This window comes from Psychromonas sp. MB-3u-54, assembly GCF_002836415.1.
GTDB lineage: Bacteria > Pseudomonadota > Gammaproteobacteria > Enterobacterales > Psychromonadaceae > Psychromonas.
The window spans coordinates 1-81,504 of the sequence record NZ_PJBP01000181.1; the positions used below are offsets into that span (position 1 = coordinate 1).

The 81,504-nt window shown below is 42.7% G+C and carries 54 protein-coding genes, 1 other RNA gene and 2 pseudogenes; 25 read left to right on the plus strand and 32 right to left on the minus strand.

Annotated features, from left to right (window positions below; genetic code table 11):
• The coding region (locus CXF72_RS17320; RefSeq protein WP_101040995.1) for an antibiotic biosynthesis monooxygenase family protein at nt 1–315 on the minus strand (315 nt) is incomplete at its 3' end.
• Nucleotides 316–1,008: 693 nt separating this feature from the next.
• Here CXF72_RS17320 and CXF72_RS17325 point away from each other — a divergent pair.
• Together CXF72_RS17325 and CXF72_RS17330 are read left to right on the plus strand one after the other, a co-directional pair.
• Nucleotides 1,009–1,656, plus strand: coding sequence for a flavin reductase family protein (locus tag CXF72_RS17325; protein WP_101040997.1), 648 nt, complete (start codon nt 1,009–1,011; stop codon nt 1,654–1,656).
• A 1-nt stretch (nt 1,657) separates the two neighbouring features.
• The gene (locus CXF72_RS17330) at nt 1,658–2,089 is read left to right on the plus strand and encodes a DUF3429 domain-containing protein (RefSeq protein WP_157823285.1); all 432 of its coding nucleotides are present in this window, start codon (nt 1,658–1,660) and stop codon (nt 2,087–2,089) included.
• Nucleotides 2,090–2,516: 427 nt separating this feature from the next.
• Here CXF72_RS17330 and CXF72_RS20340 read toward each other — a convergent pair.
• From CXF72_RS20340 to CXF72_RS17345, 4 genes and pseudogenes are all read right to left on the minus strand, one after another.
• A pseudogene (locus CXF72_RS20340) lies at nt 2,517–2,812 on the minus strand (hypothetical protein).
• The gene (locus CXF72_RS20345) at nt 2,787–2,984 is read right to left on the minus strand and encodes a hypothetical protein (protein WP_157823288.1); all 198 of its coding nucleotides are present in this window, start codon (nt 2,982–2,984) and stop codon (nt 2,787–2,789) included. Before CXF72_RS20345 ends, CXF72_RS20340 begins: the two are co-directional and overlap by 26 nt.
• A gap of 214 nt (nt 2,985–3,198) precedes the next feature.
• Complete coding sequence (locus CXF72_RS17340) at nt 3,199–12,153, minus strand: neuraminidase-like domain-containing protein (RefSeq protein WP_198552654.1); 8,955 nt, start codon at nt 12,151–12,153, stop codon at nt 3,199–3,201.
• A gap of 78 nt (nt 12,154–12,231) precedes the next feature.
• Complete coding sequence (locus tag CXF72_RS17345) at nt 12,232–19,761, minus strand: SpvB/TcaC N-terminal domain-containing protein (protein WP_101041006.1); 7,530 nt, start codon at nt 19,759–19,761, stop codon at nt 12,232–12,234.
• Nucleotides 19,762–20,745: 984 nt separating this feature from the next.
• Between CXF72_RS17345 and yddG the strand changes: the two genes are divergently transcribed.
• From yddG to merA, 5 genes are all read left to right on the plus strand, one after another.
• On the plus strand, nt 20,746–21,672 hold the full coding sequence (gene yddG / locus CXF72_RS17350; RefSeq protein ID WP_101041008.1) for an aromatic amino acid DMT transporter YddG: 927 nt from the start codon (nt 20,746–20,748) through the stop codon (nt 21,670–21,672).
• 244 nt (nt 21,673–21,916) lie between these two features.
• Complete coding sequence (locus tag CXF72_RS17355) at nt 21,917–22,324, plus strand: MerR family transcriptional regulator (RefSeq protein ID WP_101041010.1); 408 nt, start codon at nt 21,917–21,919, stop codon at nt 22,322–22,324.
• An 82-nt stretch (nt 22,325–22,406) separates the two neighbouring features.
• Nucleotides 22,407–22,772 carry a mercuric transporter MerT family protein gene (locus tag CXF72_RS17360; RefSeq protein WP_101041012.1) on the plus strand — a complete coding sequence of 122 codons (366 nt, stop codon included), beginning with the start codon at nt 22,407–22,409 and terminating at the stop codon, nt 22,770–22,772.
• Nucleotides 22,773–22,799: 27 nt separating this feature from the next.
• Nucleotides 22,800–23,075: a mercury resistance system periplasmic binding protein MerP gene (gene merP / locus CXF72_RS17365; protein WP_101041014.1), complete on the plus strand. Its 276-nt coding sequence runs from the start codon at nt 22,800–22,802 to the stop codon at nt 23,073–23,075.
• A gap of 15 nt (nt 23,076–23,090) precedes the next feature.
• Nucleotides 23,091–24,527 (plus strand): mercury(II) reductase, encoded by a 1,437-nt coding sequence (merA, locus tag CXF72_RS17370; protein WP_101041016.1) that lies wholly within the window; start codon nt 23,091–23,093, stop codon nt 24,525–24,527.
• A 169-nt stretch (nt 24,528–24,696) separates the two neighbouring features.
• Here merA and CXF72_RS17375 read toward each other — a convergent pair whose 3' ends face one another.
• The 3 genes from CXF72_RS17375 to CXF72_RS17385 all read right to left on the minus strand — a co-directional run bounded on the left by CXF72_RS17375 (nt 24,697) and on the right by CXF72_RS17385 (nt 28,701).
• Entirely contained in the window at nt 24,697–25,998 is a 1,302-nt protein-coding gene (locus CXF72_RS17375; RefSeq protein WP_101041018.1) for an alpha-amylase family glycosyl hydrolase, read from the minus strand.
• Nucleotides 25,999–26,495: 497 nt separating this feature from the next.
• Complete coding sequence (locus CXF72_RS17380; protein WP_101041020.1) at nt 26,496–26,705, minus strand: cold-shock protein; 210 nt, start codon at nt 26,703–26,705, stop codon at nt 26,496–26,498.
• Between the two features lie 925 nt (nt 26,706–27,630).
• Entirely contained in the window at nt 27,631–28,701 is a 1,071-nt protein-coding gene (locus CXF72_RS17385; RefSeq protein WP_101041022.1) for an alcohol dehydrogenase family protein, read from the minus strand.
• Between the two features lie 1,102 nt (nt 28,702–29,803).
• On the opposite strand from CXF72_RS17385, the gene CXF72_RS17390 reads away from it, so the two are divergent.
• The 4 genes from CXF72_RS17390 (at nt 29,804) to CXF72_RS17405 (ending at nt 33,997) form a co-directional block, all read left to right on the plus strand.
• On the plus strand, nt 29,804–31,057 hold the full coding sequence (locus CXF72_RS17390) for an ABC transporter substrate-binding protein (protein WP_101041025.1): 1,254 nt from the start codon (nt 29,804–29,806) through the stop codon (nt 31,055–31,057).
• A 90-nt stretch (nt 31,058–31,147) separates the two neighbouring features.
• Nucleotides 31,148–32,047, plus strand: a complete 900-nt coding sequence (locus tag CXF72_RS17395) for a carbohydrate ABC transporter permease (protein WP_101041027.1) — start codon at nt 31,148–31,150, stop codon at nt 32,045–32,047.
• Nucleotides 32,037–32,882: a carbohydrate ABC transporter permease gene (locus tag CXF72_RS17400; RefSeq protein WP_101041029.1), complete on the plus strand. Its 846-nt coding sequence runs from the start codon at nt 32,037–32,039 to the stop codon at nt 32,880–32,882. The genes CXF72_RS17395 and CXF72_RS17400 overlap by 11 nt, the downstream gene beginning before the upstream one ends.
• Before the next feature lie 11 nt (nt 32,883–32,893).
• Complete coding sequence (locus tag CXF72_RS17405) at nt 32,894–33,997, plus strand: ABC transporter ATP-binding protein (protein ID WP_101041032.1); 1,104 nt, start codon at nt 32,894–32,896, stop codon at nt 33,995–33,997.
• A 150-nt stretch (nt 33,998–34,147) separates the two neighbouring features.
• On the opposite strand, the gene CXF72_RS17410 is transcribed toward CXF72_RS17405, so the two are convergent.
• The 9 genes from CXF72_RS17410 to sohB all read right to left on the minus strand — a co-directional run bounded on the left by CXF72_RS17410 (nt 34,148) and on the right by sohB (nt 45,100).
• Entirely contained in the window at nt 34,148–34,840 is a 693-nt protein-coding gene (locus tag CXF72_RS17410; protein WP_101041034.1) for a hypothetical protein, read from the minus strand.
• A 353-nt stretch (nt 34,841–35,193) separates the two neighbouring features.
• Entirely contained in the window at nt 35,194–36,708 is a 1,515-nt protein-coding gene (purF, locus tag CXF72_RS17415) for an amidophosphoribosyltransferase (protein WP_101041036.1), read from the minus strand.
• A gap of 182 nt (nt 36,709–36,890) precedes the next feature.
• Nucleotides 36,891–37,385, minus strand: coding sequence for a CvpA family protein (locus CXF72_RS17420; RefSeq protein WP_101041038.1), 495 nt, complete (start codon nt 37,383–37,385; stop codon nt 36,891–36,893).
• A gap of 71 nt (nt 37,386–37,456) precedes the next feature.
• Entirely contained in the window at nt 37,457–38,065 is a 609-nt protein-coding gene (locus tag CXF72_RS17425) for an SPOR domain-containing protein (protein ID WP_101041040.1), read from the minus strand.
• 3 nt (nt 38,066–38,068) lie between these two features.
• On the minus strand, nt 38,069–39,355 hold the full coding sequence (gene folC, locus CXF72_RS17430; protein ID WP_101041042.1) for a bifunctional tetrahydrofolate synthase/dihydrofolate synthase: 1,287 nt from the start codon (nt 39,353–39,355) through the stop codon (nt 38,069–38,071).
• Between the two features lie 13 nt (nt 39,356–39,368).
• Entirely contained in the window at nt 39,369–40,154 is a 786-nt protein-coding gene (gene truA, locus CXF72_RS17435; protein WP_101041044.1) for a tRNA pseudouridine(38-40) synthase TruA, read from the minus strand.
• Between the two features lie 147 nt (nt 40,155–40,301).
• Nucleotides 40,302–40,796: a hypothetical protein gene (locus CXF72_RS17440; protein WP_101041046.1), complete on the minus strand. Its 495-nt coding sequence runs from the start codon at nt 40,794–40,796 to the stop codon at nt 40,302–40,304.
• Nucleotides 40,797–41,208: 412 nt separating this feature from the next.
• On the minus strand, nt 41,209–43,860 hold the full coding sequence (topA, locus tag CXF72_RS17445) for a type I DNA topoisomerase (protein ID WP_101041048.1): 2,652 nt from the start codon (nt 43,858–43,860) through the stop codon (nt 41,209–41,211).
• Nucleotides 43,861–44,050: 190 nt separating this feature from the next.
• Nucleotides 44,051–45,100 carry a protease SohB gene (gene sohB, locus CXF72_RS17450; RefSeq protein WP_101041050.1) on the minus strand — a complete coding sequence of 350 codons (1,050 nt, stop codon included), beginning with the start codon at nt 45,098–45,100 and terminating at the stop codon, nt 44,051–44,053.
• 128 nt (nt 45,101–45,228) lie between these two features.
• Between sohB and CXF72_RS17455 the strand changes: the two genes are divergently transcribed.
• Complete coding sequence (locus CXF72_RS17455; protein WP_101041052.1) at nt 45,229–45,966, plus strand: YciK family oxidoreductase; 738 nt, start codon at nt 45,229–45,231, stop codon at nt 45,964–45,966.
• Between the two features lie 77 nt (nt 45,967–46,043).
• Here the strand turns inward: CXF72_RS17455 and lpxM are convergent, their stop codons facing one another.
• From lpxM to CXF72_RS17480, 5 genes are all read right to left on the minus strand, one after another.
• Entirely contained in the window at nt 46,044–47,009 is a 966-nt protein-coding gene (lpxM, locus tag CXF72_RS17460; RefSeq protein WP_101041054.1) for a lauroyl-Kdo(2)-lipid IV(A) myristoyltransferase, read from the minus strand.
• 51 nt (nt 47,010–47,060) lie between these two features.
• Nucleotides 47,061–47,158, minus strand: an RNA gene (ffs, locus tag CXF72_RS17465) — signal recognition particle sRNA small type.
• A gap of 596 nt (nt 47,159–47,754) precedes the next feature.
• A complete protein-coding gene (gene pssA, locus CXF72_RS17470) occupies nt 47,755–49,107 on the minus strand; it encodes a CDP-diacylglycerol--serine O-phosphatidyltransferase (protein WP_101041056.1) in 1,353 nt (450 codons plus the stop codon).
• An 81-nt stretch (nt 49,108–49,188) separates the two neighbouring features.
• Nucleotides 49,189–50,379 carry an amino acid aminotransferase gene (locus CXF72_RS17475; RefSeq protein WP_101041058.1) on the minus strand — a complete coding sequence of 397 codons (1,191 nt, stop codon included), beginning with the start codon at nt 50,377–50,379 and terminating at the stop codon, nt 49,189–49,191.
• Nucleotides 50,380–50,463: 84 nt separating this feature from the next.
• Nucleotides 50,464–52,002 (minus strand): fumarate hydratase, encoded by a 1,539-nt coding sequence (locus tag CXF72_RS17480; RefSeq protein WP_101041060.1) that lies wholly within the window; start codon nt 52,000–52,002, stop codon nt 50,464–50,466.
• A gap of 123 nt (nt 52,003–52,125) precedes the next feature.
• Between CXF72_RS17480 and pabB the strand changes: the two genes are divergently transcribed.
• On the plus strand, nt 52,126–53,538 hold the full coding sequence (pabB, locus tag CXF72_RS17485; protein WP_101041062.1) for an aminodeoxychorismate synthase component I: 1,413 nt from the start codon (nt 52,126–52,128) through the stop codon (nt 53,536–53,538).
• Between the two features lie 357 nt (nt 53,539–53,895).
• Here the strand turns inward: pabB and cysB are convergent, their stop codons facing one another.
• Entirely contained in the window at nt 53,896–54,867 is a 972-nt protein-coding gene (gene cysB, locus CXF72_RS17495) for an HTH-type transcriptional regulator CysB (protein ID WP_101041064.1), read from the minus strand.
• Between the two features lie 276 nt (nt 54,868–55,143).
• Between cysB and CXF72_RS17500 the strand changes: the two genes are divergently transcribed.
• The 5 genes from CXF72_RS17500 to CXF72_RS17520 all read left to right on the plus strand — a co-directional run bounded on the left by CXF72_RS17500 (nt 55,144) and on the right by CXF72_RS17520 (nt 60,607).
• Nucleotides 55,144–55,533, plus strand: a complete 390-nt coding sequence (locus tag CXF72_RS17500; RefSeq protein WP_101041066.1) for a TraR/DksA C4-type zinc finger protein — start codon at nt 55,144–55,146, stop codon at nt 55,531–55,533.
• 131 nt (nt 55,534–55,664) lie between these two features.
• On the plus strand, nt 55,665–57,353 hold the full coding sequence (locus tag CXF72_RS17505; RefSeq protein WP_101041067.1) for an AAA family ATPase: 1,689 nt from the start codon (nt 55,665–55,667) through the stop codon (nt 57,351–57,353).
• A gap of 156 nt (nt 57,354–57,509) precedes the next feature.
• Nucleotides 57,510–58,049: a bifunctional 3-hydroxydecanoyl-ACP dehydratase/trans-2-decenoyl-ACP isomerase gene (gene fabA, locus CXF72_RS17510; RefSeq protein WP_101041069.1), complete on the plus strand. Its 540-nt coding sequence runs from the start codon at nt 57,510–57,512 to the stop codon at nt 58,047–58,049.
• 117 nt (nt 58,050–58,166) lie between these two features.
• Nucleotides 58,167–60,020, plus strand: a complete 1,854-nt coding sequence (gene sppA, locus CXF72_RS17515; protein ID WP_101041071.1) for a signal peptide peptidase SppA — start codon at nt 58,167–58,169, stop codon at nt 60,018–60,020.
• A 119-nt stretch (nt 60,021–60,139) separates the two neighbouring features.
• Nucleotides 60,140–60,607, plus strand: coding sequence for a DUF2919 domain-containing protein (locus CXF72_RS17520; protein ID WP_101041072.1), 468 nt, complete (start codon nt 60,140–60,142; stop codon nt 60,605–60,607).
• 84 nt (nt 60,608–60,691) lie between these two features.
• On the opposite strand, the gene CXF72_RS17525 is transcribed toward CXF72_RS17520, so the two are convergent.
• The 7 genes from CXF72_RS17525 to fabB all read right to left on the minus strand — a co-directional run bounded on the left by CXF72_RS17525 (nt 60,692) and on the right by fabB (nt 68,971).
• Nucleotides 60,692–61,978, minus strand: a complete 1,287-nt coding sequence (locus tag CXF72_RS17525) for an NAD(P)/FAD-dependent oxidoreductase (RefSeq protein WP_101041073.1) — start codon at nt 61,976–61,978, stop codon at nt 60,692–60,694.
• 315 nt (nt 61,979–62,293) lie between these two features.
• Complete coding sequence (gene ycfP / locus CXF72_RS17530; protein WP_101041075.1) at nt 62,294–62,833, minus strand: alpha/beta hydrolase YcfP; 540 nt, start codon at nt 62,831–62,833, stop codon at nt 62,294–62,296.
• 82 nt (nt 62,834–62,915) lie between these two features.
• On the minus strand, nt 62,916–63,929 hold the full coding sequence (nagZ, locus tag CXF72_RS17535) for a beta-N-acetylhexosaminidase (protein ID WP_101041077.1): 1,014 nt from the start codon (nt 63,927–63,929) through the stop codon (nt 62,916–62,918).
• A 314-nt stretch (nt 63,930–64,243) separates the two neighbouring features.
• Nucleotides 64,244–65,305 carry a FimV/HubP family polar landmark protein gene (locus CXF72_RS17540; RefSeq protein WP_101041079.1) on the minus strand — a complete coding sequence of 354 codons (1,062 nt, stop codon included), beginning with the start codon at nt 65,303–65,305 and terminating at the stop codon, nt 64,244–64,246.
• Nucleotides 65,306–65,441: 136 nt separating this feature from the next.
• Nucleotides 65,442–66,530 carry an aspartate-semialdehyde dehydrogenase gene (locus tag CXF72_RS17545; RefSeq protein WP_101041081.1) on the minus strand — a complete coding sequence of 363 codons (1,089 nt, stop codon included), beginning with the start codon at nt 66,528–66,530 and terminating at the stop codon, nt 65,442–65,444.
• Nucleotides 66,520–67,671, minus strand: a complete 1,152-nt coding sequence (locus CXF72_RS17550) for a 4-phosphoerythronate dehydrogenase (protein ID WP_101041083.1) — start codon at nt 67,669–67,671, stop codon at nt 66,520–66,522. The genes CXF72_RS17545 and CXF72_RS17550 overlap by 11 nt, the downstream gene beginning before the upstream one ends.
• Nucleotides 67,672–67,753: 82 nt before the next feature.
• Entirely contained in the window at nt 67,754–68,971 is a 1,218-nt protein-coding gene (gene fabB, locus CXF72_RS17555) for a beta-ketoacyl-ACP synthase I (RefSeq protein WP_101041084.1), read from the minus strand.
• Between the two features lie 114 nt (nt 68,972–69,085).
• Between fabB and mnmC the strand changes: the two genes are divergently transcribed.
• The 6 genes from mnmC (at nt 69,086) to CXF72_RS17590 (ending at nt 78,795) form a co-directional block, all read left to right on the plus strand.
• Nucleotides 69,086–71,149: a bifunctional tRNA (5-methylaminomethyl-2-thiouridine)(34)-methyltransferase MnmD/FAD-dependent 5-carboxymethylaminomethyl-2-thiouridine(34) oxidoreductase MnmC gene (mnmC, locus tag CXF72_RS17560; RefSeq protein ID WP_101041085.1), complete on the plus strand. Its 2,064-nt coding sequence runs from the start codon at nt 69,086–69,088 to the stop codon at nt 71,147–71,149.
• Between the two features lie 186 nt (nt 71,150–71,335).
• Nucleotides 71,336–72,385, plus strand: coding sequence for a 3-oxoacyl-ACP synthase III (locus CXF72_RS17565; protein WP_101041086.1), 1,050 nt, complete (start codon nt 71,336–71,338; stop codon nt 72,383–72,385).
• A gap of 1 nt (nt 72,386) precedes the next feature.
• Nucleotides 72,387–73,268 (plus strand): alpha/beta fold hydrolase, encoded by an 882-nt coding sequence (locus tag CXF72_RS17570; protein WP_101041087.1) that lies wholly within the window; start codon nt 72,387–72,389, stop codon nt 73,266–73,268.
• Between the two features lie 3 nt (nt 73,269–73,271).
• Entirely contained in the window at nt 73,272–74,924 is a 1,653-nt protein-coding gene (gene oleC, locus CXF72_RS17575) for an olefin beta-lactone synthetase (RefSeq protein ID WP_101041088.1), read from the plus strand.
• Between the two features lie 11 nt (nt 74,925–74,935).
• Nucleotides 74,936–76,009, plus strand: coding sequence for a 2-alkyl-3-oxoalkanoate reductase (oleD, locus tag CXF72_RS17580; RefSeq protein ID WP_101041089.1), 1,074 nt, complete (start codon nt 74,936–74,938; stop codon nt 76,007–76,009).
• 992 nt (nt 76,010–77,001) lie between these two features.
• A complete protein-coding gene (locus tag CXF72_RS17590; protein WP_157823287.1) occupies nt 77,002–78,795 on the plus strand; it encodes a GmrSD restriction endonuclease domain-containing protein in 1,794 nt (597 codons plus the stop codon).
• A gap of 960 nt (nt 78,796–79,755) precedes the next feature.
• Here the strand turns inward: CXF72_RS17590 and CXF72_RS17595 are convergent.
• Both CXF72_RS17595 and CXF72_RS17600 read right to left on the minus strand, forming a co-directional pair.
• Nucleotides 79,756–79,911 (minus strand): annotated as a pseudogene (locus CXF72_RS17595) (transposase); the annotation flags it as partial.
• Nucleotides 79,912–80,123: 212 nt separating this feature from the next.
• Nucleotides 80,124–80,615 carry a hypothetical protein gene (locus CXF72_RS17600; protein ID WP_101041092.1) on the minus strand — a complete coding sequence of 164 codons (492 nt, stop codon included), beginning with the start codon at nt 80,613–80,615 and terminating at the stop codon, nt 80,124–80,126.
• Nucleotides 80,616–81,035: 420 nt separating this feature from the next.
• Here CXF72_RS17600 and CXF72_RS17605 point away from each other — a divergent pair.
• Nucleotides 81,036–81,504, plus strand: a 469-nt coding sequence (locus tag CXF72_RS17605) for a hypothetical protein (protein ID WP_101041093.1), incomplete at its 3' end; no start/stop codon positions are given.

The following is an 81,504-nucleotide window of genomic DNA, read 5'->3' on the forward strand; positions in this document are numbered from 1 at the left end:
TAGGCCGTAATCTCGTTCTACTTTTGATATACGAACTTTAAATGAATCGTACCAAGACTTACGACCAGTTTTTTGAGCTTCTAAGTGCTCAGAGTTAGCTTTCCAATTTCTAATTGAATCTAGATCTGCCCAGTAAGAAACAGTGATGCCAACATTTTCTCTTGCTGATTCTACGCCTAAAAATCCAGGTTGTTGCTCTGCAAGCTCAACCATCCTATTTGCCATTTCACCGTAACCATTATCACCTTCAGTTCGCGTAGAAGTGAAAATTACAGCAAAATATGGAGGTTTAGGTGTATTAGCGATAACTGACATTGGTACTCCTAGGACTATAACAGTGTATTAGTCTGCATTCTCACTAATACACATTTAAAACTTTATTTTTTTATAAGAATTATATGATAACAGAGTTATAAAACAGTTAGATAGATCCAAAGCATGATTGTAAATTGATATTTTAAATTGGGAAAATGACGCATTTGCATTTATAGAGACCTCTATAAATGCAAACCATGAAAAATTAACTGATGATTTTCAACAAGTTAATTTTTTAATAAGGCAAAACTTGTGCATCAAGTGTGCAATAAAAGTGGCAAAATTCTTCATATGAATTACAACTGTATATAAAAATAGTTGTCGTAAATATATCACATTTCCTTTTTATTGAATCAATACGTAGCGAATTATGAACGGGACAAAAGGCAGGACAACCAACGTTTTGAATAAACTCCAGCAATGAAAGTTACCATAAAACCCACCAGCGAAGGTTTACAAAGAACAGATACGGCATCGCTTGATTTACCAATTCACTGAGATTCTCGATTAAAATATCTCGAGAATGACGATGAGAAAATACAGCATGGTAAAAATTCAATAAACAAATAAGGTCAAATTGTTATTGATTGAGATCCTTTAAGCTAACACTTTCGTATTAAGAGCATCTAGTTTTAAATATTGAGGAAGTACAGCATCAATTACAAACATTATGATAGTGAACAGTTATCTCAAATGGATAACCGTTATCGGGCTAAATTTATAAACAGCTTATCCGGTTTTAAGAGCGTCAACCTTATTGGCACGCAGGATTCGAACGGACAAACTAATCTTGCGATATTTAGCTCAGTTGTACACTTAGGCGCTTCTCCTGCATTGGTCGCTTTTGTTATGCGGCCGGATAACGGATCAAGGCATACCCTTGATAACATTATCAGCACAGGGCATTACACTATAAATCAAGTATCAGCTCAATTTTATCAGGCAGCTCATCAAAGCTCTGCTCGCTACCCAAAAGAGGAAAGTGAATTTACTCATTTAGCTTTATCAGAGACTTATATTCGCAATATTAAGGCACCCTTTGTTAAACAAAGCCGCTTGAAGTATGCGGTTAAATTGAAAGAAATTCTGCCCATATCAAGTAATAACACGCAGTTTATTATTGGGGAAATCACCCATGTTATTTGCGATGAGAGTGTGCTGAAAGACGATGGCTATATCGATATAGAAGCCTTAGAAACCGTCACTGTATCCGGGTTAGACAGTTATCATAAAAGCATGCGACTGGCTCGTTTGAGTTATGCAAAACCTGATAATTTCTCAACTGAGATTTCATTAAATGGCTCAGTAAATGTTACCACTGACACTAAAGGTAAAAGCTAAAATGAAAACATGGCAATGGCTGGGCTATCTAGGACTCATTCCCTTTGTGGCTTGCCTGTTGTTATTCGAAATTTTTACTGACAGCGCGGCGAATAATTACCCCTTTAATCCGCAACAAGCTTTTCTTTTTTACAGTGCGATTATACTGAGTTTTCTGGCGGGTACTTTGTGGCGAAAAGACACACTTACCCCACATATAGCGACTCAAATCATCAGTAATATTTTGTGTTTATATGCTTTTATTTGTCTGTTTATACCGATATTTTACGCATTGGTTTTATTACCTCTTGGCTATTTTAGTTTATTTTTCGTTGAATATTTTCTGTGCCATAACAAAGAAGATGCATATACAACATCTTATTATTCCATGAGATTAAGACTTACTGTGTTAGTCATTTTTTTGCATGCAGCGGCGCTTATGTCATGGTTTTAACAACTAACAAAAGCTAATATAAAAAATTTCACCTTCAAACGGCAGTGTCTATTGAGTCTGTTTGAGGTGTGTTTTTCGCAAAAACATGACAGCAGTGAAGTGTCCCGTTGACACATTGTTAACTTTATTTACCAATGCCTAATTCATATTCGTTTCCCTGGTAATAAAGTTTTTAAGTGGAAGAACCCCAATCCAGCTCCCCAGTAAAAGGCACAAGGAGGAGAATGTCGTCTATTGAATCGTCTGTCTCTTTCGGCACCTCAATCGACCATTCCTGTCGATGCGTTGTATCCACTGTGGTCGCTTGAGGTTTGCCCGCGGGTTTCAGTTGCTTGGCTCCTTTTGGACAGATACTCATTGTTATCTCTTTAAGCTCAAGTGATCGGACTTAATATTCCTCGGGAACAGGGCTTCCCAATCTTGATTTTCACGACTTCAGCTGCATCAGGTCATAAACCTTTGAGCGGAAATCTTCTCCACCGTCTTTGGCTGTATAGCGCAGATGAATGATGACGTCAGAGATACACGCAAGCGCCCCAGTGTCCGTGGAGCGCATGTCAAGCGTCCAGTCCGATACAGCACTCGTCCCTTCAAAAGGCAGTCGCGAAAATTCAACTCGAACAAGCCGCTGTCGTTGATACCCTTTGAAATCGCGATCTGTTGTAGCGGGCGCAAACCGGAATAAACAGAATCGCTTTTAGGCGCCTTGGGGTCGCGCAACATCTGACACCATCCATGTCTTTTGTAGGCAGCAGGCGACTACGGTCTTGCCGAAGGATGCCTGCACGTTCTGATAGGAACCGACGACCGCAGGCAGGCTAACCGAAATGGACTTGATTTTACGGCAGTAATGCCTGGGAAAGTCCCTGTCAAAGTGTTTTTCTAGCAGACTGATCGTGCATTAGTTTGTATTTTTAGCCTTCAAATTTGCCAGTTCCAAGGGAGCGAGCCTCAAAAGAGAGAAGCGTCAAAACCAAATTATAAAATTCATCAGCCGCCCCTTTTTTCACAAGCGTGCAGGTATAGTTTGATCACAATGCCGCGCTGCATTCAGATCATCTCTCCTGTATGAGTGTGGGCTTGGGTAGTTACAGACCGTCTGTCATGGGTCAATCACTATCCCAGTTCAACATCCCTTCATAGGGCACGATCACGCAGATATCGACCAGATTATCCAGATTGCCGACGGCTTTAGTCGCAATATAATATTCGCCCAGCGTCGGGTCAGATTTCTTCGCCATCCCACCCTTCATGTCCTCCTCCTTGTTCTTCTGGACATTAACGTTTGCATCCTTAGACAATACCGCACCTGATCCGTCTTCCCCATTCACCAGCACACGTGCGGACAAATCTCTCAGGTTGATAGTTTTGGCATCCAAGTTGAGCGGAAACATGTGTGCGTTGATAGCAAATGACAGCTGCTTATCTTTGCCCGAAATGAAACCCTTCCACTCTTCCGAGAACTGCTGGCGTAAGCTGATCAGTCGAAAGCCCCCGTCTTGCTTGATCGCGGGCAGCGCTACAACCTGCTGGCGTAAGCTTGCCCCACCGTCCAGCGCCGTATAGCGCAGATGAATGATCACATCGGAAATACTGTTAAAGTCGATGCTATTGGCGGCCTTGGGCATCCGTAACTCCCACCCTGAAACCGCGCCCGTACCTTCGAACGGCAGATAGCGTTGATCATGGAAATTCAGCTCGAACATGCCACTGTCGTTGATACCCTTTGACAGAGCGATCTGCTGTTTGACACGCGGGTCGCTACGCAACTGATCATCGGAAGGTGTAATCTTAGATGTTGAATCATCCGGCAGCAGATATTTAATTGTATCGATATTGTCAGTCAAAACGACATAGCTGTTCTGCTGGGTCAGCGTTGCCTGCACATTTTGATAAGGCCCGACAATCGCCGGAATCGAGATAGCGATGGACGCAATCTTACGACAATAGTGGCCGGGGAAATCCCGATCAAAGAGTGCTTCGGTCAGATCGAAGATGCATTTTCCGCCACTCCTCAAATTAAGCCACGCTTGCGGATCCATCTGTTTTAGCGAGATGGTCTTTTCGATCTCCAGCGTGCGCTCGTTATCCTCCATGTAGGCTTTTTCGAGCTGGTTGAGTCCCAGCATCAGCCCTTCCCCGGCGAGCAGGCCCTTCTTCAGGCTGTCCCAGTATCCGAACGTGATCATCGCCTCGCGCGTGTTGCGCTCATACTGATAAGCCTTCTCGGCGGCCTGCGCCAGCTCAAAGGCGATCTTGTAGGTCTGAAAATAGACGGAAGAGATGCGACCGACCATCCACTGATAGAGATCTCGGTTGGTGAACTTCGTCCGCAGCAAGTCTTCCATCTCGCCAGATTGCACGATGCTCTTCTGGTGCATATCCAGATCCAACTGCGCGATCTCCTGCCTGACAGTCGCTCCAGCGATCTGCGCCTGAATCTGCTCGACATCATTGCCGGCAAGCGTCGCTTGCAGACCCCATTCTTCCTTGCGTCGAAAATTTTGCGCCTTGGTCGCTGCCAACTGAGATCCTTGATTTAAAATAACTGCGGTGCTCTCGCTGACTCGGGGTGCCACCTGGGCTGCTCTACCCCAGTTGCTACCACCATCCGCTAGTCCGAAGACATTGGGTGCTAGCCACGCTGGTATAGTCAAGGCTTCTAGAACTGGCAAAGCTGTTTGAAACGAAAGCGCGGCTATCATCAGGTTCAGACTAGATGTTTCCTCCGTGATAAGTCCTTTATCAGTATAGTATTTCTTCCGATCATTAGCCCCTTCCAAACTGGCGTTGAGAGAGTCAATATTTTTACCGGCATCATCGATCTGCTTTTCCTTCACGCGAGTCGTCAGACTCAGAATCGCCTTCTCATGCGAGGATCGCAGCAGACTCAGTTGCTCGACGTCTTTTTTCTCCAGTGCGCTCAGCAGTGCCGAACCGAGTTGGATCAGCGTACTGGTGACGCTCTTTGCCTGCTGGATCATGGTGGTGAATCGATAGTGCGGAACCAACGCCGACATTTGTCCGGCAACACTGGTGAGATTCTGACCTGCGGCCATGGCGCGAATGAGCTGTCGCGGATCGATCGGCGGCTGAAACAAAGACAGCTGGCGCACGACGCCCTTGATGTTCATGCAGTGGCGGATCTTGAACAGCCGATCTTCAGCCCGATCCCAATAGCCCGCAAAATTTGTGTTCGGCGAAACCGGGAAATACTCGGTGTCTTTAACATGGAAGGGGTCAGTAAAATCGATGGCAGTATCGAATTGATCATAGCGTTTGCTCGGCTTCGGCGAATGTGACGGCCGCGTCTGCTTTTGTTTCTTGCCCAGCAAGTCCTGGGCCAGTACGTAGAGCAACATCGCCTGGACGATGGATTCCCAACTGTCCTGTGCGAAAAGCTGGTCTCCCCAGTCCAGCAGATTGTCGATGTACTTCATCACAATCGCCTTCTCATAAGCACCCAGCCGCAGCCCTGCGATCGCATGCGGGTCAAAGGGATCGTCCGTATATATCTTGAATTCCCCTGGGTTGTTCTTCTCGATATCCTGCAGTTTTTCAAGCGTATGGTGCTTAAAAGGCAGGTATCGCCAAAAAGGCGTGGGATCATCCTTACCGTCCGGCTTTTTATTGAGGCCCTTCTGGGGCATCGGATTAAAAATGTAGTGATACCATTTCTGCGCATCTTCGAAGTGTTGATTGCGGTTCAACGTGTCCGCAATAAGAAACGGGATATGGAAGAATAGTTCTCGGTAGTATATGGAGCAGGGACCATCGAAATTCAATTTCTTTTGTGAGTCAAGCTCGAATAAGTTTGTTACTCCTCCCTGTACTAGCGACTGTCGAATTATAGAGACAGAGGCAGCAGTTCTATCTTCACTAAGTTCTTTCAACACCTTTTCCCTATGAGTATCCATGGTGCCTTCAGCCGACAACTTACATGGTTTGATAATTTCTCCTTCAAATTCAACCCGAAGGCTTACTAAATCATCTTCATTGGAAACTAAAATCTCCAATAGGTTGCTCTGTTTTTGGAAGCAGGTTCCCGCTTCCTTCAAGGCCTTCTGATCGATGACTTTAAGTTTTGCGAGCACCAATTCATTTACCGCTATCTGGTCTGTTGGGCCTCCTCTCGTGGGCAAGAAAATGCTTTTGATGCTCTTGCCATTCCATCGAATATCATCAACGCCCCCATTTACTGCTAACCTCATTGAAATACTCAAATCGGAAACGTCATGACCCACGGCTATTGTACTAACGTCGAACTTTCGCTGAAAAGTATATCGACCATCGTCCTCGTGTCTATACGGCTTCAGCCATTTAGATTCAGAACTTGATTTTTGAGACAACCAATTAGTGGGTATTTCTTTCGCGTCGAGTGCCCATGCGGCCTCCCAATTCAGATCACTTTTTGAGCGACCGGAATCCTGACCGACACTTTCCCAATCGCGGTCCTGCCAGTATTGCTCAAGATATCTATTCTTACCCCATCCTGTGGATGCTCCTGTATTAAAACTACTTAAATCTAATTTAGTTTTTTTCTGATATATTTTAACCGTACCCCCTCCAGGAATTGAGTACCGGTGAGGAATATCCTCCAGTTTGACTTTTGCTGACAACACCTGCGGAGGAAGCCATTTACCGCTCACGTTGTGGTAAGCAAATTTGACAGTCGCTGTCGTGGTCGTCATTTTTTTATCGGTTATAAATTCTCGATCACTGATCGTCTTTGTTTCCACCCAAAAGAGGTAGAGACTATGATTCGCATACAAACAAGTCACGGTGTCGACGGAAATGGAGAGCGCGATCTTTTGCCATGGCCGCCACATGCCAATTTCACCCTTTCCATCATATACCGCGCTTCTGTAGTAGTAGACCGGAGGATTGTTTTTGGTTTTACCAATGACAAAAATCGTCTCTTCAGCGTTGGTCGCAACCGGATGGGTTACTCTGCCGGCGCAGGTATCCACAATCTTTAGGTTGGCCAACTCATCGAGCTTGTCGAAGTAGTTAATATAGGCCTGCGTCACTGCCTCATCTGTGATCTCGCCTTGCAGCAGTTCATCTTCCAGTTCCTTGAAAAGCGGTGTCTTGATCTTGCGCAGACCAGGGTCAAGATAGTTTTCTGGATAGAGAAAGACCTTGCGGTTCGCTTCCCACAAGCGGTAGTGGGAGCGCCACGCCCATTCCTTATCTCCAACCGGGCAGGTGACCTGCCCATCCGCTTCCAGCCCCATGTGACTACGCTGGATATAGCGCTGCAGAGTGTTGAGCCCCTGCTTGACCTTAGATACTTTGGCCACGCCACTCATCTCGACATCGATGAGCAGGTAGTCAGAAAGGTCCTTGAGGGAATCCATCCCGTAAAAATACTTCGCGACGGTTTCATTCTGGCTCAACTGGTGCATCAGTAACCCGACTAAGGCATCGCGTTCTCGCTCGTTCAGGTGGTCACGGATGGGCCCAAAGGTTTTTCCCCAGTCATCATCTGAATACTTGGACTTCACCACACCCAAAAGACTGTGTGCCACCGTACTGATTTGCGAGAAATTCGTTTGGGCAGCATGCAACGTGCAGAGCTGGATCAGCATCTGCACGTCGACACCGAGCTTCGCTGCCAGGTCGAAACTTTGCTTCATCGTCGATAATAGGCCAATCACACTGTCCTTCGCTGATATTACGCTGAGATGCCCATGCAGCGCACTGATTTGGCTAGCTGGCCAAGCGCTGAGCGTCTCCAACTTCTTTTTATCAGCATCGGGCAACTCATCGAAGGACCAACACTGGGCGAGTTCGGTCAGAAGCGGAGCGGTTTTCTTCCCCTTGGAGCCCTGCTGCTGGAAAGTATCAACTAGCCCGGCGAAGGCATGCACCGAACGAATCTTGTCGAGATTTATGCGAATATTTGAATGAGAAGAATCGAGGTAGGACTTTTCTGTATTTCTCTCATCTAATCCCAAAGGGGACGGGAATTTCAGTACTGCATCTAAACAGCCAGATGTAAGTTTGAGAGCCTTCGCCAGATAAAGAAGCAATGCGGCATCCTGTAACCCTTCAATAGTTAAAAACCTTGCTGCACTGCGTTCCTTGTGATTCAGGTAGTCGACCGCAGTTGCTACCAGGTGCCAGTCCTGATTGAAGGTCGCAGCCAACTGCTGGATCGTCGACTGCACCTGAAAATCCAGTTCACGATTCAGTGTCTCGATAATTACGTTGACAGCATCCTCGTCGCTGCGGAGCGAATCGATGAGTGCCTCGAGATTGGCTATCCCGGTACCAAAGCATCGGAATAATTCGCCGTTGCTATCAGTGAAGATGACGCTCTCACCATCGGTGTCCGCAACCATTGCTGTCACGTTGGTCGATTCAGCGCCCTGAGATAATAGACTGGACCACTGGGTATCTGTGAACACACCCTTTGCCTTGCTTGCAAAGCGAACCTCACCCCGGTAATTGATGATTAGTGAGTCGATGGTTTCGTCCTTGTGAACTGCAATATCCATTGCGTTCCATGTCTTGCCCCCATCGGCAGACCGAAAAATATCGCTGCTTACGACAGGATTAACAGCTCCCTCGTGTATTACTTGAATCGCTGCAAAGAGCGACTGGTCATCTGGGCTGACGGCAATGGCGGTGACCTTTTCATCGGTCAATGGCTGCAATTGTTGGACTATTACCTTAATCCACTTATTACCGCCATCGGTACTGCAATAGAGCCCTTGAATGTCCGTCCCGACACAAAGCGTATTACCGTCGGCCGTCACTGCTAATGATGTGAGATAAGCGCCATCGAAGCCTTCGACTTTGAGGTCTTCCCAGCGCATCTCAAGGCTTAAATACCGGTAGAGTCGCTTCTGCGTTGCAGCTAGCAGGGTCTTACAATCGGGCGTCACGGCGAGTGCGCGGATATCAGCAGGGGTATCTTCAAGTACCGTCCCTACCCAATTGTCAGATCCGCCAGGGATGCTCGTTACGGTACGGGCAGTGGCCGCGAAAATGACCTGCTGATCGCCGGCGATCGCTAAGGCAGTCACGCTTCCTTGCGCTGCTTCACCACTGGTCACCTTCCTCAAACTTTTGCGGACTATAAATGATTCCAGCGCGTCGCGGACTTGTGCCTGGTTGATCTGTGTGATTTTTCCGGGTTCTTCCCCTGCTTCGACAACCGGGCATTGAACCCATCCGGCTCCTACGATGAGGCCAGCTTCGCGCAACGCGATAGCAGCAGCCGCCGATTTTTCGGAACTGATCGTGCCCAGCACGAAAGTCTGTTTATCAACACGGCGAGGTTTCAGCGTGGCGTGAAGTCCGCTGGTCAATTGTTTGAGACTGCCCTCGCTCCAACCCGGATCGACGCTGCGCCGGGCTTCGTGGGTCATCTCACCAGTCATCAGATATTCGAGTTGAGAGGGGCTGAGTTGCGCGTCCTTCAGCCAGTCGGCCCAGTGTTCAACGGTACGCAGATTGTCGACGCTCGAAACCTCCGGCGTAGCGAGCCGCAATCGGCCTTCCCCGGTGATGCACTTGAGCAGTAGTAGGTACTCCTGAACCCTCATTCCCAAGGCCTTAGCCATCTTACTGAAGCGGTACAACCGCGTCAGTGTATGAAGATCAAGGGCGATTGGCGCGGCGTCTATGCCACCCGTATTGGCCTGCTCTGTGAATAAATTTTTGCTGTATATGTGTTCGACGATGGACTGAAGATCATCGTTACCCACATTCAATGCCGCGAGGAGACTACTACGGATCCCCTGATTTTTTGGGTCCTGTACCTTGGGATTCCAGACCAGACCTTCCGTATTGGATTTGAGATAGCCGGCGCCTTTCGAGTGATACGTGCCTCCCTCTGCCCCTTCGACTTGGTAGAAAGGTGGTGTATTGAAGACCCGATCGAAGAGTGATTTTGGTTCGGGGTGGTTCAGTGCAGCGAATCCAGGGTTAGTGTTCATGTCGTGCACAAAGCTACAAACCACATCAACGGACAGCTTATATTTGTCGCTGAATTTTTTGAGCTGAGCTAGCTTACAAAGCGACTTTATGTTGATTAGGTTTGGGGGTGATGTATCTTCTGCATCTTCCTTCCCCCCCAGACCCGCGGCGATTGACTGAAGAGCGGTATCCAGGTCTTCGCAAGACCAACCCAAATAGTTGGCCAGACGAATAAAACGATTCAGATAATCAAGTACCGGAAGAGTCAGTTCCCCCCCGAGAGTCACCTGCCAGCAAAGCCAGGAATCATCAAACTGAGTTTTGTCGATTTTCTGCCATGCTGTACCGTTATCATCACTGACGAAGAATCCTGAATCGGTGTGCGCAATGAGCCTGTTAGCACAGGAGATTAAAACTTTGATTTTGCTTGTTTGCTGCCAGATTTTCTGCCATGTTGCGGCACCGTCTTCGCTGACGTAGAGCGCATATTTTGTGTACGCAAAAAAACGGCTGCCATGGGCTATTACACTCTTAACAAAATGTTGATTGAAAGTCTCTTTACCGGTTTGCCTCCAACTGCTTCCGAAGTCTTCACTGACATAAAGGCCTATCCCATAGTTACAGGCGAAGAGAAGATTCGCGCTAACGAGAATATTTGCAGGTATTCTGCCGCCGTTTTCATCCCCGCCCTTCTGTTGCCAGGTCGTGCCATAATCATCACTAATAAAGCGACCTGCAGTATTGCCACTAGAATAATCGCCAAGGCCTGCGGTATTGGCAATAAGACGATCGCCGACGATGAGGAGTTGAACAATCCGGTTATCTAGCATGAGCTTTGGCAGCCACGTTGTGCCTATATCATGGCTGATGAAGATGCCCTTTCCGGTTCGGGCAATCAGATGACCATAAAATGCCACAACTTCATCAATCGCAATCAACCTATCAAACTCTTCCTGGCCAGTTCTCAGCCATGATATACCCTGATCATCACTGACAAATAGCTGACTTGCAGACCACACAACGAACCTAGACTTGCTGACGACAATTCTGGGTTCCATATTTTTTTCGATGAAAATTTTCCTCCAGCAGATGCCGAAGTCATCGCTAATGAAGAGGGCATCGTCAGTACGGGCAAACAGGTAACCACCGCTGGAAACCAGTTCCTTTATCTCCACCTGATCTAAACCGGTTTGCTGCCAGCTCGCGCCGTTGTCGTCACTGACAAAAACCCCGTTATAGTCGCACACGAACAGTCTGTTGGCATGAGCCAGAATTTGAGAGACCACTTCAAATTGACCTTCCCCGATTTGCTGCCATGTCGTGCCATTGTCGTCGCTGATAGCGAGGACATGACCCAGAGCAAAGAGCCGACCACTCACGTAGATTTGCAGATAAGCCAGTTGCTCTGTAGTGAGCTCTGCCTGAGCCAGAAAGCGGTCTGCGCGGGTCAGACGCCAAGAGTTGCCCGGAGCTAGCCCGTAGGCTTTGCTCAACGCTTCGTCAGTTGTAAGCGGCGTTGTGATGAACGAGTATTCTTTAACCGACAAGCCTAACTGCTCACAATCCACATGGATGGCGTCCGCCCCGAATAACTCATATATCGTTGCCAAATCGGTCTTGAAGTGTTTCAAGTATAGACGGATCTGCTCCAGCGGCGCGTTGTAGGGAAGGTTTAATGGGTATATCGAAGTGGCGAGTTGCTGCAAAGCAGCTTGACCGGAATCCGCCTCTAGCCTCTTCCTCATCACTTCATTGACGATTTCCAGATAGGGCACCTCGGTGGTGGTGTTCTTAGCGTCAAGCTCAATTTCCAACAGGTCTGGTCGGCGCTTGTTGAGTTTTAGGTCATCCAGTTTTCCCCAGTCATCCTGATCATTCAGCGTCCCATTTGTTATCCTTTTTTCAATCAGCCGCATGAGATCAACGAAATAGGCGGCCGGACTGAGGATGGAGCTGTCATGATCGACCGCCCCTGCCGCCTCGGCTTGTACAAACAGTTCTCTGTACGTGGGGTTTTTCATCAATTCATCACGGAGGCCATCCTGATTGCTGGCCCGATATGGCTGCGAAGCGATGTTGTCGATATTGATCCTCTGGTGGATCGTCAGGGGTGTTTTATTGCTTTTATCTGTCATGAGACTAAACCTCCGCATGTGCTTTTGGTGTTTGGTAAGTCAAGTGAGGCTAATTAAGCTTCCCTATCTACTGGATAACTATCTGCTCGACCGCTGGCCACTACCTGTTGATTGATGATGCAGGGTAGGTACTGGCTCAGCGCTGCTGCTACTGATGCCATGGGACCCCAAGAGTAAAGTGTTGCCCTTGCTCTCCTCTCCCTTTTTAAATTCCTCTGCTGCATTTAGATATCCTTTCCATGCCTCATCCCATTTGGCCCAGATCCGATTCACTCTTCTGGTCTTTTGTAACTTAAGCCGCCCTCTCCGTATGTGGATTTCCGCATCCGGGCCGTATTTATTTTTTGCTCTTTCCAGATTTTCCAGGATATCCTCAACCTCGCTGTGAGTCTGTTCGATCTCAGAAAATGCCATTTCGTTTATTTCCTTTTTACTCTTGCTTGCCAACGCCACGCCCTGAAGAAGGGCGCGGCCAAATTCATAGCCGGGCGCAAGCTTTACCGGGTTCTTCGCCGCTTCCTGAAGCGGGTGTTTAGTCATTGACTTGAAGTTGGCGTTCTTTTCCTGATCCTGAAGTGAGGGTTTAGCATCGGCAGCAAGACCTATGACAGCGCCACTATATGGTATAAATTTTCCCGCCACCCCTGCTGTCAGGGCAACTGCCGCATTGCGAAATTCCCTCTTAACCCTTCCTGATTTTCCCAAAGCCAATTCCTTCGTCATGTTCCTGATGTGGCGTGTCGCTAGTGCAACTTTCTCAGGAAACCGTTTGCGACCTCCCCTTACCAATTGTTCTGTGGAACGATCGCCTTCCAGCTCGATCAATCTATGGAAGTCCTCTTTACCCAATCCTGTGTGATCATTGAATCGAATCGGATTCCCACTCACAAATGCATACAGATTCAAGCCGTCCACTGTCCCCGCCGGATCGGGGCTCATCCATCGGCCCAGCCACGGGGCGTAGTATCTGGCACCGTAATAGTAGAGCCCAGTCGAGTCATCCAGCTCCTTGCCGGAGTAGCGATATCGCTTCGCCGTGTCGGTCTGACTGCGCACTGCCTGATAGGAGGTGCTGCCGAAGGGTGTGTACTCCTCGTAGGAAATGATCTGTGCACTCTCGTCCAGCTCCAGGCTGGCCGAGCCCAGATGATTGCCGAACTGATAGCGGATGAGCGGTTTTTCCGCCTTGTCCCGGCCTTCTGTCCGCGTTTCCACCAGCGCGATACGCTGCTCGTCGTCCATTATGTGCAGGCTCTCGCGTTCCAGCTCTGCCGTTTCGCCAGCGTTCTTGTAGGTACGATATATCTCGAATCCGCCGAGATATAGCCGCTCTTTCCTGTTGACAGGCGTCTTTCCAGCGCCCGCGTAGGATTCGGTCACTTGCCGAACGCGCTGGCCACTTGCATCGTAGACGTAATAGACCGTGCGGCCACCGCCAAGATCGGACTGCCGCAGTTGATCCCGATAATCCCAGTGCATGTTGGGGCCAGGATTCGCGCCGCCCAAGTGCGGCATGCGGGTGATGTTGCCGTGGGCATCGTAGGCAAAGCGTTCCTCACACCGGATGTTGCTGCCGACTGTGGTGCTACTCAAGCGGTTGCTGGTCTTGCGCGAGGTGCCGCTGCTGCCATCCTCGATCAGGCTTGTTTCATCGCAGTCGTAGGTGCGTGTCCAGCCAGGGTGGGCCGAGTCGCTGCCGCGATGCTGCATCTTCAGAAAGTTGCCCTCTGCGTCATACTCATAGTGCTCGGCATAGACACCCATGGCGTTGCCATCGCCCGGTTGCGGCAAGCCTGCACGCGGTGAATCGTTGCTGGAATGGGGGATCGGCGATCCCCCGATTTGACCTATATGCTCGCGACCGGTGGCTTCGATAAGCCGGTAGAGGGCGTCATAAGTGTAGTTGCCGTTCGGCTCGACGCGCTTGTTTTTGAAGTAAACCGTCTGCTGCGCATCGTCCCTAATATGAGTGATGTTTCCTGCCGGATCGTAGCTGTAGTGCAGATTCTGCAGGGCACAGGACTTGGCCTGGGACGGTCTGTCCAGCGCTTCGATGGCTGGTTTGTTGTCGCTGTCGCTGTCGGTGAAAACTGCGCCTCTCCACGTGTAGAGGTTAATCAGTCGAAAGGTAAGCGGGTCATAGACGTAAGCAGTGCTGGCGCCGTTAGCATAGTCAATCCGCTTGCGCTGCCCCTTGGCGTCGTAATCGATATTTTTGATAAAAGATGTCCAAACAAGTTTATCTTTGTTCTTACTGCTGTGCAGATTCGCCTCCACCCGTTCCAGCAGGTTGGCTGCGTTGTAATGGTGACGGATGACGCTGTTGTCCGGTGCAGTCAATTTCGTTGGACGATTAAGTGCATCGTAGCTTGTATGGCTAGTGTAGGTGTCATCTTCCAACAGACGTGTCACAGCACCTTCCCTTACGAAGAGATCCAGTGGAATGCTCGCATTAAATTGAATAACTTTCTCGATCGCGCTCCAGTCCAGGGTCTGCTTGTAGTCTTTGGCTATCCGTCGCGAGACACACAGCAGATTGCCCTTGAAATCGTGCCCCTCGCTGGTGACGACCCCCGCCTGATCCAGATGGCGATAAAGCTGGCCACGCAAATTGAATCGCACGGCTTCAGGGTGCTGCTCACCATAGATCAGACGCTCAGTCAGCAACTTACGCTTCGGATTGGCAGGATCGGCGCCGGTAACAAATGATCGCAGCGGTCGGCGCAACGGATCATATTCGGTGCGGAAAATATGGCCGCGGCTGTCCCATGCATACAGGGGCTTACCGGCGACATCGTTGAGCATCCACCGCTCGCCCGCATCCATGCTGGCCTCGTGAATGCAGTTGCCGAGCATGTCGTAGTCGTAGCGCATAGCGATGCGACCATTGGCGTCAATCAGTTCAAGCTCATTGCCTTCGATGTCGTGTACCACGCGCGTGGCGTATTTCTGCTCCTCCCCTTTGCCATCCTTGCCGTTATCGGCAATCGTCAAGATCGGCCGACCCAGCGTATCTGAATATGTCACGGTAGGCGTTGCAGCATGGACGGCCGCTTTGTTGGCAGCAGCCTGTTCGTCCGTGCCTTGTTGACCGTTACTGCGCTGGTCATACCAACCGGGTAGATAATCAGCCGTGGCAAGTAATTGAAAGTATTGACCTACATCGGGATCGGTTCCGGGGTCGGACAGCATGACCGTATCATTCACATCCCAGCTTTCCTGCCGCCAGGGATCGAACACAACTTTTTCAAAACTGTGATTGGGATGCAGGGTGGCGACGACGCGTTCCAAAGGGTCATAAAAAACAATGGATGTGACGCCAGCATCGATCATCTTCGATTCCTGTTCGTACAGGTGTGTGCTGCTGAAGAAAGGCTCGTACTGTTTAACCGGTTTACCCTTGTTGTTGAATACGGTACGACCCGTGCCCACCCAACGCTGCGATGTGTGCACAGGCTTGTCTAGCGTCTGGCGAACCAGATCGCCGGGGTGGATATCGTCAGTCGGCAGAAGCACGTCCGCCATCCGTTGCGGCGCATCACCCGCTTCAGCCCGCACTTTCTTCTGGATCTCACGACCGAAGCCATCGGAATAGGAGAAGGTGGTTTGGATCCTGCAATCGATACCCATTTTGATGCCAGCCGGGTCGTTGATGTGCGTTTCGCGCGCCAGCGTGGCAGCAAATGGCGGCTGACCGGTGCGTTGGAAACGCGTCAGATCGTAGACGATGCGCGTGCTTGCGTTACCCAACAATGAAAGCACACTAGTCTGCGGATCTTTGATAAAGGCTTGCAGATCAGAGAGCGCAGGATCGGCATCAAAGCCTTCCAGTAAGTCGCCGACGTTTTGGTCCGCTTTGCCCATCACTGCCGTGGCGACCACCATGCCCAACGCGTCAATGGCAACGGCGGTCCGGTTGCCATTGGGATCGGTGATCAGCCGCGGCTGCAACACGCGGTAGTCGTTGTCGGATTTCACGACGTTGTCCAGCGCATCGCGGGTCTCGGTGATCAATAGATCGTAGTCATCGTAAGTGACGTTTGATGTCGCAGCAAATGGATCGACGAACTTGCGCGGCAGAAAGAAATGTCGGCGAGCGCTGTCCAGTTCGTCAACAGCACTATTGGCAGGCTCATCGATATCAGCATCAACATCAAAGAATATCCTTCCTGAAGGGACCCACCCCTTGCCGTCCTTACTGATGTAACCGCCCTGCGCCGCGCCCTTGCCCAGCAGCAATGAAGCATCACCTGAATGATCGGTCTGCTTGCGTTTAAAAACATGTTCCAGCAGCTCATCAGTATAAGCAAGCTGATAGCTCTCCCCCGGTAAAGCCAGTGACTCAAGCATGCCGAGCGGCAGCAAAGCGGTCAGGTCATTTTTGCGGTACAAAATGCGAGCATGCTCGATTAGACGACGGAAATACTTCTGCCCCTCGCCGGTATCCTTTGCCGTTATCCGCTTTGCCTTATCAAAATGGAGATCCTCATAATCGACATCGTATTTACCATCAGCTGCTTGGGTAAAGAAGCTCAAAATATCATTAACACTGTAGAGAACGGTTGCTTTATTGGTGCTCGTTTCCTGTTGTGCTTTACGCAACTCATAGGTGCATGACTCAGCGGGCAACGGCGCGAGATAGACATCGGCTTGATCAACGATTGCATGGGTGAACATATTTTCAGTGCAGGTCATATGAATAAGCCGCTGTTTGTTATGATCCACAGGTAAAAGCAGCGCCTCGTATGTATCCTTGCGACGGCCATAACTAATGGCGCTTTCTTTCAGCACATTGCCATATTCATCAACTTGCAGCGTCAGCGCATGATTGACCCGCGGATCTGCGGGGTTGCGTTCGTAGTGATAGGAAATTGTCTCGCGTGGATGAACCAGGCAAACCGCGTCATTTTGATCCGCCTTAGCCTGGAGCAATTTGACGTAAAAATTTGATTCCGTGATGGTGTAGGGATGTTGATCTAGCTCGGGGTTCTTGAGGCTGGGGTTCTGCTGGTGATCCAGACCATAGACTTCTTCACGAAGGACGTGGCCATGCAGGGCGCGGTAGGCTTCAATTCTCCTTTCTGAATATTCATTAAATTGGGGGTCAAGGGTAGAATCCGACAAAGGAGACGCTAGATCGTCACCCTTGTAATATTCGCCTGCGTATTGCTGCGAAATTATTTTAGCTTCAGCATAGGCACCGGTGTGGTACCAGGTCTTGGTCAAGATCGGTGGCAGATCATGACTGCGGTCTTTGGGCTCGGCTAAAGCAGCCTCGCCCGGTTCAAGCTGCGAGGCAAGGTCAAAGCTCTCGGCATCTTGTCGCTCCACCCTGCCAAAACCGCGAAACTCTCGTTCGACGGGATCAAAAAATCCATGGTGGTAGCTGTAGCTGGCAACCAGTCTGGTGCAGCCGATATGGTCGAGGGTTTCGATCTTTTCGACAACCTGCACCGGAAACGGCAGCCGGGTGATCCAGGGCGTGCCGGCCTGTTCATCAGCTAGATAAAATTTGGTTGAGGGGCTGTAGTGGATCAGGGTTGTCGCGCCCATATTGTTGTCAACTTCAGTCAACAGATGTGGCTTCGTCCCTGCGGTAAAGTCGTAATACTGATGGTTGAGACTGAGGTCGATATTCACACTGGTGAACACCAGGCATGCTGTGCCGTTGCCAAGCACATCAGCAAAACTGATTTGACTGATCTTATCCCAGGGCTGGGGTAACGTAACGGATATCGGTTTGCTGAAGCGGTTGCCACTTTCGTTGCGGTAAATGTCAACGCGATCAGGGTACACATAGACCAAATCAGTGGTACCAGAACCGTCGATATCGGTCAGAAAAAGACGGGAGGCATCCATCTCAGCGGCAAACAGAGGCGCATTGGCGATCGCGACCATCGGTCCAAAACGTCCATAGCCGAGGTTGGGCCAACATTCCACACTGCCATTACGAATACGCATGAGGTGACTGCCACCATCACCAAAGGGATCAGCAAAATGAATCGCTTCGTGTTTTGATGAATGGCTGGTGACCGGCAGCCTCGAGTCTGTTGACTGCCAATACAGGCCGTCATAACCAAGCTTGCCCTTGGATGGGTAGACTTTAACAGCCTCCCCCTCAAAAAGCAGCAGGTCTGGCAGTCCATCCCCGGTGACATCAACCATCTGCCGTTGAGGATGATGGAGTTCTGTCGGAGTAGAGGCAAAGCTGTGATACGGCTTCCAGTTACCACCACGAATGGACTCGTAGTAACCCGAGCGGGACACCGTGGTAACAACCAAATCCAGCTTGCCATCACCTTCCAAATCCATAAGAGCGAGCCCGCCTTCTTGCAGATTACGTTCGATGGGAAACGCATGCGGAGCGTTGCTCGCAGCATAGCGGCCATCACCAAGGGGCCGTGAGTAGAGGACGCTATCGGCATCCGTATACAAAATACCTGGCAGCCCTTCACCATAGAGATCGACGATCTGCTGTGCGCCCTTTTCGAGGAAACCGACGATGCTCGTTCCTGCCTCTGATTTCAATGACTTAAACCCAAGAGCATTAACAATGACAGCGCTGGGATCCGCGCACATACCGGATTTTGACCAGTCAAACTGCAAGGGTGGCATTGCTTGGGCTTTGGCTGTGCCATCACAATAGCCCACCTGCTTGACAGCGTTAAGGAAGGTCAACGCGGACGTGTTCTCTCTGGCAAGATAGTCGAATTCGGTAGCGCTTACTTCAAAGGAATTTCCGCCGTTCTCGCAGTCAAAACGATGATGCATTGAAATTCGAGTGCAGCGAACGGTGGTGCGAATATTGAAGCCGGATTTGTATGAGGAGAACGGATCCGGACGTGGGCGATCTGATTCGCTTTCATTATCCTCGTGCAGGCTGCCTAACGTTGCTGGCTTGGAATAAAAAAAGCGAACTTTAAAATGCCATTCATCTTCGGATTGGGGCTTTGTATCGGGCGAATAATTGCCATATTTAATGCTGCTAATGTGTTTATTGGCGCCGTCTTCCTGATAGGTATAAACAATCTGATTGCCCTTGGCATCGAAGCTGCGTTCAAGCAACCATTGGTAAATACGTGTTTTTGTTTTGTTATCTGGATCGACGTCGGTGACACGCGCACAGCCGGTCTCCCCGTAAATGCTGGTGACGTTATCCTTAGTGGTAACACGCCAATGGGTATCGTCATTCTCGTTCTTCACCCAACGTTCGACCCTGGCAAAGAGCCCTTCCGTCCGAGGACGGTAGGTGAAGACGGAGTACCCTACTGCGTTGTCCTTGGGTATTTTCGGACTGTCCGAAACCAGCAGCAGATCATCCGCATTGGAGATGAGAAAGGTGTCTGTATCGTCGTATCTAGGTATCGCTTTTGCTGTCTTGCGGGAAATATTGGGAATGGCAAGGTTGAAACCAATGCCAAAAATGCCGTTGCCGGAACCTGAACTGTAGTCAATGCTCAGATGCGGTTCAAAGCCTCGGCAGGAAGATGTGGGTATCGGGATAGAGAGACTGGCTGTGCCGGTGAACGCATCTGGCTGAAAAGTCTCGCCAATACCGCTGATAGCCCCTCCTCCTTTGGGAAGCGATGGCTGGGCAACTTTTATCATGTATTACCCCCCATATTCGACAAGATTTTTGGGGGTTCGTCTTGGTTCAAAACATGCGGACCGCGTTGATTACGCACACGGTTCAGCATTACAAATAATGAATCAGGCATAGCGACCCCATTTAAGCGATACACAACAACAAGAATAACAAGATTAGTCATCGCCATTACAACAACGACTGCGAAGTCATACGACCCAAACCTCAAGCCGGAATTCAACGCCTAAAACGTTCAACTCCGTTTTTTGAAGACACTTAAGCGCAACGGATACTTTGCTGAGCAGTCTCCCCATAATGAGAACAACATGAGAATAATTGAACGATATCGATAGATCACAAGAGAACCAATCCAGCCTTAACTGCATTTCTATATTTTATGGATAAGGATTGATATTTCACACATTCTACATAACTTTAATGGTCAAATATCCAGCACACCTAACTAATTTGACAAATATTTCAACGGAAACACGTGGTTTTTACCGTTATTTATCCTGAAATATGCCCCTGACTTTTGAGTTTAAAAAGTAAGATTAAAAAATTGCAGTGGCATGAAGTTCAATATTAATACTATTTGATATATATTTTAAAGACGAAAAGCTTGACCGAGAACGATGATCATTACGAGATAAAGTCTATTTTAGTTAGTCAGTGCTATTTAACGAAGAATAGTACATAAAAACAGCAGAGTTAAATTTTTCTGTTGTGGAGCAGACTATTCTCGGTCAGGCTCTTAATTGTAAAAATACCCGTTTTTATTTTTAAACTGACCTTTCGCAAATAATGTGCATTATCAATTAACGTTGTATTTATTCGATGCTTTGCACTCATGGTTAAATGTTTAGCCCTGTGGGGATACTAGGGATATTTGCCTCCTCTCATTATGATTTATAATACTTTCACTTTTTTTTGCTTCATATCACAAGCCGTATTTGTTAGCCTGCATTATCAAGCAACTGTAATAAACGGACATAAAAGGAATTATCTTGACTAATACACATAAATACACGATTGCAGGGTGCTTAGCCATTCTGATATGGAGTACAACCGTCGGGCTGGTGCGCAATGTGGCAGAGCAATTAGGTCCTATTGGCGGTGCTGCAATGATCTATTCCGTGAGTGCTTTGTTTCTGTTGATAGTCCTTGGTGCGCCCCGCTTTAAAGTCTTCTCGTTAAAATACCTGCTGATCGGGGGGGCGCTGTTTGTCAGCTATGAAATTTGCTTATCGCTGGCGTTAGGAATGGCTAATAACCGCATTCAAGCGGTCGAAATGGGCGTCATTAATTATTTGTGGCCATCTTTAGTGGTATTGCTTGCGGTGTTTACCAGTAATAAGCCGGTTGATAAAAGAATTTATCCGGCAATAGCACTGTCGTTTTTCGGGGTGGCTTGGACGGTGAGTGGTGATGGTGGGATTTCTATTAGTCAATTAGCAGGCAATATAGCGACCAACCCTTTAAGTTATTCTATGGCGCTCGGTGGTGCTTTTATTTGGGCGTTTTACTGCAATATTACCAAGCGACTGGCGAATGGCAAGAATGCAATTACCTGGTTCTTTATCGCCACTGCGGTGGCTTTGTGGATCACCTATTTTATGAGTGATGAACCTGCCATCGCTTTTACAACCGGCGCGGCGATTGACTTATTAATAACGGGCGTTGCGATGGGCAGCGGCTATGCATTATGGAATATAGGTATTATTGGCGGAAATATGATGCTGCTGGCAACCTTGTCGTATTTCACGCCTTTATTATCCACTTTCTTCTCGGCATTGATTTTGGATATTGAACTGACGGCAACATTTTGGCAAGGCGTGGTAATGGTCACTATTGCCTCTTTACTTTGCTGGTGGTTTACGCGAGAAAAACCGGCTCCCACAATAGATGTTGCCCAGCCTATCAAGGTTGAATAAATCAGCCTTATCTTAGGCATTGATAGGTCCTAAGAGTAATCCACATGCGGCACGCTTAGAAAAAAGTGGGCCGCATTTAAAATTAATTTGCTCTGCCATAAAAATCCCCACGCCCCCTCTATTGAAAAACACCGCAACAGAGAGCAAAATCAACGTTTCTTACCCGCACAAATGAATAGAAAATCAATGGATTTGGTATAACATACCCTAGCGATAATATATTCAATAAATTTAGTGAGGAAGTATGTCCTTTACCATTGGGAGGTTAGCGCAGCTAGCGAATATAAATATTGAAACCATTCGCTTTTATGAACGCAAAGGTTTATTGATACAACCGATAAAACCATTAACGGGTTATCGGCAATACGATGACCAAGCGCTCTGCCGTATTCGATTTGTTAAACGTGCCCAGGAGGTTGGCTTTACCTTAAGTGAAATACAAAGCTTGCTTGATATTGAATCTAATAACTGCGATAAAGTACAACATTTAGCGATGGAAAAGCTGACTCTAACGCGACAAAAAATAAATGACCTGCAACATCTTGAAAAATCACTTCAGCATTTAGTCACACAATGTAAAATAACTCAGAATAAAACTCACTGCCCGATTGTAGACTCTTTCAATAACGCTTCTTCGTTAAATAAAAAATAACCTTCATTTAGCAAACCCCATTGACTCCGTACTTGGGTACGGCATGTATAGTTAATATATTATACAAGTGGAGAGTTAAAAAATGAACAAAGTATCAGCACAACAAAAAACCAACGCTTCCATGCCATTATTGTCTGGATTTTTAGCCGCAATTGGCTCTGGTCTGTGTTGTGCAGGCCCCTTTGTCTTATTATCCCTTGGCCTCGGTGGCGCTTGGGTAAGTAACTTAACACTGCTTGAGCCTTATCGCCCTCTCTTTATCGTTGCCGTTATTATCGGTTTTTCTCTCGCTGGCTACCGTATTTACCGCCCTATTAGTCATTGTAAAAAAGGGACTGCTTGTGCTGTTCCTGCAAATCGATTTCGCCAACAGATTATATTTTGGTTCGCTGCACTGATAGCGGCTATTTTTGTTACCAGTATTTACTGGCTCCCGCTTGTTTTATAGTTAAAAATTTATAGTTAGGATTTAAAAATGAAAAAAATATTTATAATATTAAGCCTGTTAATGATGGCAAATATCAGCTTAGCAGCAGAGCAGACAGTATCCCTTAATGTGCCGACAATGACTTGCCCTGTTTGCCCGTTTACCGTTGAAAAAGCGCTAAAAGGCGTCGATGGGGTAATTTCGGCCGATGTTTCTTTCGTTGGAAAGATGGCAAAAGTCACCTTTGATGATCAAAAAATAACAGCAGCAGCATTAACAGCGGCAACTAAAAATGCAGGCTACCCGTCTACGCTGAAAAATTAAGGAAGGCTTCTGATTATGGCAGAAAAAAAATGCTGCAATTCCCTTGAAACGGCTTCTGAAAAACAACAGATTGCGATCATCGGCAGTGGTGCAGCGGCTTTTGCTTGTGCAATTAAAGCGGCAGAAGCCGGCGCTGAAGTCACTATTATTGAAGCAGGAGTCGTCGGCGGGTGTTGTGTCAATGTCGGCTGCATACCTTCTAAGATTATGATAAAAGCAGCGCAACTCGCTCAGCAGCAGCGTAAAAATGCTTATCCCGCTATCAAAGATAATCCTCCTGTTATTGACCGTGCTTTATTAAGTTTACAGTTACAAAATCGCGTTGATGAGTTACGCGATGCGAAATACGAGAATATTGTAAGAAGTAATGACAATATAAGACTTATTAAAGGCTTTGCCCGTTTTAGCAGTATCAATAGCCTGAAAATTAAAAAACAAGATGGCTCGTTCGATTCGCTTTACGCTGATAGATTTTTAATCGCAACAGGTTCATCCCCTTATATTCCACCGATTTCTGGCCTGGCAGACCTGCCTTATTGGACCTCCACCGAAGCTTTATTTGCAACAAGGCTGCCTGAACGTTTATTGGTCATTGGCTCTTCAGTCGTGGCATTAGAACTAGCACAAGCCTACCAACGGTTAGGTACACAAGTGACCTTAATTGCAAGGCATACCTTACTATATCGTGAAGATCCTGAGTTAGGGGCCGGATTACGCATTGCATTGACGGATGAGGGGATGAGCGTATTCGAGAATCAAAAAATTCATTCCGCAGAATATAAAGACAACCTTTTTACGGTGAGTATCAATAATCAATCTTTACAAGCAGAAAAGCTATTGATTGCGACGGGGAGGCATGCCAATACCCAATCTCTTCATTTATCTCAGGTTGGCATTGAAACAAACAACAGCGGTGAGATTATGGTTAACGGTAAAATGGAAACCTCACAAACACATATATATGCAGCAGGTGACTGCGCTTCTATGCCGCAGTTTGTTTATGTGGCGGCGGCGGCGGGCACACGTGCTGCAACAAATATGACAGGTGGAGATGTTTCTCTCGACTTAAATACCATGCCCGCTGTTATCTTCACCGATCCTCAAGTGGCAACCGTTGGTCTTTCTGAAAATCGAGCAAAGGATCTGGGTATAAAAACCGAAAGCCGCACCCTTGCGCTGGAAAATGTGCCCAGGGCATTGGTGAACTTTGAAACCACTGGCTTTATTAAGTTAGTGATAAAGGCCAATACAAGGGTTTTAATTGGAGCACAAATACTTGCTCATGATGGAGGAGAAATAGTACAAACAGCGGTGCTCGCTATCCATAATCGAATGACTATTGAAGCATTAGCGGCGCAATTATTTCCCTATCTAACCCTGGTTGAAGGCTTAAAACTATGTGCGCAAACATTTAATAAAGATGTAGCACAATTGTCCTGTTGCGCAGGCTGAAACTTAAAAATTGCTGAGCAGAGTGTTATCAATAAAAAACGCAGTAGAGCAAATAAAAAAGCTTTCTTTGTTACTGAGGGTCACTCTATAGAATCGACAATAAAAGTGAATAATTGTTTGTAAAACAAACAACTATCCACTGTAAATTACTTACCTTCAACGGGTCTGCCTATCGTTTTACATATAGCAGCTTTACTTCTCCTGGAAGAAGGTTGTATTCCAGAAATGCCGGAACATCTTTCATTCGGCGGCTGCGGGAAATATCTTGAACCTTATCCGATCCCATGATGCCGTAGACGTTCGACTCACGAACCATGTAAGCATTATGACCGTCGGGATTCGCCAGCATCATAATTTTTTCCTGCCCGTTGCGGCTTTCTTTGGTAAAACCTAAGATGCGCCCGTCGTTCAACTGAAGCATTTCGATCCCGTTATCTTCCTGAAGAACGTCGTAACTCGCCTTGATGTCATTGATTTTTGCAATATCATCGGAAATGTCGTAGCAAATAGGTTCCCACCAGGAAGGATTAATCTGGACAACGTCAATTTGCCGCTGAAATCCGTATTCAAAGCCGATCGTAGTGGAAATGCTGGAACAGATGTAAGCCCCTAATTCGTAGCGCAGGAGCGCCTGATGTTGATTGCCACTGAATTCATCGGCGCTGCGGATTGTGTCATGATTTTCGGGAAAGGAGATCGACGAGGCATAACGACTGTATTCTTGAGTTTGATCCAAAAACCACTGCTCTTTTAAATCCCACCATTTAAAGCTGTTGGTAATAAAATCGAAACCGGCCTCAGCAATATCAACAGCCTGCTGTGATGAACAACCCAGCGTTTCCCCCAAAAATATCGCATCGGGATATTTTTCTTTGATGCGGGGAATAAGGAAGTGCCACAGTTCGTTCGGGACATGATAGGCCGCATCGCAACGGAATCCGCGAATACCCAGATCCAAATAAAACAGCATCATCGTTAGCCAGTAGTGCCAGAGATTATCGCGGTCGCTGGAATGGGCGTTGTTAATCTGAGCCAGATCTTTCCACTCGACCCAACTATCACCGTCCTGAGCGCCGGGATGTTTCAGTTGACCGTCGGGATCACGTTCGTACCACTCTGGATGATCTTCAATAAGATGTGAATCAAAAGCGCTGTGGTTGATCACCAAATCCATCATGATCTTCATTCCGCGTTGATCGGCTTCTTTACATACATTTTTCAGAAGCTTGTTGCCCTTTTCGACGTGCGCTTCCGGGTTTTCAAAATCCATCTCTCCAGTGACGTAAAGTGGATGGTAATGGTAATAATTTTTTATCGAGTAATCTGATCCGGAAAACCCCGGATAATTGATCGGATTAATATAAATCCAGTCAAAATTCATGGCTTGGATACGCTCAAAATGTTTGATCCACATATTCATCGATCCAACAAGTTTTGGATATAAATTATAAGCACGTATGCCTTTTTTCATGATTTTTCCTCGGTTCTATTGTTTTGTAGCTCTGCAAGTCAATCTTGCTAATACTTTTGTTTATATGCATATTTCAGGGAGAATCACTTTGTCATGCTTAGTGATAGAATTTTTAGCTATTGGGTGTGTGCAGCACAAAAAAGCATCTTCTCTTTTGTTAGCTAATATGCGAAATAGCAAGCCACATACTACCTTTTAATTTAACCAACCACTATTAATCATAATTAACCTTTTATAATATGGTCATACAAAAGGGAAGCTTTAGGGCTTTAGGGCTTTAGGGCTTTAGGGCTTTAGGGCTTTAGGGCTTTAGGGCTTTAGGGCTTTAGGGCTTTAAGGCTTTAAGGCTTTAAGGCTTTAAGGCTTTAAGGCTTTAAGGCTTTATTCCGCTGACCAGAGCACTTTAAAATAAGCAAAAAAAATGGCAAACCCGCAAAGGTTTACCATTTTTTTTATATTAAATCAGCACCCTATGGGAGCTAAAATATCACCGCGAATTAAAGCGCTACGATATTTTCTGCTTGCGGGCCTTTTTGACCTTGCGTTACAGTGAATTCTACTTTTTGGCCTTCAGCTAAAGTTTTGAAACCTTCGCTTGCAATAGCACTAAAGTGAGCGAATACATCTGGTCCAGTTGCTTGCTCGATAAATCCAAAACCTTTCGCTTCGTTGAACCATTTAACGGTTCCTTGTACTTTATTAGACATAATAATATCCTGTAATTTTAATATAGAGTTGCCTTCAATAGGCTTGAATAGCGTAAAAACAGACTGGAACTTAAAAACTACAGAGCGAGGTATTATTAATAAAACGACGGAATGGAGAATGTAAAAAAAAGGCTTTCTTCTTGCTGAGGCACACTTTATAGAATCCAAAATGAAAGTCAATGATTGTTTAAAAAATAAACAAAAATAATTTATTAATGACTTAACCACAACACGCCCTATTATTCGGTTATATTATGGTGGCTGCTTCCAAGAATCCAGGACTGCTTTCATTGGGCTTCTGCGGGGAATATTTACCCGCGTAATTTTAGCGCATGCTATTGTTCCACCAAAGCATAAAATGCTATCAACATAGCGCCATATCAATACCAATAAATACAAATGATCGGCCCCTGATGCTTGATACCTCTAGTGTCTTCGGACTTAAGTTTGCATTATATATTCATGACCTAATTTCATCATCCCCTTCAATAGAAAGGGTTGGATAATTATATTGTGTACGCGGACTTATACAGGCATCTTTACTCTGTGTAGCGTCCAGCGCCTCTGCGGTAGTTCGTAGGGTGCGCTTCAGCACCAATTGTGCCACTGCTCACGGTGCATAGAATGCACCCTACCAATAACTATTTTAGCCTTTACTCTGTGCAGCGCCTCTGTGACCACTGTGGTAGTTAATGGGGTTCGCTTCAGCACCAATTGTGCCACTGCTCACGGTGCATAGAATGCACCCTACCAATAACTATTTTAGCCTTTACTCTGGTGCAGCGCCTCTGTGACCTCTGTGGTAGTCTTTTTAAGTTTGTTACAAAAAATCAACATGTACACTTCATCATAAAAATGAATGTTCGTATTTAAGTCTGAAAGCACTCGTTACCGGACTAAGTCATTTTCCTGCCTATTTATCTGCTTAGGGTATCAGTACAAATTTACCGACGTGCTTTTTCTCAAGAAACTCTTTTTGGGCTTCAACAATCGAAGATAACGGAAAGGTCTTTGCTAACACCGACTGAATTTCGCCCTGCTCTATGTATCGTACCAGATCAGGAAAAACCTTTTCGTCCCAAGCGGTTGTTCCTATCAGCGTGATATCTTTCAGGTACATATCGCGCATATCAAGTTCAACAATAGGCCCTGCAATAGCGCCCGATGAGACAAACCGCCCGCCTCGTTTTAATAGTTTGAGCATGGCAGGAAAGCAACTCCCCCCCACATTATCAACAACAAGATCGACAGATTGCTCCCCTAACGCCGCGAGCAGATTAGCAGTTCTGCCTAACAGAATATCTGCGCCAAGCGAAGCTACCCGCTCATGTTTTTCCTCTCCCGCAATAGCGATAACCTTCGCTCCCCTGCGTTTTGCAAGCTGTACAGCAGCACAGCCGACACCACCTGACGCACCCGCGACCAAAACCGTTTCACCGGATCTCAAATTGGCTCTGTTGAGCATATTCTCGGATGTACCATAGGCACAAGGAATAGTGCCAAGTTCTGCATCGCTCCAGTCACAGACCACCGGGAACACTTCCGTTGCTCGAATTTTCACATATTCAGCAAAAGCACCATCAAAATCAGATCCCATCCAGATATTATCCAAAGAGCCAAAACCGTGTTCGCGAATGCAGGGGCGGATAAGTACCCGTTTGTCCATCAGGCCAGTGTCGACATCGTCTGCCACATTCACGACTACTCCACAGCAATCTGTCCCTTGAATAAACGGAAAAGACGTTTGCTTATTCCAGCCGCCATCGACCTTTGGAGGCTCGACTTCTGAGATCGATCTATCCTTAGTGGAGCCGTGAACTGAAGAAGAATACCATCCCAGTCTGGTATTGATCTCGGTGTTATTAACGCCGGCGGCCAACACTTTAACCAGTACTTCTCCTGCGCAGAGAACAGGCATTGGAACTTGTTTGCAGACTAACTTGTCATAACCGCCACTGCCTGTGGTTACGATAGCTGTCATTGAACTATGAATCATTATTTGGGTTCCTTCTATTTACAGAGTATCGGGGCTATTGACCTTTCCTGTGCATTTTTACAGCAATTTATGCGTGCTTATACAAGGTAGATCTTGCGTTGTGTCGTTATTCTACATAAGCAGATGAGAATGCATACGATCGTGCGCACAAATGCTGCCCTTCGGATTCATCTAAAAATGTCCTGCACGGCGTTATACGTCGTTTACATAATTTATGCGTGCTATACAAGGTAGATCTTGTGTGTGTCGTTATTCTACATAAGCAGATGAGAATGCATACGATCGTGCGCACAAATGCTGCCCTTCGGATTCATCTAAAAATGTCCTGCACGGCGTTATACGTCGTTTACATAAAATACGATGTAAACTTGCTCAGAACACGTTTAGATTGAAAAATCGCACTAAAAAAGTCAACAAAACCTAGTATAAATTCACATTAATGTGCAAATTAAAATTTTTCCTTCAGGTGGTTATAACATACAAATTATTGAAAACAGAGGATGACGGAATGATTTCTGCCATTGCAGTCCTGCATCTCCGGTGCCGCTATTCGCTTTAGAGCACAACTCACCAATGCTTCTGTTGTCTGCAATTTAGAAAATTAATAGTACAGATACTTCAGTCAAAATAAGTGCCGCACCAACATATAACATACCAACTATTGCGCGCTATTTTAATTAAAGGCAAGGAAAATGAACTAGGTGTCACTTGCCCCTAAAAACCTAATGTAACATTAAAAATCAACACCTTAACAAAAAAACACCTACCTCAATTGCAACTATTATATACAGGTACCCAATCAATCAGACCAAAATATTCAACCTAAAAACGATAATTTACTGACGGTCATCATAATGAAAAAGCGCATCAAATTGACCTCAAGGCTTTCCAGTAGTTGGTTACATTGTGTTACAGTCTTGTTACAAAATGTTACAAGATTGATCTATTTATGTGATTTCCCTCCTTACCTATTTGGGCATAGTTGGTTTATGATTTGGTTTTATAACTCACCTTGCTTTTATTTTTAAATAAGGGCTCTTTGGTAAGTTCCAATCTGATCAGCAGTTCGGCTGTCAGATAATTTTAGTCAAGGGAATATCACATGAAAATTTCAAAATTATTTTTAAGTATTTCATTAGCACTGGGCCTAACAGCCGGTGCGCAAGCAGCTGAAATAGAAGTACTGCATTATTGGACTTCAGGCGGTGAAGCTAAATCTGTTGCCGAACTGAAAAAAATGTTGGAAGCAAAAGGGCATGACTGGAAAGACTTCGCCGTGGCAGGTGGTGGTGGTGAAAGTGCCATGACAGTACTAAAAACACGGGTCGTTTCAGGTAACCCACCAGCAGCCGCGCAAATCAAAGGGCCAAGCATTCAGGAATGGGGTGACGAAGGCGTATTGGCTAATCTTAGCGCTGTCGCTAAAGCCGAAGGCTGGGATGACTTGCTACCCAGTGTGGTGGCAGATGTTATGAAGTACGACGGTAAATATGTTGCCGTTCCGGTTAACGTCCACCGTGTAAACTGGATGTGGGTAAACCCGGAAGTCTTCGAAAAAGCAGACGCAAATGTGCCAACAACCTGGAAAGAATTCTTTGTTGCTGCTGATAAAATTAAAGCGGCGGGCATGACGGCTGTTGCTCATGGTGGCCAACCTTGGCAAGATGCAACCATGTTTGAATCTGTGGTATTAGGTACTGCGGGTGCTGAGTTTTATAAGCAGGCATTTGTAGTGTTAGACCCTGAAGCTTTAAACAGCCCTACCATGATTGATGCCCTTAAGACTTTCCATAAAATCAAGAACTATACCGATCCAGGATCGCCAGGACGTGATTGGAATCTGGCCACCGCCATGGTTATCAATGGTGAAGCGGGTATGCAGTTTATGGGAGACTGGGCAAAAGGTGAATTTACTGCCGCTGGTAAAGTACCGGGTAAAGACTATATCTGCACCGCAGCACCGGGCACAGCGAATGACTTTACCTTTAACATCGACAGTTTTGTCATGTTTAATCTGGAAGATAAAGAACAACGTAAAGGTCAAAATGATCTGGCCAGCACTGTCCTAAGTGTTCCTTTTCAGGAAGTCTTTAACCTTAACAAAGGATCTATTCCTGCGCGTTTGAATATGTCCATGGATAAGTTTGATGATTGTGCAAAACTGTCGGCAAAAGATTTTGTTAAAACAGCGGAAGCAAATACCTTAGTGCCAAGTATGGCGCACGGCATGTCAACCTTCTCTTCAACCCAAGGTGCTATCTACGACACTGTTACTGAGTTCTACAACTCAGATTCAATAACAGCAGAAGAAGCCGCAGCAAAACTAGTAAAAGCAGTTGCAGCAGCGAAATACTAAATAAGGTCTGATCTTTTAGACCGGTTGGATCTCAGCGCATTTTAGCTGAGATTCGATTGTTGCTTTCTGCTGTACAGGAGAATTAATCCAGTGAAAAAAAAATCCAGCGCCCCGCGTCAATCCCTTGGGAACCTTTTACCAAAACTAGTAGTGGCACCTACTTTTGTTATTGCTATTATTTTTATCTACGGCTTTATGCTGTTAAATGCGTGGTTATCCTTTAGCTCATCACGCTTGCTGCCAACCTATGATTGGGCCGGCACCATTCAATACGAAAAACTATTCGCCAATGATCGTTGGTGGGTCGCCGCTGAAAACCTTCTGTTGTTTGGTGGTTTGTTCATTGTAATTTGTTTACTGCTGGGATTATTTCTGGCCATTTTTTTGGATCAGAAAATTCGAGCCGAAGGTGCTATCCGCACCATCTATTTATACCCGATGGCACTTTCCTTTATTGTTACCGGTACCGCCTGGAAATGGATCCTGAATCCTGAACTGGGTGTGCAGCGCTTAGTACGCGAAATGGGTTTTGAATCCTTCACCTTTGACTGGCTGGTCAATACCGAAATGGCTATTTATACCGTGGTTATCGCGGGCGTCTGGCAATCCTCTGGTTTTGTGATGGCACTGTGCCTCGCAGGTTTACGGGGAATAGATGATAATATTATCAAAGCCGCTAAAGTTGATGGTGCTTCAATGCCGCTTATCTACCGTAAAATAATTATTCCGGGTCTGCGTCCGGTATTTTTCAGTGCATTGATTGTGCTGACGCACATTGCTATCAAAAGCTTTGATTTGATTGTTGCCTTAACAGGTGGTGGCCCCGGTTTTGCAACCGACGTGCCGGCTACCTTTATGTATACTTATTCCTTCACTCGCGGACAAATCGGACTTGGGTCAGCAGCTTCTATGATGATGTTAATGGCAGTCGCAGCCATTATTGTGCCTTACCTGTATTCGGAACTAAGGAAGAAAAAAGATGAGCATTAATAGAGTATTGATTTATAGCTTGCTGGGCTTTGTAGCACTGATATATTTATTGCCACTGGTTGTTATGCTCATCACCTCCCTCAAGGATTTAGATGAGATTCGTACAGGCACCCTATTATCGTTGCCGCAATCATTAAATTTTGATGCTTGGGGTAAAGCCTGGGGAACTGCCTGTACCGGCGTAAGCTGTGAAGGTTTAAAAGGTTACTTCTGGAACTCAGTGCTGATCGTGGTACCGGCTGTGGTAATTTCTACCATCTTAGGCGCCTTAAATGGTTATGTACTGACTAAATGGAAGTTCAAAGGCAGCGATCTGTTTTTTGGTATGCTGTTGATCGGTACCATGATTCCCTTTCAAGTGATCCTGTTACCGATGGCGCGCACGCTTGGCTTCCTGGGTTTGTCAGGCACCACATCTGGCCTGATTATGGTGCACGTTATTTATGGTCTGGCATTTACCACCCTGTTTTTCCGTAATTATTACATCAGTATCCCCAATGAATTAGTCAATGCTGCACGTATTGACGGTGCCGGTTTTTGGCTGATTTTTTGGCGGATTATTATACCCGTATCAATACCTATTATCGTTGTATCGGTGATCTGGCAGTTCACACAAATTTGGAACGACTTCCTGTTTGGCGTGGTTTACTCCTCGGGTGATTCTCAGCCGATTACGGTTGCACTGAATAATTTGGTCAATACCAGTACAGGTATTAAAGAATATAACGTTGATATGGCCGCGGCAATTATTGCTGCACTGCCCACCCTGCTGGTCTATGTAGTAGCCGGTAAGTATTTCGTTAAAGGTCTCACAGCGGGTGCTGTTAAAGGATAAGGAACACAATTATGCATGCTTTAAAAATACAAAATGTTGAAAAAACCTACGGCAAAGTGAATGTGCTAAAGGGAATAGATATAGAGATAGAGCCCGGACAATTTTTAATTTTAGTGGGTCCCTCCGGCTGTGGAAAATCGACCCTGCTCAATATGATTGCAGGTTTAGAAGAAGTCACTAACGGCAACATTTTCATTGGTGATCGGGATGTCACTCATTTAGATCCAAAAGACCGTGATATTGCGATGGTATTTCAATCCTATGCGCTCTACCCGAATATGACGGTTCGCCAAAATATTTCCTTTGGTTTAGAAATACGCAAGACAGAAAAATCTGAGCAGCAAGTCATTGTTGATAAAGTATCAAAATTACTGCAGATTGAACCCTTGCTGGATCGTAAACCAAAGCAGCTATCGGGCGGACAACGACAGCGTGTCGCGATGGGACGCGCTTTAGCCCGTGACCCTTCAATCTTTCTGTTTGATGAACCCTTATCAAATCTTGATGCTAAATTACGTGTGGAGATGCGCAGTGAAATCAAAGAGTTGCATCAACGTGTTGGAACAACCATCGTATACGTCACCCATGATCAGATTGAAGCCATGACCTTAGGGGATGTGATCGCGGTAATGAAAGACGGTGAAATACAACAAATGGGCTCACCACAGGAAATCTATGACAATCCACGCAATCAGTTTGTTGCAGGTTTTATGGGCAGCCCTTCAATGAACTTTATTCCCTGTCAGATTGAGAAAGTGAATGGAGTTATGCAGATAGAGTTAGAAAGTGCTGGTGCGTCGCATAAAATGCTGATTAAACAAACTATTCAGGGACTGGAGAGTTATGCAGGAAAAAAGGTTATCCTTGGTATTCGCCCGGAACAAATCACTCAGCAGGGAGAAGATAAAGTTGATAGTGCTATGCTTGATTGCGCCGTTGAAATTATTGAGCCAACCGGACCCGATACCCAGATTACAGCGCGCATCAATGGAGTAAGAACAATTTGCCGTATTCACCCAACTGCCGAATGTCAGTTAGATAAATTGATGCCATTGATGCTCGACATGTCAAAAGTGGTATTTTTTGATCCCGAGACACAAATGCGTATTTACTAAAATAAAAAAGGCTGCTTAATCGCGGCCTTTTTTTGGTTTCACTACATTTCGTCTTCCGTGTCTACAATCTGGAAGTTAATAAAAAAATCAGCAAAATTTTCTGTTTACAATAATATATGCTTACTATTATCTATTCTGCATTAATTGTAATTAATCATCTTCGCTATGGCTACTATCATCATCCGATTCGCTATGGCTATAGACACGAACTCCAGAGGAAAGATTATCGTCTGTATCATAATGCAGTTCAACTGTGTCCAGATCATCACCATTTTCTTCGTGGTGATCCCTGATATAAGTAACCGAATTACCTGCTAAGGTTTTTAAATGATCAGCATCATCATCATCATTATCATCATCTAATAGCGCGGCCAGAGTACGCGCCACTAAATGTGCTTTACCATCCGGTGTGTTGACATAATCCCCGCCTACGTCTGCTTCATCGAGTTGCAGTTCAGCGGCAAGATCTGTTAATGTCATCACATTAATGCTAGCAAGGGTTGTAAAAGGAGTCACCACCGTAGAATCTTCTGTGCCGCGCATTTCATAACTTTTTGTAACAAATCCCGCAGTATCACTGTCAGATGTTTGGCCTGCAATGACCCTCACTATCACAGTATAATCTTCATATTCATTAAGGATCTGTATTTGGCCATTGGCATCGGTCTCACCAATGAACGTTTCTGTGCTGCCATCGGGTGAAAGAACGTAAACGTCGGCGGCGCTTAAATAACCATCGATAGCGGTATAAGTGGTTGATCCTGTATCAGTACTATCAGATGAGCCACCACAAGCGGTTAAAATAGAAGCGAGAGCAACTGCAAGAAGAGATTTTTTAATCATGATATTTTCTCGAATGGTTAATGAGTTAAAGGCTAATATTAGTAAAACCTAATATATATACAGAGGAATCAAAAATCAAGGCATCTTATGAATCTGTTTTACTTACCCAGTTAAGTCAAAAGCAAAGCAAAAAAAAGATCAATAGAAAAGTATGAGCCTTTTTAAAAATAGGGTAAATAAAAGAAACAGTTAAGAAATAAAAGTAAAAGAGGAAGTGTTAACCCGTGACAATCTGAGGATAAGTCTAAATGACATTTTAGAAAAAAATTGACTTATTTTTTTTGCTGATCGAGTTTCTGGGCAAAAAAAAACCACAAACAAGTTTGTGGTTTTAAAAAGGGATTAAAATAAATTTAAGATTCGTTATACATCTCTAAACTTGCTATCTCTTCTTTCTGCTCTTGAATTATCTTCGCATCTTCATTGCGCAAACTTTCAACATAATCGAAATAGTTTTTGTCTACGTCACCGGTCACATAGACACCATCAAAGACTGAACACTCAAAATCATCTGTATTAGGGTTTTGTTTACGAAGCGCATCTTTAAGATCTTTTAAATCTTGGTAAATAAGCGCGTCAGTCCCGATACAATCGCTAATCTGTTCTACCGTGCGGTTATAAGCAATCAACTCATCGGCTGTGGGCATATCAATGCCGTAGACATTCGGATGACAAACCTGTGGCGCGGCTGAAGCAAAATACACTTTTTTAGCCCCGGCATCTCGCACCATTTCTACAATCTGTTCCGAGGTAGTACCACGTACTATCGAGTCATCCACTAATAAAACAGCTTTACCTTCAAACTCGGCTGTAATGGGATTTAATTTACGACGAACGGCATTACGGCGCTGTGTTTGCCCCGGCATAATAAATGTTCTGCCAATATAACGGTTTTTTACAAACCCCTGACGATAAGGCAATCCCATTTCCAAAGATATTTCCAGCGCAATATCGTTAGATGTTTCCGGGATAGGTATCACGACATCAATTTCTACATCAGCCCATTCGCGTTTTATTTTTGCCCCCAATTTACGGCCCATTTCTAAACGCGCTTCATAAACAGAAATACCACTTAAGGTGGAATCGGGACGTGCTAAATAAACATATTCGAAAACACAAGGTGTTAAGCGCGGGTTTTCAGCACATTGTTGGGTAAATAACTGTCGATCTTCGGTGATATAAACAGCTTCACCGGGTTCAACATCACGCATAACTTCAAAACCAATAGTATCAAGACCCACACTTTCTGAAGACACAATATACTCTAAATCACCCTCTTCTGTCTTACGAGAGCCTAATACTAACGGGCGGATACCATAGGGGTCGCGAAATGCAACCATGCCGTGTCCAATGATCAATGAGACAACAGCGTACGCGCCTTTAACTGTTTTATGAAGCTCACCGACAGCTGCAAACACATCTTTTGGTGACAATTTATCACTTTCAACTTTATCAAGCTCTGCAGCAAAAACATTTAACAGCACTTCAGAATCGGACGTTGTATTGATATGACGGCGGGACGTAACTAATGAATCACGTAAATCTTGAGCGTTGGTTAAATTCCCGTTATGTGCAAGGGAAATTCCCCAGGGAGAGTTTACATAAAACGGTTGAGCTTCTGCGGCACTGGAACTACCCGCAGTTGGATAGCGTACATGGCCTATACCAATATTACCTTTTAAACGCTGCATATGTTTAGAATCAAAAACATCTTTCACCATACCATTGGCTTTACGCTGTTTATAATTATCATTCGAAATAGTGACGATGCCAGCAGCATCCTGCCCACGGTGTTGTAGTACGGTCAATGCATCATAGATACTTTGATTAACGGGAGTTGCTCCAACTATACCAACGATTCCACACATAAATAATGCCTTAATTATTAGAAAAATAAGTTATATCAGTCATACCAAGTAACAGGTTATTTTATATAAATGATAGTGATTGTAAATTTTAAATGAGCGTAAATTAAATGCAGAATCTGCATTTAATTGATTTACTTAATATTATTCAGCGAAAAAAATCACTAAACTCCCCTGTTATTAAGTTAAACAGAAATTTTATTCAAAAAACTAGAAGCATTTTCGATATGTTGAAAGAACCACTCAATAATTATTCCAAACTCAGGTGCCAAAGTTGATTCTTTCCACCAATCGCTTTGGTTTAAATTAGTAAATGAATCCATAAAAAACAGCAGCGCACTGATAATTAAAACACCACGGATAGCACCAAAAATAATGCCAAGGAGTCGGTCCGTCCCGGACAACCCAGTGACCGCAACCAGGCGGTTAATAATGTAGTTGATTAAGGCGCCCAGTAATAACACCGTGATAAATAAAATAGCGATCGCAACAGCGTTGCGAATTAATTGATCTTCAAATTCCGTTAAATAGACGGCCACTTCAAGATAGAAATTACTGGCAATGAAAAAAGCGCAGAACCAAGTTACTAAGGACAGGGCTTCTTTGGTAAAACCTCGTAATAAACTGATAAGAGATGAAGCTGCTATAATGCTCAGAATGGCGATATCAAACCAACTCATTGCGATCCTTAAAAATAAAATTGAAAACGGCGGCAGTTTACCAGAGAAGCGCGGTAATTACTGTAAATAATCTATGGATTTGTTGCTTTAAAGGGTAATATTTTACCTTCTAATTGGGTTAATTTTTTTAAACGAGGCAATTGTTCTTTTAGGCGTTTCTCTGAAACATCAGGTCCGACAAATACGCGGGTTAATACCCCATCCGTGACCTTCCGAGGGACAGTATGAGCTTGAAAACCAGCTAGTTGTAACTGCTTTAATAACGTATTTATGTTTTCTGCACTTTCAAAGGCACCTAACTGAATTGTCCATGCTGATTCAGGAAACTGTTTTTCCCCCGCCATTTTTTGCGGTTTATCAGAAAGAGTAACGGATTTTGCAACTTCTTCAATTTCCCAATCAGCATTTTTAGCGAGCGGCGTTTCCTGTTTTTTATCTTTCCCTTCGATTGCATCAATCGCTGCTTGATTTCTGTTACTTGTTAAATTTGATTCTGTTTCAACAATCAGCGTGTCACTGCCCGCGAGAGTGTGTTTTTTAATCTCCGGTTGGATCGGTGTTGCTATAAACTCATCTTGATAAGAGGTTTTTTCACCATCAATAATAGTTGGCAAAAAAATAACAACAGAGGCAACTAAAATAGTGACCCCTACTAAACGATTTTTAAACTGAGAAGCCACAGGTTATCCTTGTGAAAAATTTAAAAAATCAGAAACAGTATGAAAGGAACCAAAGACGATAATTATATCAGATGAATCGACTTTATTACGTACTGTTTCATAAGCTCTATTAACATTTTCGAAACAAATAGGGGTCGTTAGCGCATTTTTTGATTTTTGATAGTTTTCTAAAAGAGCGTCAGCACTGAGACCTCGATAACAATCTAAAGAAACAAGATTACAAAAATCTATTTCCGCGTTTATTTGCTCAAAAGTACCGGCAGTGTCTTTATCAGCCAACATGCCAATAATAGCATGTACTTTACATTTACCCGGTTTGCCCGCTTTTATCAGTCGTAACTGACTTGCAAGATAGCTTGCAGATTGCGGGTTATGAGCAACATCTAAATACAGATCACAAGCAGAGGTTGTGCTGATTTTTTGCAGGCGCCCGGCTAAGCTGGCATTTTCAATGGCATCTTTAAGCAGCGCAGGATTTACTTTGACTTGCAGCGCTTCAATAACAGCCAATGCAGTTGACGCATTTTGAACAGGTAATAACGGTAAACGAATATCCTTGAGCGTATTCTCTCCCGACCAATTCCATTTGTTTCCCGTTATTTGATAGGAAAAATCTTTATCGGCGTATTTGATTTGGCAATTAAGATTTTGCGCATGAGCTTGTAAAGAGTGTGGCGGATCAAATTCACCACAAATGACCGGTTTATGCGCACGAAAAACACCTGCTTTTTCAAAACCAATTTTTTCACGGTCGCTGCCTAACCAATCAATATGGTCTATATCTATTGTGGTTACCACACTGATATCAGATTCAACCACATTGGTTGCATCTAAGCGCCCCCCCAGTCCTACTTCCAATAAGATATAATCGCAGCGGGCTTGTTTTAATAAAGTCAAACAACCCAATGTGGCATACTCAAAATAACTTAATGATGTCTCTTTTCGGGCTGTTTCTATTGCCGCAAAAGCGTCACAATGCGCTTGCTCGGGTAATTCCTGTTTATTAATACGTAAGCGCTCGGTGTATCTTTGGATATGTGGTGAACTGTAAACCCCCACTTTAAAACCCGCTTGCAGCAAAATTTCTTCTAGAAAAGCACAGGTTGTGCCCTTACCATTTGTTCCCGCAACCGTGATCACCTGCGCATCAAAATTGATCACCTGCAAATCTTTTGCGACCTTGGCAATACGTGACAAACCCAAATCTATAACGCTTGGGTGTAATTTTTCAACATATGCCAACCATTGCGGCAGTGTTTGAGGACGATTTTGAGGAATAAGATTATGCATATTTTGCTCTTAATTATAGATCTAAAAATAACGGGCCACAGGGCGGACGAGGTAGATCATACTGCGGGGGATAGTCAACTTCAACTAAATATAACCCGCCGGGTTTTGCTGTCGCCGCGGCTTTAGATCTGTCTTTATAAGATAGTAACATCTTTAACCAGTCGACCGGTTGCTTACCGCATCCTATCTCAATGAGGCTACCGGCAATATTTCTGACCATATGGTGTAAAAAAGCATTGGCTTTAATATCAATAATGATGAATTGGCTGCGCTGGCTAATGTTTAAATATTCAATGCATCTAACCGGGCTGCTTGCCTGACAATGTAACGCACGAAAAGAGGTGAAATCTTGCTCGCCAAGGATCATCTGTCCAGCTGAATGCATTTTTTGCACATTCAAATCCATATGGTAATGACTCAATCCAGTTCCTAAAATGCCCGGACGAAATGCCCCATTATAAATAATATAACGATAATGGCGTGCAGTTGCACTAAAACGGGCATGGAATGATGAATCTACCTGTTTAACCCAGCGTACTGCAATATCCTTGGGTAGGTTAGCATTAACACCCAGTGTCCAAGCGACATCTTTACGAATAGCATCGGTTTCAAAGTGCACCACTTGACCTGTGCTGTGCACTCCTGAATCTGTTCGCCCTGCACAATGCACTCTGACCGTATGATTCGCTATTTTTGACAATGATTGTTCTAGTTCCTGTTGTACCGAGATCACCTCTTTTTGGCGCTGCCAACCATAATAAGCAGCACCATCATATTCAATTCCCAGTGCAATTCGCATTAATCATTCATCCTAAAATTCAAATCGCACAGTATATACTATGTATTTGTGCTTTTAAAAATGAATTGTATTTAACAGGGCTTAAATACAGCTTCCTGCAGCAGTTTCTGCTGATTTTATTAACGGCTTAGAAAATAGGGTGAAAAATCAATCAATTAATGATGTTCCATATTTTGCATTGCACAGTGGAATTACTTTTAAAAGTTCAACACTTTGCTCATCGGTAATTTGCAGAGCAGAATGTATGGCACGCTTATTATTAGCGATGATATCAATATAATAACTGCGCTGTTCATATCGAAAACAAATGCTTAGAATTCCCCCCTCTAAATTCCAAACACCATCAACCGTTTTATCATCAAATAAATTGCCTGCCTGCAGATGGTTATTGTCGTTGAATTTTAAAATCAATGGCGAATTTTGCTTTGACATAATAATCCATGAATGCGAAATAACTTCATCAACTAATAATTTTCTTTTACCCAACTCCCACAGAATATAATCACCTTCAGTGGAAATAAAAGAACGATCATCATCACTTAATCTGGCGAAGGGCAACAAGCTGTTCTTCTGGCCTCTTTTTTCATAATTAAACAAGATGACTTTACGTTCTAACTCGCTTAACAATGAGTACTGCGGCATAAATACTACTCCTTAATAGGTAAGTATGGATAACAGCGTTGAATTTTTTACAATTCAACTTTTATTACAAGGTAAATCATATTTCAGGCAATGAAACAGCGTAGATCATTTAATTTGAGTAAAATCAAAAAAAGGGAGGGGTAAAAATATGTTTTTTAAGGTTTGCTCACAAAGCATAAAATATCTCTAAAAATTTATGATTTTTGAGCTAGATATTCACTCGAAAATTTTCTGATATTTAAGCGCACTTTTATTGAGTAAACGGCTCAAAAATGCCGGGGAATTAATGTAAAGACCCTAGGAGCTTGACCAGTATTAGGCTTAATACTGAATAAAGCTCCCAGGTGTTAATGTGAATATCATTCACTGTTTTAGTTAATCTGATAAAGCAAACGAGCAGCGCAAAGTGCCCTTATTTCTTCGCTTTAACAACCCGTTTTTTAGTCTGTTCTTCGACCCATTTTCCATCAATGTACTTTGCGGTCCAGCCGGTCGCTTTCTTTTCTATTTCAGTCATCACATACTGTTCTTTGTTTTTCCGACTATAACGGACAACCGCTAAATTACCCTCAGGATCTTTTTGCGGCGCTTCGGCTAAATAATAAAACTTTGGCGAAATGCGATCTTTGAAACGTGCCAGTTCAGATACTTTAGGCGCACGCGTTTCTCGAGAACGAGGAAAAGTATTTGCCGCTAAGAAAATACCCGATGCACCGTCTCTGAGAATGAAATGCGCATCACTTTGCTCACACTCTAATTCCGGCAGATCAACAGGATCTTCTTTAGGGGGAGCCACTTCACCACTGCGTAAAATTTTACGGGTATTTTTACACTCTTCATTAGTGCAGCCCATATATTTTCCAAAACGGCCATCTTTTAACTGCATATCACTGCCGCACTTGTCACATTCAACAACCGGACCGTCATAACCTTTGATTTTGAATTCACCATATTCAACAAGATGACCATCACAGAGCGGGTTATTACCACAAACATGCAGTTTTCTTTTCTCATCAACCAGATAGCTGTCCATGGCCATATCGCATTTAGGGCAACGTTGTTTAGCCATTAACGCAGCGGTCTCTAAATCTTCGCTTGATAGAAGATCCGTAACCTCTTCACCGTCCACTAAATTGATGGTTGTTTTACAGCGTTCTTTAGGCGGAAGAGCATATCCGGAACAGCCTAAAAAGACTCCCGTTGAAGCCGTTCTTATGCCCATTTCACGATCACAGGTAGGACAATGTATTTCTTTGATAATAACCGGTTCATTAAGACGCATACCGCCTTCTTCAGGTGTTCGTTCGGCTTTCTCTAAAAGAGTGGTGAGATCCTGATAAAAATCATCTAATTGTTCAGTCCAATTAGCTTTTCCTTCTGCAATGGCATCAAGATTGCGTTCCATTTGCGCGGTAAAATCATAACTCATCAATTCAACAAAATTTTCACTCAGGCGATCGCTTACAATCTCTCCCATTTTAACCGCATAAAAACGACGCTTATCGACTTTTACATAACCACGATCCTGAATGGTTGAAATAATACTGGCATAGGTCGATGGCCGGCCAATACCTTGTTTCTCAAGCTCTTTAACTAAAGCCGCTTCGGTAAAACGTGCCGGGGGTTTAGTGAAATGTTGCTTAGGATCCAACTCGACTAATTGCAGTACCTCACCAATGGCGAGCTCAGGAAACTGTACTTCATCCACCTGAGTTTTAGCAACAGGCTGCACCTTTGTCCAACCTGCGAAGCGCAGTGTACGTCCCTTAGCGCGTAACTGATAATCACCCGCCTGTACCACAAGCGTGGTTGCATCATATAAAGCAGGCAGCATTTGACAGGCTAAAAACTGACGCCAAATCAGTTCATACAAACGTTGCGCATCACGGTCGACGCCCACCAGTAAGGCAGCTAATTGACCGACATCGGACGGACGTATGGCTTCATGGGCTTCTTGTGCACCCGATTTACTGCTGTAAACCACCGGTTCTGCCGGTAAATAATTTTGGCCAAATTCATCACCTATAAAGTCTCGCGCACTCGCCACCGCGTCTTTACTGAGGTTAGTCGAGTCGGTACGCATATAAGTGATATAACCGGCTTCATAAAGACGTTGCGCCAGCATCATGGTCTTTTTAACACCAAAGCTTAAACGGGTACTCGCAGCCTGTTGCAGGGTCGAGGTGATAAAAGGAGCACTCGGTTTACTTTTTGTTGGTTTATCTTCACGCGACAGTACTTTATATTCAGCGGATTTCAGATGATCGACCGCTTTTAGCGTTTCAGTTTCAGTTACCGGCTTAAAATATTTGCCCTTTTCTTTAAAGACTTCTAAGCGCAAATCAGATTTGGTTTTATCCTGCACATCTGCATGTAAATCCCAGAACTCAACGGGGTTAAACACTTTAATTAAACGTTCACGTTCAACGACCAAACGCACCGCAACGGATTGCACTCGGCCAGCGGATAATCCCCGGGCGACTTTCTTCCAGAGTAACGGGGAAACCATAAAACCCACCACCCGGTCTAAAAAACGGCGGGTTTGCTGCGCATTAACACCATCAATATTTAATTCAGTTGGGTGCTCAAAAGCATCCTGAATAGCCGTTTCTGTGATCTCATTAAAAACAACACGTTTATATTTCTGGTGTTCACCACCAAGCACTTCTCTTAAATGCCAGGCAATTGCTTCACCCTCTCTATCCAAATCCGTCGCGAGATAGATAATAGGGGCATCGACAGCCAATTTTTGTAATTCTGCGACAACTTTTTCTTTGCCCGGTAAAATTTCATAATTGGCTTTCCAATGATCGTTAGGATCAACGCCCATTCTCGCGACCAAGGCACTTTGTGTGCGTTTTGCTTTTTCTTTTTCTTTTTTAGCAGCCGTCATGCCCGCCAAAGACTTAGTTCCTTTAGCCTCTATTTTTTTCTTCGCACTGCCGCTGGTTGGGAGATCCCGAATATGACCTACGCTTGATTTTACAATAAAATCTTTGCCCAGATATTTATTGATCGTTTTTGCTTTTGCCGGAGACTCCACAATAACAAGAAATTTACTCATAATACTTACATACCTACATAGTCATAATCGCGGAAAAGAAACTTAAATTTATATTCTTCTAGTGAATTCCCTTTTTATATAATCCAAACTTTAATCGAATAGCAACCTATATTTTCAAAAACGCACTGTTTTGGACAAATAAGTTACTTTTATTCGAGTTCGCTTTTATATTCGTTTAAAAAAAACACTATTACTTAAATAATTTATTCGACTGAGTTTGAAATATTTTTAACAGACTATTTTCTAAAGCGATAGCAGCAGCGTGTCCAAGTTTGTCCGCAAATTTCTTACGCTGAGTGTACTTGATTTGAATGATATGACGGCTGTCCAGCTGGCTTAACAAATAATCATCACTGGTAGATATATGGTCAACTAAATTGCGCTCTATCGCCTGCAGACCGTACCAATGTTCACCTGTCGCCACTTTGTCAATATCAATTTGACTGCGCTGTTGGGTGACAAATTGTTTAAATAGATCATGTGTTTCCTCTAATTCCTGCTTAAACTTATCACGTCCAGCCTCGTCATTTTTTCCAAACATAGTTAATGTGCGTTTATATTCACCCGCCGTTAATTGCTCAAATTCTATGTCGTGCTTTTTTAATACTTTATTAAAGTTTGGGATCTGAGCAATAACACCGATTGACCCTAAAATTGCAAAGGGTGCGGCAATGATTTTATTCGCAACACAGGCCATCATATAACCACCACTCGCAGCGACTTTATCAACCGAGATTGTTAATGGAATATTATTATCTCTTAAACGTTGCAGTTGTGAGGCAGCAAGACCGTAACCATGCACCATACCGCCGCCACTTTCTAAACGGACAAAGACTTCATCTTGCGCCGTTGCCACGCCTAAAATAGCGGTTATTTCCTCACGCAGAGAGGTCACTTCTTTAGCGTCAATGCTGCCTTTAAAATCGATCACATAAAGTTGCGCTAAGCCTTTTTTATCCTGGCCCGATTTTGCTGCTTTTTTTGCGGCTTTGTGTTGTTCTTTTTGATTTTTTTTATCTTCTTTCTGGCGCGCTTTTAATTGATGATGGGTGAGTAATTTTTCTTCAATTGTTTTCTTTGTGTCTTTTAATTGCTCTGAAAGGTCAATCAGTTGTAATTCCCCTTTCTTGTTTTTTTGTTTACTTACCAGCGCAATAACAGCAGCAACAACTGCAATGATAGCAATAGCGAAAGTCACTATTTTTGCGAAAAACAAACCATATTCGATGACATATTCCAAAATTTTATTCCTATTGTTAATTTTATTTGTCATATAATGACAAAAAGCACGGCCAGGCACAAAAGAGATTGAGTCTTTTATTAAAATAAAGTTAAGATTGTAGCTTATTTAACAATATACGAGATAATATGAATGAATTTAAAGCACAACCAGACTCCTTAAGCGGAAAAACTATTCTAATTACAGGTGCTGGCGCGGGTATTGGTAAGACGCTCGCTTTACACTGTGCAGACCTGGGTGCAAAAGTCATCTTATTAGGAAAAACAGTCAAAAAATTAGAAGCGGTTTACGATCAAATAGAATCACGGGGTAGACAACAAGCGGCTATTTTGCCCGTTGATTTAAATGGCGCGACCGAGGAACATTATAATGACTTGGCGGACACCATAAAACGTGAATACGGAAAACTTGATGCACTGGTGCATAACGCCAGTCAGTTGGGTGTACTGGGCCCTTTCGATCAAATTGAAAAATCGACCTGGGACGAGGTAATGCAAACCAATGTAACGGCTCAATTTTTATTAACCAAAGCGTTAATTCCGGTACTCAATCTGGCTCCGCTGGCATCGGTGATTTTCACAACATCAAGTGTTGGTCATAAAGGCCGAGCATATTGGGGAGTCTATAGCGTGTCTAAGTTTGCCTGCGAAGGCATGATGCAGGTTTTAGCCGATGAATATGAGCATAGTTCATTACGTTTCAACGCCATTAATCCGGGGGCCACACGCACCACAATGCGCGCCAGTGCCTACCCTGCGGAAGACAGCTCTCTATTAAAAACAGCGACGGACATTATGCCTAGCTATTTGTATTTATTAAGTGATGAGAGTAAAAGCGTTACCGGGCAGCGAATCAATGCGCAGTAAAATAGTCAGACGCTATATTATTATTCGAGGATTAAGGGTTTAGATTAAAAAGGGGGAAGCTTCGCCCCCTCAAAATATTATTTGTAGATATTATGTCCTTTCTCAGGACGGGTCTTTAAGAGCTTAAGTGTCCACATATACTGCGCTCTGTTTTCATCTATCACTTTTTCAATGGCACGATTCATCAACTCGGTCTGCTGCTGTTGATCTCCCTCGAATAAATTTTCCAGCGGCGCATGACAAATGACATCTATTTTTGAGGTTTTTGCGTTGTATGAGGTATAAATCGGAATGACCACGGCACGCCCCAATTTAGCCAGCCGCCCGATAACCGGCAAAGTGGCTTTTTTAGTGGCATAAAAATCAGTGAAAACACTGTTCTCACGACCATGATCTTCATCGGGTAAATAATAAAAATGCGCTTTGTCGCGTAAGCTTTTAATTGCAGGCTTTAAACCTTCGGAACGATGATACAGAGTCCCCTTTCCGGCAAGCTTGGTAAAACGCGTTCGATAACCTGTTACAAACCAGTCAAAAATAGGATTGTTATAATCTTTAAACATACTGGATAACGGATAACCTCTTGCCGAAACAGCGGCTGCTCCCGCAAAATCTAAACCATAACAATGCGGTGCCAAAAAAATAATGGCTTTATCCTGTGCTTCGGCTTCTTTAATATAATGCTCACCAATAAAATTGATGCGTTTAATTAAAAATGCCTGACTGCGAAAAGCAATTTCACCGAGTGATAATAAGATTTGCGCCACCGAGCGGAAGTTTTCACGCATCAGCTTATCTTTGTCAGCTTCGTTATATTCCGGAAAACACAACCCCAAATTGATAAATGCAATTCTTTTACGTTTATTTAGAAATTTAGCATCATATAATTTATCAGCAATAAATGCGGCAAAACGATCTCGCCATTTAATGGGTAAGTAACTGAAGAGAAATAATAAACCCAGCAAAAGCCATATTCCCCAATATTTTGGAAGGAAATGCTGTTTTTTCAGAGAGGTATCAAATCGAGATTGATATTGAGTCATTATTAGACCTTTGAAACACTAAGAATGATTGTATGGGGGGGATTGGTGGTAGACTCCCCAGCGAACCCTCGGCACTTGAATCGCTTGCTATGGCTGCTGCCTTCCGGCTCTGACCAGGTTAACAAGTTTTCAATGCGAGGAACCAAGGAGCCTACCATTGTCACTGTTATCAAGTGTTTATGTAACGACTTGATGAACAGAATTATACGTGATGAGGCAGATATTACAACCGCTATTTGACAATTTAACTGCGACTGCTTAATAATCACCCATTCCACTCAATTTAATCGGTTTGCGCTACTGTTATTCGTTAAGTTGAGCTTGGCAAGCTGTTAAGTTGAGCTTAAACAATACCCTTGCGAGCAGCAACATAATCGGTTTGCCCTACTGTTATTCGTTAAATTGAGCTTGGCAAGCTATTAAGTTGAGCTTAAACAATACCCTTGCCAGCAGAAACTTAATCGGTTTGCACTACTGTCATTCGTTAAGTTGAATTTGGCAAGCTGTTAAGTTGAACTTAAACAATACCCTTGCCAGCAGCAACTTAATCGGTTTGCGCTACTGTTATTCGTTAAGTTGAGCTTGGCAAGCTGTTAAGTTGAGCTTAAGCAATACCCTGGCCAGCAGAAACTTAATCGTTTTGCGCTACTGTTATTCGTTAAGTTGAGCTTGGCAAGCTATTAAGTTGAGCTTAAGCAATACCCTGGCCAGCAGCAACTTAATATTTATTCTCTATCTAAGATGACTAAAGCAGACCTTTGACTAATCTATCCGCTTTAAACCTGCGCATGCGAATAAGAATTTTTTTAACATTGTCGGGATAATTGGCAATATCTTCAATTTCATTAAAGTGTTTAATTTTCCGGGTATTTGCTAATATGCCGGAAAGTTCTTTATCCAGTAACCCTTTAATCTCCTGTTTAGGATCATCAATTAAAAGAGCATTTTCCAGATCTAAACGCCATGCTCGCGGATTTAGATTATGCCCGGTTAACATTGCAAAACGATTATCAGAATAGAGCCCTTTAAGATGAAAACTATTGGCCTTATCTTGCCAAAGATGAATTTTCAATAACCCTTTATCAATTGACTGCTGATGTTTGGTGGCAAACTTTTTAATATTACTTTCATAGAGATAAGGTAATGTACCGATAGTTTTAAAAGGTTTATCAGCTGGGATATAAAAGTCATTCGCCGTTTTATCTCCGACTATAATAGTCAGCTGCACGCCACGTGTTAATAGCGCATTGATATCTCGTACGATAGCACCCGGCAAGTTAAAATAGGGTGTAAATACAATCAATTCCTGCTCGGTACTTTGAAATATTTGACGAATCGTTTTATTGAGCTGATTTTTGCGGGCGCCCAATCCGAATAGCGGGGTAACAGTCAATTGATCCGGCGACACTTGCCCCTGATACTGGTAACTCGCTGTTTTCAAGTCGTGAGTTAATGTTTTATGCGCTAATTTGAGAGACTGGAAATCCGCTATGCTCTCAGTGTTTAGTGATGTTACCGCATTTGTACTTAAAAATTGATCTTGTAAAAACCGCACCAGAGAGTCGGCTAATACATTATTTTTTATTAACCAGTAACGATCCAGACGGTATTTATCCTGTTGATGCAAATAGATATTATTTAAACTTGCGCCGCTGTAGAGCACCTGATCGTCAAAAATAAAACCTTTTAAATGCTGTACACCGAACAGTTCTTTACGTTTAACGGGGATGCCAATAATTTTGACACCAAGCCCTTCTGTTTTAGCCACCTGCTGGTACCAGATTGCATTGGTTGACGCTGATTTATCGACGCCTATTAAACCTCGTTGTGCTCGATGGAAATCAACACAGACAACGATATCTAATGAAGGATTGTTTTTTTTAGCTTGATATAAAGCAGATAAAACGTCTGCGCCCGCCTGATCATCTTCAAGATAAAGCGCCGCGAGATAAATACGTTTTTTAGCGGTACTTATCTGTTTTAACAATTCGCTGTTAAATGATTTAGTAGTAAAGAGACAATCAATGTCCTCTACCGCAAGCGGAATTTTTTTTAGATTATTAAGAAACAACAAACTTTGTATAACTCGACTACTCATGATTTTTTAAACCCGGATATGTTGGAAAAAAACAAGATAAGGCTGCCTGAGCAACCTTATCTTAGTATTGACCAATTTAGGTTAGATTACTTTAACCAGTGCATCACATAGAGGTTGCATATTATCTTTGGTCATACCGGCGACAGAAATACGACCTGAACCTACGATATAAATAGCAAACTCTTCTTTTAAACGATTGACCTGTTCAACGGACAAACCGGAGAAAGAAAACATACCATTCTGACGACTAATAAAGCTGTAATCTTTAGTAACACCCTTCTCTTTCAATGTGCTTACAAACAATTCACGCATCTCTTTAATACGATCGCGCATATCTGCAACTTCTTTATCCCATTGCTGATAAAGATCGGGATCGGTCAGAATAGTGGTCACAATAGCAGCACCATGAGCCGGAGGATTGGAGTAATTTGAACGTATTCCTGATTTAATTTGACTAAATGCAGACTCCGCAATCTCGCTGTCCTCTGCTACCAAAGTGATGCCACCCACGCGTTCATTATATAAACCGAAGTTTTTAGAAAAGGAGTTAGCAACTAACAGTTCTTTATTGTATTTAGCAAAAATACGCAGTCCCTGAGCATCTTCTTCAACACCTTTTGCAAACCCCTGATAGGCAAAGTCAAAAAATGGAGTGGCACCTGAATCAGCAATCAATTTAGCTAAAATTTCCCATTGTTCCAAGGTAGGATCGATGCCTGTCGGATTATGGCAACAACCATGGAAAAGGACTAAATCACCCGTTTCAACGCTTTGTAATGAATCCACCATAGCATCGAAGTCTAAGTCATTATTTTCGGCGTTATAATAGGCATAATTGACCACATTAAGGCCTGCGGTTTTAAACACATTGCCATGATTTGCCCAGGTTGGGTTACTTACCCATATTTTTTTTATGCCCAGTTTTTTGACAGCAAAATCAGCTGCGGTACGCAGTGCGCCGGTGCCGCCTGGCGCCTGTGCCGTGCGTGCCCGATTTGATAGTACCACGTCGGAATCTTGGCCAAACAACAGTTTTTGAACAGCATCGCCGTAAGCGGCAATACCCTCAATGCTCAAATAACTTTTTGTCGTTTCTGTCGCTAGCAGGCGTTTTTCTGCTTCTTTCACGGTCGCCAAAATAGGGGTTTGCCCGCTTTCATTTTTATAAATCCCAACACCTAAATTTATTTTTTCACTGCGGGGATCTTTTTTAAATGCATCAGTTAATCCTAAGATGGGATCTGCTGGCGCCGTACTCACTTGTTCAAACATAATTATTCCTTACGTATACTGACGTTATCTGTCCATATCGTGTTATACCATCACTGCCTTTTCAAGCAATAAAAAACGTAATTATTAAGCTAATTTATTAGCAATTTCTTCTATTTTAACTTTCCAGATGGCAGGCCCTTGCTCATGTACATTATTGCCTTTACTGTCAACGGCCACGGTAACAGGCATATCTTCGACATCAAATTCATAAATTGCTTCCATTCCTAAATCAGCAAATGCGACCACTCGGGATTTTTTTATTGCCTTAGACACTAAATAAGCGGCACCGCCAACGGCCATTAAATAGACAGACTTATGTTTGGCGATTGAGTCAACGGTTTGTTGGCCGCGTTCAGATTTCCCGATCATACCGAGTAACCCGGTTTCTTCGAGCATAAAGTCCGTATATTTATCCATCCTTGTGGCTGTTGTAGGGCCGGCAGGACCAACAACTTCGTCTCGAACTGCATCAACAGGGCCAACGTAATAAATAAATCGCCCATTAAAATCAACTCCTTCTGGTAATCCCTTTCCGGAACTTAGCAGAGAGTGGATACGTTTGTGAGCGGCATCTCGTCCGGTTAATATTTTTCCTGACAGAAGAAGAGAATCGCCACTTTTCCAGGTAGCCATATCAGCTTTAGTAAGGTTATTAACATTCACACGATGGACATTTGCACCTTCTTCTCGCGTAATTTCAGGCCAATCACTTAATTTCGGCGCGACTAACTCCGCTTCCCCGCTACCATCAAGTTTAAAATGCGCATGTCTTGTTGCGGCGCAATTGGGAATCATCACCACGGGCAACGATGCCGCATGTGTCGGGCAACTTTTAATTTTAATATCAAGCACAGTGGTTAAACCACCTAACCCCTGTGCACCAATACCAAGTGCATTAACACGCTGCATAATTTCTAAACGAAGTTTTTCATCTGAATTTAACTGTTCAGGATTATTTTTAGCTTTTTCTTGTAAATCAAAGATATCCACAGCTTCCATTAATGACTCTTTCGCCATTACCGCCGCTTTTTCTGCAGTGCCACCGATGCCGATCCCCAACATACCCGGCGGACACCAACCAGCCCCCATGCTTGGCACGGTTTTTTCTACCCAGTCAGCAATTGAATCCGACGGATTTAACATCACCATTTTTGATTTATTTTCCGAGCCGCCGCCCTTCGCCGCCACCATGACTTCAACTTTATCGCCCTTGACCATTTCTACATGAACAACTGAGGGGGTATTATCCTTGGTATTTTTGCGTGCACCAGCGGGGTCTGCAACAATTGAAGCGCGCAGAGGATTACTCGGATCGGTATAAGCTTTGCGGACACCGGCATCGACCAACTCTTGTACTGTCAGTTCACCTTCAAATTGAACCTTCATACCGATTTTGACAAAAACAGTGACAATACCGGTATCTTGACAAATCGGGCGTTTACCTTCGGCCGACATACGAGAATTAATGAGAATCTGAGCAATTGCATCTTTTGCAGCGGGATTTTGCTCCGCCTGATAAGCCTTATGCATTGCTTGTATAAAATCCAGAGGGTGATAGTAAGAGATAAACTGTAATGCATTCGCAACGCTGTTGACAAAATCCTGTTGCTTAATAATAGTCATGTAAAACTCCGTTAATATAAATAAGGGTATAAAGGGCTGATATGTGGGACAGAGAATGTTAATCTGTAAATACATATCCACCAAAACATTTGTTACAAAACTGTTGACTGAATTCTAAAAAATATGACTAATCCTAATTCCACTATATTAATACAGCCTCTTTCATTAACCATTGTCGAACTTACCAATATAAAAGCGCAGATAGCAGGCTTAGATTGGGCGGTTTTACTTGAATCAGCCGGCAAGGATCATGTTGATAGCAGGTGGTCAATTATTAGTGCACAGCCCGTTGCTAATATGGTCACATATCAAGGGGTAAGCACAATAACACAGGGTAACAAAACTATCAGCGATTCTTCTGATCCGCTTGCGATACAACAAAACCTGCGCCAAAAATTATTTCATAATAGTACAATAGAGACGGATCTTCCCTTTACCGGAGGCGTATTAGGTTATTATTCCTATGGACTGGGGAATTATTTTGAGAATATTCAAAATGCAGATAAACCGGTCACGCTTGAATTGCCTGAAATGGCGGTGGGTTTTTATGACTGGGCGTTACTCATTGATAATGAAAATGAACAAAATTATTTAGTTGTCCATAAAATGAAACAGAGCAGCGCAAGCCTTCAGGCATTATGGCAGCAAAGATTTGCTTGGTTAAAAGCGCAAAATTTAAAAACAAACACCGAAAATTTTAAATTATCGTCATCTTGGCAAGCAAATATGAGCAAATCACAATATGCGCATAAGTTTGCGAAAATACAAGAATACATACTCTCGGGCGATTGCTATCAGGTTAATCTGGCGCAACGATTTCAAGCAAGTTACCAGGGTGACGAATATCAAGCTTATCAGGCTCTGCTGGCAGAGAACCGCCCGCCTTTTGCCGCTTTTATGCGTTTACCTGAACAAGCAATTATCTCACTGTCCCCTGAACGCTTTATAAAATTGCACAATAATATTGTAGAAACTAAACCAATCAAAGGAACAACACCGCGTTTTAATGATTTTTTAAAGGATCAAATCAGTAAACAAACATTATTAGACTCTGAAAAAGATCGTTCAGAAAACTTAATGATTGTGGATCTTTTGCGCAACGATATTAGCCGGGTGTGTACGGCTGGCAGTGTCTCTGTGCCTAAACTGTTTGACATCGAAAGTTTTCCAGCCGTGCACCACTTAGTGAGCACAGTGGTTGGTCAATTGGACAGTATTTATAGCAGCGAAGATTTATTACGCGCCTGCTTTCCCGGTGGCTCAATTACCGGTGCGCCTAAAATACGTGCGATGGAAATAATAGCCGAATTAGAGCCGCATAACAGACAAATGTATTGCGGTAGCATTGGTTATGTTAATGGCAATGGGCAAACAGATACCAATATTGCCATTAGAACCTTACTCTGTTATCAGGGGCATATTTATTGTTGGGCAGGAGGAGGTTTAGTCGCTGATTCAAATGTTGATGCTGAATATCAGGAGTGTTTTGACAAGGTAAGTAAAATTTTACCCTGTCTGGAAATTTTGAACAAATAAAGCTTCGAGCTGACGGCTATCGGCTGACAGCTGACGGCTGACGGCTTCGAGCTTCGAGCTTCGAGCTTCGAGCTTTCGAGCTTTCGAGCTTCGAGCTTCGAGCTTCGAGCTTCGAGCTTCGAGCTTCGAGCTTTCGAGCTTTCGAGCTTCGAGCTTTCGAGCTTCGAGCTTCGAGCTTTCGAGCTTCGAGCTTCGAGCTTCGAGCTTCGAGCTTTCGAGCTTCGAGCTTCGAGCTTCGAGCTTTCGAGCTTCGAGCTTTCGAGCTTTCGAGCTTTCGAGCTTTCGAGCTTCGAGCGGCGAGCTGACGGCTAACGACTGACAGCTGACGACTGACAGCTGACAGCCTTCGAGCTTCGATCAGCGTACAGGCAGTTCGATATCTTTAAATAATTCACTAACTTCAGCGTTATATTTTAATTGGATCGCTTTTTCTACTAGGGGGCGATTCAAATGTGGTGCAAATCGAACCATAAAATCATACATATAATCACGTAAAAAAGAGCCCTTTCTGAAACCAATACTGGTGGTGCTTGATTTGAAAATATGACGGGCATCAATCACGCAGAAATCGTCATCATCTTCATTGATAGCCATACTGGCAACAACCCCAACACCCAAGCCTAAACGCACATAGGTTTTAATCACATCAGCATCGGTGGCAGTAAAGACAACATTCGGTTTAAATCCCGCAGAGTTAAATGCTTCATCTAACTCAGAGCGTCCGGTAAAACCAAAAACATAAGTCACAATCGGGTACTTGGCAATATCTGCAATACTAATCTCTTTAATGTTCGCCAGAGGGTGATTTTTAGGCACGATCACCGAACGATTCCAATGGTAACAAGGCAGCATAATCAAATCTTGATAGAGATGCAGAGCTTCAGTTGCAATTGCAAAATCGGTTTTCCCTTTGGCGACTGACTCCCTTATTTGCATCGGGGTTCCCTGATGCATATGCAGGGACACTTTTGGATAGCGTTTTATAAAACCTTGAATAACATCCGGTAAAGCATAACGGGCTTGAGTATGGGTCGTGGCAATGTTTAAGGTTCCCTGATCCGGCTGAGTATATTGGCAGGCAATGGCTTTGATGCTTTCAACTTTACCTAATATCTCCGAAGCATAACGAATAACCTCTTTCCCTGCAGGGGTTACCTTGGTTAAATGTTTTCCGCTTCTTTCAAAAACTTGAATCCCCAACTCATCTTCGAGCATGCGAACTTGCTTACTTATCCCCGGCTGCGAGGTGTACAAGTTCTCAGCGGTTGCAGATACATTTAGATTGTTATTTAACACTTCGACGATATAACGTAATTGTTGTAATTTCATATAAATGCCATTAGTTATAGAAAGATTTTTTAGATTTGATATTCCATTTTATTCTAACAGAGTTAGATCAAATATAGTTAACTAGTTATTCGCCGTGCTGTGGAAATTAACAGATTTAAAACACCGTGCACAATAGCGGTTGTTGGCGAGAAAAGTGATCTATATCAAATGTCTATTATTTCATTCTAAATTCAGAAAACAAATTGACACAAATCATAAACTTACCCGCAACTTGCCTCTAATATGCGCACATGACTAGTAAACAGGACATAATAGATGACACATATTGATGAGACACAATTAAAAAAATTCCAAAAACAGCTTCTATCGTCCCTTGATATATTACGTAATGACGTTTCAGATATTCTGTTAAGTTCAAGTCATGCAGGGCATAAACTGGCTGCTACACAATTACAAAAACTATCAAATTATCAATTAGTTGAATTAACGTCAAAACTTGATATCTCTTCTCTCGCGCATAAGACAAATGAGATTAAAAGTATTGATGCTTCGTTAAATGATATTGAATTAGGTTTATATGGTTTTTGTTCCGATTGTGAAGCCGAAATTTCAATAGAAAAATTGCAACAAGATGTGACCACTAAACGTTGTGATATTTGTGAAAAAAAATATCAAAAGCAAAAATATAATCAGTTCAAATTATAAACCTAGGAGCCTAACGGGAATAATTAATGTGTTCTCGGTCAGGCTCCTGGAAAACAGCCAAGGAGTATTTAACTTACTCATTGCAACATTGACTTTCGCTACTTATAATAGGCAAATTTAGAGTTGCTAATTTGCCTATTAATAATCCAATAACACCCCCTGAAGCGCAGCCGGACAGCGGTTATGCTAATCTATTAAAGCCTCTTGCGGCGGAACAATGCTCACCCGATTTCAGCGCCCGACTGTCAACGAAAAATAACAATAAAAATAATTGGCTGTCGATGTATCCGGTTGTTTCTCAAATTATTACGCATTTTGAAAAATTACCACAGCCTTTACTGGTATTTAACTCAGTATATTGGCAAGCGGCTACCAGCGTTATCTTTGAATGTAGTCCTCCCGATTATGCACTTCTGGCGCTACTTAATTACAATCAGGAAACGTTATTTGGACGACTCACTCAGGAGTCAGAAAAAACGATCAATTTTGAGCAAGGTGAAATTTTCAATTACAATCATGGCTGTTTGGTTTTACATATCAGTCCTCTTTTGATTAATCCACCCTTGTGGTTTTTAATCAAATCATTTTTAATTACACGCACCCTACCTGCAAGATCAGCAGTAAACGGTGAAAAATTTAAGGGAAAACCGCCAGAGCAACCTTCCGAGCAGGTAGACACGAAAATAATACTGGTGGCCAATCGTTACCAACTTGATGAATTATCTCAAATTGATCCGGAATATAATCAAGTCGGTTCATTGTTTACGGAATTGTCGGCGCAAATAGATGCAACGGATGAAAATATAAACTGTCTGCAAAATTTCTGTCTGCAGCTGATAGAAAAAAATGATTTAACCCCGTTATCTGCGGATGCTTTGTCTTTATTGTTCCATCATCTTGCAAGTTTGTGCGAACACCAAAAAAGACTGCTTTTTTCGCCTGAAGTCATTGAAAAAATGCTGCGCTATGCGCAGGTGTTCAGCCCTGATGCCTCTCAGCTTGAAGCTGCTGACTTACAAAAAGTCATTGAATTACAATCTCAGGCTCAATCATTAGCACAAAATTATAGTGACCAGGCCCTGCTCGAAAAACAGTTAAAAATACAGTTAAAAGGCAAAGAAACGGGGCAAATAAATGGTTTGTCCGTCGTTGAATTAATGGGTTACCCAACTGAATTTGGTGAAATATTTAGAATATCTGCAAGTGATATGATAGGTGACGGTGAGGTTATTGATGTTGAAAGAAAAGTCGAAATGGCGGGCAATATTCATGCTAAAAGTACCTTAATAGTACAAGGTTATTTAAATCATCTTTTCACTCACGTCCATAATTTCCCACTTTCCTGCAATGTTGTTTTTGAACAATCCTATCAGGAAAGTGATGGTGATAGCGCTGCATTGGCCATCTTATTAGCAGTAACATCATGTTATGCGCAGACCCCCGCACAACAAAATTTATTTGTGACAGGGGCATTAGATCAACACGGGAACGTCCTGGCGATAGGCGGAATTAATCAAAAAATACAATCGGTGACACGTTTATTTTCGAACGGTTTATTAAATGATCCTATTACCATATTAATACCCGCAGCTAATCACATTAACTTAACCTTAGATGCACAAAGTATGCAGTTGGTCAGGGACAATAAAATCAATATATTTGGGATTAATCACTGCAGGGAAGCCTTCCCCTTTGCATTAAACGCCTCTTTTACTGAGATTGTTTCATTGATAAACAAACGGATTGAATTATTACAAAAAGAAGTACATGAAGAGTCTGAACATAGTTTATTAAGCCGTGTTTTTTCAAAATTTCGTTAATTAATTTTGCGTATGCTTTATGATTTATAACAACTCTTTATGAATAAAGTTGATTGTTATTTATCTGTCGTATAAAGTGTGCTCAAAATTTTCCAGGGTATTTCTATTTTTTTATGAAATACCTCACCACTTGCAATGATGACAGATAAGTGAATTATGACTAAAATACTATCCCAAAAAGAGTTGGGTAAAAACTCTTATACAAAAGAAGAATTAATAAAATGTGGTCAAGGTGAGTTATTTGGAAAAGGAAATTGCCAACTGCCTGTAGATAAAATGCTGATGCTGGATCGAATCATCTCTATTACCGAGACCGGCGGCGAATTTGGTAAAGGCGAATTGATTGCAGAATTAGATATCGATGAAGCATTATGGTTTTTTGAATGCCATTTCCCGGGTGACCCTGTTATGCCCGGTTGTTTAGGTCTTGATGCCATGTGGCAATTAGTCGGCTTCTTCCTCGGTTGGAGTGGCGGTCCGGGAAAAGGTCGTGCACTGGGTGTAGGTAATGTTAAATTTACCGGACAAATTTTACCCACCTCCAAAAAAGTAACTTACCGTATCACCCTCAAACGTTTGATTATGCGCAAACTTGTTATGGGTATTGCTGACGGTGTTGTTGAAGTGGATGGGAAAGCCATTTATACGGCAGAAGATCTGAAAGTGGGTCTATTTGTTGATACAACCAGTTTCTAATTTCACTAACACCTACTAAAATCTACTAAAACCTACTAAAATCTACTAAAGCACTGTATATGCCAATATCAGTGCTTTATTTTTATCTTCCCCCCCCCTAAAATTTACAGGTTGAAAATGAAATTAATCTATTCTTTTTTTAAGAGCATTGCAAAAACCATCAATATAATGCGCTTATTTATTATCAACGTACTTTTTTTTGCAATCCTGGCAGCCATTATTTTTGTTATTAATCTCGATCGACCGCCTCTGCTAGTGACTGATAACTCAACCCTGCACTTAAATTTTACAGGTAATATAGTCGAGCAGGCAACACAGACCGATTTTGCAGGTGAAATCTCAAAAAAAATGATTTCATCCAATGAAAATCAAAACAACGAATATCAAATTGATCAGATTTTAAATACCATCAATCACGCACAACAGGATCCCAAAATAAGCGACATTTTATTAGATCTTGACGGATTAGGCGGCGCAGCTGTTAATCATATTGCTGATATCGGCAAGGCATTAAATGACTTCAAATCAACGGGAAAATCCGTTACTGCCGTAGCAGACAACTACTCTCAGACACAGTATTTGTTAGCAAGTTACGCGGATAAAATTTATCTTAACCCGCAGGGCATGGTTTTACTGCCGGGTTACTCCGTATACCGTCTTTATTTTAAAGAGGCATTAGATAAATTACTCATTACACCACATATATTTAAGGTAGGTACTTACAAGTCCTTTGTTGAACCTTTTACAAAAAATAAAATGTCAGAAGCCAGCAAACTCGCCAATAAAAACTGGTTAGATCAACTGTGGAAAAACTATATTGATACCGTTATTTCTCAGCGTAAAGATAATAGCCAAATATCGGTACAATCAATATCTCCCTCTTTAAAGCAATTAAAGTCTTCCCTCATAAAAGCTTCCGGCAATACCGCACTTTATGCTTTACAAGTCGGGTTAGTCGATTATCTTAAAAACCGTAATGACGTGCTTTCTGAGTTAAAAAGTCAGGCGCAAATATCCGGTCATAAACTGAATCTAGTCAGTTATGCGGATTATTTACCGACACTCGCAGAAGTGTATGAAATCACCGGGGCAAAAAATCAAATTGCCGTTGTTCATGCAAGTGGTGAAATTTTGGCCGGGACACAACCTTCCAACGCGATTGGGGGGGACAGTTTTAGTAAATTATTAGAAACCGCACTCAATGATGATAAAATTAAAGCGGTTGTTATCCGTATTGATAGCCCCGGGGGCAGTGCCTTTGCATCGGAAAAAATTCGTCAACACATTTTAGCCTTAAAAAAAGCAGGTAAAAAAGTCGTCGTCTCAATGGCGAGTGTGGCAGCATCCGGCGGTTACTGGATTGCATCCGCTGCGGATTATATTGTCGCTACCCCAACTACCTTAACAGGCTCAATAGGCATATTTGGCATGTATGCCAGCGCCGATAAGGCATTAAATAATTTTGGAATATTCAATGATGGTATTGGAACCACTGAACTTTCTAGTTTTAACCCAACACGCGCACTCAATCCCGAACTTGCTGAGATCATTCAATTAGGAATAGAAAGCGGCTATCAACAATTTTTAGAGGTTGTTGCACAGGGCCGCAGCATGACAGTGGCAGAGGTAGATAAAGTGGCACAGGGTCGCGTATGGACAGGTACAGATGCAAAATCGCTTGGTTTGATAGATGAATTAGGAAATTTACAGGATGCTATCAATACAGCCGGCAGTTTGGCGGGTCTACAGGATTTTGATGTCAAAATTATTCAACCCGTACTGTCAACCAAACAGCATCTGATCAATGAATTATTGCTCGGTGCAGTTAAAATAATGCCCCAGGGCCTGCATATCAATGCGCTTTTATACCAGAGCCTGAATGCAATACAATCTCAAACCGCAATATTAACGCGCTTTAATGATCCGCAGGGACGTTACGCTTACTGCCCTATGTGTATTTCGGCTGAATAAAAGACATAGTATTAAGAGACTTTTGAATTTTCAGGCGTCTCTTCTTTTTTAATCAACAACTGCTGATTCGCACCGTTAGGGTGATGTTTAACGCAGGAAGGCAATATGAGCCATGTTAAGTGAAAATTAGGCTTTACCCCTTGGGCTGTTACAGCCATTCCGGCGATTTAAAACCGCCAAGGTTTTTCTATCTGGTCTTACTTTTTCTGGCTCGAACTTGGGCAGTATTGATTATTTCAGTGCTTTTACGCGATGCTGATAATCCGTTATTACGCTTGTTTTATCCCAACAAAATTCATTTCTATTTAGGATTAGGCGCGGGTTGCATCGCCCTGTTATTATTTTTTTTGTGCGGCAGGCATCATAACAAAGATCGATGCTTATCAATATTATGGCGGAACAGTTATCCACTATTATTATTCGCGATAGTGAGCGACTTAGCACTGCAGTTGTATTATTTGTCAGAACAACATTTTCAATATTCAGTTGCCGCCTCTGTACAGCTTGTCTTTGCAATCTGGATACTTTTATACTGTCTGCGCAGTAAACAGCTGAAAGACTGCTTTAGACCCACCCATCATAGCTAAATGGCAGGAAGATGCAGAAATCAGCACGTATCATAAAAAAACGGGTAATTTAATCCCCGTTTTTTATGATATTCAGTGACGTTTTTAGTGTAATTTTAAACGCGGGCGTAATATTTTATTAATCCTTTCAACTAAGGTAATTAATCCCGTACGAACATAGCCATGAAGCGCAACTTGGTGCATACGATACAGTGAAATATACACTAAACGAGCAACAGTCCCTTCAACCTTCATCGAGCCTTTGGTTAAATTACCCATTAAACTCCCCACAGTGCTGTAATTACTTAATGAAACTAATGAACCATAATCCGTATATTTATAGGAAGATAATGCCTTATTATCAAGTGTCGCTCTGATATTTTTAGCCACTAAAGACGCCATCTGATGGGCTGATTGGGCACGAGGAGGAACAAAACCACCATTGGGCAAGGCGCAGCTGGCACAGTCGCCTATTGCATAAATATTATCATCTAAAGTAGTCTGCAATGTAGGCTTGACAACCAGTTGATTAATTCTGTTCGTTTCTAACCCTGCTATCTCCTTCATAAAATCAGGCGCTTTGATACCGGCAGCCCAAACCATTAAATCAGCTTCGATTAATTCACCTTCTTTAGTCATCAACCCTGCTGCAGTGGCCTCGGTAACTAGGGTATTGGTACGCACAGAAACACCCAGTTTTAAAAGTTCCTGGTGTGCTGAACTGGATATTCTTTCGGGCAAGGCAGGTAAAATTTTACCGCCCGCTTCAACCAGACTCACGTTGAGATCCGTGCTTTTAATATCTTCAAAACCATAGCTAGTCACTTGTTCTAACGCGTTATAAAGCTCAGCCGACAATTCAACACCCGTTGCCCCGGCCCCCACAATAGCGACATTTACTTTGTTCGTTTGATGCACACCAAGTTGTAAATATTTATTGAGCATACGGTGATGGAATTTTTTAGCCTGTTTCGGGCTATCAAGAAAGATGCAATGCTCGCGCACCCCTTTAGTATTAAAATCATTACTCACACTGCCCAGGGCAAACACTAAAATGTCATAACTAACGGTACATTCAGGTAAAATCTTTATACCGTCATTATCTAACAATTCATCTAGCTGGATGTGTTTATTTTCCCGATCGATATCAGACAGCGCACCAAGTTGGAAACTAAAATGATGATTCTTTGCATGTGCACGATAACTTAATGCATCAATTCCGTCATCAAGAGATCCGGCTGCGACTTCATGCAATAAAGGTTTCCATAAATGTGTTCTGTTTTTATCAACCAGCGTAATATGCGCCTTTTTTTTTCGTCCAAGCTTATCACCCAGCTCCGTTGCCAGTTCAAGGCCTCCGGCCCCTCCCCCAACAATCACGATCTTATCCATAATGTACTCCAAGTTTTTGTTAAAAATGATTAAATTCGATTACATTAAAACACTCCTCAATAACCATCATCTTGATGAAAAGGGGTTTAAATTAGCCCCGTTAGCCACAACAAAAAGAGGCTGATCATGGTTGTCAATAGGAGTGTGTTAATGTAATAAAATGCAGAGCCTAGATTTTAGTGATCCAGATCAAATATTGGAGGTGATTATCGCTGGATTAATAAGAAAGTAAAGAGGGAGGAGAAAGTAAATAGGGAGGATGCTAAAAAACATGAAAAGAAAAAATGGCAATTAACATTACCATTTTGTGGGGCGCTATTGCTCTTTAAATTGCTTAATCGTTTGCAAATGATGCGATATATCTTGGAATTTATGACCCTGCTTCTCATCAAATATAACTGGATAATATTCCGTAAGCTCATAATCACTTTCTTTTGAATCAATAACTTCATCTGTTCGGGAGAGAATACATAAACAATTATTTTTGTTTTTAGCACGAAAGTCACTGACACATTTAGTATCAATATCTAAATATTCTTCCGGCCACTCTATTTTGCCAACCATGTTATCTTCGGGGTGCAGGTTTGGATTGAAAATAACTTGTTTAATACCACACAAAAAACCAATGCGTTCACACCAAAATCCGCCAAGTCCAACACCACAAATTAAAGGTGATTTATCCTCACTGTTTTGAATATGTTTATGTACTTCTTTTAAGATATGGCTCATATCATGTTTAGGATAAATTGTGCTGTAATGGACAAAACGCACATCATCATCAATAAACTTTAATTGCATCACCTTTTCATGGTTTCCCGGGCTCGTGGCATCAAAACCGTGTATGTAAATAATCATGTTATTACCCCAGATTTCTTATTTTAATTATTCAACAAGTTTATTGGAATTAACCTAGAGTGCAAGCATTGCACTTCACTAATTAGCACTGCTCCTCGAGCTGCATTAGCATTTGTTTGTTTTTTATCCAATTCGGGTTTTTATTTAAGGGTAAAGTAAATTTATTTTTAGTACTGCGTAATTGATTTATAGCATGGTATTGCGCTGTCTGTTTTACCTTAAGATTATCAAGAATAGAAACCGCAGCACTTCGATCATTACAAGCTAAGATTAAATCACACCCTGCTTGTATTGCACTTTCTGCGCGGCTTAAATGATTACCGACAAAACTGGCTCCGTGCATCGATAAATCATCACTGATAACGACGCCTTTAAATCCTAATCGTGTTCTCAACACATCCTTCAGCCAATAGGATGAAAAACCTGCAGGTTGCAGGTCACATTCTGAATAAACAACATGTGATGGCATGACTGCATCCAAGCACCCTTTTTTAATAAGATTTTCAAAAGGCTTAATATCTTTAGTGAATATTTCAAGTTCGCTACGCGAGTCAACCGGCAAAGCAATATGGGAATCAGCTTTAACACTGCCATGGCCGGGAAAATGTTTACCCGTTGAGACCATACCAGCAGATTTCATGCCATTAATATACGCCTCAGCAAGCGTGACTGTTTCTGTTATAGAGGATGAGAAGGCTCTTTTCTGGATAACATTCGAAATACCGTTTATATCTATAACAGGCGCAAAACTGAAATCAATATCACAGGCGATCAATTCACTGGCCATTATCCAGGCACTACTAAAGGCGAGCTCACAGGCCGTTTTCAGGTCATTGTTTTCAATTAAGGAACCCGCTGAAGGTAATCGAGTAAAATCATTCCTAAATCGCTGTACTCGCCCTCCCTCATGGTCAACTGCAATAAGAAGTTCATTCTTAGCGTGCCGGCGAATGTCTTTTACTAAGGCTTTTAACTGTTCAATATCATGATAATTACGCGTAAACAGTATAATACCGGCGACTAACGGGTGAGCTAAAATTTCTTTTTCTTCCGAATCTAATTCATAACCTTGAAGGTCAAGGATAACTGGTCTCATAAAAGGGTCTCTTAAATATTATGCGCAACGAGCAGATTAAAACCGCGCATTGCAGTTTATTGTATGCAGCTGTGATGGGAAAGAAGTGCCAATAGCGGCGTAATACTCAAAGGATTTAAACATTGTTAAAAGAAAGTGAGTCATTTATCCATTTTTCGACTCTTTTCCAGATGACTGTTTCTATTTAAGTCCAATAATATTCTCTTGGAAATTATATTATCATCTATCTTCCAATAACCTGCGCAGCCGAACTAATAGATTGACTAATCTTTCAGCCTGCCTATACGGTCATCCGAGTGATTTATCGCGTTTATCTACTTTTGCAGATCACTCCTATCCACTTCTGAACTAACAAAAAATGCGTCAGCTTTACTTATCTGCTTTATCTTTTCGTCCAATAAGCGTTTTGTTCTGCGATGAAATATCAGTGAAAAAATCAACGCTATTAGCAATAATGCACCGCCCGCAACAAGCAATACATTGCTTAAGGCTCCTTTTACCCATGACCCTTTTTGATCGTTTACAGCCGCTATCTTAATAACAGGCTGTTCGGCTGAATTGGGCTCAAGGTTAGACTGATCAAGCAGTTTTAAAAGAGTGAGCTGCGCTGCGCTTTCACCCTCAATTTTATGCTGCAGAAGATCTATTTGATCAATTAACTGCTGCAGTCTTGATTTAAATTCCCCATTGATTTGTAGTGCATCGGCTAATTGCTCGTTAGCGATTTTTAATTCCGTTTTTAGCAGCTGCATTGTTATTAATGACTGACGTTCAGATTGTTCTGAAAGTGCCTTTTTAACATTATCACCTGTTGAATTATTTTTCTGGTTATTTCCATGTTCGTTTGCGGAATCGACACCGACCAATAAGTTTGGATCCGGAAAATATTGGTTATCGATTAACGAAGCAGTTAATGATAGATCCCCCGCATCGACAACCTTTACTGCTGCTTGTTCCGAAAGAGAGGGAGGCTCATTTTCGCTTTTGGCGATGGCGACTGCGCTCGTTGCTGTTTTACGCTTATTCGAAGATTTGTTGATTAAGTTAATTGCCTGTTGATGACTTTGTTTTTTTATAAAGGTGTAAGTTGGCACATTAATCATCGCATTTTCAATGACATTATTGATATCGGCTGCAACAAAAGCATCAGGGTTTAATTTGTAAATGGCAAGCAGGGTCTGTTGAATACTGACGGAACTATTGGGGCGCAACTTTTTTGATACTGACCAAAGGGACTCATCATAACGAATTGGGCCGTATTTTTTATAAGACGGAATTTCTTGTGCTGTGCTGATGCTTGAATCAAGTGCAACACTGACAGCAGGAAATAAGACTAAGGGAGAGCAACAGGTAAAAATTAATAGCAAGCGCTTCATTTTTATTACCTTGATAAAAGTAAAATAACGGTTTATATGTGAAAATCAATAATAAACTAGCAGAACCAACTGTTGTGAAAAAAAAGCAGAGTAAGGCTAGAATTGAGATCTAGCCTACTTAAATAATAAGAACCGTTTAAATATATGTTTGGATCAGCTTTTCAGCCACTTTAATGGCATTAGTCGCCACACCAAAATAGACATTATCCGCACACACCCAAAGGTTTATACCCGCTGCATCACACACATCTTTGCGTAAACGGCCGATTTTCACATCAGCATTACCCACTACATTATCAATCATATTTGGATAATCACACACAGAATCGGATAAGGTTAGGCCTTCAGTATGGTGTATAGAATTGGACACTTCTTCTAAATCAACGGGGTAATGCGTCTGTAAATGAACGGCTTGGGCACAACCGTAAAACATGGGCACGACAACTTGAGTTGATGAGACGATAATCGCAGGATCATTCAATAATGAACGTACCTCATTAACGAGTCGTAATTCATCAAAGCTGACACCTTCCTCATTTAATTCGCCCACCTGAGGGAAGACATTAAAGGCCGTCTGTTGTGGAAAAGTAGAACTTTCAACGGTTTTAGCATTTAATAAACGCGCCGTTTCACCGGCAAGTGTGGTCACACCGAGTTTACCTGCGACCGAAACAGAATGGTAACTGCACACATTAATGCGCACTAAACCAACCTCCTGGTGAATCTGTTTAACCGCAAGGCTTAACTGTGCAGATTCGCTGCTCGGGATCGATATTATATTTTTTTCCGTGTAACGGGCTAAATTTTCTTCATTAACATCAGCTTGCAGCAAAGGTACATTTTCATCTTCTAAAAAGGTGCCACTGTTATCAATAACAACACAATGTTCACTGGCGATAGTCGCCCATTTTTTGGTGGTTTCAATATCAGTCAAGAAAAATGCAATATCAACCTGTTGCCAATCAAAGGTCTCAATATCAAGCACGTCAAGTGATTTTCCTGCAAACCTCACAGAATTAACATTAGATTCAAATTCGTTTTCATTTTCATTTTCTTCAGAATCTTCATCGGATGGCGAGCTACTGTTGGTTTTGAATATATCGCTAGCATTGACCAAAGGAAATACTTTTGCAACGGGAAAGTCACGTTGAGCTAAGACTTCCAAGGTTGTTTCGATACTGCCGTTTAATTCACCAACCAGTGCGATATTATATTCAGATTTCATGTATTTCCTTTATCTCATTTTGTACGTTGGTAGAAAAACCTAACAACTGTAATAATGTGTTTTGTTCAACGCTTGACTCAACGGTTAAAGTCGATAGTTCCCGGCGTTCCTGATATGTTTTGCGCATAGTATCAAAACCATCAACATCTTCAATCATTTCTCTGAACAGGGCATCATCCCGGCGCACATCAAATATCAGGTGCATTAATGATTTGAGCAGTGGCTGATCAATTTTTTTGGAAATCGAGACGCTATTGATAGCTGCACGGTGCACAAAATCCGCCGTGGTATATTTTTCCTTTAGCTGCAAAACATCGCACAGTGCCTGATATAACATTTCAGTACCACGTACGCGACCATCGAGGCTGTATCCTGCAATATGCGGCGTTGCAATTGCCACATAGGGTAATAATTGTTGATTAATATGCGGCTCATTTTCCCAGACGTCAAGCACTAAGGTCGGCGTTAACCCTTGCTCGGCAAGTGCTAATAAAGCCTGATTATCAATAAGATCACCACGTGCAGCATTTAATAATATTTGTCCGGTGCTAAGCTGACTTAAGACCTTGCTATCAAACATATGCACGGTTGGAAATTGCCCCTGTACTACTTTAGGCACATGTAAACTGATGATATCGGCCTCAAGTACCTGCTTAAAGGTACAAAATTGGCGTTTATCACCCGCCAGCTGCAAAGGAGGATCGTAAAGTTTACAGTTCATTCCTAATGCATTTAAGCGTTGATAAACCGCACTGCCGGTATTGCCGGCACCCACTATAGCGATACTTTTATCGCTTAAAATAAATTGCTGCTGCTCTGCCAGAGCCAGTAAACTGCTTAAAATATATTCCGCAACAGAAATTTTGTTGCAGCCCGGCGAACTGCTAAAAACAATCCCTCTGTTTTTGAGGTAAGTCTGATCGATATGATCTGTGCCAATAGTCGCAGTGCCAACAAATTTAAGTTTTTTATTTAATCTGAGTAAGTTTTCATTAACCTCAGTAATCGAACGAACCAGTAAAACATCAGCATCAATGAGTTGTTCTGCACTGACTTTACGACCCGAAAAAAAATGCAGATTGCCCTGTCCAGTAAAAAAATCCCGCGCGTAAGGGATATTTTCATCAATATAAATATTCATGTTTTTCCTAAAAAGATAGCAGAATAAATTGCGACAAAAAAAGGAGCTAAAAGCTCCTTTTTATTTTTTTATCAGTATTAAACTACTTAGAAAAACGTTTAAAGACTAACGTTGCATTGGTGCCACCAAAACCAAAACTATTGGACATAACAATGTTTAGTTTTGCATCAACAGCCTTATTGGCCACGATCGGTAGATTGACCGCTTTTTCATCTATTTCATCAATATTAATAGAAGGTGAGATAAAGTCGTTTTCCATCATCAGCAAACTGTAGATTGTTTCATGAACACCCGCGGCGCCAAGTGAATGACCCGTTTGAGATTTAGTTGCACTGATTTTTGGCGCTTTATCAGGAAATACAGTATTAATAGCTTCTAATTCTTTGGTATCGCCAACAGGAGTAGAAGTACCGTGTGTATTTAAGTAATCAACCTCACCATCGACAGTTGCAAGTGCTTGACGCATACAGCGAACAGCACCTTCACCTGATGGTGCAACCATATCATAGCCGTCGGATGTTGCGCCGTAGCCTACGATTTCCGCATAAATTTTTGCGCCACGTGCTAAAGCATGCTCAAGCTCTTCAACCACAACCATACCGCCACCGCCGGAGATAACAAAACCATCACGCTTTGCATCATAAGTTCGCGATGCGCTAGAAGGAGTATCATTAAATTTGCTTGACAGTGCACCCATAGCATCAAATTCGCAGGCCATAGTCCAGTCTAATTCTTCACCACCACCAGCAAACACAATATCCTGTTTACCTAGTTGAATTTGTTCCAGTGCATTACCAATACAGTGAGAGCTGGTCGCACAAGCGCTGCTCATTGAATAGTTAATACCTTTAATTTTGAACGGGGTTGCGAGACAGGCAGATGTGGTGCTCGCCATCGTACGAGGAACCATATAAGGACCTACACGGCGCACACCTTTTTCGACCATCAGTTTGCAGGCTTCAACCTGGTTTTTAGAAGAACCACCGCCGGATCCGGCCACTAAACCAGTACGTTCATTAGAGACTAAATCATCGGTTAACTGCGCATCGGCAATAGCTTGTTCCATAGAAAGATAAGCATAAGCGGCAGCATCGCCCATAAAACGCATGATTTTGCGGTCAATATGATCTTTAGGCTCAATTTTCAAATCACCCCAAACCTGACTGCGCATTTTCATCTCAGCGAATTGCTCCGAGAAGCTGATGCCTGATTTACCGCTTTTAAGTGACGCTAAAACTTCTTCTTTGTTGTTACCAATACTAGAAACAATACCAATACCTGTAATTACTGCTCTTTTCATTTTTAAGCCTTTATTGCTAGAGGGACTAATTATATGATGGATCTAAGGAGTGTAATAGATCAATTAAACTCTAATAAATTAAACTAAATTATCGCATTAAGTGGGAAATATATATTGTCTGACGCTAAATACAAGTTAATTAAGCATGCTCAAATAAACTGGTCTGATCAGTTAGAGCCTTTTTCGAGTCTATTCGACGACGTTTATTTCAACACAGAGCAGGGAATTGATGAAGCAAATTATGTCTTTTTTGAAGGAAATAACCTCGGAAAACGCTGGTTAGATTATTCAACTCAGCACTTTTCAATAGCCGAAACAGGCTTCGGTAGCGGCTTGAATTTTCTGCTGACCTGTCAGAAATTTGCTGAATTTATAACATCAAATCCGAACAGTCCCCTAAAAAAGTTACATTTTAGCAGTTTTGAAAAATACCCATTAAGCAAGCCGGATTTAATCATTGCATTACAGCAATGGCCGCAATTAACCGCCTTTATTACCCCGCTACTCGCGCAGTACCCAATTGCACTCACGGGCTGCCATCGTTTATTATTAAATGAGTTTAATATCACCCTCGATTTATGGTTTGGCGATATAGCAGATACACTACCGTCCTTACACGTCTATGATGCCGGACTTTTTGACTGCTGGTATCTGGACGGTTTCACGCCCAGTAAAAACCCGGAAATGTGGAGTGATAATCTGCTGCAATTAATCGCTCAATCCTGTAAAAAAGATGCAACTATCGCGACCTTTACGGCGGCAAGCTTTGTCCGTAAAGGATTAATTAAAGCCGGTTTTGAAGTCGGAAAACAGAAAGGATACGGCAAAAAAAGAGAGATGTTAGTCGGTCAGATAGGAAGCGAAGCAATAGCTGCAAACAAACTTAAACAGCATGGACAATATTACCGCCCTGCAAAATCCGACAATCAGGCACAAAAAATAACCGATGTTGCCGTTATAGGCGGCGGTATTGCCAGTGCTTGTTTATCATTAGCGCTGATAAGGCGCGGATATAAAGTCACCTTATACTGCAAAGAATCTAGTTTGGCCTTTGGCGCATCGGGTAATCAGCAGGCCGCTTTATACCCTCTTCTTAATAAGCAACACGACGCGCTAAGTCAGTTTTTTGCCAATGCATTTTTATACAGCAGAAATTATATTGAACAAATAAATCAAACTCAGCCGGTTGACTATGAATTTTCAGGCGTACTGCAGCTCTACTACGATTCAACTTCCGCCAAAAAATTGGATAAAATTTTACAAGCCGGTTTACCCGAGGAATTAGTTGAACAATTAACCGAAGCTGAAACAGATAATATTTCACGGCTAGCCATTGCGCAAAAATCCCTGCATTACCCCCTAGGGGGCTGGTTAAGTCCCAAGCAACTGGTTGAGGCTATCGTCCGGCAGGCAAAAAGTGAAGGCGACTTAAACGTACAGCTCAATCAAGAATTATTAACTTTTAACCAAAGCCCGTCACTAAATACAGCACAACAGGTCAACAGTTGGGATTGTCATTTTGCGCAGCACAGTGTGACACATTCTCTGCTGGTGCTGACAACCGCCAATAACACCCTTGATTTTAAACAGTGCGAAGCAATTCCACTGTCTGCTGCCCGCGGTCAAGTCACCCATATCCCGACCAACAATGAAATTAACCCGTTACGAATAACACTTTGTCACGAAGGATATTTAACCCCGGCGAATAATCACCAGCATTGTATGGGGGCAACCTTTAAACGCCATGATCTTAATCAGGATTTCTCTCAACAGGAACAAGTCGATAACAAAGATAAATTAGAAAAATGTATCCCCGACCAGACATGGACTGAGCAGATAGAGATAAATCACCGGGATGCGCATGTGGGGATTCGCTGTACCACACGAGACCATTTTCCCTATGTGGGCGCCATACCCGATTATCAGGCCACTAAAATACATTATAAAAATGCCACCAACAAAGAGATTACCCCGCTCAATGCACCTTGCCATCCTAATCTATATCTGTTGACCGGATTAGGCTCAAGGGGTTTTTGCTCGGCGCCTCTGCTAGCTGAAATGTTAGCCAGTCAGATAAATAAAGAACCCTTGCCCTTTGCTCGCGAAATCTTAAATGCGATGCAGATTAACAGGCAATGGATAAACTACCTGAAGAAAGGCAAGCCGTTGCGTTATTAATTTGCCTGTATTTTGCGCGTTTTTATTGCTCTCACAGCAAAAAACCTAAAAAGTGCTGATCACTTTTTATAGAACTTTGTAAGTTTTAAAAATTTACGGTAATCTACGCGCTCGATTTGACAGTATGGCTAGATTGGTCAATGTTGCCCTTTTTATGTTGAAATTTATGAAAAATAAAGCAGTTTAATGAAATACTCTAACGTTTTTATCAATAGTTTATCTTACGAATTGGCTCCCCACGTCATTTCAAGCGTTGAATTAGAATCGCGCCTTGCGCCCTTATATCAAAAGCTGCGTATACCCACGGGACAACTTGCGGCTTTAACCGGTATTCAAGAACGGCGCTGGTGGCCAACTGATCATATTTTATCCGATGGTGCGATAGCGGCTGCACGCAAAGCAATTGCAGAAACCGCCGTCGATATTAATGATCTGGGGGCGGTTGTTTATACGGGCGTCTGTCGGGATCAGCACGAACCGGCAACGGCTTGCCGTATTGCTGCAGCACTTGGTGTGAATAACAGTACAGCAATCTATGATATCAGTAATGCTTGTTTAGGGGTTTTATCCGGCATATTAGATATTGCCAATCGTATTGAGCTTGGGCAAATCAAAGCAGGATTAGTTGTCTCCTGTGAATCAGCCCGGCACATCGTTGATATTACGATTGCAAATATGCTTGAAAATAAAACCATTCAAAATTACTCGCAATCTTTAGCAACCTTAACCGGTGGCTCCGGTGCTGTTGCCGTTTTATTAACCGATGGTTCACTGCCGCTTAAAAATACCCGTCAGCATAGATTACTCGGAGCAAGCCATCTTTCGGCCTCTGAGCACCATGACTTATGTAAATGGGGTTCACAACCAGTGGGTTTAAACCTGCACCGTGAATATATGCGTACCAGTGCTGTTCCGCTGCTTAAAGAAGGTGTCGCACTGGCTTTGCAGACCTGGCAACACTTTTTGCAGCAGCGCGACTGGTCCGTTGAACAGGTAGATAAAGTCATTTGTCATCAGGTCGGCTCAGCAAATCAGAAAAAGGTGTTAGCCGCATTGAACATACCCGCTCACAAAGAGTTTCCAACTTTCCAAAAACTGGGCAACATGGGCACGGTGTCGCTCCCCGTCACCGCCGCGATAGCACATGACCAGGGGTTTCTGGTTAAAGGCGATAAAGTGAGCTTTTTAGGCATAGGCAGTGGACTGAACTGCATGATGCTAGGACTTGAGTGGTAATATGAATTTAGATACTTTATTTCCTTTTAAACGCAATTATTTGAATCGTAATGGTCAGCAATATCATTATCTAAATGAAGGTTCAGGTGAGCCTGTTGTGATGGTACACGGTAACCCGAGTTGGTCTTTTTATTACCGCAACTTAGTCAAATCATTAAGCCGCAATTATCAATGTATTGTCCCTGATCATATTGGTTGCGGATTATCCGATAAACCAACGGATAAAGATTACCAGTACACACTTAAAAATCGCATCGATGATTTAGAAGCATTATTGGATGCGCTTAATATCAGTGAAAATATCACCTTAGTCGTTCATGATTGGGGCGGCATGATAGGCATGGGTTACGCAGCTCGACATCCGGAACGTATTAAACGTTTAGTTATTTTAAATACCGCGGCTTTTCATCTGCCCAGCACTAAATCGTTTCCTGTTCCATTGTTGATTGGTCGTAATACCTTACTAGGCACCGTTTTAATACGCGGATTAAATGCATTTTCGGGGATAGCATCCTATGTGGGAGTAAAACGTAAACCCATGGAAAAAGCTGTTCGACAAGCTTATGTAGCGCCCTTTAATTCATGGAAAAATCGCATTTCAACGCTCAGATTCGTCCAGGACATTCCGCTTTTACCGCATCATAAAAATTATCAGTTAGTCTCGGATATCAGTGACAGCCTGGTTCACTTTCAGACAATACCCACCATCATCTGTTGGGGAATGAAAGATTTTGTGTTCGATAAACATTTCCTGAATATCTGGAAAGAAAAAATGCCCCATGCTGTGGTTCATCAGTTTGACGATTGCGGTCATTATATTTTAGAGGATGCCAGCGAACAGGTGATCCCGCTTATTGAAGCCTTTATAGCAGAAAACCCTTAACTTATGTCCGATCATCAAACCTGCAACTTTTGCCGTCATTTAATCGATGCGGCAACGGCTTTCCCTGACTCACTGGCAGTTGCGGTTCAAAAAAAGCAATTCAGTAAGCTCACTTATCAGGAGATAGATTTTTCTACCCTGAATAAACGCAGTGATCGAATAGCGCATGCACTCAATCAATTTGGCTTGAAAAGCGGCGATAAAGCGGTCTTAATGGTCAAACCAAGTGTCGACTTTTTTGAGTTAACCTTTGCCCTGTTCAAAGCAGGAATAGTGCCGGTAGTAATAGATCCTGGAATGGGCATTAAAAATCTCAAACAGTGTATCGCAGAAGTGCAACCGGACGCCTTTATCGGTATCCCCAAGGCCCACATTGCCCGGCGACTATTAGGTTGGGGCAAAGGCGCCATCAAGTACAATATTACCGTTGGGGGTGCAAGTCTTTGGGGAGGCGCTAGCCTAAATAAAATAATTAATCATTGCAGCGTACAAACCCCCTACCCGATGGTTAAACTTACGCAGGATAAGATGGCGGCCATTTTATTTACCAGCGGCAGTACGGGCTCACCTAAAGGGGTTGTTTATAGCCACCGAATGTTTGAAGCGCAAATCAGCGTTTTGAAAAATGACTACAAAATTGCACATGGAGAGCGTGACTTAGCGACTTTTCCCTTGTTTTCACTTTTTGGTCCGGCACTGGGTATGGCATCCATAATACCGGCAATGGATGCCAGTAAACCGATCACCGCCAATCCCGATACTATTTTTGCTGCCATTAACAAATATCACTGTACTAACCTTTTCGCCAATCCGGCGTTAATAGAGTTATTAGGCCGTGCCGGTGAGTCCCACGCTGTTAAACTGCAAAGTCTGCAGCGGGTTATCTCAGCTGGCGCACCGGCAACATTGTCTTCCATTAAACGCTTCACAACGTTACTTAATTCAGGGGTAGAGATTCTCACTTCCTATGGTGCAACCGAAGCCTTACCGGTCAGTAAAATAGCCAGCTCAGCCTTACTTAAAACAACCAACATCACAGATACAGGCGGCGGAATTTGTGTTGGTTACCCCGTTGATGGTATGACGGTTGCTATTATTAAGATCACCGAAAAAACCATCACAACATGGCAGGATGATCTTAGCTTACCACCCTATGAAATCGGTGAGATTGTGGTTCAAGGCCCGCAAGTAAGCCAGTGTTATTATCAACGAGAAAATGCGACGCTGGCCGCTAAAATAGAAGATACGAAAAGACCCCGCCACCGTATGGGTGATTTAGGTTATCTCGATTCCGATGGGCAATTATGGATGTGTGGCCGAAAATCACATCGTGTTGATTCAATTGAAAAAAGTTATTATTCCATTCCCTGTGAGCGTATTTTTAATACTCATTCGGCCATTAAACGCAGCGCACTGGTTGCTGTCAAAATAGGCGGAAAAACAACCCCTTTATTATGCGTTGAGTTGCACAATAGATCCGCACAAAAAGCTGAAACGTTATTTGCGGAGTTGCATAAAATAGCCAATAAGAATAATCAAACCATGGGTATCACACTGTTTTTAATTCATAAAAACTTCCCCATGGATATTCGCCATAACGCAAAAATATACCGTGAAAAATTAGCCATTTGGGCAGAAAAACAACTAAAAGATTAAGCAGAAGCCTTATGCCAGTCAATAACATTCCAACATTCAGTCACTTGAATGAAAAACAACAACTGGTATTAAGCCGTTTATCTATGCAGGTTAAAAAGGTATTTGTCACCGGTGCAGGTGGTTTTTTAGGTAAAGCCTTATGCCGCTTTTTACGCTCTGCTGATATTAATGTGGTTGGCTTTGCCCGTGGCGATTACCCCGAGCTTGAACAAATGGGGGTGACTATGATTAAGGGAGATATAGCTGACAAACAAGCTCTTTTTAACGCCATGCAAGGCGCTGATTTGGTCTTCCATGTCGCCTCAAAAGCGGGTATCTGGGGCAGTATGGAGTCTTATTTTAGTGCCAATATCAAAGGGACAGAAAATATTATCAATGTCTGCCAAGACCTTAAAATGAAGCGCTTGATTTATACCAGCACACCCAGTGTGACCTTTGCGGGGAAAGATGAAAACCAAATCGACGAATCTGCGCCCTATGCAGATAATTTTTTAAACTTTTATGCTTTATCCAAAGCGATTGCAGAAGCCACCATCCTAGGCGCAAATTCAGCAGCCCTTAAAACCGTTGCCCTTCGCCCCCACCTTATTTGGGGACCGGGAGATCCGCACCTTGTGCCCCGCGTATTACAACGCGCCAAAACGGGACGGCTTAAACTGGTGGGTAAAACAGATAAGCTGGTCGATACTATCTATATTGATAACGCGGTTTACGCACATCTTCTAGCGGCTGTTAATCTCAGTACAGCAAACCCAAATTGTGCAGGGAAAGCGTATTTTGTCAGTAATGATCAACCGATATTGATGACAGAAATGCTTAATAAAATTCTTGCCTGCCAAGGTTTAAAACCGATTGACGCACGTATTCCGGCACCGCTTGCTTATATTATTGGTGCCACACTGGAATGGGTTTATTTTCATTTGAACATCAAGAAAGAGCCCCCTATGACGCGTTTTGTCGCGCGTCAGCTGTCAACCAGCCATTATTTTAATATCAGTGCCGCTAAAAAAGATCTCGGTTATCACCCGATCGTCAGTATCGAGCAGGGGATGGAAAGATTGAAAGAGTCACTGGCGGAGAGCTGAAGGCTGCGGCTGTCGGCTGTCGGCGATCGGCTGAGGGCTACGGGCTGCGAGAAGGCGAGAAGGCGAGAAGGCGAGAAGGCGAGCTGCGAGCTGCGGGCTGCGGGCTGCGGGTTCGACACTCGAAGCTCGAAGCTCGAAGCTCGAAGCTCGAAGCTCGAAGCTCGAAGCTCGAAGCTCGACACTCGAAGCTCGACACTCGACACTCGAAACTCGAAGCTCGAAGCTCGAAGCTCGAAGCTCTAAACTCGACACTCGAAGCTGTGGCCTATCCCGCTTTTAGTGCACATTATATAAATATCTGATCCACAAATTCCGCATTATTGATACTTCGTTAAAAACACCCAGAGAAGCTTACATACCAGCATGACCGGAACTTATACCAAACGTATTAAATTTATGATCAAGGCCTTCAAAGGGTAAAGTGTGCAGCAGCTCTCGGAACCGGGCCTTTAGGCTCGGCCTGTTGCTTTTAAGCCTGAACAGCACTTTAAAGGGACTACCACAGAGAACACCGAGGCGCTGCGCGCTACACAGAGAAAGACCAGCCCGTAGGGTGCGCTCCGCGCACCGATTGCCACTGCCTGCGGAGCATAGAATGCACTCTACCCATTCCATTAATTAACTTCAGATCACAATTTAATTTCTTTTGGTATTATTAATGGATGACTCCGTTGATTTGTAGGGTGCCATTTTAAAGATTTTTCCAGTGATAGGTATCACCCTGCCGATTATATTTAATGGTTACTACATTTAGCTTATAAATTAGTAGGTTAGGCTCTATTTTTGAAATTGAATAGGTGGCACGTTAACACCTATCCCAAAGTGAAAATTTACTAAATTGTTACTTAAAACATTGATCTATTGAGGTTAAATAGATATTGTTGTGATTATTTATTGTGAGATAGGTATCACGGCCTTTCGTGCATAGTGATGCTTATAAAGCTGTTATAGCGCTGCTCTATTTACATCATTTATACGAATTAGGACATAAAATGAAAGAAGCAACAGAGTTATCGATCAAAGGGGAAAGTATACAAAGCCTCTATGGTTCATATTTAAAAGGAACATTTCTTGTAAACCGAAGATATCAAAGAAAATTAGTTTGGACTGTTGAAGAAAAAAGGTCATTCATTGACTCTATTGTTAGTGGTTATCCAGTCCCTTTGATACTACTTGCAGAGGTAATGACAGATAAGGGTCGTAAACTTGAGATAATTGACGGAATGCAACGGATGAATGCGATAATGTCATTTATTGATCAAGAATTCGACTTAAATGGTAAATATTTCAATTTAGAAACAATGGCTGATACTAAAATATTAAAGGATGATGGAATTGTAGTTCAAAAGGATACGCCATTAGATCGATTAATATGTGCCGAAATTGTTAGATATCAAGTCCCACTTTCTGTTTTTCTTGAATCTGGAGACAGTCATATTGATGAAGTTTTTCGTAGATTAAATTCAGGCGGTCGACATTTATCTAAACAAGAGTTAAGGCAATCTGGGGCTATAAGTAAATTTGCTTCAATTGTTAGAAAACTATCGTGTAATATTCGTGGTGACTCTAGTGCTTCAGATATTTTAGATCTCAATGCAATGAAAAATATCAGTATTACCAATAGGAATTTAGATTACGGTATATCCGTTGAAAACATATTTTGGGTAAAACACAATATTATAACGAAAGAAGCATTAAGGCAGTCTCAAGATGAAGAAACTCTTGCAGACATCGTAGCATGGGTTTCTATGGATAAAGGCCTTCGTTCAAGCTCAGATATATTGAATCAATTATATGGTTTTACAACATTAAACACACAAGAATCTTCACTTTCATCCTCAATTGAATTGCAAATTCAGAAAGTTAATGAAGAAAATATTATTAATAATATTCAGTATGTATTTGATGAACTAATTAAATTAATTGAAAAGTCTAGCAATACTTTTAACTCACTACTTTTTAAAAGTCAGCAACCAAAAATTTCCCGTTATTTTCAAATAGTTTTTTATGCTTTTTATAAACTACTTATCGAAGAATGCATGCAAATATCTGATAAAGTTAAATTAATAAAACTATTAGATAAAGCGGGTGATAAAATCATATCTCTTGCCGCTGGAGGCGGTAATTGGTCTGCCAAAGAAAAACAAACACAATCTGATGCATTATATGGTGTAATTCAAAGCTGCTTTATTAAAGCTCAGGAAAATGATCCGGCAAGATCTCAATGGGTTACTCGTTTTGAGAATATATTAATGCAATCTTCGACGGAGCAAACTCTTTATGATTTTAAAGTTGGATTACATCCTTTAAACAATAGAAGCAATAAGTTTAATCAAAAAGCATTCTCCAAAGTAATTAAAACATTGACAGCAATGGCGAATACGTTTCCTGATTCTTCAGGATATTGCCTACTAGGTGTGGCGGATACAAAAGAAACAGCGGAACAATTCAAATATTTATATCAAAGTGAATACATTTCCTATTCTTCCTTTTATATAACTGGGGTTAAAGAAGAAGCGGATAAATATCACGGGGATTTGGATAAATATTTCACCAAATTAGTTCAACTAATAAAATCAGAACCAATCAGTGATAGAGATAAGGATAATCTATCTAGAAATATTTCTACTGTAAGGTATTTTGATAAAGACGTTATTATTTTAAAAATAGAGTCTGACGATAAACCTTCAATATATGGTGGTAAATATTTTGTGCGGTATGGTAGTAATATTGATGAAGTAGAGCCTCAAGATTTCGGTCAGTTATTTTCGCGTTTTCATAAATAAGTTACGCTATAACTAATAAGGATCGTTCGTGTGAGCAACGCGCGCAGGGATGGGGTCACTCATTAGTAGTTCCAGTCAAGCAAGTGTGCAAATTTCCTTCAGGGGCTGTGGGGTCACAGGGGCTGTGGGGTCAGGGGCTGTGGGGTCAGATCTTTCATTTTGCATTATCTTTTTTTACTCGCCGCTACAATACGAGTTACTGATGAATAATGTATTTTAAAATAGCCGCCAACCTATTTCATTAAGCGGCGGTGGGGTCAGATCTTTCATTTTGCATTATCTTGTTTTACAGGGATGGTGTCAGATCTTTCATTTTGCACTGCCTCTCATGAGATGCCCGAGAAATTTAGTTGATCGATTTTGTAAAATGAACTTAGACACAGGAATGGCTGTGGGGTCAGACTAATGACTCTAATGACTTGACCCTAATGACTTATGTAAATAAACCAAACCAATGCGGCTAAGCAATTTCCGTACGTTTTTCTTGCTCAATCAATTCCTTTAGCAAGTGGAAACATGGATGTTTCCACTAAGTTCGGCTCTGCACATGGATGTGCTGTCCGGACTGGTGCGTTAAAAAGGAATTTATTTAGTAAGATAAAAAAACGTCTCGGAACGGCATTCTTTTGGTTACTTTTCTTTTGCTGTTGAAAGAAAAGTAACACGCCGTCAAGGGCGGAATACCAACGATGAAGGGACACTAAAAGCTCACAAGCGAAGGCTTACAAATAAGCAAATGAGAAACAACAATGCCACCCATTGCTCTAACCAATAACATAGGTTCTTTCAGCATTCATTGCAGTAGTCTTTTATAGTTATTCAAACGCATAAATTGAAATTTTTTCAATTTATGCGGCCTTAGATTGTGAAACATGAGGAATATGGTCGTTTTAAACCCATAGCAGAAGCTTGATATTAATCAAGCGGGAAATGACTTACAGGTGGTTGAAGAATTAAGCTTTAAGCGCACAGCCAGAGTTGGCAGTTTGCTGCACCGTGGCGTCGCTTTCGGTCTAAATGTTCACAGTATTCGGTTAATGCCGGTAAGGCCCCTACCACCCCTTTAAATAAATGACCAAATTCGGTGGTAATTTTAAGCCAATTGTCAGTAGGGATGGGGTCAGATCTTTCATTTTGCATTATCTTGTTTTACTCGCCGCTACAATACGAGTTACTGATGAATAATGTATTTTAAAATAGTCGCCAATCTCTTTCATTGTGTAACCACCTGATTGACAAAATTTGATGATAGCCTCATTGCGAGTATTTGACTGTGCAAAATGAAAGATCTGACCCTAATTACTCTTCTAATGACTACTTAGTGTCATTTAAATTTTACAGCGGGCTAAATCTGTTGCGAAATCTCCCGTATATTTACGGCCTAACTTTTCAAGTTCATCTACGCTCATAATAATTGATTTAGGCTCTGTACACCTATCGCTGTTATTTTGATTAGTTGCCGATGTTGCTTCTAAATTTTTTTGTACCTTACAAAACTGCCCCATAGAAAAATTGACAGCTCTTAAGTAATCACGAAAAACAGTGGCACTGGTATTTGTGTAGCAGTTAACAATTGCTTCAATATCAGGGTTATCTATATTGTCGCTAACCACATTTATTGTCTTTGCCATTGCGCTTTCACCATTTGAAAAGCCACCTAACTCGCCTATCGATTGATAAATGATGTGCTGCGCTGTGATGTTCTCGACTTCATTCTTATCTTCTGAGAGAAAATAAACACCCAAAATAAGAACAACTATAAAATAACCAAAAATAAGCAATGCACTGCCAAAAATGTTCATGGTTTTATTGTTTTTCAAGATATATTTACCTCTATTAATATGCTGTTCTGGGTTTTATTATATATCTCTTTAAGTTCCTCTTTTTTTCTCACATATACAACCATCTTTACCTAGAAAACCGCAACAAGTGTGGCTAAAATTCAATACCAGTTATGATTGTGACCGGCTGTGGGTTCAGATCTTTCATTTTGCATTATTTTTTTTTACTCGCCGCTACAATACGAGTTACTGATGAATAATGTATTTTAAAATGGCCGCCAATCTCTTTCATTGTGTAACCACCTGATTGATAAGCTTTGATTATAGCCTCATCGCGAGTATTTGACTGTGCAAAATGAAAGATCTGACCCTAATGACTCCATGACCCTAATGACTCATTTCAGCCTCGTTAGGCGTATTGGGTAATCTTTATCAAATTTCAGGTGTTAAATTATTATAGTGAAGAGTAAACGAATACATAGAATTATTGGGTTACTTCTAGTTTTACCTATCATCGGTTGGACTTTTACAGGGATAATATTTTTTATTAAACCAGGTTATGAGGCTGCATATGATCAGTTAGCAGTAAAAACTTACCCCTTAGAAAAGTCATTTACCATCCCAAAATCTAAAGAATGGACAGAGGTTAGGCTATTAAAGACAATACTTGGTTATCATTTACTTGTTAAAACAGATAACGGTTTTCAGCATCTAGATCCTATTTCATTTCAATCAAAAGAAATTCCGGTAGGTTTAGAGTTAACCTCTCTTTTCAATGATTCATTTTCAAATAAATCAGAGCGATATGGACATGTCATTTCTAGTGATAATTTTAAAGTTATTACAAGTAAAGGGATTGAGATTTCGCTTAATTGGTCGCAGTTAACGCTGCGCCAAAAAGGTGAAGATACAAAGCTTATCAATACAC

Excerpts from the sequence above, each read along its gene's own strand:
- CXF72_RS17325 (WP_101040997.1), top strand. The coding sequence starts at position 1,009 with ATGGATAACCGTTATCGGGCTAAATTTATAAACAGCTTATCCGGTTTT.
- CXF72_RS17330 (WP_157823285.1), top strand. The coding sequence starts at position 1,658 with ATGAAAACATGGCAATGGCTGGGCTATCTAGGACTCATTCCCTTTGTG.
- CXF72_RS17340 (WP_198552654.1), bottom strand. The coding sequence starts at position 12,153 with ATGACAGATAAAAGCAATAAAACACCCCTGACGATCCACCAGAGGATC.
- CXF72_RS17345 (WP_101041006.1), bottom strand. The coding sequence starts at position 19,761 with ATGATAAAAGTTGCCCAGCCATCGCTTCCCAAAGGAGGAGGGGCTATC.
- CXF72_RS17355 (WP_101041010.1), top strand. The coding sequence starts at position 21,917 with ATGTCCTTTACCATTGGGAGGTTAGCGCAGCTAGCGAATATAAATATT.
- CXF72_RS17360 (WP_101041012.1), top strand. The coding sequence starts at position 22,407 with ATGAACAAAGTATCAGCACAACAAAAAACCAACGCTTCCATGCCATTA.
- merP (WP_101041014.1), top strand. The coding sequence starts at position 22,800 with ATGAAAAAAATATTTATAATATTAAGCCTGTTAATGATGGCAAATATC.
- merA (WP_101041016.1), top strand. The coding sequence starts at position 23,091 with ATGGCAGAAAAAAAATGCTGCAATTCCCTTGAAACGGCTTCTGAAAAA.
- CXF72_RS17375 (WP_101041018.1), bottom strand. The coding sequence starts at position 25,998 with ATGAAAAAAGGCATACGTGCTTATAATTTATATCCAAAACTTGTTGGA.
- CXF72_RS17380 (WP_101041020.1), bottom strand. The coding sequence starts at position 26,705 with ATGTCTAATAAAGTACAAGGAACCGTTAAATGGTTCAACGAAGCGAAA.
- CXF72_RS17385 (WP_101041022.1), bottom strand. The coding sequence starts at position 28,701 with ATGATTCATAGTTCAATGACAGCTATCGTAACCACAGGCAGTGGCGGT.
- CXF72_RS17390 (WP_101041025.1), top strand. The coding sequence starts at position 29,804 with ATGAAAATTTCAAAATTATTTTTAAGTATTTCATTAGCACTGGGCCTA.
- CXF72_RS17400 (WP_101041029.1), top strand. The coding sequence starts at position 32,037 with ATGAGCATTAATAGAGTATTGATTTATAGCTTGCTGGGCTTTGTAGCA.
- CXF72_RS17405 (WP_101041032.1), top strand. The coding sequence starts at position 32,894 with ATGCATGCTTTAAAAATACAAAATGTTGAAAAAACCTACGGCAAAGTG.
- CXF72_RS17410 (WP_101041034.1), bottom strand. The coding sequence starts at position 34,840 with ATGATTAAAAAATCTCTTCTTGCAGTTGCTCTCGCTTCTATTTTAACC.
- purF (WP_101041036.1), bottom strand. The coding sequence starts at position 36,708 with ATGTGTGGAATCGTTGGTATAGTTGGAGCAACTCCCGTTAATCAAAGT.
- CXF72_RS17420 (WP_101041038.1), bottom strand. The coding sequence starts at position 37,385 with ATGAGTTGGTTTGATATCGCCATTCTGAGCATTATAGCAGCTTCATCT.
- folC (WP_101041042.1), bottom strand. The coding sequence starts at position 39,355 with ATGCATAATCTTATTCCTCAAAATCGTCCTCAAACACTGCCGCAATGG.
- truA (WP_101041044.1), bottom strand. The coding sequence starts at position 40,154 with ATGCGAATTGCACTGGGAATTGAATATGATGGTGCTGCTTATTATGGT.
- CXF72_RS17440 (WP_101041046.1), bottom strand. The coding sequence starts at position 40,796 with ATGCCGCAGTACTCATTGTTAAGCGAGTTAGAACGTAAAGTCATCTTG.
- topA (WP_101041048.1), bottom strand. The coding sequence starts at position 43,860 with ATGAGTAAATTTCTTGTTATTGTGGAGTCTCCGGCAAAAGCAAAAACG.
- CXF72_RS17455 (WP_101041052.1), top strand. The coding sequence starts at position 45,229 with ATGAATGAATTTAAAGCACAACCAGACTCCTTAAGCGGAAAAACTATT.
- lpxM (WP_101041054.1), bottom strand. The coding sequence starts at position 47,009 with ATGACTCAATATCAATCTCGATTTGATACCTCTCTGAAAAAACAGCAT.
- pssA (WP_101041056.1), bottom strand. The coding sequence starts at position 49,107 with ATGAGTAGTCGAGTTATACAAAGTTTGTTGTTTCTTAATAATCTAAAA.
- CXF72_RS17475 (WP_101041058.1), bottom strand. The coding sequence starts at position 50,379 with ATGTTTGAACAAGTGAGTACGGCGCCAGCAGATCCCATCTTAGGATTA.
- CXF72_RS17480 (WP_101041060.1), bottom strand. The coding sequence starts at position 52,002 with ATGACTATTATTAAGCAACAGGATTTTGTCAACAGCGTTGCGAATGCA.
- pabB (WP_101041062.1), top strand. The coding sequence starts at position 52,126 with ATGACTAATCCTAATTCCACTATATTAATACAGCCTCTTTCATTAACC.
- cysB (WP_101041064.1), bottom strand. The coding sequence starts at position 54,867 with ATGAAATTACAACAATTACGTTATATCGTCGAAGTGTTAAATAACAAT.
- CXF72_RS17500 (WP_101041066.1), top strand. The coding sequence starts at position 55,144 with ATGACACATATTGATGAGACACAATTAAAAAAATTCCAAAAACAGCTT.
- fabA (WP_101041069.1), top strand. The coding sequence starts at position 57,510 with ATGACTAAAATACTATCCCAAAAAGAGTTGGGTAAAAACTCTTATACA.
- sppA (WP_101041071.1), top strand. The coding sequence starts at position 58,167 with ATGAAATTAATCTATTCTTTTTTTAAGAGCATTGCAAAAACCATCAAT.
- CXF72_RS17525 (WP_101041073.1), bottom strand. The coding sequence starts at position 61,978 with ATGGATAAGATCGTGATTGTTGGGGGAGGGGCCGGAGGCCTTGAACTG.
- ycfP (WP_101041075.1), bottom strand. The coding sequence starts at position 62,833 with ATGATTATTTACATACACGGTTTTGATGCCACGAGCCCGGGAAACCAT.
- nagZ (WP_101041077.1), bottom strand. The coding sequence starts at position 63,929 with ATGAGACCAGTTATCCTTGACCTTCAAGGTTATGAATTAGATTCGGAA.
- CXF72_RS17540 (WP_101041079.1), bottom strand. The coding sequence starts at position 65,305 with ATGAAGCGCTTGCTATTAATTTTTACCTGTTGCTCTCCCTTAGTCTTA.
- CXF72_RS17545 (WP_101041081.1), bottom strand. The coding sequence starts at position 66,530 with ATGAAATCTGAATATAATATCGCACTGGTTGGTGAATTAAACGGCAGT.
- CXF72_RS17550 (WP_101041083.1), bottom strand. The coding sequence starts at position 67,671 with ATGAATATTTATATTGATGAAAATATCCCTTACGCGCGGGATTTTTTT.
- fabB (WP_101041084.1), bottom strand. The coding sequence starts at position 68,971 with ATGAAAAGAGCAGTAATTACAGGTATTGGTATTGTTTCTAGTATTGGT.
- CXF72_RS17565 (WP_101041086.1), top strand. The coding sequence starts at position 71,336 with ATGAAATACTCTAACGTTTTTATCAATAGTTTATCTTACGAATTGGCT.
- CXF72_RS17570 (WP_101041087.1), top strand. The coding sequence starts at position 72,387 with ATGAATTTAGATACTTTATTTCCTTTTAAACGCAATTATTTGAATCGT.
- oleC (WP_101041088.1), top strand. The coding sequence starts at position 73,272 with ATGTCCGATCATCAAACCTGCAACTTTTGCCGTCATTTAATCGATGCG.
- oleD (WP_101041089.1), top strand. The coding sequence starts at position 74,936 with ATGCCAGTCAATAACATTCCAACATTCAGTCACTTGAATGAAAAACAA.
- CXF72_RS17590 (WP_157823287.1), top strand. The coding sequence starts at position 77,002 with ATGAAAGAAGCAACAGAGTTATCGATCAAAGGGGAAAGTATACAAAGC.